The sequence below is a fragment of the Cyclobacteriaceae bacterium genome, from assembly GCA_030584025.1.
GTDB lineage: Bacteria > Bacteroidota > Bacteroidia > Cytophagales > Cyclobacteriaceae > UBA2336.
This window is the reverse complement of sequence record CP129487.1, coordinates 3,776,371-3,891,713: the sequence shown is the minus strand read 5'-3', so window position 1 is coordinate 3,891,713 and position 115,343 is coordinate 3,776,371. Positions and strand designations below refer to the sequence as shown.

The 115,343-nt window shown below is 43.9% G+C and carries 113 protein-coding genes and 1 pseudogene (2 of these 114 only partly in view); 44 read left to right on the top strand and 70 right to left on the bottom strand.

Annotated features, from left to right (window positions below; all coding sequences use genetic code 11):
* The 4 genes from QY309_17650 to QY309_17635 form a co-directional block, all read left to right on the top strand.
* On the top strand, positions 1–1,435 hold the final stretch of the coding sequence (locus QY309_17650; protein ID WKZ59671.1) for a PDZ domain-containing protein. It extends 1,847 nt beyond the left edge of the window; the window shows 1,435 of its 3,282 coding nt (coding positions 1,848–3,282); its start codon lies off the left edge, out of view; the stop codon is at positions 1,433–1,435.
* Positions 1,436–1,918: 483 nt separating this feature from the next.
* Entirely contained in the window at positions 1,919–4,144 is a 2,226-nt protein-coding gene (locus tag QY309_17645; protein WKZ59670.1) for a DNA cytosine methyltransferase, read from the top strand.
* Position 4,145: 1 nt separating this feature from the next.
* Positions 4,146–5,288, top strand: coding sequence for a hypothetical protein (locus QY309_17640; GenBank protein ID WKZ59669.1), 1,143 nt, complete (start codon positions 4,146–4,148; stop codon positions 5,286–5,288).
* Positions 5,285–6,343 carry a hypothetical protein gene (locus QY309_17635; GenBank protein WKZ59668.1) on the top strand — a complete coding sequence of 353 codons (1,059 nt, stop codon included), beginning with the start codon at positions 5,285–5,287 and terminating at the stop codon, positions 6,341–6,343. Before QY309_17640 ends, QY309_17635 begins: the two co-directional genes overlap by 4 nt.
* 9 nt (positions 6,344–6,352) lie before the next feature.
* On the opposite strand, the gene QY309_17630 is transcribed toward QY309_17635, so the two are convergent.
* Entirely contained in the window at positions 6,353–7,297 is a 945-nt protein-coding gene (locus tag QY309_17630; GenBank protein ID WKZ59667.1) for a hypothetical protein, read from the bottom strand.
* 1 nt (position 7,298) lies between these two features.
* Positions 7,299–7,973: a hypothetical protein gene (locus QY309_17625; GenBank protein WKZ59666.1), complete on the bottom strand. Its 675-nt coding sequence runs from the start codon at positions 7,971–7,973 to the stop codon at positions 7,299–7,301.
* 573 nt (positions 7,974–8,546) lie between these two features.
* Between QY309_17625 and QY309_17620 the strand changes: the two genes are divergently transcribed.
* The 3 genes from QY309_17620 to QY309_17610 all read left to right on the top strand — a co-directional run bounded on the left by QY309_17620 (position 8,547) and on the right by QY309_17610 (position 12,303).
* Positions 8,547–9,062 carry a hypothetical protein gene (locus tag QY309_17620; GenBank protein ID WKZ59665.1) on the top strand — a complete coding sequence of 172 codons (516 nt, stop codon included), beginning with the start codon at positions 8,547–8,549 and terminating at the stop codon, positions 9,060–9,062.
* Positions 9,056–9,757: a nucleotidyl transferase AbiEii/AbiGii toxin family protein gene (locus QY309_17615; protein WKZ59664.1), complete on the top strand. Its 702-nt coding sequence runs from the start codon at positions 9,056–9,058 to the stop codon at positions 9,755–9,757. The genes QY309_17620 and QY309_17615 overlap by 7 nt, the downstream gene beginning before the upstream one ends.
* 152 nt (positions 9,758–9,909) lie before the next feature.
* Complete coding sequence (locus QY309_17610; GenBank protein ID WKZ59663.1) at positions 9,910–12,303, top strand: ABC transporter permease; 2,394 nt, start codon at positions 9,910–9,912, stop codon at positions 12,301–12,303.
* Positions 12,304–12,463: 160 nt separating this feature from the next.
* On the opposite strand, the gene QY309_17605 is transcribed toward QY309_17610, so the two are convergent.
* The 7 genes from QY309_17605 to QY309_17575 all read right to left on the bottom strand — a co-directional run bounded on the left by QY309_17605 (position 12,464) and on the right by QY309_17575 (position 18,360).
* Entirely contained in the window at positions 12,464–12,763 is a 300-nt protein-coding gene (locus QY309_17605; GenBank protein WKZ59662.1) for a GIY-YIG nuclease family protein, read from the bottom strand.
* 408 nt (positions 12,764–13,171) lie between these two features.
* Positions 13,172–14,077 (bottom strand): tetratricopeptide repeat protein, encoded by a 906-nt coding sequence (locus QY309_17600; protein ID WKZ59661.1) that lies wholly within the window; start codon positions 14,075–14,077, stop codon positions 13,172–13,174.
* Positions 14,078–14,140: 63 nt separating this feature from the next.
* Positions 14,141–15,232, bottom strand: a complete 1,092-nt coding sequence (locus tag QY309_17595) for a hypothetical protein (protein ID WKZ59660.1) — start codon at positions 15,230–15,232, stop codon at positions 14,141–14,143.
* Positions 15,229–16,458, bottom strand: coding sequence for a cation:dicarboxylase symporter family transporter (locus QY309_17590; protein WKZ59659.1), 1,230 nt, complete (start codon positions 16,456–16,458; stop codon positions 15,229–15,231). The genes QY309_17595 and QY309_17590 overlap by 4 nt, the downstream gene beginning before the upstream one ends.
* A 137-nt stretch (positions 16,459–16,595) precedes the next feature.
* Entirely contained in the window at positions 16,596–17,045 is a 450-nt protein-coding gene (locus QY309_17585; GenBank protein ID WKZ59658.1) for a DUF2214 family protein, read from the bottom strand.
* A gap of 20 nt (positions 17,046–17,065) precedes the next feature.
* A complete protein-coding gene (locus QY309_17580; GenBank protein ID WKZ59657.1) occupies positions 17,066–17,638 on the bottom strand; it encodes a hypothetical protein in 573 nt (190 codons plus the stop codon).
* A 239-nt stretch (positions 17,639–17,877) separates the two neighbouring features.
* Positions 17,878–18,360, bottom strand: coding sequence for a GNAT family N-acetyltransferase (locus tag QY309_17575; protein ID WKZ59656.1), 483 nt, complete (start codon positions 18,358–18,360; stop codon positions 17,878–17,880).
* A 65-nt stretch (positions 18,361–18,425) separates the two neighbouring features.
* Between QY309_17575 and QY309_17570 the strand changes: the two genes are divergently transcribed.
* Positions 18,426–20,744: a prolyl oligopeptidase family serine peptidase gene (locus QY309_17570; GenBank protein ID WKZ59655.1), complete on the top strand. Its 2,319-nt coding sequence runs from the start codon at positions 18,426–18,428 to the stop codon at positions 20,742–20,744.
* A gap of 43 nt (positions 20,745–20,787) precedes the next feature.
* Here the strand turns inward: QY309_17570 and QY309_17565 are convergent, their stop codons facing one another.
* From QY309_17565 to recG, 12 genes are all read right to left on the bottom strand, one after another.
* On the bottom strand, positions 20,788–22,722 hold the full coding sequence (locus tag QY309_17565) for a GAF domain-containing protein (protein ID WKZ59654.1): 1,935 nt from the start codon (positions 22,720–22,722) through the stop codon (positions 20,788–20,790).
* Between the two features lie 7 nt (positions 22,723–22,729).
* On the bottom strand, positions 22,730–23,344 hold the full coding sequence (locus tag QY309_17560) for a redoxin domain-containing protein (GenBank protein WKZ59653.1): 615 nt from the start codon (positions 23,342–23,344) through the stop codon (positions 22,730–22,732).
* Between the two features lie 175 nt (positions 23,345–23,519).
* Positions 23,520–24,809 carry a formimidoylglutamate deiminase gene (gene hutF, locus QY309_17555; GenBank protein WKZ59652.1) on the bottom strand — a complete coding sequence of 430 codons (1,290 nt, stop codon included), beginning with the start codon at positions 24,807–24,809 and terminating at the stop codon, positions 23,520–23,522.
* 8 nt (positions 24,810–24,817) lie between these two features.
* Complete coding sequence (locus QY309_17550; GenBank protein WKZ59651.1) at positions 24,818–25,624, bottom strand: N-formylglutamate amidohydrolase; 807 nt, start codon at positions 25,622–25,624, stop codon at positions 24,818–24,820.
* On the bottom strand, positions 25,624–25,887 hold the full coding sequence (locus tag QY309_17545; GenBank protein ID WKZ59650.1) for a hypothetical protein: 264 nt from the start codon (positions 25,885–25,887) through the stop codon (positions 25,624–25,626). The genes QY309_17550 and QY309_17545 overlap by 1 nt, the downstream gene beginning before the upstream one ends.
* 13 nt (positions 25,888–25,900) lie before the next feature.
* Positions 25,901–26,191, bottom strand: a complete 291-nt coding sequence (locus QY309_17540; GenBank protein ID WKZ59649.1) for a hypothetical protein — start codon at positions 26,189–26,191, stop codon at positions 25,901–25,903.
* Between the two features lie 12 nt (positions 26,192–26,203).
* On the bottom strand, positions 26,204–27,466 hold the full coding sequence (locus tag QY309_17535; protein ID WKZ59648.1) for a glycoside hydrolase family 3 protein: 1,263 nt from the start codon (positions 27,464–27,466) through the stop codon (positions 26,204–26,206).
* Positions 27,467–27,468: 2 nt separating this feature from the next.
* Positions 27,469–28,773 carry a D-alanyl-D-alanine carboxypeptidase gene (locus tag QY309_17530; GenBank protein WKZ59647.1) on the bottom strand — a complete coding sequence of 435 codons (1,305 nt, stop codon included), beginning with the start codon at positions 28,771–28,773 and terminating at the stop codon, positions 27,469–27,471.
* Positions 28,770–29,291 (bottom strand): DinB family protein, encoded by a 522-nt coding sequence (locus QY309_17525; GenBank protein ID WKZ59646.1) that lies wholly within the window; start codon positions 29,289–29,291, stop codon positions 28,770–28,772. Before QY309_17525 ends, QY309_17530 begins: the two co-directional genes overlap by 4 nt.
* A gap of 41 nt (positions 29,292–29,332) precedes the next feature.
* Positions 29,333–32,398 carry a PAS domain S-box protein gene (locus tag QY309_17520; protein ID WKZ59645.1) on the bottom strand — a complete coding sequence of 1,022 codons (3,066 nt, stop codon included), beginning with the start codon at positions 32,396–32,398 and terminating at the stop codon, positions 29,333–29,335.
* 68 nt (positions 32,399–32,466) lie between these two features.
* Positions 32,467–35,196, bottom strand: coding sequence for a triple tyrosine motif-containing protein (locus QY309_17515; GenBank protein WKZ59644.1), 2,730 nt, complete (start codon positions 35,194–35,196; stop codon positions 32,467–32,469).
* Between the two features lie 39 nt (positions 35,197–35,235).
* Positions 35,236–37,329 carry an ATP-dependent DNA helicase RecG gene (gene recG / locus QY309_17510; protein ID WKZ59643.1) on the bottom strand — a complete coding sequence of 698 codons (2,094 nt, stop codon included), beginning with the start codon at positions 37,327–37,329 and terminating at the stop codon, positions 35,236–35,238.
* 83 nt (positions 37,330–37,412) lie between these two features.
* Here recG and QY309_17505 point away from each other — a divergent pair, with 83 nt between their 5' ends.
* Positions 37,413–37,724, top strand: a complete 312-nt coding sequence (locus QY309_17505; GenBank protein ID WKZ59642.1) for a hypothetical protein — start codon at positions 37,413–37,415, stop codon at positions 37,722–37,724.
* A gap of 1 nt (position 37,725) precedes the next feature.
* Here QY309_17505 and QY309_17500 read toward each other — a convergent pair whose 3' ends face one another.
* Positions 37,726–38,121 carry a VOC family protein gene (locus tag QY309_17500; GenBank protein WKZ59641.1) on the bottom strand — a complete coding sequence of 132 codons (396 nt, stop codon included), beginning with the start codon at positions 38,119–38,121 and terminating at the stop codon, positions 37,726–37,728.
* Between the two features lie 4 nt (positions 38,122–38,125).
* Complete coding sequence (locus QY309_17495) at positions 38,126–39,076, bottom strand: nitronate monooxygenase (protein ID WKZ59640.1); 951 nt, start codon at positions 39,074–39,076, stop codon at positions 38,126–38,128.
* Positions 39,077–39,424: 348 nt separating this feature from the next.
* On the opposite strand from QY309_17495, the gene QY309_17490 reads away from it, so the two are divergent.
* The 3 genes from QY309_17490 to QY309_17480 all read left to right on the top strand — a co-directional run bounded on the left by QY309_17490 (position 39,425) and on the right by QY309_17480 (position 42,390).
* Positions 39,425–39,901, top strand: coding sequence for a TlpA disulfide reductase family protein (locus QY309_17490; GenBank protein WKZ59639.1), 477 nt, complete (start codon positions 39,425–39,427; stop codon positions 39,899–39,901).
* 28 nt (positions 39,902–39,929) lie between these two features.
* On the top strand, positions 39,930–40,538 hold the full coding sequence (locus QY309_17485) for a thioredoxin family protein (GenBank protein ID WKZ61721.1): 609 nt from the start codon (positions 39,930–39,932) through the stop codon (positions 40,536–40,538).
* 94 nt (positions 40,539–40,632) lie between these two features.
* The gene (locus tag QY309_17480) at positions 40,633–42,390 is read left to right on the top strand and encodes a DUF4153 domain-containing protein (GenBank protein WKZ59638.1); all 1,758 of its coding nucleotides are present in this window, start codon (positions 40,633–40,635) and stop codon (positions 42,388–42,390) included.
* Here the strand turns inward: QY309_17480 and QY309_17475 are convergent.
* Positions 42,384–42,704, bottom strand: coding sequence for a multidrug efflux SMR transporter (locus QY309_17475; GenBank protein ID WKZ59637.1), 321 nt, complete (start codon positions 42,702–42,704; stop codon positions 42,384–42,386). The genes QY309_17480 and QY309_17475 overlap by 7 nt on opposite strands.
* 104 nt (positions 42,705–42,808) lie before the next feature.
* Between QY309_17475 and QY309_17470 the strand changes: the two genes are divergently transcribed.
* From QY309_17470 to QY309_17450, 5 genes are all read left to right on the top strand, one after another.
* A complete protein-coding gene (locus QY309_17470; protein ID WKZ59636.1) occupies positions 42,809–44,338 on the top strand; it encodes an alkaline phosphatase D family protein in 1,530 nt (509 codons plus the stop codon).
* A 155-nt stretch (positions 44,339–44,493) separates the two neighbouring features.
* The gene (locus QY309_17465) at positions 44,494–45,036 is read left to right on the top strand and encodes a hypothetical protein (protein WKZ59635.1); all 543 of its coding nucleotides are present in this window, start codon (positions 44,494–44,496) and stop codon (positions 45,034–45,036) included.
* Between the two features lie 47 nt (positions 45,037–45,083).
* Positions 45,084–45,791, top strand: coding sequence for a PrsW family glutamic-type intramembrane protease (locus tag QY309_17460; protein WKZ59634.1), 708 nt, complete (start codon positions 45,084–45,086; stop codon positions 45,789–45,791).
* A complete protein-coding gene (locus tag QY309_17455; GenBank protein ID WKZ59633.1) occupies positions 45,788–46,558 on the top strand; it encodes a TMEM175 family protein in 771 nt (256 codons plus the stop codon). The genes QY309_17460 and QY309_17455 overlap by 4 nt, the downstream gene beginning before the upstream one ends.
* Positions 46,559–46,702: 144 nt before the next feature.
* A complete protein-coding gene (locus QY309_17450; GenBank protein WKZ59632.1) occupies positions 46,703–49,576 on the top strand; it encodes a hypothetical protein in 2,874 nt (957 codons plus the stop codon).
* 31 nt (positions 49,577–49,607) lie between these two features.
* On the opposite strand, the gene QY309_17445 is transcribed toward QY309_17450, so the two are convergent.
* The 3 genes from QY309_17445 to QY309_17435 all read right to left on the bottom strand — a co-directional run bounded on the left by QY309_17445 (position 49,608) and on the right by QY309_17435 (position 52,576).
* Positions 49,608–51,161 (bottom strand): Rne/Rng family ribonuclease, encoded by a 1,554-nt coding sequence (locus QY309_17445; GenBank protein ID WKZ59631.1) that lies wholly within the window; start codon positions 51,159–51,161, stop codon positions 49,608–49,610.
* Positions 51,162–51,424: 263 nt separating this feature from the next.
* A complete protein-coding gene (locus QY309_17440) occupies positions 51,425–52,228 on the bottom strand; it encodes a tetratricopeptide repeat protein (GenBank protein ID WKZ59630.1) in 804 nt (267 codons plus the stop codon).
* A gap of 39 nt (positions 52,229–52,267) precedes the next feature.
* A complete protein-coding gene (locus tag QY309_17435; protein WKZ59629.1) occupies positions 52,268–52,576 on the bottom strand; it encodes an HU family DNA-binding protein in 309 nt (102 codons plus the stop codon).
* 94 nt (positions 52,577–52,670) lie between these two features.
* On the opposite strand from QY309_17435, the gene mutY reads away from it, so the two are divergent.
* The 6 genes from mutY (at position 52,671) to QY309_17405 (ending at position 58,175) form a co-directional block, all read left to right on the top strand.
* Entirely contained in the window at positions 52,671–53,732 is a 1,062-nt protein-coding gene (gene mutY / locus QY309_17430; protein WKZ61720.1) for an A/G-specific adenine glycosylase, read from the top strand.
* Positions 53,733–53,844: 112 nt separating this feature from the next.
* On the top strand, positions 53,845–54,285 hold the full coding sequence (locus tag QY309_17425; protein WKZ59628.1) for a single-stranded DNA-binding protein: 441 nt from the start codon (positions 53,845–53,847) through the stop codon (positions 54,283–54,285).
* Positions 54,286–54,308: 23 nt separating this feature from the next.
* Positions 54,309–55,634: a gliding motility-associated protein GldE gene (gldE, locus tag QY309_17420; GenBank protein ID WKZ59627.1), complete on the top strand. Its 1,326-nt coding sequence runs from the start codon at positions 54,309–54,311 to the stop codon at positions 55,632–55,634.
* The gene (gene gldD / locus QY309_17415; GenBank protein ID WKZ59626.1) at positions 55,615–56,256 is read left to right on the top strand and encodes a gliding motility lipoprotein GldD; all 642 of its coding nucleotides are present in this window, start codon (positions 55,615–55,617) and stop codon (positions 56,254–56,256) included. The genes gldE and gldD overlap by 20 nt, the downstream gene beginning before the upstream one ends.
* An 85-nt stretch (positions 56,257–56,341) precedes the next feature.
* Positions 56,342–57,430: an aminotransferase class V-fold PLP-dependent enzyme gene (locus QY309_17410; GenBank protein ID WKZ59625.1), complete on the top strand. Its 1,089-nt coding sequence runs from the start codon at positions 56,342–56,344 to the stop codon at positions 57,428–57,430.
* Between the two features lie 109 nt (positions 57,431–57,539).
* Complete coding sequence (locus QY309_17405) at positions 57,540–58,175, top strand: YciI family protein (protein WKZ59624.1); 636 nt, start codon at positions 57,540–57,542, stop codon at positions 58,173–58,175.
* 2 nt (positions 58,176–58,177) lie between these two features.
* Here the strand turns inward: QY309_17405 and QY309_17400 are convergent, their stop codons facing one another.
* Complete coding sequence (locus QY309_17400; GenBank protein WKZ59623.1) at positions 58,178–58,747, bottom strand: 2'-5' RNA ligase family protein; 570 nt, start codon at positions 58,745–58,747, stop codon at positions 58,178–58,180.
* 70 nt (positions 58,748–58,817) lie between these two features.
* Here QY309_17400 and QY309_17395 point away from each other — a divergent pair, with 70 nt between their 5' ends.
* Positions 58,818–60,182: an amidohydrolase family protein gene (locus tag QY309_17395; GenBank protein ID WKZ59622.1), complete on the top strand. Its 1,365-nt coding sequence runs from the start codon at positions 58,818–58,820 to the stop codon at positions 60,180–60,182.
* On the opposite strand, the gene QY309_17390 is transcribed toward QY309_17395, so the two are convergent.
* The 4 genes from QY309_17390 to QY309_17375 all read right to left on the bottom strand — a co-directional run bounded on the left by QY309_17390 (position 60,183) and on the right by QY309_17375 (position 65,392).
* Positions 60,183–60,809 (bottom strand): response regulator transcription factor, encoded by a 627-nt coding sequence (locus QY309_17390; GenBank protein ID WKZ59621.1) that lies wholly within the window; start codon positions 60,807–60,809, stop codon positions 60,183–60,185.
* Between the two features lie 3 nt (positions 60,810–60,812).
* Positions 60,813–61,478 carry a porin family protein gene (locus QY309_17385; protein WKZ59620.1) on the bottom strand — a complete coding sequence of 222 codons (666 nt, stop codon included), beginning with the start codon at positions 61,476–61,478 and terminating at the stop codon, positions 60,813–60,815.
* A gap of 65 nt (positions 61,479–61,543) precedes the next feature.
* On the bottom strand, positions 61,544–64,651 hold the full coding sequence (locus tag QY309_17380) for a two-component regulator propeller domain-containing protein (protein ID WKZ59619.1): 3,108 nt from the start codon (positions 64,649–64,651) through the stop codon (positions 61,544–61,546).
* A gap of 39 nt (positions 64,652–64,690) precedes the next feature.
* The gene (locus QY309_17375; protein ID WKZ59618.1) at positions 64,691–65,392 is read right to left on the bottom strand and encodes a fructosamine kinase family protein; all 702 of its coding nucleotides are present in this window, start codon (positions 65,390–65,392) and stop codon (positions 64,691–64,693) included.
* Between the two features lie 281 nt (positions 65,393–65,673).
* Between QY309_17375 and QY309_17370 the strand changes: the two genes are divergently transcribed.
* The 3 genes from QY309_17370 to QY309_17360 are packed head-to-tail and all read left to right on the top strand — an operon-like array spanning position 65,674 to position 66,677.
* Complete coding sequence (locus QY309_17370) at positions 65,674–66,117, top strand: DUF1801 domain-containing protein (protein WKZ59617.1); 444 nt, start codon at positions 65,674–65,676, stop codon at positions 66,115–66,117.
* Positions 66,118–66,150: 33 nt separating this feature from the next.
* A complete protein-coding gene (locus QY309_17365; protein WKZ59616.1) occupies positions 66,151–66,387 on the top strand; it encodes a hypothetical protein in 237 nt (78 codons plus the stop codon).
* On the top strand, positions 66,372–66,677 hold the full coding sequence (locus tag QY309_17360) for a type II toxin-antitoxin system RelE/ParE family toxin (protein ID WKZ59615.1): 306 nt from the start codon (positions 66,372–66,374) through the stop codon (positions 66,675–66,677). Before QY309_17365 ends, QY309_17360 begins: the two co-directional genes overlap by 16 nt.
* A gap of 10 nt (positions 66,678–66,687) precedes the next feature.
* On the opposite strand, the gene QY309_17355 is transcribed toward QY309_17360, so the two are convergent.
* Positions 66,688–68,859, bottom strand: coding sequence for a TonB-dependent receptor (locus QY309_17355; GenBank protein WKZ59614.1), 2,172 nt, complete (start codon positions 68,857–68,859; stop codon positions 66,688–66,690).
* A gap of 71 nt (positions 68,860–68,930) precedes the next feature.
* On the opposite strand from QY309_17355, the gene QY309_17350 reads away from it, so the two are divergent.
* Genes QY309_17350 through QY309_17340 form a run of 3 tightly spaced genes read left to right on the top strand, consistent with a single transcriptional unit; the run spans position 68,931 to position 71,365 of the window.
* Positions 68,931–69,161, top strand: coding sequence for a hypothetical protein (locus QY309_17350; GenBank protein WKZ59613.1), 231 nt, complete (start codon positions 68,931–68,933; stop codon positions 69,159–69,161).
* A gap of 46 nt (positions 69,162–69,207) precedes the next feature.
* The gene (locus tag QY309_17345) at positions 69,208–70,419 is read left to right on the top strand and encodes an ectonucleotide pyrophosphatase/phosphodiesterase (protein WKZ59612.1); all 1,212 of its coding nucleotides are present in this window, start codon (positions 69,208–69,210) and stop codon (positions 70,417–70,419) included.
* Positions 70,420–70,453: 34 nt separating this feature from the next.
* Positions 70,454–71,365: a DUF4350 domain-containing protein gene (locus tag QY309_17340; GenBank protein ID WKZ59611.1), complete on the top strand. Its 912-nt coding sequence runs from the start codon at positions 70,454–70,456 to the stop codon at positions 71,363–71,365.
* Between the two features lie 7 nt (positions 71,366–71,372).
* Here the strand turns inward: QY309_17340 and QY309_17335 are convergent, their stop codons facing one another.
* From QY309_17335 to QY309_17315, 5 genes are all read right to left on the bottom strand, one after another.
* On the bottom strand, positions 71,373–72,449 hold the full coding sequence (locus tag QY309_17335; protein WKZ59610.1) for a hypothetical protein: 1,077 nt from the start codon (positions 72,447–72,449) through the stop codon (positions 71,373–71,375).
* A complete protein-coding gene (locus QY309_17330; GenBank protein ID WKZ59609.1) occupies positions 72,446–72,811 on the bottom strand; it encodes a DUF2200 domain-containing protein in 366 nt (121 codons plus the stop codon). The genes QY309_17335 and QY309_17330 overlap by 4 nt, the downstream gene beginning before the upstream one ends.
* A 117-nt stretch (positions 72,812–72,928) precedes the next feature.
* Positions 72,929–73,390 (bottom strand): hypothetical protein, encoded by a 462-nt coding sequence (locus QY309_17325; protein WKZ59608.1) that lies wholly within the window; start codon positions 73,388–73,390, stop codon positions 72,929–72,931.
* Positions 73,391–73,427: 37 nt separating this feature from the next.
* Complete coding sequence (locus QY309_17320) at positions 73,428–74,051, bottom strand: hypothetical protein (GenBank protein WKZ59607.1); 624 nt, start codon at positions 74,049–74,051, stop codon at positions 73,428–73,430.
* Positions 74,038–76,032 (bottom strand): ATP-binding protein, encoded by a 1,995-nt coding sequence (locus tag QY309_17315; protein ID WKZ59606.1) that lies wholly within the window; start codon positions 76,030–76,032, stop codon positions 74,038–74,040. The genes QY309_17320 and QY309_17315 overlap by 14 nt, the downstream gene beginning before the upstream one ends.
* A 7-nt stretch (positions 76,033–76,039) precedes the next feature.
* On the opposite strand from QY309_17315, the gene QY309_17310 reads away from it, so the two are divergent.
* Positions 76,040–76,438, top strand: coding sequence for a hypothetical protein (locus tag QY309_17310; protein ID WKZ59605.1), 399 nt, complete (start codon positions 76,040–76,042; stop codon positions 76,436–76,438).
* A gap of 48 nt (positions 76,439–76,486) precedes the next feature.
* Here QY309_17310 and QY309_17305 read toward each other — a convergent pair whose 3' ends face one another.
* The 9 genes from QY309_17305 to QY309_17265 all read right to left on the bottom strand — a co-directional run bounded on the left by QY309_17305 (position 76,487) and on the right by QY309_17265 (position 83,755).
* Complete coding sequence (locus tag QY309_17305) at positions 76,487–76,999, bottom strand: GNAT family N-acetyltransferase (GenBank protein WKZ59604.1); 513 nt, start codon at positions 76,997–76,999, stop codon at positions 76,487–76,489.
* Between the two features lie 94 nt (positions 77,000–77,093).
* Positions 77,094–77,483 carry a DUF1801 domain-containing protein gene (locus QY309_17300; protein WKZ59603.1) on the bottom strand — a complete coding sequence of 130 codons (390 nt, stop codon included), beginning with the start codon at positions 77,481–77,483 and terminating at the stop codon, positions 77,094–77,096.
* 2 nt (positions 77,484–77,485) lie between these two features.
* Positions 77,486–78,079: a dihydrofolate reductase family protein gene (locus QY309_17295; protein WKZ59602.1), complete on the bottom strand. Its 594-nt coding sequence runs from the start codon at positions 78,077–78,079 to the stop codon at positions 77,486–77,488.
* Positions 78,080–78,460: 381 nt separating this feature from the next.
* Complete coding sequence (locus QY309_17290) at positions 78,461–78,961, bottom strand: DinB family protein (GenBank protein WKZ59601.1); 501 nt, start codon at positions 78,959–78,961, stop codon at positions 78,461–78,463.
* A 397-nt stretch (positions 78,962–79,358) separates the two neighbouring features.
* Positions 79,359–79,784 carry a DUF1801 domain-containing protein gene (locus QY309_17285; protein WKZ59600.1) on the bottom strand — a complete coding sequence of 142 codons (426 nt, stop codon included), beginning with the start codon at positions 79,782–79,784 and terminating at the stop codon, positions 79,359–79,361.
* Positions 79,785–80,269: 485 nt separating this feature from the next.
* On the bottom strand, positions 80,270–80,509 hold the full coding sequence (locus QY309_17280; protein ID WKZ59599.1) for a hypothetical protein: 240 nt from the start codon (positions 80,507–80,509) through the stop codon (positions 80,270–80,272).
* 110 nt (positions 80,510–80,619) lie between these two features.
* On the bottom strand, positions 80,620–81,840 hold the full coding sequence (locus tag QY309_17275; protein WKZ61719.1) for a 4-hydroxy-3-methylbut-2-enyl diphosphate reductase: 1,221 nt from the start codon (positions 81,838–81,840) through the stop codon (positions 80,620–80,622).
* Between the two features lie 235 nt (positions 81,841–82,075).
* Entirely contained in the window at positions 82,076–82,249 is a 174-nt protein-coding gene (locus QY309_17270) for a hypothetical protein (GenBank protein WKZ59598.1), read from the bottom strand.
* Positions 82,250–82,267: 18 nt separating this feature from the next.
* On the bottom strand, positions 82,268–83,755 hold the full coding sequence (locus QY309_17265) for a Do family serine endopeptidase (GenBank protein ID WKZ59597.1): 1,488 nt from the start codon (positions 83,753–83,755) through the stop codon (positions 82,268–82,270).
* 230 nt (positions 83,756–83,985) lie between these two features.
* On the opposite strand from QY309_17265, the gene QY309_17260 reads away from it, so the two are divergent.
* Together QY309_17260 and QY309_17255 are read left to right on the top strand one after the other, a co-directional pair.
* Positions 83,986–84,444: a DUF6265 family protein gene (locus tag QY309_17260; GenBank protein ID WKZ59596.1), complete on the top strand. Its 459-nt coding sequence runs from the start codon at positions 83,986–83,988 to the stop codon at positions 84,442–84,444.
* Positions 84,441–85,625 carry a class I SAM-dependent rRNA methyltransferase gene (locus QY309_17255; protein ID WKZ59595.1) on the top strand — a complete coding sequence of 395 codons (1,185 nt, stop codon included), beginning with the start codon at positions 84,441–84,443 and terminating at the stop codon, positions 85,623–85,625. The genes QY309_17260 and QY309_17255 overlap by 4 nt, the downstream gene beginning before the upstream one ends.
* Positions 85,626–86,007: 382 nt before the next feature.
* On the opposite strand, the gene QY309_17250 is transcribed toward QY309_17255, so the two are convergent.
* Entirely contained in the window at positions 86,008–86,214 is a 207-nt protein-coding gene (locus QY309_17250) for a type II toxin-antitoxin system VapB family antitoxin (protein ID WKZ59594.1), read from the bottom strand.
* Between the two features lie 85 nt (positions 86,215–86,299).
* Here QY309_17250 and QY309_17245 point away from each other — a divergent pair, with 85 nt between their 5' ends.
* Positions 86,300–86,677: a hypothetical protein gene (locus tag QY309_17245; protein ID WKZ59593.1), complete on the top strand. Its 378-nt coding sequence runs from the start codon at positions 86,300–86,302 to the stop codon at positions 86,675–86,677.
* A gap of 112 nt (positions 86,678–86,789) precedes the next feature.
* Here QY309_17245 and QY309_17240 read toward each other — a convergent pair whose 3' ends face one another.
* Complete coding sequence (locus tag QY309_17240; protein WKZ59592.1) at positions 86,790–88,091, bottom strand: amidohydrolase; 1,302 nt, start codon at positions 88,089–88,091, stop codon at positions 86,790–86,792.
* 61 nt (positions 88,092–88,152) lie between these two features.
* Between QY309_17240 and QY309_17235 the strand changes: the two genes are divergently transcribed.
* The 3 genes from QY309_17235 to QY309_17225 all read left to right on the top strand — a co-directional run bounded on the left by QY309_17235 (position 88,153) and on the right by QY309_17225 (position 89,999).
* Entirely contained in the window at positions 88,153–88,476 is a 324-nt protein-coding gene (locus QY309_17235; GenBank protein WKZ59591.1) for a Rieske (2Fe-2S) protein, read from the top strand.
* A 42-nt stretch (positions 88,477–88,518) separates the two neighbouring features.
* The gene (locus tag QY309_17230; protein WKZ59590.1) at positions 88,519–89,493 is read left to right on the top strand and encodes a hypothetical protein; all 975 of its coding nucleotides are present in this window, start codon (positions 88,519–88,521) and stop codon (positions 89,491–89,493) included.
* A gap of 119 nt (positions 89,494–89,612) precedes the next feature.
* Positions 89,613–89,999, top strand: coding sequence for a hypothetical protein (locus QY309_17225; protein WKZ59589.1), 387 nt, complete (start codon positions 89,613–89,615; stop codon positions 89,997–89,999).
* On the opposite strand, the gene QY309_17220 is transcribed toward QY309_17225, so the two are convergent.
* Positions 89,992–90,321, bottom strand: a complete 330-nt coding sequence (locus tag QY309_17220) for a hypothetical protein (protein WKZ59588.1) — start codon at positions 90,319–90,321, stop codon at positions 89,992–89,994. The two genes, QY309_17225 and QY309_17220, sit on opposite strands and share 8 nt — an antisense overlap.
* Positions 90,322–90,574: 253 nt before the next feature.
* Between QY309_17220 and QY309_17215 the strand changes: the two genes are divergently transcribed.
* Positions 90,575–92,236 carry a carboxypeptidase-like regulatory domain-containing protein gene (locus tag QY309_17215; GenBank protein WKZ59587.1) on the top strand — a complete coding sequence of 554 codons (1,662 nt, stop codon included), beginning with the start codon at positions 90,575–90,577 and terminating at the stop codon, positions 92,234–92,236.
* 62 nt (positions 92,237–92,298) lie between these two features.
* On the opposite strand, the gene QY309_17210 is transcribed toward QY309_17215, so the two are convergent.
* The 10 genes and pseudogenes from QY309_17210 to QY309_17165 form a co-directional block, all read right to left on the bottom strand.
* Positions 92,299–94,101: an acyl-CoA dehydrogenase family protein gene (locus tag QY309_17210; GenBank protein WKZ59586.1), complete on the bottom strand. Its 1,803-nt coding sequence runs from the start codon at positions 94,099–94,101 to the stop codon at positions 92,299–92,301.
* Positions 94,102–94,131: 30 nt separating this feature from the next.
* Entirely contained in the window at positions 94,132–94,497 is a 366-nt protein-coding gene (locus QY309_17205; protein WKZ59585.1) for a four helix bundle protein, read from the bottom strand.
* Positions 94,498–94,528: 31 nt separating this feature from the next.
* On the bottom strand, positions 94,529–95,704 hold the full coding sequence (locus QY309_17200) for an acetyl-CoA C-acyltransferase (GenBank protein WKZ59584.1): 1,176 nt from the start codon (positions 95,702–95,704) through the stop codon (positions 94,529–94,531).
* 78 nt (positions 95,705–95,782) lie between these two features.
* Positions 95,783–96,196 carry a four helix bundle protein gene (locus tag QY309_17195; GenBank protein WKZ59583.1) on the bottom strand — a complete coding sequence of 138 codons (414 nt, stop codon included), beginning with the start codon at positions 96,194–96,196 and terminating at the stop codon, positions 95,783–95,785.
* Between the two features lie 43 nt (positions 96,197–96,239).
* Complete coding sequence (locus tag QY309_17190; GenBank protein ID WKZ59582.1) at positions 96,240–98,639, bottom strand: 3-hydroxyacyl-CoA dehydrogenase/enoyl-CoA hydratase family protein; 2,400 nt, start codon at positions 98,637–98,639, stop codon at positions 96,240–96,242.
* A gap of 59 nt (positions 98,640–98,698) precedes the next feature.
* On the bottom strand, positions 98,699–99,148 hold the full coding sequence (locus QY309_17185) for a MarR family transcriptional regulator (GenBank protein ID WKZ59581.1): 450 nt from the start codon (positions 99,146–99,148) through the stop codon (positions 98,699–98,701).
* Between the two features lie 148 nt (positions 99,149–99,296).
* Positions 99,297–99,500 (bottom strand): hypothetical protein, encoded by a 204-nt coding sequence (locus QY309_17180; GenBank protein WKZ59580.1) that lies wholly within the window; start codon positions 99,498–99,500, stop codon positions 99,297–99,299.
* Between the two features lie 9 nt (positions 99,501–99,509).
* A pseudogene (locus QY309_17175) lies at positions 99,510–100,487 on the bottom strand (cytochrome C).
* A gap of 62 nt (positions 100,488–100,549) precedes the next feature.
* Positions 100,550–100,774, bottom strand: coding sequence for a CDGSH iron-sulfur domain-containing protein (locus QY309_17170; GenBank protein WKZ59579.1), 225 nt, complete (start codon positions 100,772–100,774; stop codon positions 100,550–100,552).
* A 23-nt stretch (positions 100,775–100,797) separates the two neighbouring features.
* Entirely contained in the window at positions 100,798–101,070 is a 273-nt protein-coding gene (locus QY309_17165; protein WKZ59578.1) for a hypothetical protein, read from the bottom strand.
* Between the two features lie 137 nt (positions 101,071–101,207).
* On the opposite strand from QY309_17165, the gene QY309_17160 reads away from it, so the two are divergent.
* Together QY309_17160 and QY309_17155 are read left to right on the top strand one after the other, a co-directional pair.
* Complete coding sequence (locus tag QY309_17160) at positions 101,208–102,011, top strand: MBL fold metallo-hydrolase (GenBank protein ID WKZ59577.1); 804 nt, start codon at positions 101,208–101,210, stop codon at positions 102,009–102,011.
* Positions 102,012–102,105: 94 nt separating this feature from the next.
* On the top strand, positions 102,106–102,732 hold the full coding sequence (locus QY309_17155; GenBank protein ID WKZ59576.1) for a hypothetical protein: 627 nt from the start codon (positions 102,106–102,108) through the stop codon (positions 102,730–102,732).
* Between the two features lie 176 nt (positions 102,733–102,908).
* On the opposite strand, the gene QY309_17150 is transcribed toward QY309_17155, so the two are convergent.
* The 7 genes from QY309_17150 to QY309_17120 all read right to left on the bottom strand — a co-directional run bounded on the left by QY309_17150 (position 102,909) and on the right by QY309_17120 (position 108,801).
* Positions 102,909–104,255 (bottom strand): Gfo/Idh/MocA family oxidoreductase, encoded by a 1,347-nt coding sequence (locus QY309_17150; protein WKZ59575.1) that lies wholly within the window; start codon positions 104,253–104,255, stop codon positions 102,909–102,911.
* Between the two features lie 15 nt (positions 104,256–104,270).
* Positions 104,271–105,623 carry a DUF1080 domain-containing protein gene (locus QY309_17145; GenBank protein ID WKZ59574.1) on the bottom strand — a complete coding sequence of 451 codons (1,353 nt, stop codon included), beginning with the start codon at positions 105,621–105,623 and terminating at the stop codon, positions 104,271–104,273.
* An 82-nt stretch (positions 105,624–105,705) separates the two neighbouring features.
* Complete coding sequence (locus tag QY309_17140) at positions 105,706–106,263, bottom strand: thioredoxin family protein (protein ID WKZ59573.1); 558 nt, start codon at positions 106,261–106,263, stop codon at positions 105,706–105,708.
* 3 nt (positions 106,264–106,266) lie between these two features.
* Entirely contained in the window at positions 106,267–106,671 is a 405-nt protein-coding gene (locus QY309_17135; GenBank protein WKZ59572.1) for a hypothetical protein, read from the bottom strand.
* Positions 106,672–106,741: 70 nt separating this feature from the next.
* On the bottom strand, positions 106,742–107,554 hold the full coding sequence (locus QY309_17130; GenBank protein WKZ59571.1) for a universal stress protein: 813 nt from the start codon (positions 107,552–107,554) through the stop codon (positions 106,742–106,744).
* A gap of 97 nt (positions 107,555–107,651) precedes the next feature.
* Positions 107,652–108,311: a fused MFS/spermidine synthase gene (locus QY309_17125; GenBank protein WKZ59570.1), complete on the bottom strand. Its 660-nt coding sequence runs from the start codon at positions 108,309–108,311 to the stop codon at positions 107,652–107,654.
* Positions 108,312–108,327: 16 nt separating this feature from the next.
* A complete protein-coding gene (locus QY309_17120) occupies positions 108,328–108,801 on the bottom strand; it encodes a DinB family protein (protein ID WKZ59569.1) in 474 nt (157 codons plus the stop codon).
* Between the two features lie 129 nt (positions 108,802–108,930).
* Between QY309_17120 and QY309_17115 the strand changes: the two genes are divergently transcribed.
* The 4 genes from QY309_17115 to QY309_17100 all read left to right on the top strand — a co-directional run bounded on the left by QY309_17115 (position 108,931) and on the right by QY309_17100 (position 113,990).
* Positions 108,931–109,755, top strand: coding sequence for an alpha/beta hydrolase (locus QY309_17115; protein WKZ59568.1), 825 nt, complete (start codon positions 108,931–108,933; stop codon positions 109,753–109,755).
* 12 nt (positions 109,756–109,767) lie between these two features.
* Positions 109,768–110,853 carry a site-2 protease family protein gene (locus QY309_17110; GenBank protein ID WKZ59567.1) on the top strand — a complete coding sequence of 362 codons (1,086 nt, stop codon included), beginning with the start codon at positions 109,768–109,770 and terminating at the stop codon, positions 110,851–110,853.
* A gap of 91 nt (positions 110,854–110,944) precedes the next feature.
* The gene (locus QY309_17105) at positions 110,945–111,277 is read left to right on the top strand and encodes a PadR family transcriptional regulator (GenBank protein WKZ59566.1); all 333 of its coding nucleotides are present in this window, start codon (positions 110,945–110,947) and stop codon (positions 111,275–111,277) included.
* A gap of 16 nt (positions 111,278–111,293) precedes the next feature.
* Entirely contained in the window at positions 111,294–113,990 is a 2,697-nt protein-coding gene (locus tag QY309_17100; GenBank protein WKZ59565.1) for an ABC transporter permease, read from the top strand.
* Positions 113,991–113,997: 7 nt separating this feature from the next.
* Here the strand turns inward: QY309_17100 and QY309_17095 are convergent, their stop codons facing one another.
* The 3 genes in view from QY309_17095 to QY309_17085 are tightly spaced (at most 34 nt apart) and all read right to left on the bottom strand, a layout consistent with a single transcriptional unit that may run on beyond the window.
* Complete coding sequence (locus tag QY309_17095; GenBank protein ID WKZ59564.1) at positions 113,998–114,345, bottom strand: hypothetical protein; 348 nt, start codon at positions 114,343–114,345, stop codon at positions 113,998–114,000.
* Between the two features lie 34 nt (positions 114,346–114,379).
* Positions 114,380–115,141 (bottom strand): LytTR family DNA-binding domain-containing protein, encoded by a 762-nt coding sequence (locus QY309_17090; GenBank protein ID WKZ59563.1) that lies wholly within the window; start codon positions 115,139–115,141, stop codon positions 114,380–114,382.
* On the bottom strand, positions 115,138–115,343 hold the 3' portion of the coding sequence (locus QY309_17085) for a histidine kinase (GenBank protein WKZ59562.1). It continues 820 nt past the right edge of the window; only the last 206 of its 1,026 coding nucleotides appear in the window; its start codon lies off the right edge, out of view; the stop codon is at positions 115,138–115,140. The genes QY309_17090 and QY309_17085 overlap by 4 nt, the downstream gene beginning before the upstream one ends.

The window sequence follows — 115,343 nt, the reverse complement described above, 5'->3', positions numbered from 1 at the left end:
TCAGCCAGGCGCCACATTACATCGCTACAACTTCAAAGATTTAAAAACCGAAACGTATCTCTCATCCGTTAACGAAGTCAGCATTTCCAACGACCGCAAGTCGTTGCTGTACCGCAGCAACAGTACGTGGGGCATACTCGGCACAACCGACAACAACAAAAAACCGGGCGATGGAAAACTGGATGCGCTTGCTTCTTTAAAAATAAAAATCGATCCGATGGCCGAGTGGAAACAAATTTTCCGCGAAGGCTGGCGCTACCAGCGCGACTTCCTGTATGTAGACAACACGCATGGCGCTCCGTGGAATGATGTATATAAGTGGTACGCACCCTGGGTGGATCACGTACGCCACCGCGAAGACCTGAACTACATAGTGGACATTGTAGGTGGTGAAGTAGCCGTAGGCCACTCGTACACCCGCGGAGGCGACTATCCCGAAGTAAAAAATGTGCCCATCGGGTTACTCGGGGCCGACTTTGAAGCGGCCGGTAATTATTACCGCTTCAAAAAAATCTACCTGGGTGAAGACTGGAACCCAAACCTGAACGCACCGCTGCGCGAACCGGGTATCAACATAAACGCAGGCGATTATTTGCTCGAAGTAAACGGCCAGCCACTCACCACATCACAAAACCTGTTCAAACATTTTGAAGGCACCGCCAACCGGCAAATTAAAATACGCGTGAACAGTAAACCCTCACTGGATGGCTCTCGCGTGGTTACCGTGGTGCCCGTTGAAAACGACAACCAACTGCGCATGATGCACTGGGTGGAGAGCAACCGCAAAAAAGTAGACGAACTTTCCAACGGCCAGCTTGCGTACGTGTACGTGCCCAACACGGGGCAGGGCGGCTACACGTATTTTAACCGCTACTACTTTGCCCAGCAGCACAAGAAGGGCGCCATCATTGATGAGCGCAACAACGGTGGCGGCTCCGCAGCCGACTACATGGTTGACATTATGGCGCGCGAACTGCACGGCTACTTCAACAGCCGCGCCAGCGATCACCGCCCGTTCCTTACACCCAACGCGGGCATCTTCGGGCCGAAGGTGATGCTCATTAACGAGCGTGCCGGTTCCGGTGGCGACTTGCTGCCGTACCTGTTTAACAAAATGAAACTCGGGCCGCTGGTGGGCACCAAAACCTGGGGCGGCCTGGTGGGCACATGGGATACACCTCCGTTTGTTGACGGTGGCCGCATGGTGGCGCCACGCGGTGGCTTCTACGATGTACATGGTGAGTGGGCCGTGGAAGGCGTGGGCATACCGCCCGATATTCACGTAGAGCAAACACCTGCCGAAGTAATTGCCGGCCATGATCCGCAACTGGAGCGTGCCGTGCAGGAAGCATTGAACCTGCTAAAAACACAGGCGCTCGAAATCAAACCCGAGCCCGCACCGCCAGTGAAGTATAAGCGTCCAATAAAAAATTAACTCCTAACAAATTGAGGCTGTCTCAAAAGTCAGTTCGAATCAGAAGCCTGAGCTTGTCGAAGGCTGAAATCGAAGCCAGACTAGGTTTCGACAGGCTCAACCTTCAGGATAATGCCACTTTTGAGACAGCCTCTGGCCGTAGGCCGGAGGGGGTGATTATCACAAACGTAAAGGCAGTCCCACACGGACTGCTTTTTTTATGGCCTGTCCTGACCGCTTTGTGCGTCAGGGCGTGTCCCTGCGGGCCGGGCTTTCCGCTCCTACTCCTCGTGCCAACACACATGCCCGCGCAACTGTAGGGTATCCGCTGCAATCCCTCACGCAGAGACACCACACTTTAACATTAATCTAAGAGAACATGTTTGCAAACTAAAAGATGGGGGTCTCAAAAGCTGACAATTAATGTCGCGGTAAAGTCCTTTCTATTGCAAACAAACCAAATGTCCGTAAATTTGTCCGTGTCCGTAAAAACGTCCGTAACTTATGATTAAAGTTAAATTTTACCTTGATAAGGCAGATAAAAGCAAACAATTTCCAATCCATTTAGTGCTACGTAAAAAAGATGTACAGATTAAAGTGGCCACAGGAGAAAAGATTAAAAGGAAAGATTGGGACAACAAAAATCAATGTGTCAAGGAAACAGAATATAGGCACAAGTCAATAAATAAGTTCTTATCCTTTCTAAAACATGAAATTGAAAAGCATCTTGAAACTGCGCCTACTAACCAACTCTCGAATAAAAAAATAAAAGACAAGATTCAATCTCTTGTTACCACCAGAAAATCAAATACGGGCACATTCATCTATTGTGATAATGAAGAATATTACAAAGGGAAACAGCGAATCACCTTCGTTGATCTATTTGCAGGAGCAGGTGGATTTAGTGAGGGCTTTTTACAAGCTGAGCATGAAAATAAGTTATATGATTTTCTATTAGGAAGTGATATAAATGAAAATTGTGAACTCACACATCTTGCTCGATATAATTATCAGCTGGGAATGGATGCTGAATTTTTAAGGCAAGATATTACTGAGCCAGATTTTCTCGACAACCTACTCAAGAAATTAAAAGGTAAGAGTGTAGATGTAGTCTGTGGAGGCCCTCCATGCCAAAGTTTCAGTCTTGCTGGTAAGCGGAAAAAATTTGACAAGAAAGATGATCTTTTTGCACATTATCTCAAAGTTATCCGTCAACTGCGCCCTAAGTACTTTGTGATGGAAAATGTCAAGGGAATTCTCACTAAAGAAGAGGGCAGAATTCAGGAGATGATAGTCCAAGAAATTAGATCAATTGTTGACCTAAATGAGTTCCATCAGTTGATTCAATTCATTATTGATTTGAAAAAAGTCGAAAAAGAGGATTCATTTATTTTGGAGTGCTATAATCTCCGCCTGCAATTTGAATCTGCCACGGATAAAAACTTGGAAGCACTAAAAGAAAAGTATTTACAGAACATTGAAAATATTTTTAGGGTATTAACTCCCAAAATTGTTGATTACAAAACGAGCAAGACTGACAAGGATATCATAACCATTAGACATGGATTCAACCTCTTAAAAAGAACAAGTGAGCTTGCATACATTAGGAAAAAAATAATCAACGAGAAGGCTTTCTGTGACATTGATTCAGATTACTTTGTTAATGATTTTGATGATTTTCTCACAGCAATTGATGCGGAAACAATTGTGGAAAAAATCAATCAATCATTTAAACGGTTAAAGCCCTCTAAAGAATACGCTGAAGAAGTTAATGAAATCGTCAAGGCATTAGAAATTTACACTTATTCCTTTGATGAGTGTATGAGTGGACTTAAAGCCTTTGTAAAGAGGGCTAATAAAGAGAAACGATTTGAGGAAATTTTATCACACATTCGTCTTTATAACATTGAAGCTCCGTTTGTTGCACTTGCTTCGAATTATGGTGTTCCTCAAAACAGGGAAAGGGTTCTTTTTATTGGATGCAGAAAAGATCAAAAACTAATTAAAGAAGTCCCACCCACTGTTAGTGGAAAAGAAAAAGTTACCGTTTTTGAAGCATTGTATGACTTGGATTTTGTTGGAAATGATGATGAAAAATTTAATTACGAACAAGTCAATCTGAAGGAGAGGTACAATGGCTCTTATGGTAAAATGGTTTCACTGTTGAAAAAGAGAACCCTTGATGGGGCAATTGATGAAAAGGGTGGGCTTACTTTCGCAGAATGGTCAAAAAGAGGGCGACTAAACGGAAGATTTTCCAATGCAAAGAATCCTTTTTATGTAAGAAATTTTGATGAACTACATAGCTCCCTCTCACACGTTGTAGCCCCATTGCACAACCACAAGACCAGCAAACAAAATGATGACGTTATAAAACGTTTGCAAATTATTCTAGAAGCTGGAGATTATGAAGAAGCGAAGAAGAAATTAAAGAAAATTGGCTTAGATTCGGAGAAGAGAAATTATAATGTTCTTAAACCAGATTCCCAAAGCCCAACAGTAATGACCATCCCTGATGACTATATTCACTTCTCTAGTCCGCGGGCTTTGACCGTTCGTGAAATGGCCAGGCTACAATCTTTTGATGATTCGTTTGTATTCCAAGGTAAAAGATCAACTGGAGGAAACAAAAGGAAATCAGAAGTTCCGCAATTCACGCTAGTGGGTAATGCGGTTCCTCCGCTAATGGCGAGAGCAGTAGCGCTTGAAATTTTAAAGTATATAGAATAACATGAATTCACTTGAGATCATTTCCTTTACTAAGGATTATAGAACAAATACTGATGTCATATACGCCCAGATAAAGATTGATGATTATCTGAGTCTTGTTGGAAAGGATTTTGACCGATTTGAAATCCAAAGAAAAAGAGAAAAGCATAAGGGATACAATCGCTTGAAGAGAGATATTGAAAAAGGAGCTCTTATTCCAACAATCACACTTGCTATAGAACCCGAAATAGTTTCCCTGTTTAAAAACTCAATAGGAACTCAAGACAAAGCAAGAATAATTGAATTATTATTCTCACAGCCAGATAAGATATACATTCTCGATGGACTCCAACGAACCTATATTATAAATGACCTTAAAACAAATGGTGCTAATTTTAATCCTAGTCAAAGGTTACTACTAGAAATTTGGTTTGAACCTAATATTAACCATCTCATTTATCGATTAATAGTACTCAACTCAGGTCAAAAGCCGATGTCGATGAGGCACCAGATTGAATTATTATTTATCACTATGCGAGAAACCCTAATTAAAGATATCAATGGTTTAGGGGTTTTAGAAGAAAAGGACGAAAATAGAAGGAGCAAAGCAAAGCAGTATCCCTTTGAAAGGTTAGTGACAGCATATAAAAGTTTTTTAACTAAGTCTCCTGAAATAGATAAGGATAATATCATAGCAGAAAAAATGATTGAATCTGATATACTTGACTCTGAAGAGGAGTTCCTGTCAGACTCCTTTTTGAAGTTCAAAAATACCTTAAAAGAGTACGCACAAATAGACGAACAGGTCTTTAGAGTATACAACGGCACAGACCTGAATTCTTATAAAAACTGGCTTGCAGATGCAAATGTAATCAATTCATTTTTTGCGGCCGTAAGCAAATATTCTATTGATGTCAGAAGAGAGTCCATTGTAGCCGATGCTTTGAAGAAATTGCTTGCGACACTCAAAACTGTTGGTAATGGAACTGATCCATTAGAGCTAAGGAAATTTGCTGAAATCAGAACTGTTAAAGCAGATCCCAAACTATATAATGTGGGATATGCCACCAGAAAATTGATCACATCTGGTTTTATAGAGTTTTTGCGATCAGAGGGAGATCTTCCTTTTGGTGAATGTTGGCTTATAAGTTCTTCTGAACTATGATGACTCTCGAAGGGGCAAAAGAAATTTTATCCAAGCAATTTCAAAGTCAAGAATTTTTGGTTGAACAAATTGATTCATTTCTGAGCTTTGGTGGACTTATACCATTTGAGATACTTGTTTTTCCATCCTTTGATCGTTCTTCATCAATCAAGGTAAAAGATGACTATGGCGATGAAGTAGGCGAAATACTATTTACCAAAAGTCAGGAGAAAAGAGAAATTCAGAGTTTACCATTTGAGCAATTTATTTGCTTTCTTCATAGTAATGCGGCTGATAGTATCGCAGAAAAGGATTTTGAGTTTACTTCAGACTATTTGCTGTTGAAAAAAAACAAGCTACCCGACTATTTAGCAAGATTTAAATCTACTTCTCCAATTTGGGGAGGTTATTTTCACTTAGACAATATCACACAATATAGATACACTAAAACAAACTCAATAAGAGAAATTAATGCTATCGACAATCTAAATATTGATCGTGATTTCTATTTTGAAACTTTGGCAACTGCATTTCGTGAAACGAATCCATTCACGAGGTTTCTAAAACTCTATCATATGATTGAGTTGAAATTTGATATTCATACTGCTGAAAAGATCAAAGATTTGCTTGATATCGGCAATAAAGAGAAGGAGATTAGCAGAACACTAAGGGATTACAGTAGGGAGGATATAGAACGCTTAAAATCATTGTTTTCGCTTAAACTTGATCCTTATAAGATCGTCCCTTACTTGGAAAGCGTAAGTAACTTCAAAACAAAAGCCGAAAGTATTTTTTATGAGTACGGAAAAGACAGTAATCCCATAAAAGAAAAAAAGTCGTTTGATAAGTTAATTACTATTGGGTTTTCTGAAATTAGCCTTAATCAGGTATTGGGGAATAATCGATTCAAAATTGTTATACCTGCCCTCGCTGCATATTGGATCTATAGAATACGATCTAGTATTGCTCACAACAAACTAGGCGAATATTTAATGACACAAAGCGATGAGGATATAATAGTTGAATTTGCTGAACCATTACTGAGAGAAATTATTACTCAATGTTACAAAAAATAAACAATTAGATTACCCAATATCAAAGTAGTCAAGATCACTTCCTAAATCTCGAATTGCATTATTCAAAGTCGTCCGCTGATTTGTCCCCAAAAAAGCATTTCGAAAATTTGAGTTAAAGATTTCCTTGATAGAGCTAGCTATTCCGCTTGATGAAGGGTAGCCCCAGTAGTTTCCACCAGTTAAATTTCTTACTCTATTAACTGACGTTGAATTCTGCTTGTAATTAGATAGGTTATTTGTCGGAACTGTACAGAATGAATATGTGAACTTACTAAGATCATGAATCGAGTAGCCATTTCTTCCTATGGAGATTGACGAGTTTATAAATGTATCGGCCTCATAGATCATACTCCACAACATTGGAATTTGTGAGTTATCATTCCAATTAGTTTTGCACTGTATTATACCTAGCTCAAATTGATCAAAATGAATTTCAGTTAGTCGATTTAGAATACCCTTTAGATTGAATGAACCTCTCAAGGTGTTTGAAATAATATTTCCTCTACTATCTGAAACAGAAATGGAACTCTTCGGTACCAAAAATTCTAGAATATTTGGAAAAATAACTACAGCTATATCGGATTCTGTGTTACTTTTAAAGTTCCCATAGTTAACAGAAATTGAATCACGAAGTGGGTCAGGTAAATCACTAATCTTCCTTACGGCAACACCTCGACTACCAGCAAAACAAAGATTGAGATACCAACAAATTAATCCTTCCCATCCATATCCCCCACCAGAAACTTCACTTTGTGATCTCCCAGCCGATCCTGTGGTTGAAAAAATCTCTGATAAATGGTCACCAATATTTAAAACTTCACTTGCCTGAAATGTGGTACCCGTTAAGTTTCTAACCTCATCCCTCCAGATTGACCATCCGTTACGAAATGCAGATAATTGAAAACAACTTTCAACCGAAATTTTTCTCAAATGCTCAATTATATTATCTGGCATATTAAACTTTGCTTTGCCCCTTTAAAAGGTTAGAATGGTAATTGCACTTATCGAAAAGTAAGCATTTTTTGCAAAAAGGCTGAGTCGTTTTACAAACTAATGCCCCAAAATCTAAAATTGCCCAATTAATTTGCAGGATTTCCTCATGGTTTGTTATTCTCTTTGCTAACTCTTGTAGATATGGGTCATGCCTAATATCGGCTAACTTTCTGTAACCAAAAAATCTTTCCAATACTCTCGCCATATTGACATCCAAAAGGGGTGATGGCTTTTTAAGAATAAACAATTCATAGGCATTGGTTATATATTGCCCCATCATGGGCATCTCCTCTACAACCATTCTTTCTCTTGGAAACACTCCCTTTCGCTTTTTTAACTCCTGGGCTAACTTAAATAAGCGCTTACCTCTTTGGTTGCTCAGTCCAAGCGGCTTTAGTACTTCAATCAACTCATGCTCAGTAGCATCTCCTAGTCTATTCCAAGACGGATATTTTTTTAAGAAGCTCGGCAAAAACTTGTTGACCGTCTCCGCCTTAGTTCGTTGTAGTAAAACTTCCGAGATTATTCGTATGTAATTTGTTGCGGATTTCCTTCGCCAATAGAAATCCCTTCCATGCTCTTTGTACCACTTCAACAATTCAGTTTGAAGAAATTCTATTTTAGCCGAGTAGTCCACTTCATAAAATTAACACTTTAACTGTAGGTCATCCTTGCCACAACCTGTCACTCCTCCTGCGGATATTGGGTGCATCTTTTATCCTTTAAAAAACAACCGTTATGCACCACACTTTATTGCCCACCCCAGCCGATGAAACGCGTATTGCCCTGGCCAAAATTCAGCTTCGGCTACAGCCCCTTCGTGGTGGAAGGCCGCCTGGTGGTTGGCTTTGGTGATCCGGTAACTCCGGAGTCTTCAAAGAATCATTAAAATTTACCTAATATAGGTAGTTATAGTACCCCTATTTTCTATTTTTTAATGTGAATATTCAGATTAAACAAGAGTTCCAGTGGGGCAAGGTCAAGACGTAAAGTTAAATTGTCAAACACCAAAAGCTCATGTAAAAATTGAGGTGAATACAACCACACGCGGAATTCTTTTTCCCGAAAGAATAATGTTGGTAATAAGAAAATTGAAAAATCTTATCAAATGACTCCATTATCGCGTATCGCGATATGCGATTTTTTACTGTAAAGTGTTGATAATTAATTGATTTAATGCCGATATTGCATATCGTAATATGCAATAATTATGAAACAAGCCTTGCCTGCCATGCGCCCTCAGGACATTGTAGTGTTGCTGAAAATACGGTTGGCAGAGAACAATTCGTGGACGCAGCTTTCGCTGGCGCGTGCCTTGTTTATGAGCCAGTCTGAAATCAGCGCTTCCCTGGCACGCTCGCAATATGCCCGGCTGCTGCATAACAACGGACGAAAGGTTGTGCGCCAGTCGTTCATGGATTTACTGCAATACGGGGTGCCTTTTATGTTTCCGCAACAACCCGGCAATGTGGTAAGGGGAGTACCAACCGGGCACAGTGCTGCACCCTTAAAGGAGTTGGTTGAAAGCACTGAACACTATGTATGGCCATATGCAAAAGGCACCGTGCGCGGGCATGGTATTCAACCCTTGTTCAACACGGTAATGCAAGCTGTTGAGTTGGATGCCCAACTCTATGAGTTGCTTGCACTTGTTGATGCCGTGCGTGTTGGGAAAGTACGTGAAAAAAATCTGGCGTTGGACATGCTCCGTAAACGCATATGCTGAAAAATAACTTCATTAACCGGCAAGCAACATTGAAAATTGCACGAGCGCTGGGTGAGCTGAACTCCCGTGTGGTGTTTGTGGGTGGAGCTATGGTGAGTTTGTATAGTGATGATCCGGCCGCAGAAGATGTTCGCCCCACAAAAGACATTGATCTTACCTTTCAGATTACATCACCCGGGAAACTGGAACAACTTCGTGAAGAACTTACCTTGAAGGGATTCAGGCAAACACATGAAGACGATATCATCTGCAGGTTTCGCTTTGATGATTTGCTTGTAGATGTGATGTCTACTGAGGCCGTGGGTTGGGCGCCCAGTAACCGTTGGTTCAAGCCCGGTTTTGAACAGGCCATAGCTGTTGAGCTTGATGATGTGAACATAAACATTATGCCCTTACCCTATTTTCTTGCTTCAAAAATAGATGCCTTTTTTGACAGGGGTCTGCATGATGTTTATGCCAGTGCCGATCTGGAAGACATCGTGTATCTTTTCAACTATTCAACAACGTTGGTTAAACAAATCAGGGCAGCAGAGCCTGAGGTGTTCGCATATTTACAACAAGCCACTGAAAAGATATTGACCGATGAGAGGATTCTGTCTGCTATTAGAGGCCACTTATACTATGAGACTGCCGATGAAAGAATGGTGATCATCAAAGCAAAAATGAATAGCGTAATTAACTCAAATATCCATTGACTTAATCGGAAAATTTACCCGCATGTTGGTCGGAAATTGAATTTTAATCCGAAATTTTCCCCCTACGGTTGCTTGCAGAAACGTAGCTAAAGGAAGCAAATTCGTAACCTTTTCCCCTCAAATGGGTATACTTGTCTATACCCAACCCCGCCATGCTGAAAAACTACCTCGCCATTGCCCTGCGCAACATCCGCCAAAACCCCCTGTACGCGTTCATCAACATCTTCAGCCTCGCCATCGGCCTGGCGGCTTGTTTAGCCATTTACCTGTTCATTACCGATGAGCGCAGCTTCGATGCCTTTCACAGTAAAAAAGCAAACATCTACCGCCTCGATGAGGTGCAAAACTTTACCGGCACCAACGTACAAAAAGTAGCACTGAGCATGCCGGGCATGGGGCCCGCACTCGCCAACGAGTTTCCGGAAGTGGTTACGTACACGCGCTTCATGAACCGCAATAAACTGCTGGTGGAAAAAGACGAGAAACGCTTTCTGCTCAACAACCTCGCCCAGGTCGACAGCACCTACCTCGAAATCTTCGACTTCCCCCTGCTGCAAGGCGACCGCACCACCGCACTCGACCTGCCCTACACCATGGTGATCACCGAAGAAACGGCACTGAAGTTTTTTGCTTCCGCAGATGAAGCGATGAACAATTCGCTGAAGTTTCGCGACCGCGAATACAAAATCACGGGCATCTTAAAAAACATTCCGGAGCAATCGCACATGCAGGTGGATGCGCTCGTGTCTTTAACCACTACCACCAGCGAAGACAAAGGCTTTAACGACCGGTGGGGTTCCAACTTCCTCAACACCTACCTGGTGCTACACCCCAACACGGATATTGCCGCGATGGAAGAAAAATTTCCGGCCTTCATGTCGCGCCACATGGACGACCCCGACATCAACGAATACTACAAACTTTTTCTTCAACCGCTCAACGAGGTGCACCTCGCCAGCACCGACATCGAACACGACTACAACAACTACCGCAAGTTCAACGGCAAGTACCTCGATATTTTTTCGATTGTTGGCATTTTCATTTTGCTCATCGCCAGTGTAAACTTCATGAACCTCACCACCGCACGCGCCTCACACCGCGGCAAAGAAATTGGCGTGCGCAAAACCGTGGGCGCCAAAAAAGTGCAACTGTTTTCGCAGTTTATTTTTGAATCGGTATTGCTGGCCAGTGTGGCCCTAGTTTTGGCGGTACTGCTCAATGTTGCCCTGTTACCACTGCTCAACACCCTCATCGGGCGACAGCTTTCCTTGTTCACGATTTTTCAACACGGTGAGCAGGTGGTGTTTGTCATCCTCGGCACACTGGCGCTTGGTTTACTCGCGGGCATCTACCCTTCGTTTTACATGACTTCCTTTTCGCTGTCGCGCATCATCAAAGGCGGCAACGAAGGCAAATCTGTTTTCCGCAGTGGCCTGGTGGTCGTGCAATTCGGATTGGCCCTGGCGATGATTGTGAGCACGCTCATTGTACTGCAGCAACTCACCTTCATGCAAAGCAAAGACATCGGCTTCAACAAAGACCAGATCATGCTGGTGGACATGAACCGCGATGCGAATGAAAAATTTGAAATGCTGCGCACGGAGTTAAAACGCAGTCCGCACATACTGGGCGTTACGGCCAGCGGGCAGCGGCTGGGCAATAATTTTCATCAGTGGGGTTTTAAAGTGAAAGCCGATACGGGCGTAGTGAACATTACACCCAGCAACGTAAATGTCGACTACGAATACCTGACCGTGTATGGCATGGAGTTGAAGGAAGGCCGGAACTTTTCGAAAGACATCGCCACCGACAACGGGATGGCGTTCATCATCAACGAATCGCTGGCCAACGAGCTGGGGTTGAAGGAAACCATCGGCACACGGGCCGGGCACGGCTGGTACCACAACGATTCGCTCGGCACCATCATCGGCATTGTAAAAGATTTTAATTTCAATTCACTGCACTACAAAGTGAATACATTGGAGATGGTGGTGCATCCGGATTGGGGCTATGATGAAATGTCGGTGAAGATTGATGCCACCCATGCGCAGGAAGCGATTGCGCATGTAAAAAATTTATGGGAGGAGCACATCCCCAATTACCCGTTCGATTACACCTTTCTGGATGAACACTTTGCCGTACTCTACCGCTCCGATCAGCAGATGGGTTCGGTGGTAGCCATCATGGCAGGCCTGGCCATTTTGATTTCGTGTATGGGCTTGTTCGGGTTGGCTGCGATTATCACCGGAAAGAAAACGAAGGAGATTGGCATACGAAAAGTGTTGGGCGCGAGTGAAGGGCAAATCACGATGTTGCTGTCGCGTAACTTCATGTTGCTCATCACCCTTTCATTTGTGCTGGTAACACCTGTAACGTATTACCTGTTGCGCACGTGGCTGGAAGGTTTTGCGTATCGCGTAGGCATTAATCCGTTGTTGTTTGTGTTGGGTGGCGTGATTGCCATGGTGATTGCCTTGGGCACCATCAGCTACCACACGTTACGCTCCGCCCGCGCCAACCCGGTGAAGGCGTTAAGGTATGAGTAGTTCATTGCGAGGAACGTTGACTAAGCATTATCCTTTTCTCAAATCTTTCCGTGACGAAGCAATCCCTCATCATATAGTAAGTATTAAACTTGAAGATTGAGATTGCTTCGTCACCCCACCCGCATGCATTGCGGTTCCTCGCAATGACGCGAGGGGCAGTTCACCAGTTCTTAATGTCCTCAAACAAATCCCTCCACTCTGGATTCATAGTATTAATCAACTCCTCCTTTCTTTTGCGTGAGCCTCCCTTAATCTGCTTCTCCCGATCAATCGCCTCCTCAATGGAAGCAAATATTTCATAATACACCAGCCTCTTTACATTATATCGTGAAGTAAAACTATTCGGATACTTCCCTTCCCTATGCTCTAAAACCCGGCTAACTAAATCGGATGTTACTCCTGTGTACAGGACCGTGTTCCCAATGTTTGTCATTATATAAACACAGCCCCCTTTCTGCATTTTTCAATTTAATATATTTCCGTCATTGCAAGGAACATTGATAAGACCTAATCATTTACGCGAATCTTCCCGTGACGCCCGCCTGACCGGACGGGCAGGAAGCAATCCCACTCTACATAGTGGGAACTAAATGTAGCCTTCGCATTGTATGCTCTCAAGTAAAAATAGACTGAAATAATCACGGGTTGGTCTATGCACTCATCCCAAACAAACTCGTGGTAATGAGGATCATAACGGCCACCATGATGCCAATGGCGAGGAAAATTGTTCTGCGTAAATTGAGGGTTTTCATAAACGTTAACAGCCATTAGACTACCAAGATGGGCAAAAGGTTGTATAGCCGGCAAAATTTTGTTTCGAACTGTCGGGTTAGCGTGATGAACTGTTAACCTTAGCCGATGAACCTTTTTATTGATGCCAATAATCCCGTAACATCTCGCGGGCATCGGCAAAGGTGGATTGAATGCGCAACGACTCCTGTAAATAGGGTTTCACTTTTTCGTACCGACCCATTTGTTCGAGTAATACGGCACAGTTGTAATAGGCCTTGGCTGAAACTTTTGGGTCCTTGGCCTCTGTCATTTTTTCTGAGGCTTGAAATGCGGCTTCATAGTCGGAACGTTGTATGGCCTGACCGACTGCCTCAAAATCTTTTTTTACATACAACCAACGGGCACGAGCTTCGCGACCTTCAAAGAAGCATTTCGCATACAGGTCCACATTAACATATGTTCCCTCCAGGGCATCATCGCGATTGGAAACAATATTCGGTCCGGCTGCCAGTAAACCGCTCAACACACTGCGTGAGCTGTGATGCCTGCGCGCAACAATTAACGTATCAAACTGCTGTACACCCGGGCCGCGCATAGAATATCCAATCTCCACTACGATATCATAAAACGCCTCGCGTTCCTTACCGGTTTCTGTTTTGGTTACCTCCACATGGGTTTGATCAAAGTATGCGTTGAATGTGGTAATGAAAATGCCATGCGAAGCCTGCTGTATGGTGAGTAAAGAATCTGCATGCCGGATTAAACCAGGTTCTGTTGAAGCTGATACCTCTAAGCCTTCGCCTAATACAGTAGCCGTACGCTTTACCGTTTCTTCAATAAGTTTTACAAACAGTTCATCCTTATTATCGCGATAGTTTTGTGCGTTCACATCAAACAGGTTAGCTACGACAAGCTTTTCAGGCACTGGTACAACCGGGTGTGGCGGATAGGTGATGATCGTGTTTTGAAGAACAGTAGGCATGGAGCAGGCTGAAACCAACATGGCAGACACCAGCCACAGCAATAAGTGATCCTTTTTCATAGGGACTTTATTATACCTAAAGGTACAGCATCGGGCTGAAGAACTGTGGCAAATATCATCACTTTACAATTTTGGATTTGCAGAAAATGAAAACCGGAATCGTACAAACGCATAACATATTGCCCGCATTAGATTATACCGGGGTTTCTTTTTATGCAATCGGGCATGAAACCCGCGTTTTATGCGAAACCACAATGGAGGGCGCATTTCGCTGGCATCTGCCCCGGTGATGGTGAGCTCAAGGTGTCCTTCACCCTTGTAATCGGCTTCCTCCAAGACTTTAAAAAACTGTTTATAAAATTCATCTCGCATAAATCGCTGTTGCGGGGGGTCATCACTTGTGTTTTTTGGCGGACGAACAAAAGCCGGATTCAGGTTAATTTCCCACAGCTGTAACTCACCTTTTACGATGGCGTAATCGGCCCGGCCATAGGTAATGTTTGCTTCCGTAAAAACCTGTTGCAACCATTGGCGGTGTGGGTTGGTGCGCATGTATGCTTCCACATCCTGCTGCCGTTGTTTCATCAATTCATCGTTTGGATACATAGTCGACTTTACCATCCACGTTGTGCTGTAGTTCAGGTACCGTGGCATAACCGTATCACCCAATACAAACCCCGACATTTTTATGAACATCCCATCGGCTGCAGAGGCATCCACATATTCAATGATGAGCAAATCATAAAGCGAATAGCCCAAAGCTTTTAGTACTCGAAGGTGATACTTCACCTCTTCCGAAGAATGCAACAGGGATGTGAGCGGTCCGGTATGCCGATCGGCCTCCCGAATAAACAAAGGAAACTTCAGGTGATCGAAAGATTCTGTGCCCCGGACTACATCAAACTTGTTGATGCCCAATGCATGCATCCGTTTGAGCAAATCGTAACGAAGCAAAACCTTGCCTGGGTCGTTAAACAATTTCAGTTCAGGGTACTTACTCTTCAGTTGATTAAAAATACGTGTCACTACCTCGCGTTGCCCTGGCGTGAGCAAATCAAAATCAGAAAAAATAAATGAACCCACTTTCAACGAACGCAACCGCTCCAGGTTTTCATAATAAATAACCGTGAGGCGATTCGCAAATCGTGCACCTTGTGAGCGTAGAAAGTTCCGAATCTGCTTGCTGTTTCTTCGGGTGGTTAGGAAATAAATCATACACGTGTTTGTGTTTGCAGCTGGGTGGCAACCTCTCTGCGTGAAGCAAAACGAACGGTTACAGATGTAACGGCTGCCGTTTCCGTTACATTCAATATGGTTTTAAAAACATCGGGAATAGCATCGAGTGCCTTTAACAACACCACGCCCTCTAACGGAATACCTGCTGCCAGAAAAACAGGCAAGCTATACACATTGCCGGTTTGCGGTAAACCGGGGCTTCCAAAGCTGGTGATCATCATCAGCCCAAGAAAAAATAATACGTTGGGCCATTCAATTGGCAGGTTATACAAGTATGACAACAAAAAAAATGAAAAGGGATTGGCCACCATTAGATTGATGCGGAAGAAGGATACAAAAACCGGAACGGCTGATCCGGCTACTTCGTCAGCAATGCCCATGCGCTTTACACTAACCAGCAAGGCAGGCAACGTAGCCAACGATGAACACGTGCTGGCTGCAACAAACTGTGCCGGTAACATGGTGCGAAAGAAATTTTTCAGCGAAGTGTGGCCAAAGAAAACAATGGCAACGTATTGTATGATTATAGCTACTCCTAAAATTGCACACACCCCGGTGATATAAAATCCGGCCACACCAACCAGCTGCGCTCCGTTGCGCATGGTGATGATCATAGCCAGACATAATACCGAAAGTGGTAATACCAAAAACAAATAATGCAATCCGGTAAAAAGAAGTTTATTCGTTCGGGTCGCAACGGCCACAACCTGTAACCTGAACGAAGGAAGAAAATTTAGTATCACCGTAATGATTATCGTGATCAGAATTACAGGAATGATGATTCGCGCAAGCCACGCCTGGATAACGGAGAGTTGATGCGTGAATGTTAGCGTGCTTTCCTGTGTTGCTGTTCCTACCCATCCAGAAGTAGCTGGTGTAATGACTTCAAGCAAAAATAAGCTTAACATCACGGAAATTAAAGCCCCCAGCACAAGCATAACTACATGCACTCCGATTCCGCGTAAAGCAAGTTTACCAATCGCTTTTGATTGCAACAGCCTGAGCAGGCTTACTAGCAAGTAACTTGCCACCAGCGGAACAGCCAGCAGCAGCAATAAAACGATCCACAGTTTGGCAAATCCTTCCACGTATGGCAACACCTGACTGCTGATCCGTGATGCCGGACCTAATCCCAACGCAACACCAACCAGCATGCCGATGAGTGACCCGAAAGAAAGATAGCGCGAAAAAATTTTATCAGTCATGCAGAGAGGCAATTGCAGAACATATAGCTAAGAAAGGCGGGGGATGCGAAACAACTGTTTTCAGGTAAAAAGGGTTTTCAATACGGAATGTACTAAAAGCTTTTTGACCGGAATAAACAGGTAGGTGTATTTATTTTTTATTCACCAAAGTACCCCACGCTCTTCGCCATTAGTCCGGCCAGCAAGGGGATGATGAACAACAGCAGCAATTCAAAACGAACCATCCAGAAAATTTTGCCGGGGATGGTAACTGCCTCTTCGGGATTACCTTTTCTGTTTTTCAAAAAGAATACGGTAGGATAAATGGAGAGCAACCCAATACAAACAAACAACGAAAGCTTTACATGGAAAATCCAATTCTTGCTGTAAAACTCAGCAGGCTTGCCATAGCTTCCGAGCCACAAGGTTAATCCTGCGCCAAGCAATGTCAATGCAGCCACACCATATACCGCATCAATGCGAGCCAGTCGGGCAATTTCTTTTCGGGTAAGTTCTTGTTTCAGCAACAAATGCTCGGACACCAACGTAGCGGCAATGGCAAAAATGCTGATGAAGTGAATGTATCGGAGCAGCAGTTCGGTGGTCATGCGATCTGAAAATAGACTACTTAAAAATCAATGGGTTGAGCTTCATCCTTCAGTTTTTTCCAAAGTTCTTCAACTCCTAATTTTTTAACCCAGGCTTCAATGTAAGAAAGATCAACTGCACCAGCCTGAACTTCATAGACTCTAAGTGCATCAGTAAATTGTTTTTCACTTCCACCCGAGAGCTTTGCCCATCGTAACTTAGCCAGAATGGTATCTTCGGGCCTTGACACATTCATACGAATTCCAAAAACCTCTATGTCATATCTTCGATCAAATCGTGATAAATCAAATGGTTCATTTGTTAGAATCCAAAAATCAACCTTATCACCTTGTTGTGTATCCAGCAGATTGAACATGGTTTGGTGAACCAAAGCATCCTTTATGCTGCTTTCAGACAAGTAATACGCAGGTGAAGGAAATGACTTTATAAGCGCAGGTATTGAGGCCGGAGGAATTTGAACCACAATATCAATATCGTGTGTCGCCCTGGGTTCACCCTGAAGACTTGATACCAATGAACCTGTAACCATATATGCAATATGGTTTTCATCCAAAACTTCTATCAGGTGCTTCAGTAATTTCGGTTGTAGCATTTCGCTAAACGTGTAAGGTACAAATCAGTTATCTCCTGATTGCTTTTATTTGGAAATCTTCTCTTCAGTCCTGCCAGAAACAATTGACGTGACATAGAAGAAAGTTCAAAAGCCTTATTGAGTCGCTGCTCCGCAGTCATCACTCTTAGTGTATGGATATAATGAATATGATTCGGTTTGGGCTTTAACATAAATTTTAGAATCTCTCAAAGGTAAGAATTTGATAACTGGCATTAGCCTTAGCTTTGAAGTTTCTTCCTATAAAACGTATCGCAAGCGAAATGCCCTGTATTGCCACAAGGCTTCGGGATTTTCTCGAAACCATTTTTCTCATACAACTTCATGGCGCCCTTCATGGTGTTGAACGTTTCCAGATAACAATAGTGAAACCCAATTTCAGTAGCGGCCTGCAGGCATTCACGCAGCACTTGCTGCCCCCAACCCTTTCCTCTCCCTTCTGGTAGAAAATACATCTTCTTCAGTTCACAGGTGTCGGCATCGCCTCCTTCCAATGGAGCCACACCCCCTCCACCCACAATTTTTCCTGCTTCTTCACAAACAAAGTATGCGCATCGCGGCTGGTTATAGGTGGCGTACATGTCATCCACTTCCTTATCGTGTATGGCAAAACCCTGACCGCTGGCGCCAAACTCGGGCATTACCGTGCGGATGATGTTACCAACGTGTTTATTGTCTTCGGGGCGAATCTTACGGATCGTCATTCGTGTAAAAGTGATAAACTTCGTATGCAATATATTCTATCTTGTCATCAAAAAATACAATTCCTATGCGTACGCTTACCGGTTTTCTTTTTCTGCTGATAGCCTTGTCAGCTTCCGCTCAGTTAACCGAACTGACCGTGGAAAAAATTATGCGCGACCCAAAGTGGATCGGCACTTCGCCCTCTAACGTCCGTTGGTCGCACGACAGCAAAACAATCTATTTTAACTGGAATCCCGAAAATGCTCCTGGTGATTCTTTGTATAAGATCACCCTGCAAAATCGTACACCACAAAAAGTATCCAAAGCCGAACGCATGAGCCTGCCCGGCTCGGGCACATACAACAGTGCCTTTACAAAAATGGTGTATGAAAAAAATGGCGATATCCATTTGCTGGATGTGGCTTCGGGAAAATCCACTACCATCACCCAAACCGTAGGCCGCGAAAGCAATCCTTATTTTTCAGGTGATGAGAAAAAGATCATTTACACCTACGATCAAAACTTGTATGCGTGGGAAATCGGCACCGGTAACTTCGCTCAACTCACCGACTTCAAACGCGGAAGGAAACCATCTACACCTTCAGAAACTGAACAACAAAAATGGTTGAAGCAGGATCAACTTGCTTACATTCAAATTCTTAAAGAAAGAAAAGAAAAGCGCGATGCTTCACGCGCACACCGTGAAACCGAAGAACCCAAACGCCCCAAAGAAATTTACCTGGAAGAAAAAATGCTGAGTCAGGCACAACTTAGTCCGGATGGCAACTATGTAACCTTTGCGCTTACCAAAAATGCCAATGCCAAGGCTACCATTGTACCGAACTATGTAACCGAAAGTGGCTTTACCGAAGACCTGAATACCCGCACCAAAGTAGGTGCACCGCAAAACGCGCAAGAATTTTTTGTGTATGACATCAAACGCGATACTGTGCTTCAGGTAAAAACCGATGACATCCCAGGCATCATGGACAAGCCCGCGTACCTGGCCGGCAATGAAGATGGTAAAGAAAAGAAACCACAACCGCGTGCTGTATCCTTCTTTGGCCCAACGTGGTCGCCCGATGGGAAGCATGCGGTAGTACAAGTACGTGCAGGCGACAACAAAGATCGCTGGATCATGAAGCTGGATGCAGCCACACAGAAACTTTCATTAATCAATCGCCAGCATGACGATGCCTGGATTGGCGGACCGGGAAGCTTCAGTTTGGGATGGATCAACAACAACGAGCTTTGGTTTGTATCAGAAGAAACGGGTTATGCACATTTGTATGCGTACAACTTCACCACACAGAATACGCGTGCACTTACCTCCGGAAAATACGAAGTACAACAGGTAACGCTTTCGCGCGACCGGAAGAATTTTTACCTAATCACCAACGAGGTGCACCCCGGAGAAAAACAATTTTATCGCTTACCGGTGCAGGGAGGAAAAGCCGAGCGACTGACAACCCTGACGGGTTCGCATAATGTAGATTTATCACCTGATGAAAAAATGATTGCGTTCCTCTACTCGTACAGCAACAAACCATGGGAATTATTTCTTCAGGAAAATAAATCAACCACAAAACCTCAGCAAATAACCAATTCACTCTCATCTGAATTCAAATCATACGCATGGCGCGATCCGGTACTCACCACCTTCAAAGCACGCGATGGTGCAGATGTATACACGCGTTTGTATAAACCGGAAAAGCCCAATGGCGCTGCAGTAATTTTTGTACATGGCGCTGGCTATTTACAAAACGCGCACAAGTGGTGGAGCAGTTACTTCCGCGAGTATATGTTCCATAACTTACTAACGGATAAAGGTTACACCGTTATCGATATGGACTACCGCGCCAGTGCGGGTTACGGTCGCGATTGGCGAACAGGCATTTACCAGTTTATGGGCGGCAAAGACTTAACCGACCATGTAGATGGTGCTGCGTGGCTGGTGAATGAGCATGGCATTGATCCAAAGCGAATCGGTATCTATGGCGGATCATATGGTGGATTCATCACTTTAATGGGCATGTTCACCACACCCGATGTATTTGCTGCCGGTGCAGCCCTTCGTCCGGTAACGGATTGGGCACATTACAACCATCCGTATACGTCTAACATTTTAAATCTTCCCTATACAGATAGTTTAGCCTACGCCAAAAGTTCTCCCATCTATCATGCAGAAGGTTTAAAGGGTGCCTTGCTGATGTGCCATGGCATGATTGATGTGAACGTTCACTTTCAGGATGTGGTGCGGCTATCACAACGGCTTATCGAGCTTGGTAAAGACAATTGGGAACTGGCCGTATATCCGCTCGAAGATCACGGCTTTGTTGAGCCTAGTAGTTGGACCGATGAGTACAAACGGATACTGAAGTTGTTTGAAGTTAATCTGAATTAAACCGATAAAGATCTGTGGCCTCACAGATCTTTAAGGTAAACACTTAGTTGACCGTCATCGTCTGGGTTAAACGCTTGATGTAGTTTGTTTGATGAACAGAGGTAATCAAATCAGCACAGCGTCTTAAAAAAGAATTTTCTTCTTCTGTCCAATCATGTTGTTCATTATGTTCACACAAAAGTAAACCCATGATGTTTCCCCGATCGAAAATATACGTGCCATAGACCGACTTAATATTATTTTTACCAAAATATGAATCGAGTAACTCGTGTAAAGAGCTATGACGAGTAACGTCCTCAGCCCGCAAATCTTCTTCTGCAAGAATACTGCTAAAAAAGTGTGGATATTCAGTAGCTCGAAACGCTTCCAGTTGATCCGCAGCCCGTTTGCTGCTGTGTAATTTTTCGCATTGCAACACTTTGTTGTCATCACGCACCATCCACAAACCTACACGCGATACATTCATAAACGAAAACGCGGAACCAATAATTTTATCTACGGCAACATCCCAATTACCCATCTGAATGTCACTATCCTTCACCAGCTTTTTCATGGTGTTCCGAATTTGAGCTGTTCGTTCTGCTTTGACCTGGGCCTGATGAAGTATCTCCTGCGCGTGTTGCTCCTTTCTTCGCATTTCTTCCTGGGTAGCCTGAAGCTCCTCCATATTCTGTCGCATCTCCTCTTCTTGCGCACGCATTTCTTCAGTCTGTTGTTGTGATTCGGCCAACAGGCGCTTTACGCGTTCGGTAACGCGTGAGGAGACAATGGAAGAAGCGATATTTTCACAAACCTTTCTCAGGAAATCTATTTTGTATTGCTCCAGTGCTTTAAAGGATGCCAGCTCAAATACGCCAACAATCTCATCAGCAGTCATTACCGGAACCAGAATAACACAACCGGGTGTAGCCTCTCCTAATCCAGATGTGATTTGAACATAATTTTGCGGAACTTTTGTCATGTAGATTACATCCCGTTCCATAAAACATTGACCAACCAAACCCTCTTCAACACTAATCTTCCGCTCCAGGTATTTCTTACGGTCGTATGCATAGCAAGCCGTAAGGTTCAGGTATTCACTTTCATCTTCCTGCTCCAATAAAAACAAAGCACCCTGATTCATACCCATGTATTTGACCACCGTGCGAACAAAATCATCAGAAAGTTTTTGGAGTGAGTCTGGGTTGTTGCGGATCACATCACCCACTTGCGTAATTCCAATCGTTACAAACTTTTCCTGATTTTCCTTGATGCTAGCCTTCAACAGATTTTCACGCATGGAAAGCAAAGCATTGCCCAACTCATCCTGATCGTTTTGCAACTGATACTCCACTGTAAGGTTACCGGAACTGATTTGTTCAGCAAACTCAATATTTTTCGAAACACTTTTTAGTTGATTCTCCAAAGCTATCTTGTTCACCGATTCGGAAATTGTTTTCTTCTCAAGATCAAATGCCCAATATCCACAAATGGCAACGATTACCGCAGCAAGCGCACCATGGAACATGAAGGTTTGCAAATCCATGTAATCAAGCTGAGTGAAATAAATTTCCCTATAACCCAAATACTGGATATACGCAAAAGTCGCGTGGTGTATCACAACTAAAAGGATTAAAGGCAACTGTAGTCTCCAGTTTTGATACGTGATCAACAAAGTCGATCCTACAAATACAAAGAAGTGCATTTCAAACAGACCGTGCATCTGGTAAATAAACTGGGCTGCAAAAATGGCATATACACCCCCTAACACATATTGGTATAGGTTGCTGTTGGGCAATAAGGCCTTTACAATGAAATAAGCTGCGATGCTTAATCCACCTACCCCAATGGCGATGAAATACGTGTCGTAAAAAAAGGAAAGAAAGATTCCGAACAAAAAATATGCGGCAAGAGCATAATTCATGAACACATCGGATTGTTTTTTGATTGTTTCAAAAATTACTTTGCGTTCAGCGGTAGATAGTTTTTTAGTCTCCATAGGGTCGTTAAAAGAAATTCAATTGTGATGTTCGGTCCTCCTCTTCAAATGAGCAGCCGTACGCTTCTGTGGCAAAAAAATCAAACACGGGGGGATTTTGATTATTGAGTAGCGCCACCAACGCAAGCTCGGCATAGTTGCTGGCTTTGGTTGTGCAGTAACGCGACTTATTATAATTACCTCTGTAAAAAAGTTTTCCTTTACGATCAACCAACACCGCTTGTGGTGTGGCATATACACCATACGCATTGGCTATCTGCAGTTTATCGTCAACGAGGTATTGTTGCTCATCTCCAAATTCTGAAACGGCTTTACGCTTAGCGCCAAGGTTTGGAACAACAATATATAACTGTACACTGTCGCCATATTGTCGGATCAATGATTTCAAATGCTTGGCGTTGAAACGTGAACACGGACAATCCGGATTATAAAAGTGTAGAAACAACGGGCCCTCAGGAAGGTTGGAAAACTCGCGCAGAGAAACCACTTGACCCACCGGTATCGCTTTGTAGTTTGGCGGAACGGGTGTGGGCAAACTGTATTGATATTCCTGTTCCCAAAAAATGGCAGCAATACCACTAAAGCATGCTATCAGAAATATAATGGAGAGGGCAAGACGCATAATAATTACGGCACAAAAATACCTCGCTCAAATCAGTGAGATTGACCAAAGTACTACGTTATAAAATCAATGTAAGAAATTCAATTCCCATTACGAAAACAACCCCTAGCGGGCGGAAAACGAAATTAAATTCTGCATAACCCGTTGAATAATCCTTCAAAAAGGGCCAATTAAATCAAACAATCCACTTTCCATCAACCAAAGTACCCAGAATAGCCGATGAATCGGTCGTGTAGGTAATAGCAGAAAGCGCATGTGCAGCCCCGGCTTGTTTTAATAAGGGAGTATGTTCATTGTAAACAACTGCGTCCAAGGGCTGACCAACCTGAAAATAGGCCTGTATTTGATTCCCCATTGCTTTACGACCGGCAATGAGGGTCTTGTTAATCAACACCGATGCACCATCATCAAATGTATTTCTGCGATGGGTGGTGAACCGTTGGGCATAGTCGAGCCAACGTAAATCCTCCAATGGATTTAAACTGATGTGGCTGTCTGTTCCAATCGACCAACTGCCACCGTGCCTATAAAAATCGGTTAACCTGAAAATACCATCCCCAAGGTTGCCTTCCGTACCCGGACATAACACGGCATTTGCTCCTGATTTTGCCAGGCCTTCTACCTCACGATCATTCATATGTGTGCAATGCACCATGTGAAAGCGATCGTTAAGCGAAACGTTTTCCAACAGCCATTCGATGGGGCGCTTGCCTAGGTAGGCTAAGCAATCGTCAACTTCTTTTAGTTGTTCGGCAGCGTGCAAATGAAAAGGGATGTCTTTCGGGCCTTGTTCAACTGTTTTTATGATGTCGTGCGAATCAACTGCGCGGAGGGAGTGAACACCAAAGCCAAGTTTTGCGTTGGAAAATTTTGAAACCGCATGCGCGGTGTCATCCAGCAATTGAAAATAATCATCAATAGTTTGTGAGATGAACCTGCATTGTTGGGGTAGTGGATCCTTTCCAAAATTTCCTTTCTGATAAAATACGGGAACCAATGTAATTTTAATTCCCGAATTGGCGGCAGCGGAAAGTAATCGCTCACCCATCTCAGCCGGATTTGTATAAGGCTTCCCATTTTTATCATGATGGAGGTAGTGAAACTCAGCTACGTGTGTGTACCCCTTTTGCAGCATCTGCTTGTAGCACGCAGTAGCTACTTGTTCCATCTCATCGGGATTCATGCTCAAGGCACATTCGTACATGGCTTCGCGCCAACTCCAGAAATCATCGTTTGTACCTGGCTTATGTTTTTCGGCCATGCCGGCCATGCCGAATTGAAAAGCATGAGAATGTGCATTTTGGAAACCCGGCAACGCAAAACCGTTAATGTATTCAATAGAAACAGCGGGATCGGGCGGAGCAGTTGACAAGGATTGAATAATCCCCACGTCATCTATTTTAAGATAAACGTTTTGCAGCCAGCCTTCCTGTTGTAGTAAATATTTGAATTGAAAATATTTCATTTGTCAGATTATATTTTCACCAACCCATCAATCAACGCCTCCAACGTACGTTTCAACACTTCGCGCATTTTGTCTGCACGGGGGGGGTCGTATTTCATTTCACTATCATCCATGTATTGCACCTTACTCATCTCCAACTGTAACGCATGTTGATTGTCGGTTGGTTTGCCGTATTGGCGTGTGATGTACCCGCCTTTGAACGGATAATTATGTTGAAAGGAATATCCGGATGACTCGAGGTTACGAATGGCTGTTTCAATCAACCCCGGTGACGCGGATGTGCCATCGGCATCGCCTAAAATCAAATCCGGGAATTTCTCTTTGTGAATGGTGTGCACATATTGGCGGATGGAGTGACAATCCCATAACAACACCTGTCCAAACTGCTGCTTTGTTTCTTCTAATAATGCTTTCAGCTTTTGATGATACGGTTCATAATACAATTCTACCCTTCTGCTTACTTCCTGTTGATCAATTTCTGATCGCTCATCAACATAAATTAGGTTTCCAAAAAAATCGGTAGTAGGACACAACCCGGTTATGATGCGCCCATCCGAATACAACGGTTTGCTTTGTGGGTCGCGGTTCAGGTCAATCACCCAGCGACTGTACACGGCATGAATCAGGGTAATGCCCATAGCAGGTGCAAAATCATAAAGCTGATGTACAAACCAGTCCGTGTCGTCAGGTGATTGAATCAGCTCTTCTTTGTAATGAGATTTCAACTCATCAGGGAAGACTGTGCCACAATGCGGTACGCTTAATATTAACGGGACTTTATCCTGCGTAGGCGATACAACCTGAAAAGCCTGCATTACTTTCCTGATTTTTTCTTTAAGGCCTCTTCTGCGATTAATCTTTGTTGCTCCGCCTCTGTCTTGGCTGCTTCAGCCATTTTTACCATCTGTTGTAATTCCTTGTCCTTCTCCTCCAATCGCTTGTAGGCATCTTCCATATCCTGCAAAGCTTCTTCATACTTATCTTCCAATGTTGAAACGCGGTTCTGCTGGTAAAATCCGAATGCTGCTGCAGCCAGAAACAATACCAGTAAAATAATGGTGGTGAGTTTTGAGTTCATATGTATAGGTTAATTACTTCTTATTTTGCCTTGCTTGTTGCTCGGCTTTTATTGCCTCTTCTTGTGCACGTTGTGCCCTTACTAAATTTTCCTCCGCTCTTATTCTCTCTTGTTCTAGCTTCTCCTGCGCTTCCTTATAGGTCGCCTCACACTCCAACACTTTTGACATGAGTCGTTCTGATTCTGCCTTTTGTATGAGAGCATAAACCAAAAATAGTATTGAGAGAATAGTAAGCGCAGCAAACACGAATGCGGTTATCCGTGACCGCTTTAATGCTGTTTTATCGGGGGACGCGTTTTCCATTTGTTATTCGATTTAATCCTTTTTCTTTTTCTTCTTTTTTGATTTGCCCTGTTCGGCTTTCAGGTTTTCATAAAGCTCTTGGGCAACACGCTCCTGCTCCAAGGCAAGCTCCATATTTTTTCGTGACAACTCCTGCGCTTTAATCGCTTCGCGCTCTATCTTAATCATTCTTGCACGGTAGTAATCTGCCGTTATGCCGTTCAATCTTTTCTTCAATGCCATTACACGCTTGTACGATTCATCAATTCGCTCCGGTGTGATCACGCCATCCTGTACGAATTTACGAATTATGCGGTGCACCACATCAACCGTACGCTCCTGACTGCCAGAAATATTGTTGGAGAAAGTGAGAATATCCACTCCCGCCAGAATGGAAAGTCTGATGGCTTCTTCCAGTCCGTAGTGTTTTGCAATGGCGTGCATCTGCATATCGTCTGAAAACACAACGCCCCGGTACCCCAGCTCCTTTCTTAAAATGCCATTGATGATGGAAGAAGAAAGTGTTCCCGGATTCCCCTTCTCATCCAGTTTTTTATTTACAATGTGGGCAGTCATCACCGCATCTACAAAACCTTCATCAATCAATTTCTTATATGGAGTCAGCTCATCCTTGTTCCACGTTTGGGTAACATCGGCAATACCGAGGTGTGTGTCGTCTTTTGAGCTTCCGTGTCCGGGAAAATGCTTGAGCGTAGTGAGCACGCCAAGTTTATGATGCGCTTTAATAAATTCTTTCGCATACAACGCTACCGAATCCGGGTTAGCGGAGTATGCACGTTCCACTTTTGCAATGATCGGGTTTGTGGGATTGGATGCCAGATCCACAACCGGAGCAAAGTTCAAATTGATGCCTAAGCCCGCCAGTGTGGCGGCTGTAGTTTCACCATAAAACCGAACGGAGTCCAGCGGCATTTTACCCAATTGTGCTGCCGTTACCGATCGTGGGAAGCCATACTTTTCTTTCAGGCGATTCACTCTTCCGCCTTCCTGATCAATAGCAATCAGCAAGGGAATGGATGCGGCCTGCTGATACGTCCAGGTAATTTTCTTTAACGCGATGTAGGAATTCTTTGCCGGAATATTTTTCTCAAACAAAATGATTGATCCCACCTTTCCCTGCCGAACTTCCTCCAATACGGTATTATCTACTTCTGCTTTTGGAAAGCCGATCAAAATCATTTGCCCGATTTTTATATCCAGGCTATCGCGCACTTGTAAGGCGTGCGTTGAAAGTGTCAGCGCCAAAAACAATATCATTAAACCAATTTTTCTCATGCTTAAAAGTTGTCGTGTATTTGTTTTAAAACTTTTTCCATCTCGGCCCGCACCTCACTTGCCGGCACCGTGTAATTGCCATTCATGTAACTGAAAATGAGGGTACGACCTTTTTTGGTTATCAGATAACCGCTTAAAATATGATTGTTACTCAACGTGCCGGTTTTACCATAAATGTAAGGCGGATCATTCTTATAATAATTTCTTATCGTTCCGGCTTTGCCGCCAATGGCCAGCAACGGAAACAACCGATCGCGGTCTACACTGGCGTACAATTTCTCCCACAGCTTCACCACGCTTCGTGGTGTAAATAAATTGTTGCGCGACAGACCAGAACCATCCAGCCAAACCGGATTATCCGGTAAATCCTTCAGGTAATTCTCTTTTACATGGCGAATGGCGATTTCCGGCCTGAGTGAATCGCTTAACACCCATGAGCATACCAACAGTAATTGCTCGGCCAAAAAATTATCGCTCGCCTGCATCATCACTTTGTAGACACTGTCGGCAGGCGTGCTGTAAAACAATTTACGATTGGTAGCTGATAGTCGGGTGTTTGTTAAATACACAGGTTGTTTTAAGGTATCCGACAATAAGTCGGCTGTAACCAAATCACCGGTTCTGAACGGAACCCTCCATTGCCGTCCATCAACCGCTACACGACCCGGATAAAAATCAGTTCGGTTAGATCCGATTTCGCGCACGAAGCTTGACGCACGCATGGCGCTGTCTGCCAACCAAAAATATTTCTTGAAATAAGGCGGGTTCACACGAATGCCGGAAGCCGTTGGTTGGGTAACGGTGTACATGTTGCCAAACATGGGAAATGCTGAACGCTCGGGCGAGTAGGAATATTGGTAATCATTCCACGCCCAACCCCGGCCTAATGGTGTGGTGTGAAAATTACCCCCCGCATAATACAAATCCTTTCCACTGTTCTTTAAAAATTCATAGGCGCGACTATTTCCAAAAACATCATTGTATAAAAAAGAAGGATCGCCCGTTCCGGAAAAAATTAGTGAGTCACCTTGCACCACATATTGCAGCGCAGGTATGGAATCACCCAACAGGTTAAGGGAAGCAAACAAGGTGAAGATTTTTGTGTTAGATGCCGGAATGAAGTACCGGTCACCATTATACGAGAAGATGGTTTTCTGCTCTTGCGGATCATAGAGCACAAAGCCCGTATTGTCCTGAAACTTCGATTCGATTTCCTGGAACTGCTTGGTAAGCTTTGGTGTAGAAACCGGAGAACAGGCCGCCTGTACAATCAGCACAGCCAGCATAATAAAATTGAAATACTTCATGCAGGATTAAGATAGCGTTGTTTTAAAATGGAACAATGGTGTGCTTCATGTCCGGCTATGATGTAGCCGATGTTGACAACCGAAATCAGGCTATTGTTGGCTGTGCCGGTGCGCTGCAACATTTCCGGAGTGAAGCTGGCGAATAAGTCGATTGTTGTTGCCCTTAGGTTTTGCATTTCGCGAGCAAGCTGCTCCAGCGTACGGGCATGCGCATTAGCTTGCGGTGCATAGTCATTCTCTTCAAATCCTGCCAACGGAGTATGGTCATTGCGGGCAAACCTTAGTGCCCGATAGGCAAAAATCCGTTCGGCATCCATCATATGGCAGATTAATTCCTTGATGCTCCATTTCCCATCGGCATAACGATACACTCCCCGCTCTTCAGGAATTCCCTTAATCAGGTTTTGAGCAGCTTCGGCAGAAGCCTTCAATGCAGGCAACAGCTCTTGTTGCTCCACAAACGAAACATAGTTTCTATAAAAGGGTGGAAGGGTATTAAAATCGGGTGAGGTTTTCATGGATTAAAGTAAAGAAATAAGTGACAAGGTTCTGCGCTGTGTTACGATTTTTCTTTTTGCTTCTTTACATGATTAGGTAAAGTCAGTGTAATGGATGTGCCTTTTTCGAATTTACTTTTTACTGAAATTGTGCCTTTCAATTTTTCAACTCCCTGTTTCACAATGTACATACCCAACCCTGACCCCTGCGAGTTCTCTGTAGCCCTGTAAAACATATCGAATATCCGGGAAGCGTGCTCTTCACGAATTCCAATACCGTTGTCTTTAATGACTATAATTGCTTGCTGAGGAGTAACATTTGCCGTAATGCGCAACGTGCTCCTGACATTAGGATTATAATATTTGTATGCATTTGAAATAATATTACCGATTATAATTTTGATGCGGACAGGGTCGCTGACGAAGGGGATATCCAATCCAACGAAATTGCTGATAACCTGTACGGCCGAAAAATTATCGAGGTACTCCAGCTCCTGAATACATTCCTGAACCACAACTTCAAGGTTTACTACTTCATATCCTGCTTCATCACGGCTAACGCGCGCGTAATTGAGCATGGATTTAATAAACTCATCAAGTTTCTTTATACGCCCTTCAATCTTTTCAATATAAATTTTATGGCTTGCTTCCGAATCCATCCTGGCCAGGTTTACCAAACCCAAAATGGAGCTAAGCGGTGAACGTAGATCATGCGATGTTTTATACATGATCTGATCCAACTCAAAGTTGCGTTCCGAAAGCTCTTCCAGGGTTGCTTTCAATTCCTCCTCCTGGGCTGCCAGTTGCTGATTTTGTTGAACCAAGGTTTCGTTAAGCACCCGCAGTTTTTGCTCTGTTCGTTTGCGCTGTGTTATATCGCGAACAAAAAGTGTTATCCCGATTATCTTATTTGTATTATCCCTTATGGGGTTGATTAAAGCTTCAACAAATGTTTCTCTCATTCCCAGCTCAATCAGTACAGGCTTACCCTTTAATGCCCGCTTCAAATGTGGCAACGCCTTTTGCACAATTGGCTTCGGAAGATTTTTTATAAAACTATCGCCTGGCCGAATTTCAGTTCCAGCAATACGCTTTATGTTCTGCACATGACTCTCATTAAACAACACGTAATTTAGCTTGTCATCAAGTGCAATAATCCGATCAGTAGTACTTTGCAGTACGCCTTGAAGTGTGGCGTTTGAGTGGCTCAGTGCTTGTTGCGTATCCATCATCTCGGTGATGTCGCGTACGAATACCGCCACACCATCTACTTTGCCTTGTTTGTTGAAAATCGGGTTGTAAGTGGTCTGGATCCACCGGTTCTTATATCGTGAGTGATTTACCTGGTGAAGCGAAATGTGATTTTCACCTTTCATAGCCTTCCGCAACTCCAAAACCAACCACTTCTCCTCGGCAGTTCCCTTAATGTACTCCAGGTTATTGTCGCCAACTTTAATTTCTGCACCATATAGCAATCGAGCCATGCGCGCATGATTGCGATTAAATGCCGTGTAACAGTAGTTGCGATCTAACGCATAAATGGACTCGCGCGTGCTCTCCATTATGCCGCGCAGGTTGGCGTTAAGTTTCAGGATTTCATCTTCAACTTTTTGGATTTCGGTAACATCCATAATAAACCCGATCACAAAACGCTCACCTTTGTCGTTAACGTACCGCGATTTGAATGTAAGGAGGTTTCGTGTGTTGCCGCGCTTGGTGGTTACCGTTTCGCGATTAAGTACCACTGCCCCTGTACGCAACACTTCATTGTCTACTTTCCAGAAAACCTTATACTCCTTTGCCGGAAGAAAGTCTTTGTCGGTTTTTCCTTGCAGATCTTTCGCTGATCGGTTCATGAAGGAACAAAAGGCTTCGTTGAACATGATCCACCGGTGGTTCTTGTCCTTAACAAAAATGGGTGCGGCCACCGTGTTCATCACATTGCTAAGAAAGGTCTGCGACTCCTGCAGCTTCATTTCCGACTCTTTCTGCTGTGTTATGTCACGAATGGCTCCATCAATAATTTTTCTTTTGCCTCTTTTCTCCGTGATTTGAATGCTGGAGACGGAACCCCAAAATGTTTCTCCATTCACTTTCCTGAAAAGCGCCTCCACATTTTGAACCTGACCATCTCTTGCCATCAACATCCTTACTTTTTCATAATGTTTACGATCCGCATAAAGCTGGCGGGGTTTAATCTTATTCAACTCTTCAAGCGAGTGAAAGCCAAACATTTTGAGAAATGCCCGGTTCGCATAATCAAATTGCTTTCCCGGAATGTTGCGATAAATACCTTCAGCAATGTTCAGGTTTATGCTGCTGAGTAAATGCTGTGTGGCCAGCAAATTTGATTCTGCTTCTTTCTGTTTGGAAATATCCCTGACCGAACCCACAAACAGATTTCCTCCATTTACATCCTTAAATACTGATAGGCTGATCAGGCCCCAGAATATCTCTCCATTCTTTCTTCTAAAAAGCGCTTCTAGACTTTTTATACTACTCGGGGCTTTCAATCGACTTATTCTGTTCCAGGCCTTTCGCTCAGCAAAAAGCTGGTGAGGCTTAATGCTATTCAGGTCTTGCAGAGAAGGATAGCCGGTGATTTTTAAAAACGAATTATTGACGTATTGGAATTTCTTTCGGGGAATGCCGAGAAAGATTCCATCAGAAATATTTTCACTTAGCAGGCTGAACAATCGCTGCGATTCTGTAGCCCGATTGATCGCATCCACCCGATCATGTACATTTCGAAAATTGGAAACGATGCCACGAACCTCAGGGTTATGCAAAAGATTGGTTAACGTATACTCACACCAGATGTAGGTCCCCTTTTTAGTAATAAAGCGTTGCGTTAGTGAAATGCTTTTTCCATGGCTCAGTAAAACTTTACGAAAAGCATCGCGGGCAGCTTCTCGCTCGGAAGGGTGAATAAAGTGATCTCCTTTTTTTCCGATAAGATCAAAGGGCGTAAACCCGCCAACCCTTTTTACCGATGCGCTGGCAAACTGAACTACGCCCTGGCCATCATACAACACCACACCATCATAGGCGTGCTCAAGCAGCGCCTTGTAGCGGCTTGCCGATAGGCTTCCCGGGATAGGTTTAGTATCGATTTTCTTACTGCGCACACGAAACGGTTCAGTCCAATCACTGTTGAAGAAAGCTTAATTTAATGAAAAATCCGGAGAAGTGCGATTCAGACGGTTTCCTCCGTAGAAGCAGAAGATTTGGTTTCCACTGCGGCTGGTTCAGGTTCTTTTTCGGTTTCGGTTTCCTCAGCTTGTGCATAGCCCCCTCGTTTATCGATAGACCGAAGCATGAATTTTCGCAAAAACAATTCTGCCGGAAGAATCAGGAATGCAATTCCGACCTGCACAAGAAACTCAACCACCGGACTACTATCGGTAACAAACGTTGAGCCTGCTGCCGTTTGAATAAACTCGATGAGAATGATGATGGAAAGCAAGGATAAAACCATGCTGACATAGCGAAACCGGTTGCTTAGTCTGAATGAGAGTATCACCAACGTTGCAAAAATCACAAACTCAAGTGCATAAAACCATGAACGCTTCCAATACGGAGGAAGAACCTCCATAAGCACCGGATCCAGTTCTGTTATCCGGCCGAAAATATCTTTAGCCTGAACCTTTAATGCGTACTCACCGGTTGGCAAATAAGGTATATCAATCTGGTTATTGCTTGCTGACCATTCCGTCCAGGTTGGATTCAGTCCCTCAAGAAAATACCGGTACTCAATAGATCGCGCCCCAATGTAATCGGGCTTTACTACTGTGAAATGCAAGGCACTATTTTCCTGATCAATCCGAAGTTTATTTTTTCTGATCTCAATATTTTCTTGCTCCATACTTCGAAGAAATAATGGAAAAGAAGTTTCATACGGTTGAAGTTTCTTGGTGTCGAATTGAAGCAACTCATTGTTTCCGGTAATGATCCAAAGATTATCAGATGAACGATCGACAGAAACAAAACGTATTTCTGCAAACAAATTCAACAAATCTACTCCCGCATTTTGATTTGATTCACCCAACACAAACCAGCCATGATCATCATTAAACCACACCCTATTTGATTCAGTGAAATATACCTCTGGTTGTGGCAACGAGTCGATGGCAACAAGTGCTGACCCGGAAGTGTTGAGGTTGAAAAATCCGGAAGAGGTAACAACCAAGGGTTGGCCGTCAACACTGGTTCCGATAATCCGATCAAATCGGGCATTTGGCACGGAATAATTCTGAATAGCTTGTGCTGTATCAATAGCTATGCGATAAACGCGATCCAGACCGCACAACCAAAATGCTTTTCCGGGCTCATCAAACACATAATTTATCGGCTCTTCAATGCCTTTGATCAATCGTGTTTCGAACCACTGGTTCCCCTCCGAAACAAATTCATGAATTTTATCATCATAGGTAGAGATGATTACCTTTCCTGCTGCGGCTGATGCATAAAGATACCGCGTGGGATAATCCAGTACGGGAATAATTTTTTCGTTGGTAATTTCATTTACTCCGTTTAGTCCGGCCGATAGTAATCTTCCATTCCAGACAACAAGCTGTGTTACTTTGGCATCAATCCCCTCAAGCTTTTTATAGGAATAATGTGAGGATCGCAATATGCGCTTTGTTCGCTTCTCTCTCCGATAGGTAACGCCTCCTGCTTCGGAGGGTGCGCCCGTTGCTGGCGCCTGGTTAACAACCTCTTCCTCCGGTTTCTTTTTTCGTAGAAATGCGAACAACCCTCCCTTGCGTTCAGGCTTTACTTCAACTACCGGAGGTTCTTCTGCTTTCTGTTGCGTTGTCCGTTTCGATCTGATAGGAATGTCAACATAGTAGGTTATTTCATCATAGAACTCCTCTTTAACGAGTTTATATAAACCTAATGAGGTGCCCACATACACTTCATCATTATAACGGGTAGCGCACAATAGGTTTCCTTGCAATCCGGCATAGTAGCGGTACGACCGGAAAGGTAAATACGGAGCAATGCGTGTAAATCCGTATGTGTGTGCTGCCCAGATATGTTGATGACGATCTTTTGCCAACATGTAAATTTCATTGTCGGGCAAACCTGTGCTGTAATTAATTATCTCTTCCGTTGCGCCTGTTGCAGTATTGATAAAAACTACTCCGCCCCGCAACGTACCAAGTGCCACCAAATCTTTATTTACCCAAGTTGCATTTACAAAAACACTGGCCGATAGATATGCAGCATCTGCTATTGTGATCTCGCGAAGCGTCATATCCTCTTCACATAAAAACAATCGATTGTCTGCGGTGCCCAACAAATACTGATTTTCGTGCCGCTCAGCAAACACAAGTGCGGTTGTATCTTTCAGTAAGCTGGCCGGCACCATTGAGTTTTTTCCCAACGTAAACATGCCCCGACTTTCCGTGCTTACAAAAATGTTTCCGAAGATTTCATGCAGACCCAGCCAATCATCTTCTTCGTTCGAGGCAAGATGGGTCACTTCATCGCGGGAAGAAGAGTATACAAAAAAATGACTATCGCCTAAAAAATAAAGCTGATCGTTGATGGCAAGCATCTGAAAGATATTCTGGCCATTAGCCTCTTCATAAATCGGTACATAACGGGTATTTCCAAACGGATCAATCTCAATTTTTCCAAACCCACGCGATCCGGCCACATACAATTGATTGTTAAAAATTTCAAGTGCATACACCGCACCTGATGTGCGAATGACATCCCATGTTCGTCCATCAAAACGAAGCACGCCACCCTGAATGGCAAAATAGAATAAGCCACGGTCGTCCTGGGCGATATCAAAGCAAACATTGTTGTTGAAGTGCTCTTTGCCCGGAATGAAATGCGATAAAAAGTAATTGCCTGTCTGTGCCGAAACAAACAGCGAACTAACCAAGCAAAACGCAAGAATCTTACCTTTCATCACTCTAGCCGAAAAACAAAGTTAATAATTCCCGCTCGCTTAACTGATGCGGCTCCAGTTAACTACCGATTTTCGCATGCGCGCTACCTGCTCGCGGATTACCTGATTGTCGGAATGCTTTAAATCAGGGTCTTTTTCAAGGATTTCGATTGCCGTTTCGCGGGCAGCCTGTAACAGTTTTGTGTCTTTACCCAGGTCAGCGATTAACAAATCCAACACGCCACTTTGCTGTGTACCCATCAAATCGCCCGGGCCACGCAATTGCAGATCGGTTTCAGCAATTTCAAAACCATTGTTGGTGCGCACCATGGTTTCGATTCGCTTTTTGGAATCGGTTGAGAGTTTGAAGCTCGTCATTAAAATACAATACGATTGCTCTGCTCCGCGCCCCACGCGTCCACGCAACTGGTGCAGTTGTGAAAGTCCGAATCGCTCAGCATTTTCAATCACCATTACCGATGCATTGGGCACATCAACACCTACTTCAATTACGGTAGTGGCCACCATAATGCTGGTTTCGCCTTTTGCGAAGCGCGCCATCTCATATTCCTTCGCATCCGGCTTCATTTTTCCATGCACAATGCTGATAGCCTCATCCGGGAAGGCGCGACAAATACTTTCGTAACCGTCCATTAAATGTTTGAGATCAAGTTTTTCTGATTCTTCAATGAGCGGGTACACAATGTACACTTGCCTGCCTGCTTTAATTTGTTGTTTCAAAAATCCATTTACTTCGAGGCGGTGCGAATCATACTTATGAATAGTTTTGATCGGCTTTCTGCCTGAAGGTAATTCATCAATCACCGAAACATCCAGGTCGCCATACAGTGTCATCGCTAACGTGCGTGGAATAGGTGTGGCCGTCATCACCAGCACGTGCGGGTACACATCTTTATTTTTGCTCCAAAGTTTGGATCGTTGTGCTACACCAAACCGATGTTGTTCATCAATAATGGCAAGGCCCAGGTTTTTAAACTGAACTTCTTCTTCCAGTAGTGCATGTGTGCCGATGAGAATCCGTAACGATCCTTCGCGCAAGCCTTGATGAATTTCCTTCCGTGCTGCTTTTTTTGTTGAGCCAGTAAGCAATGCAATGGTGATATGCATCTGCTCGGCAAATTTGCTCAGCGTTTTAAAATGTTGTTGTGCCAGAATTTCCGTTGGCGCCATCAATGCACATTGGGCATTTCCGCCCAGCGCAATCAGCATGCACACAAATGACACTATGGTTTTGCCGCTCCCCACATCGCCTTGCAGTAACCTGTTCATTTGTTTTCCCGAGCGCATGTCGGCATAAATTTCTTTGATCACACGCTTTTGCGCGTTGGTAAGTTGAAATGGTAAGTGCTCGTTATAAAATTGTGTAAGCACTGCTGCATCGGTAAACGCCTGTCCACGATATTTTTCTTTGCGCACCAATTTTAACTTGAGCAAGCGCAACTGAATATAAAAAAGCTCTTCGAATTTTAATCGTTGTTGTGCTTGCGCAAGGCGTTGGTGATTTTCGGGGAAATGAATGTGCCGCATTGCCGCTCGCTTATCCATCAGTTTAAACCGTTTGATGATGGACTCCGGAAGCGTTTCGTGTATGTTGTTTTTGGCAAGTACCAACAACTCCTGTTGTAACTTAACAAGTGCCTTGCTGTCGAGGTAGCGCTTGCGCAAAGTTTCCGTTACCGGATAAACGGGTTGCAAAAATCCACCCATTTCATTTTTCGTTGTCAGCACTTCCACTTCGGGGTGGGCAATGCTAAATCGCTTTCCATATTTTGAGGGCTTACCGAATGCTACATACTCAATACCGGGCTGAACTTTCTCCAGCATCCATTTAATGCCTTGAAACCACACCAGCTCCATTTCTCCGGTATCATCGACCAGGTACGCCACCAGCCTCTTTCGGGCTCCAACGCCAATAATTTCCTTTTTGGTAACCTTACCCTTTACCTGCACAAAAGGCATTTCTTCGGTTAATTCCTTTATGGAATAAAAGCGGGTACGATCTTCATACCGAAAAGGATAATGCTGAATGAGATCACCAAACGTGAAAATGTTCAGTTGCTTGTTCAGCAATGCCGATCGTTGGGGGCCAACGCCTTTCAGAAACTCAATGGGTGTATCAAAAAATCCGGGCATGCTGATCGTAGCACAAAAAAATAAAAATTAACCTGAAGTTAACGATAGAACGTGTTAAACCTTAGCGAGAAAAATTGATCTAAGTGCGCAAAGGTTACTATTTTTACGCACCCGATATTCAGGAAATGATGATTGTGAAGCCGAGCTTATACCGAGGAATTGAATTTGTTTGTGTGACTGATCTGCCCGAGGAACAGCAAATACTGCTGCAATCCTCCCCACAATATCCCGAACGTATTAATATTCTTATTGAAGGAGAAATCAAACGAAACTGCATTCAATACCCTGCCTACGCACAGTGGTTTCAGGATGTGTATAAAACTTCAGTAGCACAAGCACCGGCCGTTAAACAGAAAGAGACCGCCAGTTCTGATTTGGTCTTACAGAAAGCCTAAGTCAATCGGGCCAGATTCCGGTTTGTGGAACAATCTCCAATACATTGCCCGCAGGGTCTTCAAAGTAAAACGACTTCTTCCCGCTCTGCCAGGTAACTTCTTCTGTAATTTCTATTCCTTTGCTTTTTATCCAAGCCTTGGCCTTTTCATAGTCTTTGTCTTCCACCTCAAATGCAAAATGCTGTTTGCCCCCGCCATAATGCGCAGGCGGACTCACCTTATACCTTGAATCTTCCGGATTAAACAGGAGCAGCACGGATGATCCCGCTTTAAAAAACAGATGTTTTCCTTCCAGGTAACTGATCATTGGTAGTTCCAGCACATCGGCATAAAATGTTTTGGCTTGCGCCAGATCGGTTACATACAAGCAAGTCTCTTTAATTTTAAGAAAATTCATCTTACTAACGCTGACAAAGTTCTCTTTTCAATGTCTGATACTCATTCCAGATTTCAGTAAGAATTTCAGCTGCGGGTTTTACTTCACGAATGGCAGCTGCCACCTGACCGATCTCCAATTCGCCCTCATCCAGGTCGCCTTCAAACATGCCTTTCTTTGCACGAGCCCTGCCCAGTAATTGTTTCATTTCTTCCACACTTGCCCCACGTTGCTCTGCCTCCACTACCTGTTGAAAAAATTTATTGCGCACCAGACGTACCGGAGTAAGTTGCTTCATGGTGAGTAACGTATCGCCTTCACCGGCATCCACTATCACCTGCTTGAATTTTTCATGAGCAGAAGATTCGGCACTGGCAGCAAACCGGCTACCGATTTGAACGCCATCCGCGCCAAGTACTTCGGCTGCCAGCATGCCGCGGCCGGTTGCAATACCCCCGGCTGCAATCAACGGAATAGAAACGGCTTCGCGCACAAGTGGAATCAACACAAATGTTGTGGTTTCTTCCCTTCCGTTGTGTCCACCTGCTTCAAAGCCTTCGGCAACTACCGCATCAACACCGGCCTGCTCTGCTTTTTTGGCAAACTTTACGCTGGAAACCACATGCACTACAGTTATCCCCTTTTCTTTCAGATAGCCGGTCCATGTTGCGGGGTTACCAGCTGAAGTAAACACAATCTTCACTCCTTCCTCCACAATTATGTTCATCAGCTTATCGATCTGTGGATAGAGCAAGGGCACATTTACTCCAAATGGTTTATTGGTCGCGGCCTTGCATTTACGAATATGCTCCTGAAGAACCTCCGGGTACATAGATCCTGAGCCGATAAGCCCCAATCCTCCGGCATTGCTGACTGCTGAAGCCAGCCGCCAGCCACTGCACCAGATCATACCCGCTTGTATAACCGGAACCTCAATGTTGAAAAGTTGGCAAACCCTGTTTGTTGAATTTTTCATGGGCAAAAAATAGCGAAAACACCCTTGAATACTACGCTACAAATCTGAATATCTGCGATTTAGAATTCAGCCGAATTCATGGGCGGTTTTTCTTATGGAAAAAAGTTGTCCACAAAGAATAGATTGATTTTATACAACGTAAGTAACTAATAATTAGACACTTAACACGAAATATTGCGGTAATGTGGATAACTGCTCCATTTTGTGGAATTCTTTTCTCGGCTTCTTTTATAGTCTGCTAAGTGCTTGAATTTTAGCTATTTTGCGCTCCATCAACCAGAAACCCTACGCGGGGTTTTTGAGGCTAAAAACAGGAACAACTTTTGCCATTAAGCAGTTAAATACCTCATGAGAAAGCTACTATTGATACTCGGTCTTGTTCTACCTATTGGCTTGTATGCCCAACAGCAGGCAGAAATAGTGAAGCTGAAGCAATTACAAGATCACATTAACCGTGAAACGGATAATATCAAGATCATTAACTTCTGGGCTACCTGGTGTGCTCCATGCATTAAAGAAATGCCTTTGTTCGAAAAGATCGGGGCTGAGCGGAAGGATGTGGAAGTTACCCTGGTAAGTCTCGACCTGGACCTGAATCCCAAGCCTGAAACAGTTTATCGTTTTGTTGACCGGAAAAAACTACAATCCAAGGTGATTATTCTGGATGAAAAAGACCCCAACGTATGGATCAACCAGATAGAAAAGGGCTGGTCGGGGGCCATACCGGCTACCATAATCATTAACGGAAAAACCGGTCAAAGAAAATTTGTTGAAAAGGAGCTTCACGAAGGCGACCTTGAGAAACTTATTGCTGAAATTTTGTAACAACCTCAAAAAAACCAATATGAAAATGATGATGAAAAGTTTGTTGGCAGCCGTTGCATGCGTGTTGTTTGTAGCGGCAAGTCCGTTGAAGAACGGCTATGAAGTGGGCGATACCGTTGCCGATTTCAAATTGAAAAATGTAAACGGTAAAATGGTTTCCCTATCCGATTATGCATCGGCCAAAGGTGTGATTGTAATTTTTGATTGCAATACGTGTCCGTATTCAAAAGCTTACAATGAGCGTATCCTTGAACTAAACAAGAACTACGCGTCCAAAGGATTTCCCGTGGTAGCCATTCAACCAAACGACCCTGCTATCTCACCAGGTGATTCATTTGAGAAAATGGCTGAACAGGCTGAGCGCAAAAAATATGATTTCCCATATTTGTTTGACGAAACTCAAAGTGTTGCAAAAGCATTTGGTGCCACCAATACACCACACGTTTTCTTGTTAAAAAATAATGGAGGAAAGTTTTCTGTTGCCTACATCGGTGCGATTGACGATGCTCCCCGTGATGCTGCAGGTGTAAGCAAGAAGTATGTGGAGGAAGCAATCGATGCGATCCTTGGATCAAAAGAAGTTCCTTCAACCAAAACCAAAGCCATTGGTTGTACTATTAAGTGGAAAAACGCATAAGCACTAACCGATATAAAATTGAAAGCCGCATCCACCCGATGCGGCTTTTTTATTGCCGTTCCCGGAAACCAATTGATTTTCTTACCTTTCATTCATGAAACTTCCGTCCCTGCAAAAACTGTTCGAAGGCTTTATTCAGGTGATCAAACGTTTCCCGTTGGAAATGCTGGTTACGCTAACCGGAACAATCAGCGCCATGATGCTGCTTGAACAGGATTACAATGAAGATGAAACACAACTCTTGCGCATCATCCTTTGCTCCAACCTTGGATTGGTGTTGCTGCTCTCCACAACCGTTTTTGAAGAAGCCCATAACTTATCTAAAAAAAGCAGAGCTATTGTAAAGCTTATTGGTCTGCTGCTGCTGGTTGGTATTTACTTTTTACTAAACCCGATTGATGAAGAGGTGAACGGATTCCGGTTTGGCTTTCTTGCAGTGGCCTTTCACCTGCTTGTATCGTTCGCACCGTTTATCCGCAGGGGATCTGTGGAGGGGTTTTGGGAGTACAACAAATTACTTTTCATCCGGATTTTAACTTCAGGTTTATACAGCGGAGTTTTGTTTGCTGGCCTGGCCATTGCCATTGCCAGTACGGATGCGCTTTTTAACCTGGATGTAGACGAGAAAACATACGGACATCTGTTCATTTTTGTAGCCGGTATTTTCAACACCGCATTCTTCCTGGCTGGCGTACCTGATAATTGGAAGGAACTCGAAGAAACCCAACTCTATCCAAAGGGATTAAAGATTTTCACCCAGTTTGTCCTTATTCCATTAGCTACCATTTACCTCACTATTTTACTGGCATACGAAATCAAACTGATTGCTGAGTGGTCGTTACCTAAAGGCATTGTGTCGTCATTGGTGTTAGGATATGCGGTTTATGGCATTTTATCCATTCTGTTGGTTTACCCGATACGGTACGATGAGGGCAACCGCTGGATCAGTACGTTTTCAAAATGGTTTTACCTGTTGCTGATTCCGTTAATCGTTGTGCTTGCGTTAGCCGTGTGGCAACGAGTTGATCAATATGGCATTACGGAAAGTCGCTACATTTTAATTGTACTTAGCTTATGGTTGGCGGGCATCACCATTTATTTTCTCACCGATCGTCAGCAAAACATCCGGGTAATTCCGATGAGCTTATGCATTGTGGCCTTGTTAGCTGTAATCGGTCCGCAAAGTGCGTCATCGCTTTCTGCGCGTTCGCAGGTGAATCGCCTGATTGATTATTTTGAAAGTCGTGGAGCGTGGGTAAACAATAAACTTGTTCCCATTACTACCAGTGAACCAACCGGTGAGGGAGCCGCTATGGTTCGCTTTTTGGTTGATCGGTATGGCAAAGAACCATTCAGAGAAATTTTGTCGGTTAACATCGACTCCCTTTTGGTTGGTGCCGATTCATTGTCGCGATACAGCAAAAAATATGAGCGTACGGAAATAATCAGGGAGTATCTTGGTCTTAATTACGATGACGAAGACTACACGCAATATGAATACTTCTCTGCGGAGACCATTCAGGAACCGTTTGAAATACACGGGTACAATTATTTATTAACATTCAAAACATACAACTCCGATCGTGATGTGGCCACTGTAGTGAATAACACGACCATTACCATAAAACGCGATTCATTTTCGATTGAGTTTGATTTAAAGCCAATGCTGGATACGCTTGTCCGGGAAAAATCTGAAAACAGAAATAATTTTTTGGTACGGCCAGAAAGGCTATCGGTAACAAGCGCGGATGGAAACTCTCGTTTGACTCTCCATAACATCTACTTCCGCAGAGAGAACAATCAGTTCATTATCCAAAATTGTGAAGGCTATTTGCTTATGAAGACTCAATGAGGCGAAACGAGCTTCAACCCGATAATGGAGCCGATTAATGTGAGGATGAAGAACAGGCGCCAGAATTCTGCTGACTCCCGGAAGAAGAAAATACCGATCAGCGCGGTTCCTACCGCACCTATGCCCGTCCATACCGCATAAGCCGTTCCGATGGGAATCACTTTTATAGATTCATTCAGAAAGTGAAAACTTAAGGAGATACAAACAAAAAACGCAACCGTCCATTTTGTAACCGTAAAGTTGTTGCTCATTTTCAGGCTGGTGGTAAAGCCCACTTCAAATATTCCGGCAATAATCAGGTATATCCAATGCATAGCAAGTTGGTTAAGGAAATCAAAATTATGCATTAATCATTTCACAAAATGATAATAAGCATTTGAATCTTAACCATTAGTTTTGATTTCAATTTATCCGCATTATGAGATACTGCATCATCCTCCTTTCAGTTCTGGCAATTTCCTGCTCCAAACGTGAAAAAAAATATGCCCCACTCGCAGAGCCGGTTTCGGTTTTGTTTGATGCATCCCTCAAACCTTTCTATCACGGAGTTGCATCAGGTGATCCCTTACACGACCGTGTTATTTTATGGACGCGTGTCACGCCAGAAGATTCCCTACCCTCCATTGACGTAACCTGGGAAATTGCAGAGGACGAAAGTTTTTCTTCTCTTGTTAATTCCGGAACACTGACAACAAATCCAGATCGTGACTACACCGTAAAAGTTGATGCCACAGGACTATCCCCCGACAAACATTATTTCTATCGCTTTAAAGCATTGGACGCAACATCCATGACGGGCCGAACGAAAACAGCACCAGCTGGTGATCGCGATAGCTTGACCTTTGCCGTAGTAAGTTGCAGCAACTGGGAGTTCGGATACTTTAATGCCTACGCCAACATTGCTGATAAAGATGTTGATGCTGTGCTTCACCTTGGCGATTACATTTACGAATACGCTACCGGCAAATATGGTGATACCACCATCGGCCGAATAAACCTGCCTGTGCACGAAATTGTAACGCTGCAGGATTACCGCACACGACATTCACAATACAGGTTGGATGAAGGCTTGCGCAAAATCAGCATCGCGCATCCGTTTATTACCATTTGGGATGATCACGAAGTGGCCAACGATACCTACGCAGAAGGCGCACAGAATCATCAACCTGAAGAAGGCGACTTCAACACGCGAAAAGCTGTTGCCAAACAAGCCTATTACGAGTGGTTGCCCATCCGCGAAGGTGAAAAACACTACCGGTCCTTTTCATATGGAACATTGGCCGATGTAATTATGCTGGATGAACGCCTTGAAGCAAGAACCAAACAGGCAGAGGGAAAAGATGATCCGGAATTATGGAATACTGAACGCACCATGTTGGGTAAAGAGCAACGTGATTGGCTTTTAGCGAAACTTAAAAATTCAACCGCCACCTGGAAGGTGATTGGCAACCAGGTGATCTTTTCTGTAGTTGATGAATCTTTCAGGCCAAACGCGAAAGGTACAGATAGCTGGAACGGGTATCCTGTAGAGCGCACCTTCATTGCCGATCACATTATTCACGATTCAATTCAAGATGTAATTTTCCTGACGGGTGATACACATGCATCATGGGCATTTGAAGTGGTGGCGTTTGATTTGAAAAAATATAATCCGAAAACATCTGCGGGTGCATTTGCCGTTGAGTTTGGGACACCGAGTATCTCTTCATCCAACTGGGATGAATTTTATCCGCTTGACACCGCAAAGTTGGGTGAGCAATTGTACCAAAAGTTCAATCCGCATTTGAAATATGTGAACGGGATTGATCACGGTTACCTGCTCCTTACCCTGTATCCTGATCGTGCAAAATCGGAATGGTATTATGTGGAGACCTTGCGCGAAATCAATTTGAGTGAACGTAAAACCAAAACGCTTGAAGTGAGCAGGGGAACAACGAAGTTGAAATAATGCCCCCTACGGAAATTCACTCGAACTCCGTTAAGTTCAGCATATTCTTATCCAAAGAAACCCACAAAAACCATCCTGAACGGCACCGTATTTGTTGCTAACAGATTGTAAAAATGACTCCACAATAATCATTTTGTTTCTGTAATTTTAATCCTATGAAACGAATCACGTTGCTTTTATTTGTCGTGTTGGTTGGCGCCACTTCTGTTTCAGCACAGGTTATCGGTAAACTCTTTCCAGCTATGGAGGCCGAAACCGTGGAAGATAAAATAGTCAAACTCCCTGATCATGTTCAGGGTAAATTCACCTTACTCGGACTGGCCTATTCCAAGAAATCAGAAGATGAACTGAACGGCTGGTTTCAACCGGTTTTTGAAAAATTCATTCAGAAAAACAAAGGCTTGTTTGAAGGTTTCGGTTACGATGTAAATGTGTATTTCGTGCCCATGTTCACGGGCGTAAATGCGGCCGCCACAGGCACAGCCAAACGCAAAGCCCTGAAGAACGTTGATCCGCAATTGCTGCCCTATATTCTCTTCTATAAAGGAGAATTGAAAACCTATAAGGAGGCTCTCGACTTTGAAAAGAAAGATATACCTTACTTTTTTGTGTTGGATAAAGATGGAAAGATCGTTTATGCCACAAGCGGTAAATACACCACTGCCAAACTAGACGAAGTAGAAGAAGTGCTGGAATAAAAACGATTAAGCCTGAAGGATAACCGAATAAATCCCAAACATCATTTATGAATTTTCTTATTCTTCTCGCCTTAGCACTCGCCCCCGGAATTGCCATTGCCGTTTACATTTATTTAAAAGACAAGCACGAGCCAGAGCCAGTAAGTCTGCTCTTTACCAGTTTTATGTATGGGTGTGCGAGCACGTTGGTTACGCTATCCATAAGCTGGCCGCTTGATTTTGTGGTGAGTTTTAAAGAAGATGACGTGCTCCATCAGTTTGGTAATGCTTTCTTTAAAGTTGCGCTCATCGAAGAGTTCAGCAAATTCATCTTCATCCGGTTTATACTTTACTACAACAAAAACTTCAACGAACCTTTTGATGGCATCATGTATGCCGTAATGGTAGGTATGGGTTTTGCCACGTTGGAAAATGTGCTTTATGTATTTCAATATGGTGTAGCCACCGGTATTGTACGCATGTTTACAGCTGTACCGGCTCATGCTACATTTGCTATTTTGATGGGCTACATGCTTGGCAAGGCCAAGTTCACACATCGTCATGAAATGTTATACAGCCTAGCTGCTCTGGGCATCGCCACTATATTTCATGGCGCATACGATTATTTTCTGTTCATTTCCTTTAAACCTGGTGTTTGGATTGGTGCCTTTATCTCATTAATCGTTGCGGTTATCCTTTCCCGTAAAGCCATTCGGTTGCACCAGCAATCCTCACCATTCATTTCACCGCCTCATCAAAATAAACCAGAGCTATGATTCGCGAAGTACTGAAGAATCATTATATCGGCATGAATAAAGAGTTCCGGTTTCGTGGCGAGGAAACCACGCGGATTGAAACGTTAAGTGATGCCGTATTTGCGCTTGCCATAACCTTGTTGCTTATCTCCACAACACCGCCCATTACTTTTTATCAGCTTCAGGCTTTCACCAAGGATCTGGTTCCATTCGCCATTTGCATTACATTGATCTCACTGATCTGGTACGAGCATTTTATCTTTTTCATACGCTATGGTTTTCGAAATTCGTACATCGTGTTCTTAAATGTACTGCTGCTCTTCATCGTATTATTCTATGTGTACCCCCTGAAATTTCTGGCAAAGTTGCTGGTCATCCTCTTCATGAATTTCATATACATTTTTCGTCACGGAAACAATACGGAGATTTGGGATGAGTTCAACCTCATGATGGAGGGCGGAACCGTAACACAACTCATGGTTATTTATGGATTTGGTGCCGCCTTCATTTTTCTTGTGCTTGCATTGATGTATCGGTACGCGCTGAACAGATCAGATGAGCTTGAGTTAAATGAAATCGAACGATTTGATACCCGCACCAGCATTCGTACAAACTTGTTAATGGCCAGTGTGCCCATTCTGTCGGCCATATTTGCCTTGGTTTTTGGGGAAACCCGTCTTGGCCAAATGACTTCAGGTTTCGTGTATTTTCTCTATACGCCCCTGATGTTCACACACGGTGCGTTTGTAAAATCTGCACGTAAGAAATTGCTCGAAAACGTAAAATAATCTTTTCTGACTTTAGGGCTGTAACCAGCCGGTACTGCGGTTTGTCGGTATAATCGGGAACTCACCGTAGCGTTTAGCCAATTGATACTTCTGATCCGTGTCTTTCCTTTAGAAGGCGTATTTAGCCTTACTAATTGTAAAACCATGAAAGTTTCAGGATTTGTCTCCGCGTTGGTTTCTGTGCTGATTTTAACCTTCTCCATTACCGCAATGGCGGATGATGGCGGAAACTGTGACGGCAACTGCTTCACCACCAAAGTGGTGCGGGCAGAAAAAAATACCAATGGCTGCACGGAATACGAATTTGAAATTTCGCATGACGGAAGCTGCCGATATGATCTGTCGCACTATACGGTAGAAGTTCCGTGTGGAGAAATTAAAAACCTCAGCAATTCAGAAAACTGGAAACAGGTTTTTGGCAAAGACCCTAAAACCGGGTTAACCGGATTTAAAATTGATGATATCCCTGGCTTTGGTAAAGGCAACAAAAAAAGTTTTACGGTTACGTTTACCCACTGCGCCAGCGAGGCCTGCTTATCCCAACTAGACTGTTGGCAGCCCAAAGTTGCCTACAAAGCCGGTACGTGCATCGACTATCAAACCGTAACCAATTCGTGCGCTGATGAAGAGCCACAGTTAAAAGCATCGTTGATTAAAATCAACCCCACTTGTTTTAACAGCAACGATGGTACACTAGAAGTTGTGATTGAAGGAGGCCAGGAGCCGTTTGCTTACTTGTGGTCGGGCGGACAGACTCCTGCATCCGTACAAAATCTCCCTGCTGGTGAATATTCAGTTGAAGTAACGGATGCGAACGGTAGTTCTGTTACTCTTTCTGAAACATTAACTCAGCCTGACGCTATTATTGTTGAAGAGAGCATCACTCAACCTGCGTGTAGTGGTTCCTTTACCGGAGCAATCGCGCTTACCGTTTCGGGTGGTAACGAACCTTATTCATATCAGTGGAATACCGGAGCAACTACCTCATTGGTTTCAAATATAGCTGCCGGATTTTACACAGTAGTTGTAACCGATGCCAACGGATGCCAGACAACGAAATCGTTCAATCTGCAAAACAGTGTAAAGCTAACGCTTACTACTTCGCTTACGTTGCCATCTTGTACAAAGGCTGATGGCGCCATTAATCTTACAGTAACAGGTGGTGCTGAACCGTACACGTTCCAATGGAGTAATGGAGCAACAACAGAAGACATACAAAACCTGGCAACGGGTTCATATAGCGTAACCGTAACAGACGCAAATGGATGTACGGCCACCACTTCTCTTTTCCTGCGCGAGAACAACACATTAACGTTAAGCTTCACGGTTACGCAAACCAGTTGCCTTGATGATGGTTCTGGCGCGATTAACCTGAATGTTGGTGGCGGAACCGCACCATACACATTCGTATGGGATAACGGTGCAACCACTGAAGACCTCAGCAACCTTACAGCTGGTCAGTACAAAGTAACCATTACCGATAGCAAGGGTTGTGCGATTACCACAACCATTACGGTATCGCGTAAAACCATTCAGTTGAATGCACAAATACAACCTCCGCTATGCGCGGGCGAAAGCACGGGTTCTATTATCGTTACCCCCGTTGATGGTGTTGCCCCTTACACCTATTCATGGTCAACTGGTGAAACCGGAAATGAATTGTCTGATCTTGGACCGGGCTCCTATACACTCACCATCACTGACGCTACTGGCTGTTCACGAACCGTTACCTACACACTCACTTCACCTCCGCCCATTAATGCTACGGCAAGCGTGCAAAACATTACCTGTGGAGCTGACGGTACCGCTACCATCGACTTGTCGGTAACCGGTGGCACGCAACCGTATTCCTATAACTGGTCGAATGGTGAAACAACACAAGACATTACAGGTATAAGCCCGGGAACATATACGGTTACCATAACAGACAAAAACGGTTGCACCAAACAACTTGATGTAACTGTTGAACCGGCTTCACCGGATTGGGCTTGCCTGATAACCGAACCAACAGATAATGTGCTTTGCTCAACAGATGGTAACACATTAACAACTTCAGTTGAAGGCGCCACCTCCTATCAATGGACCGTTTCGAGCAGCGATGGATCATGGGTAATTACATCAGGAGGAAATTCAAATACCATTACCTATACAAGTGGTGGTGAAAATAGCACCGCTACGTTTACACTAACTATAGAGAAAGACGGATGTACGTTGAGTTGTTCCTATACAGTTACCACTTGTGAAGTGAGTGACAATCCGGATGATCCAGGCGATGATGACGGAGATGACGATGGTAATGATGATGGAGATGACGGTGAAGACGATGGCGATGGAGACGATGATGGAGATGGCGAAGACGATGATGACGGAGACTCCGACAATCCGGAAAGCTGCGAGGAATGTTTCTCGACTCAACTTGTGGTAGTTTCGGAAACTAATTCATGCAAGACGTATACCGCTACGATTACCACAACCGGTAACTGCCGCTACGACTTGTCGCACTGGACAATTGCTATCCCTTGCGGAAAGGTGAAGAATTACTCGAACTCCGAAGGTTGGAAGATGGAGTTTGGCAAAGATCCTACTACCGGAGTGTACGGATTAAAAGTTGATGATATTGATGGTTTTGGTAAAAAACCAGAGTCATTCACAGTAACCTTTACCATCTGCGATGGCTGTGACAACTGGGAACCCGTGGCAGCATACAAGGCAGGTTTATGCGTGGCTTACGATAACCTGACGGTTGAAGGAGCAACGGCAACATTCAGCTTGCAGGCTTATCCAAATCCATTTGCTGATAAACTCAATATGAACTGGACGGCCGATGCAAATGAATATGTTGTGTTGGAATTGGTTGATCAATCCGGAAATGCTGTATCGCGGTTGTATGAGGGATACGTTCAACGAGGCGAATCATATGAGGTGACTTTGGCCGCTGATCAATTGCGCGAGCGCATGTACTTCTATCGCTACCGCAGTACAAGCCGGATGGAGTACGGAAAACTTCTCAAGTATTAACGGAAAGAAAAAAATGCATAGCGGAAATCCGCTATGCATTTAATTGAATCTCTTCACCTTCTTTATTCACAAAGCGAAATTCGGTTAATCCCATGGAGGTATCTGCCTCCATGTTTACCCAACGCTTGAATTTGAAAAACCATTTTACGCGGTGAGAAATAATCCCCTTCGTGAAATAGGCGTGCAGGTACGGGTGTAAGGCCAATACCAGGTTCTTCTCGTTCTGCTTTACTAACAGGTGTTCTAGTGTCTTCTCAATCAAATCCGAAACCAAAATTGATGCGGTGATTTTTCCGGTACCATTACATGCGGGACACGCTTCGAGTGTGGCGATGTTAACCTGCGGACGAACGCGCTCGCGTGTAATCTGCATTAACCCGAATTTCGAAAGCGGCAACACGGTTGATTTGGCCTTATCGCTAGCCATCTCATCCTTCATCACCTTGTAAATCGTCTTCCGGTTATCGGGGTTCTTCATATCAATGAAGTCAACCACAATGATGCCGCCCATATCGCGCAAACGCAACTGACGTGCAATTTCTTTAGCCGCCTCAATATTTACTGAGATAGCAGTAGTCTCCTGATTTTCTTCGCGGTTGGATTTGTTGCCGCTGTTCACATCTATGACGTGCAGTGCTTCCGTGTGCTCAATAATGAGGTACCCTCCACCACGTAAGCTTACGGTTTGCCCGAAAGCAGATTTGATCTGTTTTTCAATTCCGTAGTGCTCAAAAATTTTCGCGCGACCGTTATAGAATTTTACAATCTTCTCCTGCTCCGGTGAAATGGAACGGATGTACGCTTTCGCTTCTTCGTACATCTTCTTATCGTCAACATGAATGTTGTCGAATGATTCGTTCAGCAGATCGCGCAACAAGGATGATGTTTTGTTCAGCTCACCAATGATTTTATCATTCGGTTGTGCGTCCGGAAGTCGGGCAATGCCGTCCTCCCAGGTCTTCACCAGGTTGCGCAAGTCGCGGTCGAGTTCGGCCACTTCGGCACCTTCGGCCACGGTGCGAACTATTACACCAAAGTTTTCTGGCTTAATGGATTGAATTAAACGCAACAGGCGTCTGCGTTCTTCGCTGCTGGTTATCTTCTTCGAAACGTTAACCGTTTTTGAAAAAGGTACCAGCACCAGGTAGCGCCCGGCCAATGATAGCTCGCAGGATAATCGCGGCCCTTTTGTAGAGATGGGTTCCTTTACGATTTGTACCGGAATCAGCTGGCCCTTTACCAACTGCTGGCCAATTTTGCCATGCTTGTCGATGTCCGGTTCAAGGGTAAATTTTTCCAGCTTACCGAAAATCTTTTTGGCCCTGAGCAGTTTCGTAAACTTTTGCAGTGAACTGAACTGTGGCCCCAGGTCGAGGTAGTGTAAGAAAGCATCTTTATCATAACCCACATCAATAAATGCGGCATTCAGGCCCTGTACAACTTTTTTTACAGTGCCCAGATAAATATCACCAACGGTGAATTTGCTTCCTTCCTGTTCCTGGTGAAATTCGACAAGCGTCTTGTCTCTCAGCAGGGCGATACGACATCCGTCTTGAGCGTTACTGATAATTAGTTCGTTACTCAAAACGATAGAATTTAAAATGTTAAAAAATCCGGATGTGTACGGCTCCCGAACAGAAAGCACCTGTCCCCTGATTTATCAGGGGTTACAGATTACTTCTTCTTATGTCTGTTCTTTCTCAAGCGCTTCTTGCGCTTGTGAGTTGCCATTTTGTGCTTCTTTCTTTTCTTTCCGCTTGGCATAAAGTTTTAATTTTCTTACCCCATCTATTCCTACCCCGGCAAGGGGGAGGTGGCCGCAAGGCCGGAGGGGGTGTGGTTATTAATTTATTTTAAGTCCTGCAGATACGAATCCGCTGTTGCCTGAACAGCCGGATCGGCATCCAATTGTTTTACTTTTTCAAACTGCTCACGTGCCGCCTTCTTGTTTCCTTTGCTCTTGTACGCAACACCCAACAGCAGCTGGCCTTGTACATGTTTCGGGTTCACTTCCGTGAGTTCTTTCAGGCGCTCAATGGCCCGATCATACTGCCCGGATTGAATGGACAACATGCCCAGGTTGAACAAGGCCGACTCATTTTTAGGGTCTTCCGCCAATACCTCGCGCAGCATGGATATGCCTTGCATCGGGTTGGCAGTCGACAAGTAGGTCATGGCCATTTTAGACTTTACCTCAAGGTTTCCCGGATTGCTCTTCAAAATCATCGAAAAGTATTGCCGGGCCTTTTCGGCCAGTTCTTCTTGTCTTAGCTGATCAAGGGTAAAGGTGTACGCCTGATAATAGCTATCACCCGCCTTAATCCAGCTTTCCATCGTGTTAAAGAACGTTGCAGCCTCGTTGGCAAACCAGGCAGCACTGTCAAACTTGCCCGCTTCCCAATACAGGTCTGCTAAAGAGTCGGCAAAGATAGCACTTTTTTCACCAGATGAAGCGCCATGCCCTGAGCGCATGCGGGCAATGGCCTGCTGCAGGGTAACCGGTGCAGCGCCATGAGGGTCAACTTGTGGCATAGCCGTTGAATCTGCGGTGGCAAGTTGCTCGTCATTCTTCACCACTACCTTGGGTAGCATGAATAAAACAACAACCAGCACAATGCTGACAACAAGTAAAATAATTCGGCTTTTAAGCATAAGGATTACGCCCGGATTGGCGTGTTGATGTCAATACAATCAGGCTTTATCAGCCAATTGTTTCACCTTCTCACTGTTTTTGATTTTGCTAACAAAAATTTTGGCTGGCTTAAAGCTGGGAACAAAGTGCTCATCGATTACCAGTGCGGTGTTGCGTGAAATGTTTCGCGCAATTTTTTTCTTTCTTTTCTTATTAATGAAACTGCCAAAACCACGAATGTATATGTTGTGGCCGCTTGCCATGTTCGTTTTTACCACACTGAAAAAAGCCTCTACTGATGCGGTAACATCTGCTTTATCAACACCAGTTTTATCGGCTATTTCGTTAATGATATCTGCTTTGGTCACGGTTGTATTTGTTTTAAAATTTTAACGGGACGCCAAAGTTAATTTGTGGCCTCAGAATTAAAAATTAATATTGAAAAAATTGATAATCAGGGGGATGGATCATCGGTATTTCTCTAAAAAAGTCGTTGAGTGGTATGAAGAAAACAAGCGAATCCTGCCTTGGCGCAATACAAAAGACCCATATAAGGTCTGGCTCTCCGAGATCATTTTGCAACAAACACGCGTAAGCCAGGGGCTCCCTTATTATAAGAGTTTTGTCAGGGAATTCCCCACCGTACACGATTTGGCATCAGCCCCGGTGCAAAAAGTGCTTCGGCTTTGGCAAGGGCTTGGCTACTACAGCCGCGCACGCAACCTGCATAAAGCAGCCAAAGAACTATCGAAAAAATTCAACGGAAAATTTCCGTCTTCATTTGTTGCATTGAAACAATTGCCGGGCATTGGCGATTACACCGCAGCAGCCATTGCATCCTTTTCGTTTGGTGAAGCCGTTGCCGTTGTGGATGGCAACGTGTTTCGTGTTTTGTCACGGATATTTGGTGTGGATACACCTATCAACACACCAGCTGGAAAAAAATATTTTTCTGAACTGGCAAACTCCTTAATTGATAAAAATGATCCGGCCACTTTTAATCAAGCCATTATGGAGTTTGGTGCGTTGCACTGCACACCAAAAAATCCAACGTGCGATACCTGTGTGTTTCAGTCCGCTTGCATGGCGTACAAACACGAATCGCAACAGCTGCTTCCGGTTAAACTGGCCATGAAGAAAAGCAGAAAGCGGTACTTCAATTATTATGTAGTCAAATCAAAGCAATCTTTGCTGATGAACTCCCGCAACGGCAAAGACATCTGGACGGGGCTTTACGATTTTTACCTGATCGAAAACACCAAAGCATCCAAACCTGAAAAAGCACTTGATGAGAATGCATTTTTGAAAAGCTTGAAATCAAAAATTGCCTCCACCGAGTTGTCTAAAACATATAAACACATCCTCAGCCACCAAACTATTTTTGCCCGCTTTACGCTGATTACGCTTAAAAACAAACCCAATTCCCTGCCCGAAAACACGCGGTTTTACTCTATTAATAAGGTGGCCGAATTACCCAAACCGGTGCTCATAAGCCGTTTTCTGCAGGATTTCAGCCTTTTATAGTTGCGCCAATCTTGGTACTTTTGTGAAGGTTAAGGGTCATTGCACTGGCATTATAACACCGCTTTTGCAATGACTTCTTTCATTACAGGACTTTAATAAAAGTGAATAAAAAATGTCGGGCGTAAACAAAGTAATTCTTATTGGCCGCTTAGGTCGCGATCCTGAAATCAGAAACCTGGAGAGTGGTGTTGCTGTAGCTAACTTCACCATGGCCACTTCTGAAACCTATCGCGACAGAACCACCAATGAAAAAAAGGAAGTTACCGAGTGGCACAACATTGTGTTGTGGCGTGGCCTGGCTGAAATCGCTCAAAAATATTTACACAAAGGCGATATGGTGTACATTGAAGGAAAACTCCGCACCCGTTCATGGGAGAAAGAAGGCGTTACCCGTTACACCACCGAAATAGTTGCCGATAACATGACCATGCTTTCTCCGAAAGCATCGGGTGGTGGTTCGGGCAATGACTCCGGATATGCATCCGCCAATAAGGGAAGTGGCCCTGAAAATCTGCCTGCTGAAACAGGTGGCTCTGATGATCTGCCCTTCTGATGTTTCACTAAAGCTATACCTGCTTGGACGAGCCTCCCAGTTACGCGTTACTTCAACTTTTCTCCGGCATCGGCCCGATGCACCTGATCAGCTTTGCTGTGATCGTGGTGTTGTTGATTTTTTCCGGTTTAATTTCCGGATCGGAAGTGGCATTCTTTTCACTTAAACCTGAAGACCTTGAACGCTGCCGCAACAGTCGCGAAAAAAGTGATAAGACCATTATTGAATTATTAAGCAAACCCAGGTTATTACTCGCCACCATCCTCATCATGAACAACACGGTGAATGTAGGCGTGGTGACCATCTCCACTTTTTTGATGTGGGAACTTTCCGGCACCAGGCGACCGGAAGAATTGATTGTAGGTGTGGTTACATTCGTCATCACCTTCTTTCTTACTTTTTTCGGAGAAATTGTTCCGAAAGTTTATGCAACAAAAAATAACCTTTCGTTTGCACAGCGCATGAGTCGTGTTTGGGTTATTCTTCAAACACTTTGCAGGCCAGTATCCTTTCCGTTAATGAAAATGACGAGCCTGGTTGAAAAGCGCATTGAGAAAAAAGGATATCAAACTACCGTTGAAGAATTAAATCAGGCGTTGGAGTTGGCCACCAGCACCGATGAAACAACCGATGAAGAAAAAGAAATTTTACGTGGCATTGTAAACTTTGGTACGCTCAGCGTGAAGCAGGTGATGCGCTCGCGTGTGGACATATCGGCTGTTGATGTTGAGCTTACGTTTCACGAGTTGATGGATTTCATCAATAAGTCTGGGTTTTCGCGCTTGCCTGTTTACCGCGAATCGCTCGACAAGATTGAGGGCTTGCTCTATATTAAAGATTTGCTTCCCTACATTGATCAGGGTGAGTCGTTTGGGTGGCAAAAACTTTTGCGCACCCCTTTCTTCATTCCAGAAACCAAAAAAGTTGATTCGTTGCTGAAGGATTTTCAAGAAAAGCGCGTGCACATTGCCGTAGTGGTAGATGAATATGGCGGAACCTCCGGCATCATTACATTAGAAGATGTGATTGAAGAAATTATTGGCGAGATCAATGATGAGTTTGACGAAGCTCGTTTAGCGTATCAGAAAATTGATACGAATACATTTACCTTCGAGGGAAAAATCTCCCTTCATGATTTTTGCAAGGCATTGGATATTGAAACCAATACGTTTGATGAGGTGAAGGGGGAGAGTGAATCGCTTGGAGGTATTATTCTGGAAATCAACAAAGGTTTCCCGAAAGCCGGTGATCAAATAAACTATCAACAATTTACGTTTACCATTGAGGCAGTGGATAAAAGACGGATTAAGCGTGTAAAGGTTCAGGTGCATGAAGAAGAAAAGCATTAAAAGATGGGAAGTGGGCAGTTGGCAGTTAGCAGTTAAATCAGCCTACTGCCTACTGCCTATTGCTTTGTGCCTACTTTTTTTTGGAACTGCTTGTCAGCGCGATTATTTACCAAAACCCGTTGGTTACAACCGACTTATTTTACCTGAACCGGAATATCAACCACTGCCCGATTCACTCCCCTACACGTTTGAGTACTCCAAACACGCGAAAGTTTTGCCTGATACCGCAGGGTTTCATGAACGGTATTGGATTGAAATCTACTATCCACAACTGCAATCGAACGTGCACATTACGTACAAAAAAATTTACAGCAACGAACAATTGTTGCGTGAATTCATGAACGATGCTTACACGCTTACCGCCAAGCATCAGATAAAAGCATACGCGATTGATGAAGTGATCGCCCAAACCTATTCGGGCCGAACCGCCATCATTGCCGAACTTGAAGGCGATGTGCCCAGCCAGATGCAATTCACCATTACCGACTCTACTAAAAACTTTCTTCGCGGAGCGCTTTATTTTAACAGCAAGGTGCACAACGATTCTCTAAAGCCTGCCATCGAATACATGAAGAAAGACATCATGCACATGATCAATACGTTTGATTGGAAGAACAATTAGAAGTTCATAGCTTTCGCGAATGCTAACCTCCAAATGCGCCAAATTCACGCTGCCCCCACAACTCACTTACCTGAACTGCGCCTACATGTCGCCCCTGTTAAAAAATGTTGAAAAGGTGGGTGTACGTGCGGTGCGTAAAAAGCGAAATCCGGTGAACATCACGCAACAGGATTTCTTCACCGAAACCGAACTGCTGCGCAGTGAATATGCAAAACTTATCAACGCTCCAGATCCCAAGCGAATCGTCATCATTCCATCCGTGTCGTATGGAATGGCCAATGTGGTGCGCAACCTGGATATTAAGAAAGGACAACACGTTATAGTGGCGACAGAACAGTTTCCAAGCAACGTGTATCCGTGGCAACGGTTGTGCGAAGAGGCAGGCGCACAAGTTATAACCATAGCGCCCCCCGATGATTACACAAACCGAGGCAAACGTTGGAATGAAAAAATTCTGGAAAGCATAAACGCGAACACAAAAGCCGTGGCTATCGGGCAAGTGCATTGGGCAGATGGAACACGTTTCGACCTGGAGGCGATTCGTAAACGCACACATGAAGTAGGCGCGTTACTGATCATTGATGGCACACAATCCGTTGGTGCACTTCCGTTCGATGTACAACGCATTCAACCCGATGCACTGATTTGTGCCGGATACAAATGGTTACTCGGACCGTATTCCATCGGGCTCGCTTACTATGGTCCATACTTCGACAACGGAAAACCTGTTGAAGAAAACTGGATCAACCGGTTAAACAGTGAAGACTTCGCAGGGTTGGTTAATTACCAAAATCAATATCAACCGGGTGCATTGCGTTATGAAGTAGGCGAACACAGTAATTTCATTCTGGTGCCCATGTTGCTGAAAGCCATTCAGCAATTGAATAACTGGGGGCCTGAACGCATTCAGGAATACTGCAAGATTATCGGGCAACCGGTATTACAAAAACTTGCCGAAAAAGGATTTATCATTGAAGATGAAGCCTGGCGTAGTGCACATTTGTTTGGTATTCGACTGCCTGGAAATGTGAATATGGATGATGTGAAAAAATCGCTGTTAAAGAATAAGGTGTACGTTTCCTTCAGGGGAAATGCTATACGTGTGGCCCCTAACGTGTACAACACCCAACAGGATTTTGACAAGCTTTACAAAGCGTTGACAAAAGCGTTGTAATCTTAAGGTTTGTGGTGACAGAAATCCGGTTTGGTGTTCATTTTTTCCGGTTCGGCAAAATGCACGCATCCATACATGTGATTTTAGTAACTTCAATAAAAAATTTCTTATGCGCTTACTCTTATTCTGCTTCATCCTGATCAGCTCTATATCGTTGGCACAGGAAAAACAATACACGTTTGTGTTTCTTCACACCCGCAAGGATAAACCCGAGTTGCCTAAAGAAGAACTCGACAAACTCATGGAAGGACACCTGGCCAATATCAATCGGTTGGCGGCTGAAGGAAAACTGGTTGCTGCCGGACCCTTTGATGGAGGAGGTGGTTTATTTGTTCTCAACACCACATCTATTGACGAAGCCAATTCATGGCTGAGTACCGATCCCGGCATCCAGGCAAACCGCTGGCGGCTTGAAGTGCTTCCGTATACAGGAACAATTTGTCCGCTGAAGGAACCATACGAAATGGTGAGCTATTCGTTCATTCGCTTTAAATCAAACATTCACAAAGAAACCGTTGGTGATTATGCCACGCTGCTAAAAAAGCATGAAGAATATGTGAAACAGTTGACAGCAAACAGTCAGGTTGTTACCCGCGGATCATTTGGTGATCAGGAAGGAAGCATTGTTGTACTGAATGGTGAGGTCCAACCTGAGACGCTTGAGAACGATCCGGCAGTAAAAGGTGGAACGATTGTATTTGAACTAAAAAAGTTGTGGATTGCCAAAGGGTCGTTTTGTGAATAGTCTTATTGCAACGGAAAGGATCTGAACTTCTCCCACACCTGTCCGTTGTGTTTGAGTAACACGAACTCGTTCACTAAAAAATTTCCCTCAAACGTTTTGTCTTTAAATACAGGCCAGGCTTTATAGAAATCCGACTTTCTTAAATCGCGAAACGCAACGGTAAGGTGCGGATGGTACGCATGCTCCTTATAGGTGGCGTTAAACAAGTTTAGATTAATTTTACAAAAACGATTCAGCTCCTGTTGCAACACTAAAAGCGATTCCGATTTTTCTAGAGCAATAAAAATCACACGTGGCTCAAAGCAATCGAAATTTTTTAATCGCAATTCAAATGGTTTGATCGGACATTCTGAAACAAATTCATTCAGCAGACTAATCAACTTTTCTTCCTTTTGTTCCTCCCATTTGAAGGGCATGTGTAAGGTGATGTGCGGAGGAGATTTTAACGCTCCCTTGCTCTTATATTGCTCGTAAACATATTGCTTGATCTTCAACGCTTCCTCATAAACCGGTGATGGCGGCACAATGCCTATAAAGTATAATTTCCATTTATCTGCTTTCTTTTCCGGCATTGTAAAGTCTGCGTTATGCGCACCAAGTAAAGATAGGTTTTGGTACCTTATACTTGAAAATCGAATCATCATGAAAAAGTTGCTTTGCCTTTTTGCCTTACTGGCCGTTAACCTGCACGTTGTATTTGCACAGCAGTGGGTCGACTCCCGCGATCGGGAGTTGGTCATCACCGCAGTTAATATTATTCCAATGGATGAAGAGCGTGTACTCACCAATCAAAACGTGATAATTAAAGATGGAAAGATTGCTGCTATTGGAACCAAAGTAAAGTACTCCAAAAACGCCCTGATTATAGATGGCAAGGGCAAATACCTGATGCCCGGTCTGGCTGAAATGCACGCGCACGTTCCGCCAATCGATGACCTCGAACCCATGAAGGAAGTGCTATACCTGTTTGGGGCAAATGGCATCACTACCATTCGCGGCATGTTGGGGCATCCCAAACATTTAGAGCTGCGATCCATGATCAACCGCGGTGAAATTAACGGGCCAACATTCTACACCACTGGCCCATCGCTCAACGGCATCAGTGTGAAAACGGCAGAAGCAGGTGCAGACATGGTGCGCAAACAAAAAGAAGCAGGTTATGATTTTCTCAAACTTCATCCCGGACTAACAAAAGAAACCTTTGGTGCCATCTCCTCTACCGCGAATGAAGTAGGCATTCCGTTCGCGGGCCATGTTTCGTTTGGTGTGGGCGTTTGGCGCGCCATTGATGCCGGTTATTCTTCCATTGACCACCTGGATGGTTTTGTCGAAGCGTTGGTTCCCGGAATCGACACCCTCACCGAACAACAAGCCGGTTTATTCGGCATGTTTGTGGGCCATCGGGCAGATGAATCGGGCATTCCAAAACTGATGCGCGCACTTAAAGAAAAAAATATTTGGGTGGTGCCCACGCAATCACTGGCCGAACGTTGGTTTCTCGCTTCTTATGATCCTGAATTATTCCGCAACGATCCCGACAGCAAATACATGAATCCAAAAACGGTGGATCAGTGGATTCAAAGCAAAAAAAATCTGGTGATTAACCCGAACTATATTCCGGCTAACGTTGAAAAGTTCGTGGCGCTTAGGAGAAAATTAATCAAGGAATGTCAACAGACTGGAGTTGGATTATTGCTTGGTTGCGATGCACCACAGGTATTTAATGTACCGGGCTTTTCTACGCATCATGAATTGGCCTATTTGGTCAACTGCGGACTAACACCTTATGAAGCGTTACGCACAGGTACCGTGAATGTAGCAAAGTACCTGAAGCTGCCTGACACCGGGGTGGTACGTTCAGGAGCTAAAGCCGATTTGATTTTGCTGAATGGTAATCCATTGACAGATATTTCGAATACCAAAAAAATTGAAGGTGTGGTGCTTAATGGGAAGTGGCTATCTAAAAGTGAGCGGGATGCCGGGTTGAAGAAGCAAGAGAAACAATAATTAAATCTCCCCCTTCAACGACTTGCTGATCACCTCGGCTTTGCTGTGGACGTGCAGTTTTCGATAAATGTTTTTAATGTGAAACCGCACCGTTTCCAATGATATACTCATGCGGTCGGCTATAAGCTTATAACTAAGGCCATCCACCAGCCCAATCACAATTTCCTTCTCCTTTTCGGATAGGGGCGATGTTACTTTTTTCCTTTCTGTGCTGAAAAAATCAATCACCTTACGGGCAATCTGTGGCGACATGGGTGAGCCGCCACGTGTCAGCAATTCAATGCCTTCTTTTATCTCCTCAAGTGGTGTGTTTTTTAGCAGGTATCCCGTAGCGCCCGCACAGAGCGATTGAAAAATTTTATCGGCATCGTTGTACACGGTGAGCATGATGATGTCAACATCCGGGTAATCCTGCTTAATCAATTTCATGCCATCAATACCCGACATGCCCGGCAACCCGATGTCCATTAACAGCACATCGGGTTGATTCTCGGGTGAAAGGGCTTTGCGAAAACTCTCAACGGAATTATTAACCATTGTACATGAAAATCCGGGCTGCCGATCGAGGTACTGCTGCAACAGTCCTCGTATCTGGTTATCGTCTTCAATAATGCCGACAAGAATCATGGATTACTCTTTCACAACGTAAATCAAAGATAGCTTAAAGCCCTGGTTCTTTAGGTCATAGGTAACATTGGCTCCGTTTTCCGCATATTGACCAATTTTCATCAGTCCATGTTGATAAAGCAGTTGAACTGCCAGCTTGTTTGTAACTGAAAATACAGGCCCAATATTCAAGCACATGTCCAGTCCCTTGTAGTCATCTTTTGCATCTTCTGTGGCAGGTAATTCAAAGTTATCCTGCACTTCCTGACTGTTTTTAACTTTAGCGCTAGCCAACATACTGATTTGCGTTCCTGCCTGAACTCCAATTTTGTCAGTTAATGCATACTGAATTGACAAAGGGATGTCAATGTAGCTTAATACTTTTTTGTATTGGGCGGTAAATTCTCCTTGCTGTCCAAATGTGGCTCCCTCATACATTGCTCCTTTTACTGAATATTGCACACCAGAAACCGCACTCAATTTATCATTGAACGGATATTGAATAACAAGCCCACCATGAAAACGAATGGCCATTTTTGGCTTCTCGCCAACAGAGCCCCAGTCTTCCGCATCACCACCAATAAAATTTGTGAAACTTGGGCCCGCAACCACACTGATTTTAACCTGGGCAAAAGCCGCAGTACCGAAGAGCAACAGAATTACGAAGGGTAGGATTACTTCTTTTTTCATAGCTGTTAATTTTTAAATAAAATTCCAGCTATCTAAACCCTGGTTCAACCCCATAAACAGGGGGGCTAGGTAAGCGTTTGCCTTGTTAACCGAATGGACGTTCCGTTTATGTTTTCAATAGTTAAGTCTGCTTGAATGTCTGCTGCACGCTTACGCATACTGCGCAGCCCATTGCCGCGGCTATCGTTTGCTTCCTCTATGCCAACACCATCATCTGAAATGCGCATGATTAAATTATCCGAATAACTTTCAATCGAAATGCTTACATGTGAAGCCTGTGCATGTTTCACAATGTTGTGCAGCGCCTCCTTAAAAATCAAATACATATTCTGTTTTAGTTGAGGCGAAAGAATAATGCTGTCGTCCTTCACATTGATTTTGAAATTAAACTCAATACTTTTAGGTGGGAGTAGTTGACCTGCTATATCTTTCATGCGCAACAGTAAATCGCCCAGTTTATCGCTTCGGTTATCGATTGACCAAACAATATCACTCATGGTGCTAACTACCTCACGGCTTGTCTCCCGAATATTTTTGAGGTAGTCATATTTTTGTTTTTCTTCTGCTTCGTTGTTGAGCAAATCGGCATATATGGAAATGCGTGTGAGGTTTGATCCTACTTCATCGTGAAGATCGCTGGCGATTTTGGTTCGAAGACGTTCGAGTTGAAGTTTTTGATTTACACGGTATTGGTGAGCTGCATAAAGCGAGGTGATCATCAATGCTGCAACCACAGCCATAAACCACCAGGTTCTCCAAAACGGTGGCAGCACTTCAATTTCAATTGATGCGGTTTTATTGTTCCATTGTTTTGGGCTCGTAGTTGCCGTTACTTCCAGCGTGTAGCTACCTGGATTTAAACTGGTAAAACTTACGAAGTTTGTCGTTCCGCTCTCAATCCACTCATCATTAAATCCCTTCAGCCTGTACCTGTAATTGACTTGTTGGGGATTTTCGAAAAAAAGAGCAGAAAAACCCAGGCTGAAAAAATTTTCTGACGGCCCTAATTTAATTTTTGGCGTATACGCGATATGTTGATCCAGCCCATTTCTCTTTGCTGAGGAGTCTGAACCAATCGGCACTTCATGATTGAAGATCTTCAGTGAAGTAAATTTCACATCAACTATTTCTTCCTGTCCCTCATCCAATGTCAGTGGATCGAACCAAACCAGGCTGTTGTTTGATTTGATATAGATTCTCCCTTGTCTGTCTGTGGCCATCCCGAATTGAAGGCCGTAATCTACATTCAACTGCTGAGCCCCATTAAAAACCCGCTCTTGCTTACTTCTTGTATTATACCGGATCAGGTTTTCGTCCGCGGTTATCCAAAGCACTTCATTACGATCCATAACCAAATCACTAAACCGAGCGGTGTGGTGACTCCCATCATAAAGCAACTTGGTTCTTAACGAATCACCCGGTCGGTATTCAGCTGCGTATACCTGATTTCCTGTCAATAGTAATTGGGCCTCCTTTGCAGGTGATGCAAATGCCTCCGCACCATCATCTACAAAAACCGTGTACACCTGCTCCTCCCCTTTTGATAGCTTTTGAAATGTGCCTGTTTGCTTATCAAAAATTACAGCGCCATGATTCGTCTCGAATAGAATATTCTCTTCAAACTTTCTGATTCTTTTAACGGAGTGAAAACTGATTCCCATCTTCCACAACGAGTCAGCATTAAAATGGAGATATTTTTTTGTCTCCATGTTGTAAAGCGTAAGGGGCGTTCGATACGCAGTGATCCAAACTCTTTCATCATCAACCAAAAGGCCTGATATGGCATTGTTCAGAATTTCTCTCTTACCACTTTTATATTGAAGATGATCGAACTTCTCTTTTGCCGGATCATATACGGCTACACCGCCTCCTTCCAAACCAACCCAGACTCTTCCATACTTATCGCCATCGATAGCAATTACTGCATTGTGTGCGATACTTCCGGGTCTGTCAGGATCGTGAACAAAGCGAGTTGCAAAACCTGTTTTTAAATTCAAGCGGTTAAGACCGGTTCCGTTAAAACCAATCCAGATGATTGAATCACTTTCGGCATAAACAGCACGCGGAAGCCCCTTGGAGATTGACGTTGGATCTTTTGAATGATGAACAATGTGATGAAAATTCTGCGGCTTTGTTCGTAACAAGTAAAGTCCGGTTTCCGCTGTAACAACCCAAAGCAGTCCTTCACGATCCAGGTAGATACCGGGTATATTATCAGAGCCGACCGACATCGGGTCGGCAGGATCGTGATACCAATGTTGAAAGGTGCGATCATCCAGATCATAAAAATTCAATCCGCCTCCGTAGGTACTTATCCACAACCCATTGTAGCGTTTTTCATAGATGACGCTGAAAATGGAATTATTGGAAAGGCTATTGCTATTGCGCGGGTCATGCAACACGTGCTCATGCTTGCCATCTGAAAAGCTCAACATGTGAAGGCCTCCGTACGTGCCAATGAAAAGTTTATCACTCAGGCTATCGTATGCGAGTGAACGGATTACCCGATATTGATATGTGTCAGCAATGTTCCGGTTAGTTAACGCTACAAAATCAAAGTCATCGGTTTCTTCATTGTATCGGTGAAGACCTGCCGTTGTACCAACCCAAAGTTTTCCACGCTTGTCGTAGGTTATGGCTGTAACGAAATTATCCCGCAGGCTTTTGGGATTAGCCGGATCGTTCCTGTGCCAACGAATCGACTTGGTTTTTAAATCAACATATGCAAGCCCCTGGCCCAAATGCGCCACCCAAAATCTATTTTCACCAGCAAGTCGCAACTCTCTGGCTGAGGTCCCCAATAACGTACTGCTATCATTTATCTGTTTGAATTTATCTCTCAGCCGATCGTATTGAAGAATTTTTCCCTTTGAGGTAATGGTGTAAAGATTTTTTGACGCGTCTTCAAAAACAATCCGGCCTATCGGGCGCTCTTTGGTTTCAGCATGCAATTCCTTTCCTGCGTATAGTATAGCATTCGAGGCATCGTACCTAACCAAACCGTTCTCTGTTGCCGACCAAATATACCCTTCGCTGTCTTTAAGAATCGAAAACAAGTTGCCGTGATGTGGCAGCGTGATCTGATCGATTTTTCTGAACCGTGTTGAAAATTGCTGCCCTTGTGCAGAAAGAATAACCAACAGTAAAAAAATAAGGATCAGCCGGGGAATCATGCTATGAAGTTAAGCAAAGCCCGCGACAGTTAAATTGAGCTAAACATGCTTCCTCAAAATATTCACTATCTGCTGTAAATACCCGCCCCCAAACAAATTTACATGCACCAGCAACGGGTACAGGTTGTAGAGATTAGCACGGGAAGCAAATCCTTTCGCAACCGGAAAAGCTTCGTGATAAGCCTGATAAAATTCAGGCTCAAACCCACCAAACAATTGCGTAAAGGCCAGCTCGGCTTCGCGATGGCCGTAGTATACAGCCGGATCGATAAGGGTTGGTTCACCCTTTTCATTTACCATTACATTGCCATTCCACAAATCACCATGAAGTAAGGTCGGCTTTTCCTGCGGAAGTAAATCCGGAAGTTTTTTATACAACACATCAAATTGCTTGCGAATGTCTGATGTGATTTTTCTGTTTTGCGCTGCTATTGATAGTTGTGCTTCCAACCTGTGCTGAATAAAAAACTCAATCCAATTTTCTTTCTGTTTATTTTTTTGACTCAACGACCCGATGTAGTTGTCGTGATCCAAACCAAAATGGGTGTTGGTATTTCGATGCAGGTTTGCCAATTGCTCTCCCAACAACAACCAATAATCTTTTGCACGCCTGCCAGACTTTACAAACGACAGGATGATGAACTGAAGATTATCTGTCTCACCAACATGAATAACTTCCGGAACATCGATGCAGTTTGTGCCTCCTAGTAATTTCAATCCCCTGCTTTCCTTCTCAAACATCCCCACCCTGATTAATGCATCCACCCGATGCCGGATGAAAGGCTTTAACCGACCAGGAAAGTTTTTCTGTAATGTGTTGTTGAAGTGTATTTGGAACCGAGCTCACGTACCAAAGATGGCATAAAATTATTGCTCCTGAATTAATTCAAGTACGAGTTGGCCTCCTGACACAGGGTTGACAGTCATGAATTATACTTTTATGAGTACCTTCATAACACACAAACCACATAGGCACATGGGTCACATAGTTATAGAATTACGTGTCTATGCAGTTCAAAAAAATGAAACCCTCGAAAAAATCCGTTGATGAAATTATTGCCGACCTGCCCAAGCACGAACAGGTGGTGGTGAAACGATTGCGTTCACTCATTCTGGAATGCCTGCCGAAAGCCACAGAGAAAAACAGTTACGGAGTTCCTTTCTACACACGCAACCGCATGATCTGCCTCATCTGGCCGCCCAGCATTTATTGGGGTCCGAAGAAAAGTGACTACCAAGAAAAAGGTGTCACCCTTGGTTTTTGTCAGGGCAATTTGTTTGCCAATGAAGATGGTGCCTTATTGGCCGAAGGCCGTAAGCAGGTTTACTGCATGTACTTCCATCGGGTTGATGAAATCAATGAAGAACAAATTCGTGCGCTGTTGTTCGAAGCTGATCTGATTGATCAGCAGTTTAGGAAACCTAACAGAAATCGGGGTAGAAAATCGACACCAAAAACTGATTAAATTTGTTAACTTGTAACACACATTTATACCCGTATGTCAACAGTAGAATTAAGAAAACGGCTAATCGACAAAATCCAAAAGACGCAGGATGAAAGAATTCTGGAAGAGGCTTACCGGCTTTTGGATCTTGAAACCGAGGACATCGAAATCTATCAATTAAATGATGATCAAAAGAAAGCCATTAATGAAGCGAGACAACAAATCAAAAACGGACAATTTCTAACAGAAGAACAAGCCAATAAAGAGATTGATGAATGGCTAAACAAGTAATTTGGTCCACAAGGGCTCAAAATGACAGGAAACAAATTTTAGAATACTGGAGGAGCCGAAACAAATCCAACACCTACAGCAAAAAACTCGATCAAAGGTTCAGAGAGGCAATCAATATCATCAGAGATTATTCTCAAATAGGCAAGCAAACGGATGATCAAAAAGTGAGAATTAAAATTGTAAAGGACTATCTTCTTGTATACGAAGAAACCAGTGATTCAATAATTGTTCTAACAATATGGGATAGCAGACAGGACCCTAAAAAGCTTGAAAAGATTCTGAAGTCATAGAACCCGCCTCTTAAAACGAAACATTAACCTTCACCCCGCCATAAAAACTTCGTCCGGCTGCAACATTGTAAAACCTTCCACCTGCAGCGTTCAAATCGTTACCCAAACTGTAGCGCTCATCCAATACATTTTCTCCGCCTAAATAAATTTCAAATCGCTTGTGCTGATAACCTGCACGCGCACCTAACAGGTAATAACTGTCGGCATAAACACTGTTGGCATCATTCAGCGGTAAAGCATCGGTGTATAAGTTTGTAAGCCGCATGTATACACCAGACCGCAACGTAATATCAACACCCGCGCTCCACACAAACCCAGGTGTGCCCGTTAATTCGTTGCCGGAAAAATCATCCTCGTCTTTGATGTAATCTTTAAAGCGATAGCGGTTCAGTGAATAGTTCGACCAAAAATTTACACCATTAATAAAATTTGTTTCGCTTAAAGCAACAGCATACTGAAGCGCCAATTCAATTCCCTTCTGATCCGTCTTTCCTGCATTCACAAAAAATTCTGCTCCGTCTTCATCGCGCCTGATCACAATGGTTTCCCGTAAATTAAAATCGTAGGCCGTAGCCTCTATGCGTAAACGATTTTCAACCAGCTTCACCCGTAAACCCAATTCATAATTCATGCCGCGTTCAGGTTCAAGCTCACGATTAAAAATTCCATTTGATGCATTAATCTCCGCGAGCGTGGGTGGTGAAAATCCGCTGCTTACGCTTCCAAAAATTCCCAACTGGTTTGTTGGCTTAACCAACATCGCCACGCGCGGCATGAATACCGGATCGTAATTCAATTGCTCCGGTACACTTCCCACATCCGACAAGCGATGAAACTTCAACCGCTGCGCGTTGTAACTCAACCCGGTGGTGAGGTTAACTTTTTTCCAGCGCAATTCAGCCTGACCAAAAACGCTGTACTGCAAAACCGATGCTTCATCATCGGCTAATAACAATCCCTCCGCTCCGTTTATATTTTCGTACGACTTGGTCGGTAAAAATCCCCATTGAAATTCGCCACCACCCAATGCGGAAATTTGAACATCGTTAACCTGATGATTGAAAACCGTTACCGAACGTGCACCCAAATTTTGTTCGTTGCGATGATCGAAATTTCGAATGGCTGCATTTTCAAATTTTACCAGGTTGCCATACACGCCTGTTTTGTTCTGTAATTTTTTTGAAAACCGATACTCATGACTCACGCCTGTATAAAACGACTGTAAATGAACCCGCGCATTCTGCTGAACCGCTCCGGGAAACATCGCTGTTGCCGGTCGCGCCTGGCGCGGGTTATCCTTGAATTCATTCAACGTTAACCCACCCGGAGTTTCATAAAACAAATCGCTGTAAAAGATGAACGTCTTCAAACTTTGATCTTCCGAAAGATCAACCTGAAAGGCGTGGTTCACCACATCACGCGACATGCGTGTGTGATCGCGGTAGCCATCGGCCTGGTGGTGCAACACCTGCGTATGCTGACTGAATTTTTCTTCTCCGGTTTCAACTGAAAATGAAAACAACTCATTGCCAAACGAACCGAGTTGCAAGCCAGCATGAAGCGCATTGCCCGTTTTTGGTTTAATGCTTTCCAGCAACAACACGCCACCTGTGCCTGCTCCGTACAAACTGGAGCCCGGTCCTTTAATAATTTCCATCGAGCCGATCATGGCCGGATCGAGTTGGTTGAAGTATGTGTTGCCTCCCGGATCGGTAAGCGGTAACTCATTCCAATACACTTTTACATTGCGCACACCGAAGGGCGAACGCAGCGTACTGCCGCGAATGGAAATTCTGTAGCTGCCCGGTGAACGTTCTTCCAGGCGTGCACCCGGAATGGTATTCACCGCCTGCACAAACGTACCCGCAGCAAAACGTTGCAAGTCAACCGGGCCGATCTTGTTCACCGTGGCGGGCACGTCATCCAACGAGCGGTTGTAAGCATATGCACGAATCACCACCTCGCTGAGTTGGCGAACCGAATCCGCATCTTGCGCATGCAAAACAACACCCGAAAACAAGGTGAAGGTTACGATCAGTAACCTGATGATGATGATGTTACTCGCCCGCACAACCAAACAACATTTTACAATTGTGGATAATCGCCCAATAACCTGTAATACAAGCAAATACACAAGATTTATCGGGGTATTTTCATAAAAAATGCCGATCTTCGCGGCCATCGAACTTATTCTCCCCTGAATAGGTTATAAAAGTGTCTTTTTGAGCTAAAAACAAATAATCAACATAAAAAATGGGAAGACCTCCAATACTGCCAAAGAAGAAAAAAGACGGATTTTACATTGAAATTCGTAACAAAGGATCAAAATCATCCGGAACTATCATTATCCGCGATACGCGTGAAGCCATGATGCAGGCCGCACGTATGTATGAAATCAGCAAAGACGTTACCATCCTTGGTGAACACCGCGATGGCAAGCGTGTGGAAGAATCCAAAAAGAAAAGTTCTGCAAAAGTAAAGTAAGGGGCAGCAGCCCCTTTTTTCTTGCTGAATCCTTTCAAGAAAAACCATGCGCTTCATTTTCTGGCTTTTCCTGTCAATCGGATTTGCTGCCTGTGCCCAGCAAAAAGATCGACCCTATGTCATCCTCATTTCGTTTGATGGCTTCCGTAACGATTACGTTACCAAATACAACCTGCCGAACTTTAAACAGTTCATTAAAAACGGTGCCGCTGCCGAAGGCTTGATTCCGTCCTTTCCGAGCAAGACATTTCCGAATCACTACACACTCGTTACCGGGTTATACCCCGGGCATCACGGACTGGTCGATAATTATTTTTACGACAAGGAGCTTGCACTCGCCTATACCATGCGCAACCGCGACATGGTGGAGAACCCGAAATTTTACGGAGGTACACCGCTGTGGCAACTGGCGCAACAACAAGGTTTAAAATCTGCTTCCTGTTTTTGGGTTGGATCGGAAGCCCCCGTGCAGGGCGAGTTTCCAACATATTACTTTAAGTACAACGAAAGCATGCCGAACACAAAACGTGTTGAGCAGGTGATCGATTGGTTGAAACTGCCGAAGAAAGAACGGCCACAATTTATCTCGCTGTATTTTTCGTTGGTGGATTCGGAAGGACACAGCACCGGGCCCAACTCGGAAGAGCTGAAGAACACCGTGCTGGAAGCCGACAGTTTACTCGGTTACCTGATGCAGGGATTAAAGAAAATAAAACTTCCGGTCAATGTTATCCTCGTTTCCGATCATGGCATGTATGAGCTGGAACAGAAAGAAGAGACATACATTACGTTAAGCAAAATTTTAAACATGGCCGACACTACGGTGCGCATTGTGAATGGTGGCACACAGGCGCATTTGTATACAACTCAGGTTGACTCGCTTTACAATGCCCTGAAAGCGGTGGAGGAAAACTTTGTGGTGTTCAGGCGTGAAGATTTTCCTGCGCGATGGAATTACAACCACATGCGCGTGGGCGATGTGATGCTGGTAGCCAACCCCGGCCACTACATTCAAATTAACAGCCGCAACTTTGGCCGCCTGCAATCACCGGTGTTTGGTGTGCACGGCTACGACCCCGATGAAGTACCTGAGATGCAAGGCATTTTTTATGCACACGGTCCGAATGTAAAGGCCGGCACAACCGTACCTGCTTTTAAAAATGTGCATGTGTATCCATTTATTGCTTTGTTATTGGGGTTAACGCCACCCAAAACGGATGGCGATGCAAACGTGCTGCAGCCGGTTTATAAAAAGTAAATCCGACACATTCGGATTATCGCTAACTTTGATCATGCGCAAAGCAAGCACTCCACTAATTTCATTTTTATTACTCTTGCTATCCGTATTGGCATTTGCCCAGCAAGTGGCCGACACGGTATACAATCCAATCATTTCAAATCCGGTTTATGCAAAAGCCCAAGGCCCAATTGTATTAATCGATGAGGCGCATGGTAACTTTCATACATTAAGCAGAAGATATAAACCATTTGCCCGGCTACTTGAAAAAGATGGTTACGTTGTGAGGGCTTCTGCAGAACCTTTTACAACCGATCAATTGCGTACCGGAAAAATTCTTGTTATCGCGAACGCCTTACATGTAGATAATCAACAACGCTGGACACTACCCACGCCATCAGCCTTTACAGAAACTGAAATTGACGTTGTAAACAATTGGGTAAAAGAAGGTGGTAGTCTTTTTTTGATTGCTGACCACATGCCGTTTCCGGGTGCTGCAGAAGCATTAGCCGCATCGTTCGGGTTTAAATTTTACAATGGCTTTGCCATGAAGAACGGTGGAGGAAAAGATATTTTCTCTATTGGAAAAGGATTAACCGAAAGCGTGATCACAAATGGAAGAGACAAAAAGGAGGCTGTTACATCACTGCAAAGTTTTACCGGGCAGGCATTTGAAATACCCGATGGTGCCCACGCCATTATAACACTGAATTCAACGTACCGGATGCTGATGCCCCAAACTGCCTGGGAGTTTACTAAAGACACACCCGCTATCCCGGCCGAAAACCTGGTACAGGGAGCGTACATGAACTATGGAAAAGGACGGGTTGTCATTTTTGGTGAAGCTGCCATGTTTACCGCGCAACGGCAGGGGAAAAACAAAGCAGGGATGAATCAGGAAAGTGCCGCTCAAAATTTTCAGTTCCTGCTAAACGTTATGCATTGGCTTGACGGCATCCTTGATTAAGGTTAACTCATTGAGTAAACACCGGTTGATACGCTGAGTTGGGAAATTTGGATTTGAAATCCATAATCAACTCCTCTGATTTCTCTTTATCATGATTATCCTTTATCATCAACGCAATACTTTTCGCTGCATACAATTCTGCCAGATCACCTGAAAGAATACTTATCGCAGATTTGTATTTGTCCTCCGACAACTTATGATATCTTATGAATTGATTATTTGAAAAGTTTAACTGGTAATTTGTCAGCAGTTCGGCATAAACAAACGCTGCCCTGTCGTAAGCTCTCAGGGTTTCAAATTGTATTCCGGCTGTATGAAGATTCTGATAAGCCTGAAACGGTTTTCCTTCCTGAAAGAAAAGTCTTACAGCAAGGCTATCAACACGGTTTAGTACATTGCTGATCAACTGAAAAGTTGTTGCCTTATTATCATTAGTCAGGTAATTAACAAACTCCTTACTTACTGTTTTCTGGTCATCAATCTTTTGTTGATACTTTCCTCTTTCCTTTTCAGCTTTCTTTATAACTTTCTCAGGCGCTCTTTTTTTGTAATCTCCGCCCCATCCAAAAAAAGCATAAGGCCACGAACCTCTTTTCGTATTAGATTCCCATCTGTATTGCGCTAGGAAAATATTTTCTACAGATCTGTCGCCTGTATATTTAGATGTGCTTTGCCCCATTTTTTTATCAAAAATCAATTGAACGTGAATACTGTCACCTGGGTGAATAAAAACTTCTGCTACCCGTTGATAATATCCATAACAGTTAAAGGCGTAAAATCCTTTGTAGTTCAATAGTTTTTGAAACGCTATCGTTGTCCAGATCGGCAATGTGTCAGCATCAGTATAAAGTCTATACAATTGCGGCTTATCAATATTTAATTCAAACCGAAATGAATTATTAGTGACTTCATAGACCAATGTTTCCGGGGTAGTGGGTAATGTATAGTCAACTTTGGTTAAATAAACAGTTGTTGCCTTCTCTTCAGGAATACCCACCACAATCGTTGGTTTTTTCTGAGCGAGTACATTTAGTTGAAAAATTGCACATGCTATAACAAGGACAGTTTTGATTTTGGCTTTCATGGTTCTCTAAGTATTTTTTCCATCTTCTTTCCCTTTGCCAGCTCATCCACCAGCTTATCTAAATACCGTACCTTTTGCGTGAGCGGGTTTTCAATTTCCTCCACCCGATAACCACAGATGACACCCGTAATGAGGTTTGCGTTCGGGTTTAGTTTTGCTTGTTGAAAGAAGACTTCAAACGTTGCCTTCTTTTCTATCAGCTCCTGTAGCTTCTTGTTATCAAAACCCGTTAGCCAGGCTATTACCTCGTGCAGCTCCTCTTTCGTTCTGCCCTTGCGCTCCACTTTGGTAACGTAGTGCGGGTATACGGAAGCGAACGTCATGGTTGCAATGCGTTCATCGTGTGAGGCGGTGGCTTTCATGGTTCCTGGTTTTCTACTTTCTGATCATATTCAAAATTAAAAGTTGAGTTCAAATTCCTCAACGTCCCTGCTTGTAGCAGGCAAGCTCTTACGGGTGACGTTGAGGGGGTTTAACAACTAGAAATTTACAATCAATTCTTTTATACAATCTTTTTTATCCAAGACCGCTACACTAGGGTTTGAGTCATCACGAGAAGGTAGGCTTCCGAAATTTATTGGCACATTCGACACCTTACTAAGACCAATTGCCCTGTTTCTTTTAATAAAGACTAAATAACTAAAGCCGTCAGAGTAACGGATATCTTTGATTTTTGGTTTGATAGCTGAATAATTTACAAGGTTCAGCAAAGCTGATTGCCTCGAAACAGATACATAAGGCTTAATGATTAACAATGAGTCCCAATCTGCTTCAATAATATGACAGATGTTTACCTGAACAACGGTATCAGATGAGTCAAATCTGATTTTTTCAAGAAAGGAATCTAATGAGTATTCAGGAATTGGTTTATCATTACAATTCACAAGAATGGAACCAATGCAACAAAAGGCAATAAAGAAATATTGAGAATTGAGTTTCATGCTTAGGTATTTGATGGAACGACTACACCATTTATGATTATTTTTTCCTCGCAGAGTCTCCCACAGGGGACTCTGCGAACGGCTCATTCAAATTTACATCTTTTAACGCTGCATAACTCACAACTTCATATGCACCCTGCTCACCGAACATATAGAATTTGGCTGAACTGTGTGGATAATCCCACGGCTGCTCTGCCAGATTCCATTTTCCCCGGCACGGGTTTTCATGAATATAATTCAGCTTCTGTTCTGTAAAATCATCCGCGTGACACACTTTCCAATCAAATGAGGGTTCGAACACCTCGTGAAGTTTGCCTCGCTTACGATCAGTGTTGTTAACATACGATTCCAATTCAAGAAGCAGGTTCTTCTCTCCGCTGATCTTCAGTCGTTCGATAAGTTCATAGGCCATAAACCGCTTTCCATTGCCAACAATCGCGTTGATGGATTTTCCTGAATTACGAAATCCGATTAATGCGTGGAGATGGTTGGGCATAATTACATAACCCAAAATAAAATGTCCTTTGCTCTTCAGGTAATCAAACCATTTGTAAACAACCGCATAACCATCAGCAATGGAGAAGAGGTGATGCCAACCCCGGCAGGTTATTGTAATGAAATACAGGCCACTGTTTGCGTGTATCTGTTTACGTACACTCATGTGATAATAAAAATAACTCTTTATTTATAGGATTGGTGCCCGTGTAGCGCAGAGTCCCTGCGGAGACTCTGCGAAGAAAGAATTGTCTGTGTCGTGTTGGTCTGTGCGGTTGAGTATTTTTTATTTTCAGAAGGGGAGGAGATTTTTTTAATTCAATTTTGTCCGCGTGGGAAAGGTGGAAGCTCTTTTGCAAGCTTTGGTCTGTGCTTGGGATTGTGTGGCTTGCAAATGTGCTTACATCTGTGAGCTGGTTATTCAGTTTTCTTGGCTGATTATGTTTGTCGGAAACCTTGTCATTAATGGTGTCCAAGAAAAAATTAATGATGGTAGAAATTCCTTCATATCCATCAGGGATTTCATGAAGTCCTTTCTTGAATAACCCTTCGCAAAACAATTTCAAGAATAGAGGATTTGAAAATTCAGGATGCAGTAGTGGAATACTTGGCTGTTTAATCTTGTAGTTCTCAAAATATAATTTTGATGCTTCGTATTCATGATTTGCAAAACCATAGTGAGTAATTCTTGTTACTTGTTTTTGTTCCTTGACTACATCAGGTATTAAAAGTTTCTCATAAGAAGTTCTCAAACTAAAAACAACCCCTAAGTTTGGGAATCGTTTTACTGCTGCAATAAAACTTGCCATGTGGTTTTTCCAAATGGCTTTTCCTTCCCCCTCGTTAATCGCATCAATAAAAATTAGAACTCTTGCTCCTGTTGATTCTGCTTTTGAGTTGAGAGCTGCTAAGAAAGTGTCTCGTTTACATTCAATTTGTAGAAGCTTTAAGATTTGACTCCACGGGTCTTCGGTTGTTGAGAATTGTTGCCCAAGTAGAAGAATCGTAAACTGATTTCTTGCCTCTCTCTTTTTTGCAACATCTGCTAACAAGTGAGATTTACCAATGCCAGCTTCACCTTTTAGAATAAGAAACGGATTGTTTGATAAACTGACAACTGAGCCGCGAAGAAAATCTGTAAAGTCATAAATTGAACCGCTTAACTTTCTGAAATACTCAATGTCCCAACCATAACTATTTGTTTCGCTTACATATTCTTTTTTACTTTTTGTTTCTGCTTCCTTTTTTGAATCAAGTTCATAAAACTTGTAAATCAAATTTTCAATTACCTCTTTGCATGATTCCAAAACAGTCGACAGTTCCTCATGCTGAATGATACTGATTTCTTCAAAGTCAATTTGCTCACAAGATTGTCGGAACTGATTAATTAAGGTATCTATTTTTAGAACCGAATCTTTTACCTCATCGGCTTTTACATGCGAAACTGCTTTGTTGTAATTCTTTAGTAAATCTCCAAGATGTGATAAGAATTGTCTTTTAAAATATTCATCTCTTGAAAGCCCTTCAAAAACTTTTGCTATTGGTAAATCAAAATTTATTTCGGGAGTATAGCGTTTACCAAGATTGAGAATGCTTTCTTCAAGTTTTTGTTTAAACCAGTTGTCAGAAAACTCTTCCTGTCCAAACCAGTAACGAAGTTTACCTTCGTTTTCAGGTTTGTTTAAGCGGTCAAACAATTCCGAGTTTCCCCAATACTCAAATTCTATTTTTCTTCCGCTCGCTGCTGAAAATGCCTCCCAGTCTGCAACTTTTTCTTTCCATACATCCATGAAGTGTTTAACCACAGTTCCTTTCTTTGTAACAATCCTCGGGTCTTGTCTGTCAAGAGGAGTGCATACAAAGTATTTCTTGAGATTTGGATGTTTTGCAAAAGCGGTCTTAAATGAATCTTCAATCTGTGTCCATTGAGAATCTCCCATTGAAGAAAAATATTTGGCTTGCCATCCATATTCATCACCATTTTTCAAAATGCAGTATGCTTCAACACCACCATCAGGTGCGGCAACTCTGATAAACTGTTGTTTGTCCTTTACACTCTCAGCTCTTGCTAATTGACAAACAAGTTCCTCAAAGCCATTTTTTATATCACCATTAAAAGGTCTTAATTTTATCCAGTCAATATTCATTTTCTAAATGTCGTTAATTGTGTGTGGGCAAAAAACGGCTCTTTGGCTTTTGCCTGTCGGGTTGGCTTGTACGGTTGGGGCAAAAGACCATGTGCCGTTTGTGGGTTGGCATAAAATTGAATTAAAAAAATGTGCGGTGGGGAAAATAAAAAATACAGAAGCGTTGGCAACGAGTGTCGTCTTAATCGTTGTCTATTTGCTATATGCTCTGTATGTTGGTCACCTGGCAAAATGGTTTACTTTTTTCTCGTTATTGTTAGTCGTTTCATTGTTGTTGTGTCGTCCAATACGCTTGCTGGTAACTACAGTGTATATACATATCTCCTGCACATATCCTGTCCCCTACAGTAGTGTATATACACATGGTGAACTTACAAAAAAGTTTTTTAACGGTGTGTATTGGTAGGAGTAACTCCTATGCGCGCTTGAGAATTGTGCCGGGAACGAAGCTTGCTTAAGGAAGCCTGTACGCCAACAGCGTTAGCGCCAGGTTTCGGTTGTGTACGGGTAATTCGGGGTTATTGGGTGTGGTGAAGTCTTCTATGCGGGTAAATCCAAAACCCGCATAGTAACTGATCAACGTGGGGTTGGCGGCCCAGGTGTCCATGCGGATGTGGCCCAGGTTTTTTTGTTTGGCGTGGGCTATGGCCCAATCCAAAATAACCCCAAACAGCTTTTGCCCCTTACACGCAGGGTTAACCACAATGCGGTGCAGGTAAAGGGCGTCACCTTTATCTAATTCTCTCCAAATTATTTTATCGGTGTAGCGAACACTGAATACCATGGCTAGGGTTGAGTCAACCACAACCTTGTATTGATTTTTTTGTTCCATGTCATGGATGATCGCCTGCTTGTCGTAGTTACGCCAAACCGGGTAGCCGTTCTTTTCCTGGTACGCAACGGAGTGATCGAACAACGCAAAGATTTGTTCGAGGTCGTGCAGGTTGGTGTGAATAACTTCAATCATCGTAATGAACTGATCTTGCTTTGTAGTCTTTCGTGTCTTTGTGCCCTGGTGGCAACATCTCACTTAATTTATCAGCCACCAAGTCACCAAGACACTATGGCTCACCAAATTTTTTTCCTTTTGCATTGAGGGCTAAATCAATTTCCTTTATCCGCGCCTTCACCAATTTTTCAACCAGTGCTTTCGGCAACAGCTTATCGGGTGTAAACCAAACCACGGTTGTTGAATTTTCATAATTGCGCAAGTCGTGCTTCATGTTTTTGAGCACACGGCCTTCCATAATAAAAAAAGATAAATACCCTTTTGATGCCCGGAAGCCCACCGCACGTTTACCCTTGTAATAGAAAAAGGGCACGCCCCTGCTCAGGCGTTGCTCCGCTTCCGGCATCAGCACTGCGATGTGCTGTCGCAAATATTCCAATGCATTGCGGTCTGCTGCAGCCAAGCCTTTCATGTAGGCATCAACGTCTGCGTGGTTGTGCATCGTTATCCAACTTTGCCGGTCTTCACTTTGCCCGCGCGCTTGTAGGTGGCCATGATAACGCCCGTGGATGTAACCCGGCTCTCGGTTACCGTAAACGCAGCCGGAATGGATCCCTTGTCCAAAATCTTTTTTCCTTTGCCCAACGTTAGCGGGTGAATTTTAAGGCGGAGTTCATCTACCAGGTCATGCTTCAGCAACAGCTGAACAAGTTTGCCGCTGCCCCACACTTGTATGTCTGGCCCTTTAGATTTTTTCAACTTCTTGATGTCGGCCACGGTTTTAATGAACACCGAATTTTTCCAGGTTGATTTCTTCCGCTTTTTTGAAAGCACATATTTTGTGCCCTCGTTAATGCCCGGCCAGAAGTCGGCATGGGTGGGCCAGTAGGCTTCCCAAATTTCAAATGTTTTTCTGCCCAGCAGGTATTCGGCCGGTTGTTCCAATTCTTGCTGCACCACCTGGTCGTAAAGGTCATCACCGTACGGAGCAACCCAGCCTCCATATTTAAATCCGCCCGAAGGATCTTCTTTCGGTGCACCGGGGCCTTGTATTACGCCATCGAGTGTGAGCATGGATAAAACGGTTAATTTTCTCATACCTGTTTGTGTTACCCTACAAATGTCGGTGACCACACGTACGTTGTTACGGTGCAGTTACGACAATTAAGGTGGTGGAATACGAAATGGTTTTAAATGTGTGTTGCCAAACTTTTAACCACATAGACACATAGGGCACATAGCTTTTCTATACTTCTCTAATGTGGATTATATGCCTATGTGTTTTTTTTAGAGCTTCCTCTGGAGAATGATGTTGCGAGGTTTGATACGGTCTTATTTCGGCAACCGACTCTTGATGTATTTGATTTGTCCATTGTGGTTTGACTCGTGCTCGCACACATGAAACCATTTGCAATAATTGTTGGTGGGGCCCCAAAACCAGTTTTCGTCAACCGACAAAAGCCAAGTGTCGTCACGTTTTTAGAATTCACTAATAGTATGCTCCCGTACTTCCTGCAGTGTGCTTAAATAAAAATCGAGGGTGTTGCCTTTTATGATTTTTCTGCCTTCATCGCCCAGGCTCATGGCCACGGAAAATCGCTTTTTGTCTTGCTCGCTCCAGTCGCCCCACTTCTTGCCTTCAAAGGTATGTACCTGGTAAAACCGTTCTGTTGCCGCCAGGTGCAACAGCATGGCGCCAATGGAGTTTGATTCTTCGTCATGCACGTAATCCAGTTGCTCAACCGTCATGTCCTTTACCGGGTATAACATTACGGTTCGCATCCACGTCATCATCGACAGCATGGTGCCAACATGTGGTGAAAATCCTTCTCTTGGGCCAATTACATTTTCACGGTCTTCGGCTGGCCATTCGGCTGCGGTGCTGGTGTGCGGAATGAACGAAAGGCCAAGGGTTCCGGTGGTGAGCATCGCAGTGGATTTAATAAAATCCCTGCGGAGAATTGGGTTTGAGGTTTTCACATAGGAATTGAGTTGGTTTTTTCCGGCTTTAATTGACGCCTTATCTCAACTTCCCGGCCTGCCTTCGCGCACGTTGAGGCATATACACCATGAACTTACAAAAATATTTTATTACTCCCCCTCAGCGTCACCTGCCAAACTTTGGATAACCCACAAGTATTGCAGTTGTACGTAAGCACCAGCTCTGATTGGCTATATTTTGCTCCTCCCTCAGTTGCTGAAATGCATCTTTGTTTTGTTTTAGCCTCACCCCATCTTTCTTCATCGGGTTTCTAAAACCTGAATGGCCCCTCTCCTGTGGAGAGGGGCGGCACAACGCTTGCTAATAGCAAGCCGTTAGTTGGGGTGAGGCTAAAACTAAGGCTATTTTGTGGTGTATGTGAGATGTGGATTACCCTTAGCTGGTGCGCTCAAGCCCAAAACGAATCGCTTCTTCGAGTACATTCATGTTAATGTCTTTCAGTGCTTTTAACTTAATGCAATAACTGGTTACGGTTGCCTTACCTAACTTTTTTCCATAGGTCTTAACCAAATAGTTCTTATCGTCAATGCCCATAATGTAGACCGTAATTCCGGTTGTGTTTGCACTGATACCAATTTGATAAAACTCTCTGGTCTTGCCATCAGCATATTTCAGGTGTTGAAATCCGTATCCAATACTGGGGTTGGAAACCGTTTTACCTGACTCATCCTTGCCATCCAGAAACCATAGTTTACAGGCTGGCTTAATCTGCAATATCAGGTTGTGCAACGCCTGCATGTCAATTCGCTTTTGCGCAGGAAGGCTTTGTAAATACGTGTTTATTTGCTCCTTGATATTCATACGGCAATTTATTTACCGTATAAATTTCGTTCACTTCAATGAGGTTGTTACGGTGCAGTTACGACAATCATAGTGGTGAAATGCGAACGGGTTTTACAGGTGTGTTACCAATCATTGAAGCACATAGGCACATAGCTTATCTAACTTTTCTGTATGGACTATGTGTTTTTTCAGGGTTTGCTCAGCGTCATTCAAACGCCTGTCCTAATATCGCTTTCGCTTGGGGCCTGACCTTGTGTCAAAAAAATTCAACAAAATTATTTCCCTATCTGTCACTCGATAAAAAAGCCTGTTGTGCTTTGTCAACAAAAAGCCACGTATCATTTTTTCCTGATGCTCAAGCGTGCCTAATTCAGGTTGATCAGCAATCAGATCAATAATGTCATACGTTTTCCTAACAAAATTACGGGTGACGTTATGTCCCCATTCTCCCTCTAAATAATCAATGATTTTATTGAACTTGCTGTTAGCCCGTTTTGTCCAAACTACTTTCCTAGCCATTTATCATGCTGTGCTTTGACTTCTTCGTGGGTCAACAGATTTTTTGGATCAAGGCTCTCTTCGTAAGAAAGAAGGAGCTCGTCTTTTTCTTCGGAACTGAGAGCGTCCCAAAGTTTTCCCGTTTGATTGCTATTCAATCGCTTAATTAACTCGAAATAACCTTTTAATACTTCTTCGCTCTCAATTTTATCAATCAACTCGTGAAAGGCTTCCTTTGTCTTCATTTCTCAAATCTTTATATGTGTCAATTTAGTCAAATTTGCAGCGTTTAGAAAATGCACTTTGTACCTGCAGCAAACAAAATTGACTATGTTGGGATTTTGAAGGTTAAACTTTACAAAAACTCCCCCATCACCTCCTCCACCGAACGGCTGCCGGGGAAGAAGGAAACCGTTTTCAGCAATACGCGGTCAACGAGTGTATCGGGGCAGGAAGCTCCGCTGGTGAGTACAATTTTTACTTGCCCTTTGGCAGGAATGAAATTACGGGTGATTTCCTTTCGCTTCTCGTGGTAAATGAAGTGATGAATTTCTTCCGGTGATTTTATTTCGTTTTCGGAGTTGATGAAGTAGGTGGCGAATTTTCGTTCGCACAACTCAACAATGTGCGAAGTATTGGAGCTGTTGTACCCGCCTACCACCAGGGCAAGATCGGCATCGGTTTCGAGCAACTCGTAGGTGGAATCCTGGTTGTCGTTGGTGGCGTAGCATAACGTATCGCGTGTATCGGCTACGTGTTGCTTCAGGTTTTCTTCGCCATATTTTTCAATCATCAGCAAACGAAAATATTCGGCAATGGCTTGGGTCTCAGAAGCGAGCATGGTGGTTTGGTTAACCACACCTACGCGCTGTAAATCGCTTTCCACATTAAAGCCCTCCGAAAATTTTCCAGCAAACTCTTCGTAAAAATCTTCTTTCGGTTTGGCACCGGTAATGTAGGCGCCTAATCGTTTCGCCTCCTCCATGTCGCGTACAATTATCGATGCGCCTGTGCTGGCGCTGTGCGAAAACGTGGCGCGCGTTTCTTCATGTTTCGGTTTGCCGTGAATGATGATGGTGAAATTATCACGCCCCAGTTTTTCAGCCCGGTTCCACACCTTTTCAACAAACGGGCAGGTGGTGTTGTATTTCTGTACATCAACACCTTTGTCGAGCAGTAAGTGTTCAATCTCCAGCGTAGTGCCAAAAGCCGGAACGATTACCACATCGTCTTTGCCGATGTTCTCCCACGGAATAAACTGCGTGCCATCTGTATCCATAATAAACTGAATGCCGCGGCTTTGTAAATCCTGGTTTACTTCCTGGTTGTGGATCATCTGGCTGAGCAGGTAAACATTCTTGCCTGCGTTCTCCTCCAGTGCTTTATAACTTTTTTCAATGGCGTTTTCCACACCATAGCAAAAACCAAAATGGCGGGCAATGTAAAATCCTACGGGCCCGAAATCGATGCACACGGGAGCAAAGTCTTGCTTGCGCGGATCTTTTGCTCTGCGGGCTTCCTTTATTTTACCGGTAATAGACGACCGGTAGTAGGCGGGTATGTCAAACTTTTTGATGGCGGTTAGTTTTAGTAAGTGGACTTACGCAAAGATCTAAGAACTGTTGTCAGCCTGAGCTTGTCGAAGGCTATTTCAGGAAGAAAAACCGGTTTCGACAGGCTCAACCTGACAGGTACACTTTAGTTTGCGTAAGTCCGGTTAGTCATGCTAATAACCGCAAAGGTATCAATTAGTTTTATCGGATTCATGTTTACGGGCACAGGTTTATGCTGCGCCCGCAACATAAATCAGCTTATGCAGCTCTTGATAATTTGTCTTCTCGTACCTGCTTCTTCCTCACTTCCTTCGATTCCAGATCGAACGTCATCACTTCCACCACATTGTTTTTCAGGTAGCGCAACACCTCCATCACTTTTCCGTCAATTTTGCTTCGCACACGCTCACCTTTTCTAAACAGTTTTCTCATGTACACTTGGGTTTAGTTCTACATCCTGAACGCATAGTTGAACTCGCGCGGAAAGTCATCGTACGTTCCGGTAAGAATCACAAGTTCACCTGCTTTCTTTTTCTTTATTTCTTCGTTAAACTCTTTAACAGATTTCACGGGCACATCGTTTACTTTGGTTACGATAAATCCTTCGCGGATGTCGGTGCTCCGTGCCAGCTTACCGTTACCTAATTTTTTGATGCGCACTCCGTTTTTAAGATCCAGTTGTTTCAGTTGTTTGGCATCTACTTCTTCCACATCCAGGCCAAGTGCTGCAATGCCGCTGCGCTCTTCCAGCTTCACCACATCTACATTGCCATCGCGGTTTTTCAGTACTACCGGGTAAGTAATTTCTTTTCCCTGACGGTTTACTGTAATCATCACTTTATCGCCCGGCCGATGACGGCCAATGGTTTCGATCAACGCTGAACTTGAGCGAATAGGTGTGTCGTCAATTTTTACCACCACATCATTTTCTTTTATACCTGCAGCTTTGGCCGCGCTCCTGCCATCTTCAGCAAAGCCTGTAATCAAGGCGCCTTCATTTACTTCCAGGTCTAACTGTTTAACCATCTCGCTATTCACACTGCCTACCATTACACCCAACCAACCTCGTTGCACCACACCGAACTTTATCAGGTCTTCTACAATTTTGCTTACGATGTTGGAAGGCACAGCAAACCCGTAACCGGAGTAGGCACCTGTAGGACTGGCAATAGCCGTGTTGATACCGAGCAAGCCACCATTCATGTTCACCAATGCACCACCACTGTTACCGGGGTTGATCGCAGCATCGGTTTGAATGAATGATTCAATCGCGGTGTTTCCCTGCGCCTGCAGTTCTTCCACACTGCGGTTATTATTAATGATGTTGATGTTTCTTCCTTTCGCGCTGATGATACCCGCTGTAACCGTTGATGTTAAGTTAAACGGATTACCAACAGCAAGCACCCACTCGCCTACACGTGCATGATCAGAATCTACAAAGGCAAGAAAAGGCAAATCGGTTTGATTGATTTTAATAAGGGCAAGATCTGTATCCGGATCGGTTCCGATTACTTCTGCTTTGAAAGTACGGTTATCGTTTAAGGTTACATCAACCATATCGGCACCTTGCACCACATGGTTGTTGGTAACGATGTATCCGTTTGCGTTGACAATTACCCCTGAGCCTGAACTCTGGCTCGGGCCGTAGTTACGCGGTATGCCAAAAAATTCGCGGAACGGATCAGCAGAATTATCCTGGCGTGTTATGCGCTGCGTGGAACGGATGTGCACCACAGCCGGTGTTACCTTCTCGGCCACATCGGCAAAACTGGTGGGCACCTCTGATGAGGCTCCGTTGAGATAATTGACTTTCGAAATCGGGGATTCTGAAACGTATTGAATTTTTACCCCTTCATCTTTTTTGAAGTATTCGTAGCCACCGAGGGTAAGTAAGCTTCCCAGAATGGCGGCAAAAAACAGTGTTGCAAATCGCTTCATAGTGTATCTCCTTTAGTTTTGTTCATAGGCAAGCAAAAACCCGGCAAAAAGGCCAAATCAGCACAAAATGCGCTGTTTTTAAGAAATTTTGTCAGCTTTTGATTGTCAAAATGTGCCTGAATCCTGTTCAACGCCTTCTTGTTCTCCGGATATACTATCTACGCATTTCCCGGCAATTTGGTTTGCCTGGGGCTGTTTAAGTCGAGTAATATAGAGCATCTTTGCATGTTATGCAATCACTCCGGCTTGTTGCACTGCTCATTATAAGCTTCCCCGCATTCGCGCAATCGCCCGATCACCCGTTTGCCTGGCTGGAGGGAACCTGGAAACGCCCCGACAAACCAGTGTTTGAAGTCTGGAAAAAGGGCGAAGGAAAAATTTTGCTACAAGGCTTTGCTTTTAGAATTTCACCGGCTGGCGATACGTTAGTAACTGAAGAGATTCAATTCATTCGCGAAGGCGATGCCTATGTTTACATTCCCGATGTGGCTGGTCCGCAAGGGCCGATCCGTTTCAAGCTAACCGCGTTTGATGAAACCGGTTTTGTGGCCGAAAATCCGGAGCATGATTTTCCCAAGATGATTGCTTACAAATACCAACCTCAAACACAACGCCTGATGGCCACCATCTCCGGTGACGGAAAATCCATTCCGTTTCCATTTGAACGCGTCAACCCTCATCAAAAATGATTAGCGGAAAAGTAGTTTTAAAAAAAGGAAGGGAGCAATCTGTGTTGCGCAAGCATCCGTGGATTTTTTCAGGAGGCATTCATCAGCTTGATCCAGGCGTACAGGAAGGTGATTGGGTTGAAGTGTGCGATCATAAAGGATCAACACTTTGCTTTGGTCATTATCAGCAAGGCAGCATTGCCATTCGCATTTTGTTGTTTGGTGCTGATAAGCCAACGGAAAATTTCTGGACAGAAAAAATCAGCAAGGCTTTACAGTTAAGAAAAAGCGTAGGCTTACCTGCTGCACACACCAATGCTTTCCGTTTGATTCACGGAGAAGGTGACGGACTACCGGGGCTGATCATTGATGTGTACGATCGGGTTGCGGTGGTGCAGGCCCACTCATCAGGCATGCACAAAGACAGTGAGCGTATTGCTGAAGCCTTAAAAACTGTTTTGGGTGATAACCTTACTGCCATTTATTATAAGAGTCGTGCTACGTTGCCCGATAAAGTGAGAGCCACACAACAAGATGGTTTTTTATTTGGTGAGATTTCCGGTCAGCAAATTGTTCTTGAACACAATCATAAATTTCTTGTCGATTTTGTGGAAGGACAAAAAACCGGCTTCTTCCTCGACCAGCGTGAAAACCGAAAACTGTTGGGTGAGTTTGCCAACGGAAAAAATGTGTTGAATACCTTTTGCTACACCGGTGGGTTTTCAGTGTACGCATTAAAGGCCGGAGCCAACCTGGTGCATTCCGTTGATGCTTCCGAAAAAGCAATTGACCTCACCCGAAAAAATATTGAACTCAACGGTTTCGATGCAGAACAACACGCCTGTGTCGCTACTGACACATTTGAATTTCTGAAGGGAAAAGAAAATCAATACGACTTAATTATTCTTGATCCACCTGCTTTTGCCAAGCACCGCGATGCGCGCCACCAGGCGGTGAAAGGTTACCAACGCCTGAATGCCGAAGCCATGAAAGTGATTAAAAGCGGTGGCATCATTTTTACGTTCTCCTGCTCACAAGTAGTCGACAAACAATTATTTTACGATACCGTTGCTTCAGCTGCCATTCAAGCCAACCGTGAAGTGAAGGTGTTGCATCTGCTCTCACAGCCTGCCGATCACCCAGTTTCCATGAGCCACCCGGAAGGTGAATATTTGAAGGGGTTAGTGCTTTATGTGGTGTAGAGTTTGAGTGTGGAGTGTTTGGCTATTTTCTCAAAGTCCGTGTCATTATGGACAAGCTTAATATTAAAATGAATGGCGTAAAACGAGATCAAGCAATCATTTGGCTTATTAATAGTAACTCCTCTTTTTCGTATAGATCTATAGAGTTGTGCTGCACCCTCAGCAGCAAAAAATCCATCTAGGTATAAGAAATCAATCGACATCAACAAATCTTTAATCTCAGCAAACCGATATTCATCGCGGACACCTTGCAGAATCTCCTGATATATTGGCGGACAAATTATAACAGGTTTGTCATTTGCTATGTTGCTTTGCAATAGCTCTACATTATTTGTAGACCTACCGTTTAAAAAATCAATCCATATTGATGTGTCGAACAACATCAAAACCTTCCCCTACGCATTTGGTCAAGATCTCCTTCCCACTTAACCTTTCCACGCAAAGCCGCTAATTTCTTCCGTTTAAGAATTCTAAGTCGCTCATGTAATGCATTTTCAATTACCTCTCGCTTTGTCTTTTCTTCGCTTAACTTCATGATCTCCGCTATCAGATCATCGTCAAGCACAACATTTGTTCGAGTTTTTTTCATACACACAAATATACCAAAATTATACACACAACAGAAACTCCAACCAAAATTCCTCCACCTGTGTCTAATGCGTAAACAGAAATCTATGAAACGTTTAAGTCTGACGATTATACTCCTGAGCGCATTAATAGCAACAGCCTTTCAATGCGGCACCGACCCGATGCCTGAAGGTTGTACGGTACCGGCTGTCGTTCGCGACCTTACTTCATTGGATGGTTGCGGATTTGTGTTTGAACTGAATGACGGTACCCGGTTGATTCCTGTTTGGGATATGGGTTGGTGCGGTACCCCTCCGCTGCCCAAAGAAGTAACGGAAGATCCGCTGTACAATTTTGATTACGTGGATGGCAAGATGGTAATGATCGGCTATGAAGAACGAAACGATTTCGCCACAGGATGCATGGCCGGAAAAACAGTGAAGATAACGTGTGTTCAGGAGGCAGTTTTTACCCCCACGAATTAACCTAGCGAGACCTTTGCGTCTCCGCGACTTGGCGGTTTACCCTTTACCGCTGAGGCGCAAAGAGTGCTTCACAAATAGCACTTTACATTTCGTGCCGTTCTACTTTTTTTAATTATTTCGCGTACATATAATCCACCGTCACGTTCAGCATTGCCTTCAGTCCGGTGAGCATGGCGCGCTCATCAATCATGAAATCGGGTGTGTGGTGTGCCGGGGCTTTAGCCGGATCCTGACCAGGTGGTAAGCCGCCAATAAAAAAGAAAAATCCGGGAATTTTTTTCTGATAGAAAGCAAAGTCTTCCGCACCGGTTACGGCATTGATGCGCACGACTTTGTCTGCGCCCGCTGCCTTTTGCAAACTGCCCACCATTTTTTCCGTAAGGGCCGGATCGTTGTAGGTAATTGGTGTCATTTTAGTAATGTTCACTTCTGCCGTTGCACCTGCGCTCTCCGCAATTTTAGTAGCAGTCAAGCGTATCCTTTCATGAATGTTATCCTGCATGCCCACATCCAATGTGCGGATGGTGCCGGCCATAAAAGCTTCTTCCGGAATAATGTTTTCGCGAATACCTGCCTGAATTCTTCCAATGGTAATCACGGCTGCTTCTTTGGTAAGTTCGGTTTGTCTGCTTACAATGGTTTGCAATCCGGTAATAATCTGTGCCGAAACCACAATCGGGTCAACACTCTTCCACGGGTAGGCTCCATGCGCTTGTACACCTTTTACTTTTATAGAGAACCAATCGGAAGCCGCCATTGTGCCTGCAGGCCTGTAAGTAATCATGCCCAACGGAGTAGCCGAGTTGATGTGCAAACCAAAAATCACATCGGGTTTCGGATTTTCCAGCACGCCTTCTTTCACCATCAAATCCGCGCCTCCTTCTTCACCGGCAGGCGCGCCTTCTTCCGCTGGTTGAAATATAAACTTGATGGTACCTTTCAATTCACTCTTGTTCTTCGATAATATTTCTGCCACCGCCATGAGTATGGCCACGTGCGTATCATGTCCGCAAGCATGCATCACACCGGTTTCCTGTCCATTAAAAACGGCTTTCTCTTTCGAGGCAAACGGCAAACTATTGCGCTCTGTAACCGGCAATGCATCCATATCCGCCCGAAGGGCAATTACGGGCCCGGGCTTACCTGTACGTAACAACCCTACCACGCCTGTATGCGCCACACCGGTTTGTACCTCAAGGCCAAGTGCTTTTAAATGCTCCGCAACTTTCTGTGCGGTTTTTGTTTCACGGTTTGAAAGTTCTGGATACTGATGAAAATGCCTGCGCCACTCAATTACTTTCTGCTCAAGGGAAGCAGCTTGTTGATCAACTTTAGTTTGGAGTTTGGCAGGTGTTTGTGCCTGAAGCGCACAGGTGATCACAAGCAACACAGCAATCGGTACATATTTCATCATGGTCATGTTTTTGATTTGAATCAAGATAGAAAAAAGGTGATCTTCGCCAAAGCTGATTTGTATGCAGTGGATTAAAATTTTCAACAGCATGGAAGAAGCTCAATCGCGTCTTCAACCCGATAAACCACAATTGGTGTTGATTGGTGAAAAAAGAATATGCCTGGTGAAGCGACAAAATCAGTTTTTTGCTGTGCAAGACAGGTGTACACACAATGGCGAGTCGTTGAGTAAAGGCCTGGTGAACTATCTCGGTGAGGTGATTTGCCCGTGGCACAACTACCGCTTTTCGCTTGAAACCGGACGCGAGTGTGCCAGCCGCTCAGCCGATCTTGTTACCTATCCGGTTAAAGCCGAGCCGGATGGATTGTTTATTGGAGTATTTTGAAATGTGTACTAGACCACGCATCTTTTCGTTTAGTTTACAACCATGAAACTCATTCTTCCCATACTGCTCATTTCCTTTACACTATCCGCCCAGGTTGAAATTCCTGCTCCGTTGACTCAGTTGCGCACCGGGGGGCCACTTCCGGAAAAAATAATGAGTGGCCGTTCCGTTGTTCTCTATAGTCCGTTGCTTACCAAAAAAGAAATCGATGATTTACATGCTGGTCTGGTTCGCAGTGGCATTGATGCCGTAGTGTACTTTGAGATCGATCGTGTTTTTGCCGGGCCAGATGTGGAAGATGCATTCAATAAATATTTTTCTACACGCGAAATAGAATGCCTGGTGATCTGCGATAAGCAAGAAAACAAGTACTCCGTAACCATTACGCCTTTCAACGCTAAAGCAGGTTTTGTTGAACCCGGACAAAGTGCGTGGAGCACTTCTGATGCCTACCTGAAAGAAGTGTTAAGGCAACTGTACAGTCAGGCGCTAAATACATACAAGAAGGAAAACCTGTTGATCAGCGAAGTGCCTGAATTAAACCTGAACGTAAACATATTCACCGCAAGGCGAACCGAAGCCTTTGCCACCGATTTGAAAGTTGATGGGTTAGCTGTTCAGAAATTTGGTGATGATCGTGATGCAGAGCTGGAAGAAATCATGAAGTCGTATCCATTCAAATATAAATTGGTTGATGCCGATATTCCTGAACCGGAGTTACGCAAACAGGGTCTGTTTTACATCCTTCGGTTTGTTCACTCACGCGGACCAACAGCCAAAGCGCTTTTGGGCTACGAAGTTCGCGAGGGAGAAACCGCCCTGGTTTCGGTTACCTATGATAATGGTGTTGAGCGTGTAAAAACTATACCGGCAGAAACACCGGTGTATAAATTTTACTTTCGTCAGATTGAGTTTAACAACGTATTTCTAGGCACCAAATGGGATGCTGATGTAAGCTGGCAAAAGGGACTGCAAAATTTTATTATGGGATTTAAGCGTGAATTGCGCATAGAATGATCCGGATCATAAAATACAGTTTTGGCCTTTATATAACTTAGAACTCACTTTTTTCGTTGAATAAACAAGTGGTTGTTGGCTGGCATGAAGCTTGCCTATAGTAACAAAACAGTTGGTTTATGAAGAAGTTGGCAACATTTCTGGTTTTGGTTTGCAGCACTGCTTTTGCGTGGGGATACTCTTCCAGCATCGCTATTCAAACGGCTAAAGCTTCTTCCATGCAGGTTTATATCAACGGAAAACTTTTCAACAAGCAACCTGAAAAGTTTGTGCGCATTAAAAGCAATCCTGGAAAATTTAAAGTAGAAGTAAAAGTACTCAACCCATACGACAAAGTGTGGTACATGGTACGCAGGGAAATACAGGTTGAAAAAGGTTTTGAGTTTTACTACAAAGTGGAGTTTGCTGAAGGCAAGCGCCCCGTGCTAAAAGCCATTCGCAGGTACCCGGTGTACAGTCACTATTTTTTAAATCCTGCGTTATACAACCGGCATCCTTCTACTTAGCCGGCTGATTGCGTGACCGCATAATCAAAACCGCCACCAAAATAATCAGCAACAGGGTGATCGGTCTTGGAAACGAAACATATGGAGAGTAAAAATCGCAGTCGAATATTCCGCCAAAAATCCAGCTGAAAAATTCTCCGATCACACCGAAGATGGCGCCCAATATTCCGCCAATCGCTCCAAAAATTCCGGCAATAAGGCCAACAGCCGCACCGAATAAACCCATGACCAGTCCAAATATGCCTCCGGCCAGGCCGATCCATATCGGAAAAGTCAGTATCAATAAAATAACAATGAGTACGGTGGAGGTAGATTTGGCCATTGTTGTTGCAATTTTTGAGTATTCGCCTGCCAAAATCCTTCCACTTTTAAAAAATGCGCTTTGCGTTCAATTTTAAGGGAAAACCAGATTTTTGGATGCGGCTTTCGTTCGCATCTGAACACCAGTTGTGTACGTTTTTGTGGGACTTGCCCCGCTGATTTTAATCATTAACCAGTGGTACTTTGAACGATTTTTAATCGGTTAACATTTGCCATATTGCAATTGGCCTTGAAAGCCAGAACCTAAACTAGTTTTGAGAAGAAGTAAATTTTATTGGTTCCTGCTGATTTTGATGTTCAGCTTACCTGCATTTTCGCAGCAGGTTGTAGAGGGCCGTGTGGTGGATAAACAAACCGGTGAGCCGGTACCTTTTGCATCTATCGGTATTGTGGGTACATCAAAGGGAACCAGTTCTAACCTGAACGGACAGTTTTCAATATCTGTTGCCGAGACCTTTTCCATAAAAATTTCTTGTGTTGGCTATGAGTCGCAATTGATCAACTCAATTGAAGCCCTGAAGTTGATTGAACTTAAACCCACCATTGTTCAGTTGCGCGAAATCATTGTAACCAAACGCAAGCCCGTTGATCCGGCAAAGATTGTTCGTAAAGCGCTGGCCAACGTGAAGCACAATTACGACAACACACCACACCTTCAAAAATTTTTCTATCGGCATTATTGTAAAGATGATGATGCCTATGGCCGGTTGATTGAAGCTTTTGTAGATGTGTGGAAGCCTTACGGCTACAAGGGCACGCAAACCACAGCGGGTGAGCGGGAAGAAATACGCGTAACACAACTGCGCAGAAGTCTGGACAAAACTGTTGCCGCACAAGGGCACGAACCTATCGGGATTGGAAATATTCTTCATGCCGATATTGTTGGCTACCAACATCGCCAGAAAAAAGAACAAATTGATTTTTATAACACGGTCAGTAATCTCAAAGCCGATTTTAATTATTATACCTTTTCTTACGATGCGATTACCGTTCACGATGGGCAGGAGGTTTACCTGATTGGATACATCAGCAAAGAAGATTCCGTGCTGACAACATCGGGCTATCGCAAGCAGCCGCATGCTACCGGCACGTTATACATCACAACGGATACACATGCCATAGTTAAAACTGAACAAACAAAAACCTACGGAACACACACCATTGAAACCGCAGCGTTTTACCGGAAGTACGAAGACAAATATTATCCGTATCACTTCATTCAAGAAGGCGAAAGTCATTTTGTGGATGGCGGTTCACACCTGTACCATGTTGAGTTGGTAGCAACTGAGATTCTACACGATCCGCAGCAAAGTTTTGTTGGAAAATTGCCGGGCAAAGAAGAGTTGCTTAAAATTCCATACGACTCCGCTTTTTGGAAGAACGCTACGATACTAAAAACCACCCCGCTTGAAGATGAAATTATCCGCGACCTGGGTGGTGGCACTTCATTGAATGCCCAATTTGTACGGTATCAGAAATACGAGTGGAGCACCTCCGATGGAGGAAATGACAGTGAGGAAAAATTTAACTGGTTTCGTGATTTTAATCAGGGAAAACAACCGCTGTACCTCGTGTTCTGGAATAGCACGTGTAATCTTACGTGCCTTCAGCAACTGGAAGAGGCCAAGCGATTTCAACGTGCCTTTCGAAATAACCTAACAGTGGTTATGCTTTCGCTCGATGATGATCCGGTAATGTGGAATCAATTCGTTAACCGGTATAACTTGTTTGCTGATGGAATCATCAACTACAGGATTGGCAGTAAATCAGACCTGGCCAAGGAATTCAGAATAAGGAAAGCGCCTTCGTTTATTTTGTTGGATAAAAACAGTGAAGCCATTAACCCAACCGGTAAGGAAGCAACTGAGCCTTTACGCGAAAGTGATTTAAAAGCGCTGATTCACACGGTACAATAAAAAAAAGAGGCTGTCTCAAAAGAAAATACTTTTGTAACAACCTCCTCCGGTTCTATTCTTTATTAAAAAGGATACGCTCCTTTTTCAATCACATGGTTCGCCACCTTTCTTCTTGCCTCTTTCAGGTTATAGGCTTCTATCTTGGTAAAGCGCTTCAATCCCATCAGCATTAAGCGTTGCTCATCGCCTTCAGCAAACGAGGCAATAGCTTCACGGCCTGCTGAGGCCGCCTTGTTCACAGCATGGTGCAGGTAAATCATAGCCATCTCTTTTTGAAGTTCGCAGGCTTGTTCACCACGCTGACTGATCAGTTTCTCCACACGTAACAATGTTGACTCAGCTACATATCCTTCAATCAGCATGTCGGCCAGGTTCATGAGTATTTCCTGCTCGTCCGAAAGTTTCATCATGAACTTTTGTACCGCTGCACCTGCTACCATCAGACCGGCTTTCTTCAAATTGGCCAGCACTTTTTTCTCTTTTACAAAAACGCCTTCCTCTTCGCTTGCTCCGAAATCCGGAATAGACATTAATTCCTTCTGCACCGCCATAGCAGGATTCATCAGGTCGAGCGTACCTTTCATCGCGCGTTTCAAAATCATATCGATGGTAAGCAAACGGTTGATTTCGTTGGTGCCTTCAAATATCCGGTTAATGCGGGCATCGCGGTACGCGCGATCCATCGGGCCTTCAGCCGAAAAGCCCATGCCTCCATAAATCTGAACACCTTCATCCACGGTAAAGTCAAGTACTTCCGATCCGTGCACTTTCAGAATCGCACATTCAATGGCGAACTCCTCCAGCGATTTCAACCTGGCCTTACCTGGCTCCATACCACCTGCGATAAACGCGTGATAGGCATCTTCAATATTTTGCGAAGCCCGATAGTGTGCCGACTCAGATGCAAACACCTTCGTACACATTTCGGCAATTTTGTGTTTGATCGCCCCAAAGTTTGCGATAGATGTTCCGAACTGCTTACGCTCTTTCGAATAATTTACTGCAGTTGAAATGCACATCTTGCTTCCACCCACTGCGGCAACACCCAATTTAATCCTTCCGATGTTCAGAATATTAACGGCAATCTTAAAACCGTTTTCACGCTCACTCAACAAGTTTTCAACCGGTACTTTACAATCGTTAAAGAAAATCTGGCGGGTTGATGAGCCCTTGATACCCATCTTCTTCTCCTCCTCGTTCATGGTGATGCCACCAAAGGCTTTCTCCACAATAAACGCACTCAGGTTTTTATCATTATCAATTTTGGCGAACACCACATACACATCGGCAAAACCACCGTTGGTGATCCACATTTTTTGTCCGTTGATGATGTAATGTTTTCCATCTGCACTTAGCGTGGCTTTTGTCTTTCCGGAGTTGGCATCAGAGCCTGAATCAGGTTCTGTTAAGCAGTATGCTGCCTTAAATTCACCTGAAGCAAGTTTCGGAATATATTTTTTCTTTTGCTCTTCATTACCATAATAGAGAATTGGCAATGTACCGATACCGGTGTGTGCCGAGATGGCCACTGCAAACGAATGTCCTGCTCCCAACACTTCAGCGATCAGCATAGCCGTATTGAAGTCCATGCCGAAGCCGCCAAGTTCTTGTGGAACAGATGTCCCCAGCAATCCAAGCTCACCGGCTTTATCCAATAACGATGGCATCAATTCCGGATGCTTCATCGAATCAATTTCATCGAGGCGTGGATGAATTTCTTTCTTCAAAAAATCCTCACACTGCTGCTTGATCATCAATTGTTCTTCATTGAATTCTTCGGGGATGAAGATTTCATGCGCCTGCGTTTCACGAATCAGGAACTCTCCTCCTTTGATTGCGTTTTTGGTTTCTACTGCTGTACTCATTTTCTTTTCATTGACATAAGTATCAAGACGTTAGATATAAGACTCCTGGCGCAACGTCTTGATCAAGCCAAAAGTCATTTTTTGTATTTCAGAAAGTTTTAATACGAATTTTTCAAGCTGATCCTGACTAATCAACTCAACATCAAAAGACAGAATCAGGAGTGTCTCAAGCTCATAAGATGAGCCCAGGCTAATATTGAGAAATTGCGCAAAATCCTTATCCGTATTACGGCCTGATCCTTCCGCAATATTGGATGGAATTGAAACTGCACATCTTCGTAGCTGAGAAATTAATCCATATTTTTCGGATGAAGGAAAATAAGCAGTCAGCTCATAGACTTCCTTTACAAGTTGTCTTGATGATTGCCAAACTTTTAATTCCTTGAAATTGTGCATAGTCTTAGTACTAAAGTCTTGCGTCTTAAGTCTAATTAAGAAGCTCATAAATCCCCGCTACGCCTTGTCCTCCACCAACACACGCGGTAACCATACCGTACTTCTTATTTTGTCTGCGAAGCTCATTGAACAATTGCACGGATAAGCGCGCTCCGGATGATCCGAGCGGATGGCCTACAGCTATCGCGCCTCCGTTAACATTCAGCTTCTTACGATCAATGCCTAACTCTTTCACAACCGCCAACGCTTGTGCAGCAAAGGCTTCGTTGAGTTCAATCAAATCCACATCATCTAATTTCATGTTGGCCAACTTCAACGCTTTTGGTATAGCCGCTACCGGGCCAATACCCATAATGCGCGGATCAACACCAGCCACCGCATAGCTTACCATGCGTGCAATCGGTTTTACGTTTAATTGCTTTACCATGCGTTCACTCATCACCACCACAAAAGCAGCACCATCAGATGTTTGTGAAGAGTTACCCGCTGTTACGGTTCCGCCCATGGCAAACACGGGCTTTAATTTTGACAGCCCTTCTACGGTTGTATCTGCGCGGATACCTTCATCTGTCGCGACTGTGAACTCACGGGTTTTCTTTTTGCCGCTCTCATCAACGTAAACTTCTTTCACCGTAATCGGCACCACTTCGTCTTTAAACTTTCCATCCTTCCACGCGGCCGCAGCCTTCATGTGCGACTCATATGAAAACTGATCTTGCTCTTCACGTGAAATCCCAAATTGCTTTGAAACCTCCTCTGCCGTTAAGCCCATGCTGGTATAGTACGTGGGATTCTCGGTGGCAATCTTATAATTGAGTGCAGTCTTAATTCCCATTACCGGCACAAGCGACATGGACTCGGTTCCTCCGGCAATGATCACATCAGCCATGCCAGCCTGTATACGTTGACTTGCTATCGCAATCGTTTCAACTCCTGATCCGCAGTAACGATTCACTACCATGCCGGGTGTATCAATACCCAATGCGAGGAGTGAAATCATTCTTCCCATCTGCATGCCTTGTTCTGCTTCGGGTACCGCATTGCCCACAATCAAATCATCGATCATGCTATTCTCCAAACCAGGAACAGATTTAACCAGATGTTTGATTACATCTGCCGCCAAATCATCAGGCCTTACAAAACGAAAGCCTCCTTTTTTTGCTTTACCTACTCCGGTACGGTAACCTGCTACGATGTATGCGTCCATGTTGTTCAGTTTTTTAGTGTCTATTTTTTTAAAGTAGGCAGTAGGCAATTTGCAATAGGCAAAGTCCCTACCCCATACTCATTTTATATGAGCTTGTTTTTCTTCCTTCCTTAAATATTTTTCAGGATTCTCAACCATGTGATTAAGCATTCGACCAACCTCTTCAGATTTTGCCAATAAATCATGGTATTGATCATCGTGTATATATTTACAAGCTTGTGCAAAATCAAGCCAAGCCTGAGTTTCGCTGTTCTCCATGTCAGCGTCTGATGATTTGCTAACAAAATAGGCCTGATAATTTCTTTTACGATAAGCTTCAGCAATACATGAACAAACAGCGCGTGACGATCTTCTGATTTGATCCGTCAATGAATAGCGTTCTTCCTTTGGAAAAGTTTTTGAAACCTCAAAAATCTCCATGGCCAACTCAAATGCCTTCTTATAGACAGTTAAGTCTCTAAAGCTTTGATTTGAATTTTGCCTATTCACCATTTGATACTGTTCTTTTGCCTATTGCCTACTGTCAACTGCCTACTTAATTTCTTAAGGGCTTACCCCCAGTCAAAATACTCTGTATCCGCTCCAATGTCTTCCGCTCACCGCACAACGAAACAAATGCTTCGCGCTCCAGGTCAAGCAAGTATTGCTCGCTTACTTCCTGAGGTGATGTTAAATCTCCACCGCACATAACGTTGGCGATCTTCATGGCAATTTTCATATCGTGCTCGGAGATGTAGCGGCCCATTTTCATACCGTTAACACCAGCGGCAAACAACGCCAGTCCGGCTCTTCCCTGCACACGAATATTTTTTGCCTGCACAGGCATGGTGTATCCTGCGTCAGCTAACTCTATCACAGCAGATTTGGCATCCAAAATTTGTCTGTCTTTATTTACCGTGATGCGATCGAGATCGCGGAGAACTCCATTTTCACGCGCCTCTTCTGCCGACAAGGCAACTTTTGCTGTAGCAATGTTCATGAAGGCGCTCTGCAACGCATTCATTTCGGCATCACCCTCCAGAAAGCGGTCGCTTACACGCTTGGTGTACTCTTTTGTTCCGCCTCCTCCGGGAATCAAACCCACCCCTACTTCTACCAACCCAATATAGGTTTCGGCCGCTGCTACCGCCACATCGGCATGCATGGTCATTTCACAACCCCCACCTAACGTGCGGCCCTGTGGGGCAACCACTACGGGCACCGAAGAATAGCGGAGGCGCATAACCGAATTCTGGAACATGCGCACCATAAAGTCGATTTCGTCATAATCCTGCTCGATGGCATACATGAAAACCAGCCCCAGATTGGCCCCAAGCGAGAAATCAGGGCCCTGGTGGCCCACAACCAGCCCCCGGTAGTCCTTTTCAGCCAAATCAATGGCCTTATTTAAGCCTTCAATTACCGCGCTGCCCAGCGTATAGCTTTTGCTACTCCAGGAGAAGTTAATCACCCCATCACCCAGGTCGGTGACTTTGCTTTCGGCATTTTTCCATACCACTTTGTCACTAAGGTTTTCAAGGATGATAAAGCCTTCTTTACCGGATATGGATTTGTATGATTTGGAAGGGATGTCGTAATACTTACGCTGACCTCCTTCAACTTTATAAAACGATTTGTTACCAGCCGCGAGCATGTCGTACACCCATTGCGCAGGTTTGTAGTTCATGCCTTCCATAGCCTGAACGGTTTTCTCTACACCAAGTGCATCCCATGTATCGAACGGACCGAGTTCCCAACCGAAGCCTGCACACACGGCATCATCAATGCGAAACAATTCATCGCTGATTTCTGGAATTCGGTTCGATGCATATTGAAACAATCCGTAAAAACAATCGCGATAAAATTCACCGGCCTTGTCTTTACCGGCTAACAATACTTTGAAACGATCACGCAAGTTGTCGATCGTCTTCGTTGTTTCAAGTGTGGCGAATTTTGCTTTTGCTTTCGGCTTATACTCGAGTGTTTTTAAATCGAGTGTAAGAATTTCAGTTTGTCCTTTTTCGTTTTTCGATTTCTTATAAAAGCCCTGACCGGTTTTATCTCCAAGCCATTTGTTCTCGTCAAGCTTGTTAACTACATCAGGCAGTTTAAAAATTTCTCTTGCTTCATCGTTGGGCAAACCTGCATATAAATTGTTGGCTACTTTCACGAGGGTATCCAAACCAACTACATCGGAAGTGCGGAAAGTTGCCGACTTCGGGCGACCAATTACAGGGCCTGTCAGCTTATCAATTTCATCCACATTCAGGTCGTATTTCTGCATGGAGTCAATCACCTTGAGCAGGCCCCAAACACCTACCCGGTTTCCGATGAAAGCAGGGGTGTCTTTACATAGTACAGATACTTTACCCAGGTACAGATCTCCATAATGCAATAAGAATTTGGTTATCTCCGGATCGGTATCCGCAGTTGGGATTACTTCGAACAAACGCAGGTAACGGGGCGGATTGAAGAAGTGTGTGCCCGCAAAATGCTTCTTGAAATCAGCACTTCGGCCCTCCGCCATCAGGTGAATGGGAATGCCCGAAGTATTGGAAGTAATCAGCGTTCCGGGGGTTCTGTATTGCTCTACTTGTTCGTAAACTTTCTTCTTGATTTCCAGATTTTCCACCACCACTTCAATGGTCCAGTCGTAGTTTTTGATCTTCGAAAAATCATCATCAAAGTTGCCGAGTGAGATGCGCGAAATAAATTTCTTGCTGTACAGCGGGCCTGGTGATGACTTCACACACTTATCAAAAGAGGATTGTACAATTCTGTTCTTTACATTCTTGTGATCAAGTGAAAGTCCTTTCGCTTTTTCTTCTTCAGTAAGTTCTTTTGGTGCGATGTCGAGCAGCAACACTTCGCAACCAATGTTTGCAAAATGACAGGCGATGGATGAACCCATTACACCAGAACCAAGCACGGCAACTTTGCGGATAGATCGTTTCATAGTTTATATCAGTTTCATTTTTATGTCATGCTGAGCTTGTCGAAGCATGACAATGAAAATTAGTTGTTTACTGTTTCGTAAATATTATTTCGTTCAATGATCTTGTTAATGTGTTGAATCACATCGAAGAATACATTCAGTTTCGCTTCCGGAATTTCATCGCGCACAGCCTCGTTAAAGCGAAGCACGGTTTCCTTTGCCCGCTCCCGTCCTTTCTTTCCTTCTTCGGTCAAAAAAATTCTTACCGATCGCTTATCGGTTTTGTCTACTTCGCGGTAAATGGCTCCTTGTTCTTCCAGTGATTTCAGCAGGCGTGTCAGGCTTCGTGGCTCAAGCCCCATGAGTGGCGCTATTTTGGTGGCCGGGGTGCCTTCGTCAACATCAATATTCAACAGCACAAAGCCGATGGCCATAGTAGCATCGTATTTAGCCGCCTGCTGGTTATACATGCGGGCTATGGCGTGCCAGGCCGAACGAATGTGATGGTCAACGGTTTCTTCTCTTTTCATAATCCCCTACAGGGACACGAATATATAAACATTTGTTATGCGTGCATACTAAAATGGAAAAATATTATGCACGCAGCGTATTAAGCCGAATATTCGTTTGAAAAATGGGGTTTTAATTAGTTTTTCGTTGCTTTTTGAGTGGTCTCGGCTATTGTTTGGCATCACGATTTAACCTTCCGGAACCTTTGCACCAGTCGCATTTCTCTTTACCCCGTGCTCCGTACCAAAATCCCTTGCCGTCACATCGTGAACATCGTACAGTATCAGATTGCAACAGGAATGATTTGATGATGAAAAATGCCAGGCCAATAACAATAACAACCAGTAAAAGACGAATTACGAGCGCAACCATAACAAGTCTTTAGTTTTTAGGCGTAAACCGCTCAACAATATTCTCAATTGGCGCAACAGTTTTCAGGTAAGCAAAAATTGCTTTGAGATCTTCTTCTTCCATGTGTGCATACATGGTCCACGGCATTATGGAGTTAAACTCGCCCGGGTTTACCGTTGGGAGCACATAGGCTGAATCCGCATACTGCTTGAAGCGTTGAACAAACATTTCCTCCGACCATGAACCGATGCCTGTTGCGTGCGGAGTTAAATTGGTTGAACGCACAATTGATCCATCCGGAAATTGAAACGCCCTGCCGCCACTGAAAGCAAGCTCTGAAATAATGCGGCCATCCTTCACATCGGTATGACATTCGATGCATCCTGATGCATTGGTCATCTATGCACCATAGGCAATCCAATCCGATTTATCCGGGCGCTTTTGTGGTTCTGCTTTTTGCGGAATGAGGTTCATGATAAAGTTGAATGGAAAGTCAGCTTTTGATTCCGGAACATCGTTCTGCACGGGTTCAAGCGAACGAATGTAGGCGATGATGCTATAAATATCTTCGGGATCCATTTTGCTGTAGTACAAGTAAGGCATTACCGGAAATAATGCTTTTCCCTCCTTGTTCACTCCTGTTGTAATAACACGATATAGCTCGCCATCGGTATAACGCGCGATGCCTGTTGGTGTAATGTTCTTTGCATAAAACACACCCGGGAAACCTACGCTTTGATCAAACACATCACCACCCGCTCCAAGTGTGCCTGGCTTTGGTGGACCTGAAAACATTGTCCAGTCGCGTTGTGCATGACAATCCATGCACAGGTTTACAGCATTGGCCAGGTACTTCCCGCGTTCAATTCGCTCATGCGTGTAGTCTATTTGTAACGCTTCTGCCTCACCAACATTGGGCAAAGCAAGTTTTACATACGTGAGCAGGGCAGCCACTGCTACAAGAAAAATCAGTAGCAAGTAGCCGATGTACTTGAATAGTTTTTTCATCGGATGAGGGGTTTGGTTGGTTACGGGAAGTTACAGAATATTCCAAACCCTATTCCACAGCGTTACACTTTTCTTGGTGGTAGATCAAAGGCTTTTGCCTCGTGCTCAAGATGACCTTTATGTGAACCATCGCAGAATGGTTTATTCTTTGACAGTCCGCATCGGCAAAGAGACACCAATGTTCTTCCTTGCAAGCCATAGGTGTTTCCCTGCATATCAACAATTTCAAAGTCGCCTTCTATTTTGAGTGAGCCATTATTGTTAACAGTGATTTTCGTAGCTGCCATCGTTCAGGTTGGTTTAGTATAAATCATTTTACAATAAAAATGTACGCCTGGCTATTTTTATGAAACCGGCTTTTGGCAATACCCTTCTCCTTCACAAAATGCGCAACAATAGCATCTGAGTACTCACGCTTGCACTTGAAATACGTAGCCTTCTTTTTTGGATCATGTGTTTTGAGCAAGGACGACAGTAATGCTTTATCGTTGGCCCCAATTTCATCCTTAGCCTTAACGGCTTTGGCGATCTCAGCAATTATTTCGTTGATTTCCTTTACTTGTACTGGATTAAAAAGTGCCATATTTTTTTTATAAGATATAAACAAAAGTATACCATTCTGATGAGCATCCAACACGAAGGTTCGTTCCCAACAAAAATTCATAAAAAAGATAAAATCAAGTGTCACAAGTAGTCAGGCGATTTTTCCTACTTTCGGGCATGTCATTATTTGTAGCCTCATTGAATTCGGGAAGCAACGGCAACTGCTACTACGTTGGTAACCATCATGAGGCTGTTTTAATTGATGCGGGTATCTCCTGCCGGGAAACGGAGCTTCGCATGAGTCGGCTCAACCTGTCGATGAAAAAAGTGAAGGCCCTTTTTGTTTCGCACGAGCATTCCGACCACATCAAGGGTGTTGCCGGAATTTCCAAAAAATATAAGCTACCGGTTTATGTTACACCTGCTACGCTGCAACACCGTGGCTTGCGTGTGAAGCAACATTTAATTTTTCCTTTCAAAGCGCATGAACCGGTGAGCATTGGAAAACTTACCATTACGGGTTTTCCTAAATTCCATGATGCTACCGACCCGCACAGTTTTATTATTTCAAATGATACCGTGAAGGTGGGTGTGTTCACCGATTTGGGAGTGGCGTGTGACAACGTTATCCATCACTTCACGCAATGCCATGCAGCTTTCCTGGAAGCCAATTACGATGATGACATGCTGGAAACAGGACCTTATCCGCTTCATTTGAAAAACAGAATCAGGAGTGACAAGGGTCATTTATCAAATATGCAGGCATTGGAATTATTCAAAGAGCATAGACCTTCGTTTATGAGTCATTTATTTTTATCACACATTTCAAAAGAGAACAACTCGCCTGCGCTGGTTGAGGGCTTGTTCAAATCAGAAGCCGGAGATATCAACATTGTTATTGCATCGCGCTACAGGGAAACAAAGGTTTTTCACATCCACGAGCAGCCTGTTGTGCAAGAGGTTCAGCTTTCGTTGTTTTAAGAATGGTCTCTTGTATTATAGAAATAGCCGTGACTGCTTTATTGCTCAGATAATCGGTGTTACCTTCATACGTCAACGAAAATATTTTCTACTTATGAAATGGACCTACAGCATACAAAATAAAATAACCGCTTCCGGTGTGCTCCTTACGCTTTGCGTATTGGTACTGTTTAGCAATTATCTTGATCGCGATCATACCAACAACGTAAAAAACTCCATCAGCACCTTGTATGAAGACAGGTTGATTGTTGAAGATTATATTTTAAAAATGACTATCGACATCTACGAAATCAAGCAGGCCCTTCTTGTTTCGGATCAAAGTGGTGAGTCTTCTGCCGGTCAGGTTACTGCGTTGCTTTCGCATATCGATGGCTTAAGCGAAGCCTACCTGAAAACAAAATTTACCAAGGAGGAGGATGTTACGTTTGCTGAATTACTTAAAACGTTGAAGAAATTCGAGATGGCATCATCACAAAGTGATGAAGATAAACTGGCATTGGCAAACCAGGCGCTTGTGTTACTGAGTAGCTTATCCGATATCCAGTTGGAGGAGTCGAAATTGATTATGAAACAGGTTGAAGAACTGTACATATCCGGTAAGGTGGCCTCACAATTCGCATTCGGTATTACCATTGTTATTTTGATTGTGTTGCAGGCGCTTGTCTTTACCTCCAAAACGTTACCGAAGACATCGCCACCATCAGGCGCACAGCTTAATTAAAATCCAGTACAAACATTTAGAATCCATCTCAAAAATAGAAAGATCTTCATTGCAAGGGATCCCGATAATCCCGATAGCTATCGGAATCGGGAGACCGAAGCAATCTCATTTTCAGGCTCAAATGGGGGATTGCTTCACTGCGTTCGCAATGACGGAGTCATTTTTGGAGACGGATTCTAGTACTTAAAAACTTTTCCTCCCGCCATCACTTCCTGCTTTGCTTCGTCAAAGGTTGCCTTCTCGCCCGTGCGTGATGCGGCTGTGGTCATGATGCAGGCAATGGAATGTTGATAACCGGCTTCAACAGGGGCATTGGGTTGTTTGCGCGAACGAACACATTCCATCCAATTGCGCATGTGATTCGAGGTGGTAATGTCACCACCGGTGTTTGCGCTTGATACCGTTTGCACAGATGAATCTTCCAACATAACCTCAGGCAGTAAATTTGGTTGCATATTCATTGCCTTTGCATGATGTTCCGCAAGCCCACCGCCTGGTGTTACCTTGTTGGTGATGAGATTCAGTTCACCTCCATTTGAATAATAAATTTCTGTTGGGCGTTCTTCACCGTTATGCATGCGCGAGCTGAACACGACCTGGAAGCCCGATGCCAAATCACTTTTCGGTCCGTAATCAAACACGGCAGTCATGGTGTCCCAGTTTTTTCTTCCGTCTTTCCACATGTAAATGCCTCCGTTGGCTACTACACTTCGCGGATGCTCCAATCCGGAGAACCAGTGTATGGTGTCAATCTGGTGGCTCATCCACTGACCGGGTATACCGGAAGAATAAGGCCAGAATAACCGGTACTCCAGATATTTGCGTGCATCAAACGGCTCGAAAGGCCGGTTCATCAAAAAACGTTTCCAGTCCGTATCCGCTTCTTTCATTTGTGCTACGAGTTGCGGGCGTCTCCAGCGGCCGGGCTGGTTAACATTCCACGTTAATTCAACCATGGTAATGGCGCCAAACTTTCCTTGCTGAATAAAGTCTGCGGCAGCATGGTAATTCGCACCACTTCTTCGTTGTGATCCGATCTGAATTATTTTGCCACTCTTTTTCACAGCCGCTAATGCCGCACGGTTATCTTCCATCGTTTCAGCAAAAGGTTTTTCTACATACGCATCGCACCCGGCCTCCACGGCTTCAATGGTATGAAGGGCATGTTGAAAATCAGAAGTGCTGATGATGACCGCATCGGATTCTTTCGCAGCATACAAGGCTTCATTGTTAACATATGATTTGACCCCATAACCCAATTTCTCTTTTAAAAATTGTGCGCCTTCTTCCCTTCTCACTTTCCAGATGTCGGATACGCCACTGATTTCAAAGTTCAGCTCCTTGCTGTGATTCATGAACGAGGGGAGCAGGGAATATTTAAGTCGATCGGAAAAGCCAATTACACCCACACGCACCCGATCATTTGCTCCGATAATGCGGGCATAACTTCGTGCGCTGAATGCGAGTGCTCCGGCAGCAACAACAACTGATTTCTTCATGAATGATCGTCTGGAGTTTTTCATAGATCTCTTTTGTATTTATTCCAGCGTTTTGATTTTAATACTTCTGAAGGAAACTTCATCGCCATGATCCTGGAGGAGAATTCGTCCACGCTCGGCCATTCCAAAATTTTCCCACACCGCATACTTGCTACGGGCAACCAATGCCTGGTAGATTGGTGTGCCGCGTTGATATTCTACAACCTTGTATCCGTTGAGCCAGTGTTCAATGCGGTTGTCGGGATAAACGACAATTCTTCCATGATTCCATTCCCCGATTTTTCGCTGACCGCGCGAAATTTTTACGGAGGGAATAAGATCATACAGCGATGCCAATGTACGGTTTCCCACAACGCCTTCTTTGGCATCCGGGTGGCGGGCATCGTCAAGTATCTGGTATTCGAGGCCAATTGCTGATCCCTTGTTTCCTTCACTTTCAGTCACAAAATATTTAACACCACTATTGGCGCCTTCTGTTAGTTTGAATTCAAACTGTAAATCAAATGCAGCATACTCTTCTGTTGTAACAATGTCGCCACCGTTGGTGGATTCACCTCCTCCGGATTTCTGTACGCTGAGCACACCGTTGTAAACTAACCAGCCCTTTTCCGGAAAGCCCGATTTGTATGCTCCGCGCCAACCCTTGGTGGTGCTTCCATCCCACAGCAAACGCACACCGTTTTTTTCTTCTTGCTTTGAAAGGGTATTCGGAATAAGGTTTGCTACGAACGCCTCATCCCAAGGTGTGGGCTTAAGATTCTTTGTTTGAATGTTGATGTTGCGCCAACACACCTGACGGCCCGCTTCCGAAAGGCTTCCTACCGAATGCACCTGAAGGGCAATGAAGCCACGTGGGGTCATATCATCTACAACATGTGCAGCCGGAACGCCATTAATAAATGTGCGCAACGTGTTCCCGATGCACTCAATTCGCGCTACATTCCATTCGTTGGGTTTATAGGCTTGTTTGGCCTTGCTGTTATACTCCAATGTGTAAAGCCATTCTCTTCGGGATTCATCGTAAATCCCGCCTGTCCATGAACGTGGTGATGGATCAATTTCATATTGATACCCATGTACACGACCGTTTTGGTAATCGGGCTTGCTTTCGCTGCGAAACTGTATGCCCGAGTTTGTTCCATCGGCAACCCTAAACTCCAGCTCCAGAATAAAATCACCAAACAATTCTTCTGTTGCCAGAAAAGAGTTTGGCTCATTGGCTACTGTAGTTCCCACGATCATGCCATCCTTCACTTCAAATTTTGCTTTGCCGTTCAGCACCTTCCAGCCAGTGAGGTCCTTTCCGTTAAAAAGTTTCTTATCGGGCATGATGTTTTGTGCTGCACACAAGCATGCGAAGCATGGGAGTAGAAATACAAGTAGTACTTTCATCGGCTAACATGGGATGTTAAGCGATTAAGTTACGGATGTTTTCGAATTAGTGCCAGCAATTTTCCGTTGAACGGCTCGTGTTTTACTGCTTCCATTTGATATTGCACCCGATGCTGGCTTTTTGCTGTGGCGAAACCGGATTGCCTGCGATAATGCAATCAAGAGCCTGGCGCAAATCATTCCCGGTAACCGTAATGTTGTTGCCCGGTCGCGAGTCATCAAACTGTCCGCGGTAAACAAGTTTCAAGTCTTTGTCATAAACGAAAAAATCGGGTGTGCATGCGGCATCAAAAGCGCGGGCTACCTGCTGGGTTTCATCGTAGAGATAGGGGAACGGGTACTTATGGTGAAGCGCAACTGATTTCATCTTTTCGGGGCCATCTTCCTGGTATTTCGTTGCATCGTTTGAACTGATGGCCATAAACAAAATGCCACGATGCAGATAATCGGTTGTCAGCTTCACCAACGCTACATTAATATGTTTGACATACGGACAATGATTGCAGATAAACATAATGACTGTGGCAACTTTTCCTTTCTGCTCCGGAAGGGAAATCGCTTTTCCGGAAACCACATCGCTAAGCGTAAACGCTGGAGCGGGCGTTCCCAATGAAACCATAGTTGAAGGAGTTGCGGCCATATTTCAGAGGGTTAAGTTCAGGTGATATACATCTGATTTATTACGCGCTATATCCGCAATAAAAAAACCACCCGGCTGCGGAATCTGTTCCGCCAAATCAAAAACCGTACAGGATTTTGGTAATGCATGAAAGATCAACAAAAATGTATACGAGAAGTTTTTGGGTACGATCGTCCATACAGGAGCAAACGTAATGTTCTCGGCATGAACCAATGCTGACTTATTACCTGAGCTTTTGTCAATCAAAAATGTCGACTTCCAGATTCGAACGAGCATCTCCTGATCGGTTTCATTCATGTGCGCGTGCACGTACACATACGAATCGTTCAGCCATTCGGGATGAATAGCAAACAATACATCCGTATCAATGGATGGACGGGCCCGTACCGGAGACTCGGTGATGCTCATACCTGCAAATTTCCATCAACCTGCACGTGATGTCAACCGTTGCAAGAAAGTTTTCAAACCGTTTATACACTTATTTCGGATTGATAACCAGTACCGGGCGGTTTTCATGATTTACAAGATCTTCGGCCAGGCTGTGGGTAAACATAAACCTGCCAACCTTAAGTTGGGTGGTTAAGGCAATGGCATCCGGGGCAATATCCTTAGCAACATATTGAATACCCCATTCCGGATCATTTGTGGTAATGAAGTTTCGTGTAAATGTTGTGTGAGGAAATTTTTGCTCAAGCAGCTGCATCTTCTCTTCAACTTCAGCTTTCGTTTGCGTATCCTTTTCAAGTCCTACGTACAACATATGTATTTTTCCAGTGTAAGCAGATGCGAGCTTCACAACCGGCTCAATTGTAGCCGCTGGGTTTTCATGGAAGGTGGTGGCAAACAAAATGTTCTTGAATCCTTTTCTTTCGGGCTTGTGTTTGATAACCAAAACCGGTGCAGCTGAGTGACGAACTACACGTTGCGTTTGAGATCCGAGAATTCGTTCGCGTATACCGGTTGCACCGTGCGAGCCCATCACTACCAAATTAATACCCAGCGACTCAATGTAGTTTTCAATTTTATCGTTTCCCTTGTTGAGCACGAGCAACGGACGGGCAGATAAGCCAGCGCTTTCTGCTTTATGCACCAATGTATCCAGCATGGCTTTTATGTGCCCAAGTTCGTGTTGTTTGGCTGTTCCTTGTAGCGTATGCGCGCTACCGGAAAGATCATCATGCAAATGTTGAAAAATAATTTCGGCCTGAAACTTACCAGCTATCTCCAGCGCTACCTGTACGGCATTGTCTGCACACACAGAGAAATCCGTAGGAACAAGAATTTTTTTCATGATCCGTAATGTAGAAGTGAGGGTAATGTAGCAGGATTGGCACTGCTGCCATATGATGCGAATCAATACGGGTGGTGACCTTTGTCAGCCGCTTTCTTTAACACTTCCAGATCAGCAACTGGTTGATGGAAGAAACCCGATAACTCTCGGGTTGAGCTCCCCGATCAACAAACCATTGTATTACTTGCTTTTGAGTCTCGCTTTGCGCCTTTGTTTCTACAATAACATTCATCATGCCCAGCCCACCAATTGCTGTGAGTCGAATCAGGTTTTCAATATAATTTTCTTGGATAAGATTTTCCGGAATGTGCTTATCCACAAAAACATCACTTACAATCAAATCGTACTGCGCCTTTTCCTGTTGAACAAATTCGGCTGCATCGCCAAGGTGTATGGATAGTTTTGAAAACCGATCCAGATCAAAATATTTTTTTGCCAGGGCAATTACTTCCGGATCAAGTTCGACACCGGTGATGGCTGGAGAAAGTTTTAACTCATCGCATAGAATACTGGCCACACTGCCCGCACCAAAACCCAACACCAAAACATTCTTTGGGTTTCTCTTTTTAATCTCATACCGCTTAAAGGCTTTTTGAAACACGCGATGAAGCGTATCGAATGAATAGTTGGCATCGGGAGCGTGCAACACATATCTCCCGTTTTGGTACCACACTTCCAGTTCACCGCTTACTGTGCTTGGACGCGCTTCTACCACTTGGCCGGAAACGTAACTTAGAAGTTTTTCAAAAGATTTCATCTTGGCAGTATGCTGATCAAATTCGGATAATGTCCGTATCCGGTGGGGTATAACCCATCTGCCTGGCCAGCATCAATACTTGTCCTTTGTGATGGAATTCGTGTGTGATTACGTGTGTAAAAATCTGAGCGCGTGTTATACTATACTTTTTACCTCTAATCTCTGCTTCCAGGGTTTCCAACCAGTTGTGCGCGCTCTCCTGAATAAAGGAAAATACCATGGCGTCAATCTCCTGAAATAATTCTTTGATTGACTGAGGGGATTGATATTCAGCCTCTTTGTATCGCTCTGCCTGAAGGTTACGTGCTATGGTCATAATCCAACCTTGATACGTATTGGCAGTGTGTATGTGGAGGTTACAGATGCTTTTGCCATCAAACATTAAGCCCTTGGTATAATCTCCTTCTCGAAAAGACATACAAAAATCCAATACAACATTCCTTGAGGATTGTACCAACTCGTACTGGTGCGTAAAAAGTTCACTTTTCATTCTTTGTGCTATGTGGTGAAAATACAATTAAGTGTGATTTCATAAAAACCTGTGGTTTTAAAGTATAGACTGACAAATGTCCTTGAAATACTTCCTTTTGTGTAATACATTTAGCTAAACCGCTTTGCCATGCCGCACATTAATTGCAATAACGCCAGTTTGTTTTACATCGATGAGGGTACCGGAGAGGAGACCATCGTGTTTTCACACGGACTTTTGTTTTCGCATGAAATGTTTCGTGCACAAATCGATTTTTTCAAAAGCCGGTATCGATGCATTGCCTATGACCACCGCGGCCAGGGCCAAAGCGAAATAACCAAAACGGGTTATGATATGGATGGCTTGTTTCTGGATGCCGCTGCACTTATTGAAAATTTGCAGTTAGGGCCCGTCCATTTTGTTGGCTTAAGCATGGGGGGATTTGTGGGTATGCGGTTAGCTTCACGGAAACCGCATTTGATAAAAAGCCTTACACTAATGGAGACTTCTGCTGATGGTGAAGTGAACAAATTGAAGTACAGTGCGCTAAACCTGATCTTCAAGGTTGCAGGCAGTAAGCCCATCTATAAGAAAATTATGAACATTCTTTTCGGTAAAACATTTATCACCGATCCACAACGAGCTGAAGAAAGAGTATTTTGGGAAAAAATGATGACTTTACCCAAAACGGTTACTCGTGCTGTAAATGGTGTGATAAACCGAAGCAGTGTATTTGGTGAGATCAGCTCCATACAAAAACCAACGCTGGTCATTGTTGGCGAGGAAGATGTAGCAACAACGCCTGAAAAGGCTCAGCGCATCCATAAGCAAATCAATGGCTCGGTACTGGAAATCATACCTGGTGCTGGCCATAGCTCAACCATTGAAAAACCAGATGAGGTGAACTATATCCTTGAAAAATTTCTGAGTCATGTTCGGGTTGATGGAAATCATTTTACATCAGCTGAAAAATAGAATCTTTGCTTTATGAAAATGAAATACTCGTTATCTCTTGGTCGTGTTGCAGGCATACAGGTTTTTGTGCACTGGACTTTCCTGATTCTGATTGGATATATCGTTTACAGTAACCTGAAACAAGGCATGGGTACAATTGATATTCTTTGGAGTATCCTATTCATCCTTACCTTATTTGCGTGTGTTACGCTGCACGAGTTGGGTCATGCTCTTGCGGCCAGGCGCTACAGCATTAAAACCGCCAACATCACGTTACTGCCCATTGGTGGTGTGGCTCAACTGGAATCCATGCCCGAAAAGCCCAAAGAAGAATTGGTGGTTGCGCTTGCCGGCCCAATGGTAAATGTAGTAATCGCAGGGTTGCTTTTTCCTTTACTGAGCTTAAGTGGTGGACTTGATGATCTTGATGTTACCCGGTTCAGTCATCATAATTTCTTACCATCACTTATGGTTGTTAACATTTGGCTAGCGGTATTTAACATGATCCCTGCATTTCCAATGGACGGTGGTCGTGTATTACGTGCATTGCTTTCGTTTAAGTTCGAACGCCATGTGGCCACGCGTATTGCAGCCTCAATCGGGCAGTTGCTGGCCATTGGTTTTGTTTTTGTCGGGTTCTTCTCCAACCCTTTCCTGATTTTTATTGGCGTATTCATTTTTCTTGGCGCACAGGGTGAAGCACAGTATGCGCAAGCAAGATCGTTGCTTTCAGGATACACGGTTGCTAATGCTGTGATGAAACAAATTCCCGCATTAAAACCATCAGACACAATTGAATATGCTTCCGATCAGTTACTGGCCTCACAAAACAAAAATTTTCTGGTTGTGGATGGAGCAAGTGTGCTGGGTACGCTAAGTCGGGATGAAATTATCAAGGCGTTGCGCGAAAATAAGGGGGCAGAAACCGTTGATCGATTTATGAATCGTGAGTTCCTTTCGTTTCAAATACAAATGCCCCTTGAAGAGGCCTGGACTACCATGCGCACAAAACAACAGTCTGCGGCACCGGTATTCAGCAATAATGAGTTGGTGGGCATGTTAGATACCGAAAACGTGGCTGAATTTCTGATGATCAGCGAAGCCACCAAAAAAGACTGAATCTCACTTTTTAAAGATTTTCTTGCGGGTGGTGCAACCATCGGCTATGCCGGTGCGTCTTATGCATAAGACAATTATGTATTAGGCTATTATGCATTCACCCGAACTCCTAAAAGGAACGCTGCAGACCATTGTGCTGAAGGTTCTGAAAGATCATGGAAAAATGTACGGCTACGAAATAACCCAACGGGTTAAGGAGCTTTCGGCTGACCGGATTTTGCTCACGGAAGGGGCGCTTTACCCTACGCTTCATAAGCTTGAAGCTGAGGGTTTGTTGAAAACAGAAGTTGTAAACATTGGGAAACGTATGCGCAAGTACTATGCTTTAACGGCTCCCGGTAAAGCTGAAGCAAAAGAGCGCGTAACTGAGTTTGTGGATTTTATCAGAACGATGCAAAACGTGCTGAACGTACAACTGATTTAGAGCGTACTACATAACCATGCAACTCAACACTGAACATATTAACTACATCATCAAAGACCTTCACTACCGTGGAATAGTGGCAGAGGATATACAAGATGAGTTGGTTGATCATGTTTGTTCCGCCACAGAGGACAGAATGCAGCAAGGTCACCGATTTATTGATGCATACCACGATGTATTGAAATCATTTGGTTATACGCAAGGCCTTCGTCAAACACAAGTTGAAACATTACACGCAGGAAATCATAAAACTAAAATCATGCTTAAAAACTACCTCACCATAGCTGCACGCAATTTGCGCAAACATAGTTTCTATTCGTTCATCAACATACTTGGCTTATCTGTTGGTGTAGCCGTTTGTATGATCATTGTTTTTTTTGTGGTCCATGAAATCCGTTACGACGAGCATCACGAGCACGCGGATCGCATTTATCGGATTAAGTCGGAAGTTATTTTTGGTGGAAACCATTGGAACATGACCTACGCTCCAGCTCCTATGGCCGCAAGTTTGCCAATGGAGATTCCTGAAGTAGAGGCGGCTGTACATTTTCGTGAGCGTGGATCATATCTGGTAAAGCGCGAAACAGAAAACATCAAAGAAAAAAATGTAATCTGGGCCGGAAAAGATTTTTTTAAAATTTTCACAGTGCCCATGCTCGTGGGCAATCCTGAAAAAAGCCTTGAAGAGCCCAATACCATGGTCATCAGCAAACGCACCGCTGCAAAATTCTTTCCGGGAGAAAGTGCACTTGGACAAACGTTGATCCTTGACAATCGATGGAACTTTAAAATAACCGGTGTATATGAAGACATGCCTGCCACCAGTCACTTTCATTTCGATTTAATTCTATCCATGGAAGGGCTTAGTGAAGCAAAAAGTCCCAGCTGGCTTAGCAACAACTTTCAAACCTATATGCTGCTACATCCTGATGCTGACCCGAAAGCGGTTGAAGAAAAGCTGATGAATTTAGTAATGGATCGGGTGGCACCGCAAATTACACAGGTACTTGGAGATGACTTCACCATTGAAAAATTCAAAGAATCGGGCAACAAAATTGAGTACACCCTGCAGCCTTTAACTGATATTCATCTTAAAAGTGATTTGACAGGAGAATTTGAGCCAAATTTCAATGTTACGTATGTCTACTTGTTTAGTGCGGTTGCCTTGTTTATTCTGGCCATCGCCTGCATTAATTTCATGAACTTATCAACCGCGCGCTCTGCCAATCGTGCAAAAGAAGTTGGTGTACGAAAGGTGATGGGTTCATTTCGTTCGCACCTGGTTCGTCAGTTTCTTAGCGAATCCATTTTGCTCAGTTTCTTTTCCTTTATTATCGCTATTGGTATTGCCTACTTATTGCTGCCGGTCTTCAACGATCTGGCCAGTCGGCAACTTTCTATTCCCTTTCAATCAACTTCCTTCTACCTCCTCCTCATCAGCGGTGCTATTGTAACGGGCCTGCTGGCGGGTGTGTATCCATCATTTTTTCTTTCCGCTTTTAAGCCCGTAAACGTACTTAAGGGAAACGTTTCACTTGGCATGAAAAGCGGATTCATCCGCAGTTCGTTGGTTGTGTTTCAGTTTGCCATTTCCATTGTTCTGATTATTTCAACCCTTGCTGTGTTCAATCAGTTGAACTTCATCCAAACCAAAAAAATCGGGTTTGATAAAGATCTGGTAATCATGGTTGAGGATGCGGATGCACTGGGTAATAATCGAATTGCTTATAAAAATGAAATACTGAAGAACAGCATGATAGTAAACGGAACATTCAGTGGATTTTTACCGGTGTCGGGTACCTGGCGCAGCGATAGTCCCTGGTGGGCAGAAGGAAAAAATCCTTCACAACATGAAAACCTGGTGAGTCTTCAGAACTGGGCTGTTGATTACGACTACCTGAAAACATTAGGTATGACCATTAAAGATGGCCGCGATTTTTCAGAAGACTTTCCGTCCGACTCTTCGGCTGTTATCTTGAACGAGACTGCAGCAACGAACTTTGGTTTTGAAGGAAGCCCGATCGGTAAAAAGATTTTAACCTTTAAGGGTGATGAGCAGGGTGTAAACCCGGACGAAATGGAATCATTAACCGTAATCGGTGTTGTTGAGAATTTTCATTTCGAATCGCTGAAAGAAAATGTTGGTTCTGTTATGTTGTTTTTGAGTACACGACCTCAGGGATATCTCTCGTTTCGGTTTCAATCACAGGATACCAAGGCCGTTATCGACCTGCTGGAATCGAAGTGGAAAGAGATGGCGCCCGGCCAACCCTTTACGTATACCTTTCTTGATGAACGCTTCGGCAACATGTATGCTGCCGAAATGAGACTCGGTAAAATGTTCGCCATTTTTGCTGGCTTTGCTATCGTCATCGCTTGTCTTGGTCTGTTTGCACTTACTGCTTTTACTGCTGAACAGCGCACAAAAGAAATTGGTATCCGAAAAGTGTTGGGTGCCAGTGTCACCAGCATTGTTGTACTGCTGTCTAAAGAGTTTGGCAAACTGGTTCTCATTGCTTTTGCAATTGCTTCGCCTGTTGCCTGGTGGGCTGTAAACAAATGGCTGGAAGATTATCAATACAAAATCACCTTAGGTTGGACTGTGTTTGGCGTGGCTGGTCTTACTGCTTTTGTGATTGCGTTGTTAACCATGAGTTTCCAATCTATAAAAGCGGCTGTGAGTAATCCCGTGAATTCGTTGAGAAGCGAATAACTTAAAATTACCTGGATTTTTTTTTGGTGAGATGCCGAAAGGCATCCACCATTAAAATGGTTCCGGTAACTCCGGTTGCCCCTCCGGCAATCAACAGACCCTTTCCAAGTTCATCATTTTTGCGGCCAAGCATTAGTCCGCCTGCAATGGTAACGCTGTATCCGATTGTGGCTATTGCGATGCCTCGCTTGAATTTATTCTGCGAGGTTTGGAGGTTTAATTGAATCTGATCAACGTCTGCGCGGAGTTCCAGAATTTCCTTCTTTAATGAATCAAGATTTTCGTATGGCGTTTGTTGAGCAAGCGCTGGTGCTGTCAAGCTGAGCAGCACAATAAAAAATAATATTCGGGACATAGGTTCAATCTGAATTCGCTAATATAATATGCGATCACCTATCCAACCAAGTTTTAAATGCCTGTATGCGGTCACGGCTAACCACAAGCTCGTGTTCACAAGGCTGTGCTAGCTTTACTTCCATGCGCGCACTTACGGAACCTTTTATCTCATGAATGGCATCAATATGCAAAATGAATTTGCGGCTAATGCGAAAAAAGTTCTTTGGGTCAATCGTTGTTTCCAGTTCCTCCAGTGTATGGTCGATTAAAAATTTCTTGTTCTCTTTTTTGGTTACGAAATAGCAAAGCTTGCCATCTGCAAAAAAATACGCGGCCTCTTCCGTTGCTTTGTATTGAAGTTTGTTACCTGATTTGATCAAAAAACGCTCTTTGTATCTTTTCGTCCCTTGTTGGTCTAACAACTGTTTCAGCATGCTTAGTTGTTCGTTGCCAAAAGGTTGACGGATTTGATTGAATTTTTTCAATGCACCTTCCAACTCGTTTTTACGAATCGGTTTTAGCAAATAATCAATGCTAAAATGCTTAAACGCCTGAATGGCATATTGATCGTACGCAGTGGTGAAAATGATGGGGGCGGTTACATTTGTTTTATTAAACGCTTCGAAACTTTTCCCATCTGCCAATTGAATATCCAGCAAAAGTAAATCAGCAGTTTTGCCGCTCTCAAAAAATCGAGCCAGGTCTTTCACGCTATCCACCTGTTCCGCAACCCTTATGGCCGGGTCGCATTCCTGTAAAAGGTCGATTAAGCGTTCTGCCGCGAGCGGTTCGTCTTCAGCAATCAGTACATTCATTTCGATAGTTCCAACAGGGGTATTTTTACCGTAAACCGCGCAGGCGATTTTTCGATTTTTACCTGTCGTTCTGTTAAAAACAGATATCTGTCCTGAATGTTCCTTAGCCCAGTTTGTGTGGATTCTTCCTTGATCTCTTTTTCCTGGAGGTTGTTTGTCACCTCAATGCTACCGTTTTCTGACCGCAACACGATTTCCAATG

Bases quoted from the DNA above. Each gene is read 5' to 3' on its own strand.
- QY309_17645 (WKZ59670.1), top strand. From the start codon at position 1,919: ATGATTAAAGTTAAATTTTACCTTGATAAGGCAGATAAAAGCAAACAA.
- QY309_17640 (WKZ59669.1), top strand. From the start codon at position 4,146: ATGAATTCACTTGAGATCATTTCCTTTACTAAGGATTATAGAACAAAT.
- QY309_17635 (WKZ59668.1), top strand. From the start codon at position 5,285: ATGATGACTCTCGAAGGGGCAAAAGAAATTTTATCCAAGCAATTTCAA.
- QY309_17630 (WKZ59667.1), bottom strand. From the start codon at position 7,297: ATGCCAGATAATATAATTGAGCATTTGAGAAAAATTTCGGTTGAAAGT.
- QY309_17620 (WKZ59665.1), top strand. From the start codon at position 8,547: ATGAAACAAGCCTTGCCTGCCATGCGCCCTCAGGACATTGTAGTGTTG.
- QY309_17615 (WKZ59664.1), top strand. From the start codon at position 9,056: ATGCTGAAAAATAACTTCATTAACCGGCAAGCAACATTGAAAATTGCA.
- QY309_17610 (WKZ59663.1), top strand. From the start codon at position 9,910: ATGCTGAAAAACTACCTCGCCATTGCCCTGCGCAACATCCGCCAAAAC.
- QY309_17605 (WKZ59662.1), bottom strand. From the start codon at position 12,763: ATGCAGAAAGGGGGCTGTGTTTATATAATGACAAACATTGGGAACACG.
- QY309_17600 (WKZ59661.1), bottom strand. From the start codon at position 14,077: ATGAAAAAGGATCACTTATTGCTGTGGCTGGTGTCTGCCATGTTGGTT.
- QY309_17595 (WKZ59660.1), bottom strand. From the start codon at position 15,232: ATGATTTATTTCCTAACCACCCGAAGAAACAGCAAGCAGATTCGGAAC.
- QY309_17590 (WKZ59659.1), bottom strand. From the start codon at position 16,458: ATGACTGATAAAATTTTTTCGCGCTATCTTTCTTTCGGGTCACTCATC.
- QY309_17585 (WKZ59658.1), bottom strand. From the start codon at position 17,045: ATGACCACCGAACTGCTGCTCCGATACATTCACTTCATCAGCATTTTT.
- QY309_17580 (WKZ59657.1), bottom strand. From the start codon at position 17,638: ATGCTACAACCGAAATTACTGAAGCACCTGATAGAAGTTTTGGATGAA.
- QY309_17575 (WKZ59656.1), bottom strand. From the start codon at position 18,360: ATGACGATCCGTAAGATTCGCCCCGAAGACAATAAACACGTTGGTAAC.
- QY309_17570 (WKZ59655.1), top strand. From the start codon at position 18,426: ATGCGTACGCTTACCGGTTTTCTTTTTCTGCTGATAGCCTTGTCAGCT.
- QY309_17565 (WKZ59654.1), bottom strand. From the start codon at position 22,722: ATGGAGACTAAAAAACTATCTACCGCTGAACGCAAAGTAATTTTTGAA.
- QY309_17560 (WKZ59653.1), bottom strand. From the start codon at position 23,344: ATGCGTCTTGCCCTCTCCATTATATTTCTGATAGCATGCTTTAGTGGT.
- hutF (WKZ59652.1), bottom strand. From the start codon at position 24,809: ATGAAATATTTTCAATTCAAATATTTACTACAACAGGAAGGCTGGCTG.
- QY309_17550 (WKZ59651.1), bottom strand. From the start codon at position 25,624: ATGCAGGCTTTTCAGGTTGTATCGCCTACGCAGGATAAAGTCCCGTTA.
- QY309_17545 (WKZ59650.1), bottom strand. From the start codon at position 25,887: ATGAACTCAAAACTCACCACCATTATTTTACTGGTATTGTTTCTGGCT.
- QY309_17540 (WKZ59649.1), bottom strand. From the start codon at position 26,191: ATGGAAAACGCGTCCCCCGATAAAACAGCATTAAAGCGGTCACGGATA.
- QY309_17535 (WKZ59648.1), bottom strand. From the start codon at position 27,466: ATGAGAAAAATTGGTTTAATGATATTGTTTTTGGCGCTGACACTTTCA.
- QY309_17530 (WKZ59647.1), bottom strand. From the start codon at position 28,773: ATGAAGTATTTCAATTTTATTATGCTGGCTGTGCTGATTGTACAGGCG.
- QY309_17525 (WKZ59646.1), bottom strand. From the start codon at position 29,291: ATGAAAACCTCACCCGATTTTAATACCCTTCCACCCTTTTATAGAAAC.
- QY309_17515 (WKZ59644.1), bottom strand. From the start codon at position 35,196: ATGAAAGGTAAGATTCTTGCGTTTTGCTTGGTTAGTTCGCTGTTTGTT.
- recG (WKZ59643.1), bottom strand. From the start codon at position 37,329: ATGCCCGGATTTTTTGATACACCCATTGAGTTTCTGAAAGGCGTTGGC.
- QY309_17500 (WKZ59641.1), bottom strand. From the start codon at position 38,121: ATGAATTTTCTTAAAATTAAAGAGACTTGCTTGTATGTAACCGATCTG.
- QY309_17495 (WKZ59640.1), bottom strand. From the start codon at position 39,076: ATGAAAAATTCAACAAACAGGGTTTGCCAACTTTTCAACATTGAGGTT.
- QY309_17490 (WKZ59639.1), top strand. From the start codon at position 39,425: ATGAGAAAGCTACTATTGATACTCGGTCTTGTTCTACCTATTGGCTTG.
- QY309_17485 (WKZ61721.1), top strand. From the start codon at position 39,930: ATGATGAAAAGTTTGTTGGCAGCCGTTGCATGCGTGTTGTTTGTAGCG.
- QY309_17480 (WKZ59638.1), top strand. From the start codon at position 40,633: ATGAAACTTCCGTCCCTGCAAAAACTGTTCGAAGGCTTTATTCAGGTG.
- QY309_17475 (WKZ59637.1), bottom strand. From the start codon at position 42,704: ATGCATTGGATATACCTGATTATTGCCGGAATATTTGAAGTGGGCTTT.
- QY309_17470 (WKZ59636.1), top strand. From the start codon at position 42,809: ATGAGATACTGCATCATCCTCCTTTCAGTTCTGGCAATTTCCTGCTCC.
- QY309_17465 (WKZ59635.1), top strand. From the start codon at position 44,494: ATGAAACGAATCACGTTGCTTTTATTTGTCGTGTTGGTTGGCGCCACT.
- QY309_17460 (WKZ59634.1), top strand. From the start codon at position 45,084: ATGAATTTTCTTATTCTTCTCGCCTTAGCACTCGCCCCCGGAATTGCC.
- QY309_17455 (WKZ59633.1), top strand. From the start codon at position 45,788: ATGATTCGCGAAGTACTGAAGAATCATTATATCGGCATGAATAAAGAG.
- QY309_17450 (WKZ59632.1), top strand. From the start codon at position 46,703: ATGAAAGTTTCAGGATTTGTCTCCGCGTTGGTTTCTGTGCTGATTTTA.
- QY309_17440 (WKZ59630.1), bottom strand. From the start codon at position 52,228: ATGCTTAAAAGCCGAATTATTTTACTTGTTGTCAGCATTGTGCTGGTT.
- mutY (WKZ61720.1), top strand. From the start codon at position 52,671: ATGGATCATCGGTATTTCTCTAAAAAAGTCGTTGAGTGGTATGAAGAA.
- QY309_17425 (WKZ59628.1), top strand. From the start codon at position 53,845: ATGTCGGGCGTAAACAAAGTAATTCTTATTGGCCGCTTAGGTCGCGAT.
- gldD (WKZ59626.1), top strand. From the start codon at position 55,615: ATGAAGAAGAAAAGCATTAAAAGATGGGAAGTGGGCAGTTGGCAGTTA.
- QY309_17410 (WKZ59625.1), top strand. From the start codon at position 56,342: ATGTCGCCCCTGTTAAAAAATGTTGAAAAGGTGGGTGTACGTGCGGTG.
- QY309_17405 (WKZ59624.1), top strand. From the start codon at position 57,540: ATGCGCTTACTCTTATTCTGCTTCATCCTGATCAGCTCTATATCGTTG.
- QY309_17400 (WKZ59623.1), bottom strand. From the start codon at position 58,747: ATGCCGGAAAAGAAAGCAGATAAATGGAAATTATACTTTATAGGCATT.
- QY309_17395 (WKZ59622.1), top strand. From the start codon at position 58,818: ATGAAAAAGTTGCTTTGCCTTTTTGCCTTACTGGCCGTTAACCTGCAC.
- QY309_17390 (WKZ59621.1), bottom strand. From the start codon at position 60,809: ATGATTCTTGTCGGCATTATTGAAGACGATAACCAGATACGAGGACTG.
- QY309_17385 (WKZ59620.1), bottom strand. From the start codon at position 61,478: ATGAAAAAAGAAGTAATCCTACCCTTCGTAATTCTGTTGCTCTTCGGT.
- QY309_17380 (WKZ59619.1), bottom strand. From the start codon at position 64,651: ATGATTCCCCGGCTGATCCTTATTTTTTTACTGTTGGTTATTCTTTCT.
- QY309_17375 (WKZ59618.1), bottom strand. From the start codon at position 65,392: ATGTTTGAGAAGGAAAGCAGGGGATTGAAATTACTAGGAGGCACAAAC.
- QY309_17370 (WKZ59617.1), top strand. From the start codon at position 65,674: ATGAAACCCTCGAAAAAATCCGTTGATGAAATTATTGCCGACCTGCCC.
- QY309_17365 (WKZ59616.1), top strand. From the start codon at position 66,151: ATGTCAACAGTAGAATTAAGAAAACGGCTAATCGACAAAATCCAAAAG.
- QY309_17360 (WKZ59615.1), top strand. From the start codon at position 66,372: ATGGCTAAACAAGTAATTTGGTCCACAAGGGCTCAAAATGACAGGAAA.
- QY309_17355 (WKZ59614.1), bottom strand. From the start codon at position 68,859: ATGGCCGCGAAGATCGGCATTTTTTATGAAAATACCCCGATAAATCTT.
- QY309_17350 (WKZ59613.1), top strand. From the start codon at position 68,931: ATGGGAAGACCTCCAATACTGCCAAAGAAGAAAAAAGACGGATTTTAC.
- QY309_17345 (WKZ59612.1), top strand. From the start codon at position 69,208: ATGCGCTTCATTTTCTGGCTTTTCCTGTCAATCGGATTTGCTGCCTGT.
- QY309_17340 (WKZ59611.1), top strand. From the start codon at position 70,454: ATGCGCAAAGCAAGCACTCCACTAATTTCATTTTTATTACTCTTGCTA.
- QY309_17335 (WKZ59610.1), bottom strand. From the start codon at position 72,449: ATGAAAGCCAAAATCAAAACTGTCCTTGTTATAGCATGTGCAATTTTT.
- QY309_17330 (WKZ59609.1), bottom strand. From the start codon at position 72,811: ATGAAAGCCACCGCCTCACACGATGAACGCATTGCAACCATGACGTTC.
- QY309_17325 (WKZ59608.1), bottom strand. From the start codon at position 73,390: ATGAAACTCAATTCTCAATATTTCTTTATTGCCTTTTGTTGCATTGGT.
- QY309_17320 (WKZ59607.1), bottom strand. From the start codon at position 74,051: ATGAGTGTACGTAAACAGATACACGCAAACAGTGGCCTGTATTTCATT.
- QY309_17315 (WKZ59606.1), bottom strand. From the start codon at position 76,032: ATGAATATTGACTGGATAAAATTAAGACCTTTTAATGGTGATATAAAA.
- QY309_17310 (WKZ59605.1), top strand. From the start codon at position 76,040: ATGTCGTTAATTGTGTGTGGGCAAAAAACGGCTCTTTGGCTTTTGCCT.
- QY309_17305 (WKZ59604.1), bottom strand. From the start codon at position 76,999: ATGATTGAAGTTATTCACACCAACCTGCACGACCTCGAACAAATCTTT.
- QY309_17300 (WKZ59603.1), bottom strand. From the start codon at position 77,483: ATGCACAACCACGCAGACGTTGATGCCTACATGAAAGGCTTGGCTGCA.
- QY309_17295 (WKZ59602.1), bottom strand. From the start codon at position 78,079: ATGAGAAAATTAACCGTTTTATCCATGCTCACACTCGATGGCGTAATA.
- QY309_17285 (WKZ59600.1), bottom strand. From the start codon at position 79,784: ATGAATATCAAGGAGCAAATAAACACGTATTTACAAAGCCTTCCTGCG.
- QY309_17280 (WKZ59599.1), bottom strand. From the start codon at position 80,509: ATGAAGACAAAGGAAGCCTTTCACGAGTTGATTGATAAAATTGAGAGC.
- QY309_17270 (WKZ59598.1), bottom strand. From the start codon at position 82,249: ATGAGAAAACTGTTTAGAAAAGGTGAGCGTGTGCGAAGCAAAATTGAC.
- QY309_17265 (WKZ59597.1), bottom strand. From the start codon at position 83,755: ATGAAGCGATTTGCAACACTGTTTTTTGCCGCCATTCTGGGAAGCTTA.
- QY309_17260 (WKZ59596.1), top strand. From the start codon at position 83,986: ATGCAATCACTCCGGCTTGTTGCACTGCTCATTATAAGCTTCCCCGCA.
- QY309_17255 (WKZ59595.1), top strand. From the start codon at position 84,441: ATGATTAGCGGAAAAGTAGTTTTAAAAAAAGGAAGGGAGCAATCTGTG.
- QY309_17250 (WKZ59594.1), bottom strand. From the start codon at position 86,214: ATGAAAAAAACTCGAACAAATGTTGTGCTTGACGATGATCTGATAGCG.
- QY309_17245 (WKZ59593.1), top strand. From the start codon at position 86,300: ATGAAACGTTTAAGTCTGACGATTATACTCCTGAGCGCATTAATAGCA.
- QY309_17240 (WKZ59592.1), bottom strand. From the start codon at position 88,091: ATGATGAAATATGTACCGATTGCTGTGTTGCTTGTGATCACCTGTGCG.
- QY309_17235 (WKZ59591.1), top strand. From the start codon at position 88,153: ATGCAGTGGATTAAAATTTTCAACAGCATGGAAGAAGCTCAATCGCGT.
- QY309_17230 (WKZ59590.1), top strand. From the start codon at position 88,519: ATGAAACTCATTCTTCCCATACTGCTCATTTCCTTTACACTATCCGCC.
- QY309_17225 (WKZ59589.1), top strand. From the start codon at position 89,613: ATGAAGAAGTTGGCAACATTTCTGGTTTTGGTTTGCAGCACTGCTTTT.
- QY309_17220 (WKZ59588.1), bottom strand. From the start codon at position 90,321: ATGGCCAAATCTACCTCCACCGTACTCATTGTTATTTTATTGATACTG.
- QY309_17210 (WKZ59586.1), bottom strand. From the start codon at position 94,101: ATGAGTACAGCAGTAGAAACCAAAAACGCAATCAAAGGAGGAGAGTTC.
- QY309_17205 (WKZ59585.1), bottom strand. From the start codon at position 94,497: ATGCACAATTTCAAGGAATTAAAAGTTTGGCAATCATCAAGACAACTT.
- QY309_17200 (WKZ59584.1), bottom strand. From the start codon at position 95,704: ATGGACGCATACATCGTAGCAGGTTACCGTACCGGAGTAGGTAAAGCA.
- QY309_17195 (WKZ59583.1), bottom strand. From the start codon at position 96,196: ATGGTGAATAGGCAAAATTCAAATCAAAGCTTTAGAGACTTAACTGTC.
- QY309_17190 (WKZ59582.1), bottom strand. From the start codon at position 98,639: ATGAAACGATCTATCCGCAAAGTTGCCGTGCTTGGTTCTGGTGTAATG.
- QY309_17185 (WKZ59581.1), bottom strand. From the start codon at position 99,148: ATGAAAAGAGAAGAAACCGTTGACCATCACATTCGTTCGGCCTGGCAC.
- QY309_17180 (WKZ59580.1), bottom strand. From the start codon at position 99,500: ATGGTTGCGCTCGTAATTCGTCTTTTACTGGTTGTTATTGTTATTGGC.
- QY309_17170 (WKZ59579.1), bottom strand. From the start codon at position 100,774: ATGGCAGCTACGAAAATCACTGTTAACAATAATGGCTCACTCAAAATA.
- QY309_17165 (WKZ59578.1), bottom strand. From the start codon at position 101,070: ATGGCACTTTTTAATCCAGTACAAGTAAAGGAAATCAACGAAATAATT.
- QY309_17160 (WKZ59577.1), top strand. From the start codon at position 101,208: ATGTCATTATTTGTAGCCTCATTGAATTCGGGAAGCAACGGCAACTGC.
- QY309_17155 (WKZ59576.1), top strand. From the start codon at position 102,106: ATGAAATGGACCTACAGCATACAAAATAAAATAACCGCTTCCGGTGTG.
- QY309_17150 (WKZ59575.1), bottom strand. From the start codon at position 104,255: ATGAAAAACTCCAGACGATCATTCATGAAGAAATCAGTTGTTGTTGCT.
- QY309_17145 (WKZ59574.1), bottom strand. From the start codon at position 105,623: ATGAAAGTACTACTTGTATTTCTACTCCCATGCTTCGCATGCTTGTGT.
- QY309_17140 (WKZ59573.1), bottom strand. From the start codon at position 106,263: ATGGCCGCAACTCCTTCAACTATGGTTTCATTGGGAACGCCCGCTCCA.
- QY309_17135 (WKZ59572.1), bottom strand. From the start codon at position 106,671: ATGAGCATCACCGAGTCTCCGGTACGGGCCCGTCCATCCATTGATACG.
- QY309_17130 (WKZ59571.1), bottom strand. From the start codon at position 107,554: ATGAAAAAAATTCTTGTTCCTACGGATTTCTCTGTGTGTGCAGACAAT.
- QY309_17125 (WKZ59570.1), bottom strand. From the start codon at position 108,311: ATGAAATCTTTTGAAAAACTTCTAAGTTACGTTTCCGGCCAAGTGGTA.
- QY309_17120 (WKZ59569.1), bottom strand. From the start codon at position 108,801: ATGAAAAGTGAACTTTTTACGCACCAGTACGAGTTGGTACAATCCTCA.
- QY309_17115 (WKZ59568.1), top strand. From the start codon at position 108,931: ATGCCGCACATTAATTGCAATAACGCCAGTTTGTTTTACATCGATGAG.
- QY309_17110 (WKZ59567.1), top strand. From the start codon at position 109,768: ATGAAAATGAAATACTCGTTATCTCTTGGTCGTGTTGCAGGCATACAG.
- QY309_17105 (WKZ59566.1), top strand. From the start codon at position 110,945: ATGCATTCACCCGAACTCCTAAAAGGAACGCTGCAGACCATTGTGCTG.
- QY309_17100 (WKZ59565.1), top strand. From the start codon at position 111,294: ATGCAACTCAACACTGAACATATTAACTACATCATCAAAGACCTTCAC.
- QY309_17095 (WKZ59564.1), bottom strand. From the start codon at position 114,345: ATGTCCCGAATATTATTTTTTATTGTGCTGCTCAGCTTGACAGCACCA.
- QY309_17090 (WKZ59563.1), bottom strand. From the start codon at position 115,141: ATGAATGTACTGATTGCTGAAGACGAACCGCTCGCGGCAGAACGCTTA.